The sequence below is a fragment of the Mycolicibacterium sp. XJ870 genome (assembly GCF_053483975.1).
Genome location: NZ_JBEFTI010000009.1, coordinates 114,081 through 229,423 on the forward strand (window position 1 = coordinate 114,081; position 115,343 = coordinate 229,423).

Below are 115,343 nucleotides of genomic sequence, written 5' to 3' on the forward strand. Positions count from 1 at the left end.
CCGCAGCCAGTGGTACTGCAGGTTCTCCCGGTCGGTGATGTCTGCGCTGTCCCGCGCGAAATCGACCGAGATCTGGCCGAGCGTGCGAACGGCCTGGGCCGACATCGCCTTGCCGTCGGTGCGCACGCGCATCATGAAGTACTCGGCTTCCAGCAGATCGGCGTTGTCGTCGCCGGTCCAGGTGCCGTCGTAGCCCTCGGTGCGCTGGGTGTAGAGGCCCATCCAGCGGAACCGGCCACGCAAATCGTTCTTCTCGATGCTGCCGAAGCCGTCGCGCGAGTAGATGTTGATGATGCGGTCACGCACGTTGAGCGCGTCGTCGTCTTGCTTGAACTGTTCGTTGGGGTTGAGCGGCTCGCGATTGCCCAGCGCCCATTGGCCTTCATCGCGGGGACGCTTGGCGGGCCGATCGGCCTTGGCGGGTGCCTCGGGGGTTGTCACTGTAGGTGCTCCTTCGAAGGAGGAGCCGGCGTGAGGACGGCGCTGATCACCGGTGGCTGTCCGGCGGCGCAGATCCGGCGGCCAGCTGGAAAGTACAGGTGGGCGGGTCTACGGGATCAAGGCAGACAGCAACAGCTACAAACACGCTTGAAATCGACATGCCGCCGGGCCACCAGCGGGACGCTGGTGGTGCTGTTGCGGGCGGAAGTCACGCCCACATTCTGCCACGATCAGACCCATAGCCCCTAACCGGGCGATATTTGCGCTCACTGTGAGCAAAAGTCCTGGCTGGACAGTCTGGGAAACTGGTGCCATGCCCACCCGGACCGCGTCCGCACGCCAGCCCGACCTGGCCCGTCGGCCCGGCCGTCCGTTCGGCATCTATATCCATGTCCCGTTCTGCGCGACGCGCTGCGGTTACTGCGACTTCAACACCTACACACCAGCCGAGGCCGGGGGCGCCAATCCCGACGGTTGGCTGGAAGCGCTGCGCATCGAATTGCGGTTGGCCTCTGAACGAGTGGGCGTTATGGGCCCAGTGCCTGTTCAGACCGTGTTCGTCGGCGGCGGCACCCCATCACTGCTCGGTGGTGCCGGGCTGGGCGCGGTGCTCGACGCGGTTCGCGACAACTTCGACCTGGCCATCGATGCCGAGGTGACCACCGAGGCCAATCCGGAGTCCACCTCGCCGGCGTTGTTCGCGGCCCTGCGCGAGGCCGGGTACACCCGGATCTCGCTCGGGATGCAGTCCGTGGCGCCACACGTGCTGGCGGTGTTGAACCGCACACATTCACCGGGCCGGGCACTCGCGGCCGCGGCCGAAGCCAGGGCCGCCGGTTTCGCGCACGTCAACATCGACCTGATCTACGGCACACCGGGGGAGTCCGACGACGATCTGCGGCGGTCGGTCGACGCCGCGGTGGACGCCGGGGTCGACCACATCTCCGGCTATTCACTGATCGTCGAGGAGGGCACCGCGCTGGCCCGTCGGGTCCGCCGCGGTGAGATTTCCGCCCCCGACGACGACGTCCTCGCCCAGCGCTACGAACTGCTCGACACCCACCTTTCGGCGGCGGGCTTCCAGTGGTACGAGGTTTCCAACTGGAGTCGTCCGGGGGGCGAGTGCCGGCACAACCTCGGCTATTGGAACGGCGGCGAGTGGTGGGGCGCCGGACCCGGCGCACACGGGTTCCTCGGCACGACGCGATGGTGGAACCTCAAGCACCCCAACTCTTATGCGCAATCGCTGGCCGACAACGCCCTACCGGTCGCCGATTTCGAGGAGCTCGACGCCCAGGCATTGCACACCGAGGACGTGATGCTGCGGCTGCGGCTGCGGAGCGGATTGGCCTGCGGCGATCTGACGGCGGCGGAGCGTGCGCGAGTGCCGGGCCTGGTGGCCGACGGGTTGATCGACGTGTTGGACGAACGCCTCGTCCTCACCGATCACGGCAGGCTGCTCGCCGACGGCGCGGTGCGGATGCTGCTCGGATAGTGCCGGCGGGACTCGTGACGTTGCTCACGCCACATCGCGCACCCGCGACGGAACACCCAACGCGTTGGACCATTGTGCGAGCATGGTGCCCATGTTTCTCGGTCGATTAGGCAAGGCTATCCACGCTTCGTTCGCCGACCTCCCCGCCCGCTGAAGTTGAGCCCGACAGTGAACGACAAGCTTTTGCCGGAGCCCATCGCCGTCATCGGAATCGGCTGTCGCGTGGCCGGCAATGTCGCCACGCCGTCGGACTTCTGGACCTTCCTGATGGAAGGCCGCAGCGACGTGCGGGAGGTGCCCGAGGAGCGGTGGGAGCCGTACCTGCGCCGTGACCCGCGCAATGCGTCGGTGCTGCGGGAGACCACCAAGTGGGGCACGTTCCTCGATGACCTCGCCGGTTTCGACGCCGAGCATTTCGGCGTGTCGCCGCGCGAGGCCGAGCTGATGGACCCGCAGCAGCGCCTGGCGCTGGAAGTCAGCTGGGAGGCGCTCGAGCACGCCGGGGTATCGCCCAAGACGCTCGCCGGCAGTGACACCGCGGTGCTGATGGGCGTCAACTCCGATGACTACGGCAAGTTGATCATGGAGGACCTGCCGGGGATCGAGGCGTGGACCGGGATCGGCACCTCACTGTGCGGCATCGCCAACCGGGTCTCACACCTGCTCGACCTCCGCGGCCCCAGCGTCGCCCTGGATGCGGCGTGCGCCGCCTCGCTGGTCGCGGTGCATCAAGCGTGTCAGATGCTGCGCGCCAGCGAGACGTCCCTGGCGCTGGCCGGTGGTGTCAGTGCGCTGATCGGTCCCGGGCTGACCCGGGTGCTCGACGAGGCCGGGGCCACCGCTCCCGATGGCCGGTGCAAGACGTTCGACGCGGCCGCCGACGGTTACGGACGCGGCGAGGGCGCGGGCGTCGTCGTGCTCAAACGGTTGGCCGACGCCGAACGCGACGGTGACCGCGTCCTGGCGGTGGTGCGCGGCGGTTCGATCGCCCAAGACGGTCGGACGGTTGGCATCATGTCGCCCAACGGGCAGGCGCAGGCGGACATGTTCCGGCTGGCCTCGCGCGCTTCGGGTATCGCGCCGGCGAGCATCGGCTATATCGAAGCCCACGGAACCGGAACTCCCACAGGCGATCCCACCGAAGTCGACGCGCTGGCCGAGGTCTACGGCGCCGGGCGCCCAGCGGCCGATCCGTGCCGTATCGGTTCGGTGAAGCCCAACATCGGTCACCTCGAAGGCGGCGCGGGTGTGATGGGACTGATCAAAACGGTCCTGGCGCTGCATTACGAGGCGATTCCGCCGACTGCCGGGCTGCGCCAACTCACCCCGGCGGTGGACTGGCCGAACAGTGGGCTTCGGGTGCCCACCGAGCCTGAGCCGTGGGCGCGGACCGACATTCCGCGCCGAGCGGCGGTGTGCAGCTACGGCTACGGCGGCACCATCGCGCACGTGCTCCTCGAAGAGGCACCGCAGGCCGACCGGCGGCCGGCGCACATCTCCGCCGAGCCGGTCGTCGTCCCGCTTTCAGCCCGCTCCGTTGAGCGCCTGGCGCGCCATGCCGAAGCGTTGGCCGACCACCTCAGGCGAGGCGAACAGCCCGTGGCGCCGGTTGCGGCCACTCTGTGGTCCCGGCGCACACACGAGCCGGTCCGGGCCGCGGTCGTGGCAGCACACCAGCACGAGCTGATCGCCGGCCTCGATGCGCTGGCCCGCGGGGAAGCCGGCGCCAATCTGGTGACCGGCACGGCCGAAGCGGCCTCCGACGCCGTGTGGGTGTTCTCCGGACACGGTTCGCACTGGGTGGGCATGGGCCGCGAACTCATCGACGCCGAGCCGACTTTCGCCCACGTGATCGACGAGGTCGACGAGGTGTTCGGCACTGAACTCGGATTTTCCGCTCGAGAAGCCCTGAGCACCGGCGAACTCGGCGGCACCGACCGGGTGCAGGCACTGACCTTCGCCATGCAAGTCGGGCTCGCCGCGGTGCTACGTGAGCGAGGCGTGCAGCCGGCAGCGGTCATCGGGCACTCGGTCGGCGAGGTCGCGGCCTGCGTCGTCTCCGGGGTGTTCGACCTGCGGCAGGGGGCCGCGGTGGCCTGCTACCGGGCCCGCGGCTTCCGCAGCGTGATGGGCGCCGGCGCGATGGCGCTTGTCCGCCTGCCGTTCTCCGGTGCCGAGCAGAAACTGGCCGGCCGTACCGATGTCGTCGCCGCCATCAGCGCCTCGGCGGATTCCTCGGTCATCTCCGGGCGGTCCGACGCCGTGGAAGCCGTCTGCAGAGCGTGGTCCGACCAGGGCATCGAGGTGCGCCGAGTCAACACCGACGTCGCCTTCCACAGCCCGGCGATGGACGCGCTGACCGGCGAACTTGCTCGCCTCGTGGGCACCCTCGAACCACCCCGGGACGCCGATATCCCGCTGTACACAACGGCTTTGGCCGACCCGCGGTCGAGCGCCCCGCGCGGCCCCGACTACTGGGCCACCAACCTTCGCGGGCAGGTGCGCTTCGCCGAAGCCGTGGCCGCGGCGGCCCACGACGGACACCGGGTGTTCCTCGAGGTGTCCGCGCATCCCGTGGTGTCGCATTCGATCGTGGAGACGCTGCTGCACCTCGGCCTCGACGAGCACGCGGTCATCCCGGTGCTGCGCCGCGATTCGCCCGAGGTTCGTGCGGTCGGTACCGCGGTGGGCTCGTTGTACTGCCACGGCGCCACCGTTGCGCACGGCGTCACCGCGGCGCACGCCTGGGCGGGTGACCTGCCCGCCACACAGTGGCAGCATCGCCGGTTCTGGCGGGTCCCAACCCCTCCGCCCGGCGGGCGCGGTGTGCACGACCCGCTGAGCCACACTCTGCTGGGCGGCCGCACGGACGTCGCCGGAATCGTCGCCACCAGAATGTGGCAGACCAGGCTGGACCTGGACACCCGGCCCTATCCCGGCGACCACCCGGTTCAGGGTACCGAAATCGTGCCTGCCGCAGTGCTTTTGAACACCTTCCTGACAGCATCCCGCGTTGGTCTCGCCGATGTGTGGCTGCGCACACCCGTCGCCCCGGCGCGGCCGCGCGACCTGCAGGTGGTGCTGCAGGATCGGCAGCTGACGCTGTCCTCGCGCCTGGTCGCCGACGATGAGCAGGACGGCGGGTGGCTGACCCACAGCAGCGCCGTGGCCGTCGCGGATGACATCGACCATCTCGTCGAGACGAAGGTCGACCTCGACTCGGCTCGGCAGCGGTGCACCGAGGTGTTGGGGCCGCGCCACGTCATCGAAACCCTGGCGACGTTGGGTGTTGCGGCGATGGGATTCGGGTGGGACATCAAGGATCTCCGGCGTGGCGAGGGCGAACTGTTCGCCGTGGTGGCTTCCGAAGCCGACGGCTCGGTGCCCACGTCGTGGGCGTCGCTGCTGGATGCGGCGACATCCGCCGCGTCGACGACGTTCGACGGTCCGCCGCAGCTTCGGATGCCCGCCCGTATCGAGCGCGTCCACGTGCACGGCGCACCGCCCGCGGTCGCGACGCTGCTGGTGCACCGGCGCCCCGGAACCACCACCACCGACGTGGCGATCGCCGACGAGTCCGGTTCGGTCCTGGTGTCGATTTCGGGGATGGCGTTCGAGGAGCTCGAGAATCCCGGCCGGGAGTGGACGGTCAACGATGCCCGCCGGATCGTGCACCGGGTGGCCTGGCATCCGGTGGTGCCGCGCGAGCATGGACGCCCCAGCGGCGTCGTGCTGGTCGGCGGCGACGCCGACGGTCTGAACTGCGCCGTGCGCGATCTGACGGCGGCGGGTGTGCCGTATATAGCCATCGAGGACCCCGCGGAACTTGTCACCGACGTCGATTCTCTCCCTGCTGAATTCGGTGGCAAAGCAGTGATTCTCGTGCTTCCGCGGCGCGACGACTCGCCCGCGGCCGCAGTCGACCTGGTGATGCGGACGCTCATGCTGCAACAGCAGTTGGGCCTGTCGGCCCGGCTGTGGGTGCTCACCGTCGGCGTGCACGAGGGCGCCAACTTGACCCACGCGCCGCTGTGGGGTCTGGCCCGGGTGGCCGCCGCCGAACATCCGCAACTGTGGGGCGGCGTAATCGATGTCGCCGACGGCCGCGTGCCGCTCGCCGGGCTCGGGTCCCTGCACGGCCACGGCGTTGTGGTGGTCCGCGACGGCACTGTTTCCGTGGCACGGCTGACCACTCCCGAACCGGGAACTGCCGCACCGATGGAGTGCACGCCCAGCGGCACCTATCTGATCACCGGCGGGACCGGCGCGCTGGGCCTGCGGATGGCCCAGCGCCTCGCCGACCTCGGGGCACGCCGTCTGGTGCTGCTCTCGCGCTCGGGCCTTCCGAACCGGTCGTCCTGGGCCGACGAGGGCCAATCGGCGTCGGTCCATGCGGTTTCGGCGCTTGAGGAGCGTGGCGTCTCGGTCACCGTTGCCGCCGTCGACATCGGCGCACCGGGTTCTGCCGACGCGTTGCGCGCGGTGCTGAGCGACCTGCCCCCGGTCCGCGGCGTCATTCACGCCGCCGGTGTGGAAGCCGGTGCGCTGCTTGCTAATACAACGGCCGACGAGTTCGCGGCGGCCATGCATCCCAAAGTGGTCGGCACGCTCGTGCTGCACGAGGTGTTCCCGCCCGAGCAGTTGGACTGGATGGTGCTGTTCTCGTCGTGCGGGTACCTGGCGGGCTTCCCCGGTCAGGGTGCCTACGCCTGTGCCAACTCGTTCCTCGACGTGATGGCCCGGCATCGCCGCAATCTCGGCGACCGCACCACCGCGGTGGCGTGGACGGCCTGGCGCGGGCTCGGTATGGGTTCGGCATCGGAGTTCGTCGCGGCACAACTCGACGCGCTCGGCATGGGCACGGTCGGCGCCGACGACGCGATGCGCGCCCTCGACCTGGCGATGCGTGATGATTCCCCGAATCTGGTTGTGCTGCCGGTACTTCCGACAGCCGCCGGGGTGCCGATCCTGGCTGATGTGGCGCCCGACGACCAGGAGGAGGATGAGAGCTCGTTGCCCTCGCCGTTGACCGCCGGGGACGTCGAGCCCGACCGGGTCGCCGAGCAGGTGCTGGCCGCTGTGGCAGGCCAGCTGGGGCTGTCGGAAACCGACGTCGACGTGGATCTGCCGCTGGTGGAACTGGGCGTGGACTCGATCATGACGGTGCGGCTGCGCCGCCAGCTCGAGAAGCAGACCGGGTTGTCGTTGCCGCCGACGCTGCTGTGGGAGCACCCGACGGCGGCGGCCGTCACCGCCAGGATCATCGAGATGCTGGCCCCGCCGGTGGAAGCCGAGGTCTCCTGACGGAGGCTTCAGCCGGTTATGGCTGCGACAAGCTTCTTCTTGTCGATCTTTCCCACGGCCGTGGTGGGCAGCGACGGCATCGGGACGAGCACGTCCGGCCTGGCATGTGCGGAGGCTCCGCGCTCGTCGAGAAACTCGTTGAGTTGGACGAGGTTCACCGGGGCCCCTCTGAAAACGACTGCCGCGCAAATCTTCTCACCGAGATACTCGTCAGGAAGGGCCACGGCGGCAGCTGCGTAGATGGCGGGGTGCGTGAGTAGGTGGTCTTCGAGATCGGTGGCGGACACCGTCTCGCCGCCGCGGTGGATGACATCCTTGATCCTCCCGGTCACCTCGACGTAGCCGGCCCGCGGTCCCTCGGCGAAGATTCGCACGCGATCGCCCGTGCGGTAGAAGCCATCTGGGCTGAACGAGCGGGCGTTCGCCTCCTCGGCACGGTAATAGCCGTTGAGGGTGTACGGGCCGCGCACCAGCAGTTCACCTTCTTTGCCGGGGGCGACATCGTTGCCCTCCTCGTCGACCACCCGCATCTCGTCGTGCGGTGACATCGGCCTGCCCTGGGTGTGCTCCACCACCTCGACCGGGTCACCGGGCCGGGTAAAGTTCAGCATCCCCTCGGCCATGCCGAAGATCTGTTGAAGTCCCGGGGTCAGGCCCTGGTGGATGAACCGGGCTTCCTCGGGTGACATCCGGGAGCCGCCCACCTGTACCAACCGCAGCGATGTGGGCAGCACCGGCTCCCACTCGCAGGCCTGGGTCCATAGCTTCGCCAAGGCGTTGACGAGTGCGGTCACCGTGACACCGTGGGTGTTGATCAGGCCGAACACCGACTCGGGGCTGGGGTCGTCGGTGTAGATGGTCGTCGCTCCGACCGTCATCGATCCGAGCAGGCCCGGGCAGGCGAACGGGAAGTTGTGCCCGGCAGGCAGCACGGCGAGATAGACGTCGTCGTGGACCAGCCCGCAGGCCTCGGCGCAGGCCACCGTGTTGTAGACGTAATCGTCATGGGTGCGGGGGATGAGCTTGGGCAGCCCTGTCGTCCCGCCGGATACCAGCAGCACTGCGGGGGCGCTGGTGTCGACGGTGACGCTGGGCGGTCCGGGTTCGGTGAAATCTGCCAATTCAGACCATGATTCGAACGGGCCGGATTCGCCGTGGACCAGGACATGGCGCAAGTTCGGGTGAGCGTCGACCAGTTGTGTGGCCAGCTCGCGGTAGTCGAAGCCGGCGATTACGTCGGGGATCACCAGTCCGACGGCGCCACTGACCTCGGCGAAGTGGCCCAGCTCGGCCGAACGGTGGCCGGGCAGGCACAACACCGGGACGACTCCGGCTCGCAGCAGGCCGAATGCGGCGACGGCGAACTCGCGAGAGTTGGGCAGTTGCAGGAGCATCCGGTCGCCCGGCGTGATCCCGCGGTGCGCCAGCGCGGCCCCGATGCGGTCGGCGAGCGCGTCCAGTTCGGCGAAGGTGTGGCTGCCGGTGCCGTCGATCACCGCGGGCTTGTCGGGCCAGCGCTCGGCAGCCTCGCGGAGGATGGTGTCCAGGGCCCGGCCCTGCCAGTAACCGGCTTGGCGATAAACGGCCGCGCGGTCGTCGGGAAACGGCACGAATCCGTGTAGGAGGTCCTGTTGTCCGCGCTCAAAACCGATGGTCATCGGTGATCTCAACCCCCATAGGTGCGTGTGTTGGGCACCTTGAATATAGGGTAGCCTCCACGAGTTAGGGCAGCCTGTACTAATTTTTCGGAGGGTAATGGTGAGTGGTGCTGCGACGAATTCTCAGACGGTCCGCGGCGAGGTCGCCGAACTGCTGGGGATAAGCCCGGATGCCCTCGACCCCGACGCCGACCTGATCGCTTCGGGCCTGGACTCGATCCGGATGATGTCGCTGTCAGGGCGCTGGCGCAAGCAGGGCATCAACGTCGGATTCGCTGCACTGGCAGCCAATCCCACCGTCAATGCGTGGATCGACATGGTCGCCGAACACGCAACCGACATCGCTGAGGGCGGCGCCGACACCGAGTCCGAGGAGTCCGATCCGGACGAACCGTTCCCGCTGGCCCCGATCCAGCATGCGATGTGGATCGGCAGACAGAGCGAACAGCAACTGGGCGGTGTCGCGGCCCACCTCTACGTCGAATTCGATGGCACCGCAGTCCATCCCGATCGGCTGCGGATTGCCGCGGACAAACTCGCCGCGCGCCATCCGATGCTGCGGGTCGAGATCCTGCCGGACGGCACCCAGCGGATCAGCGACCGGAAACTGCCCGTCAATGTCTACGACCTGCGCGACCTCGAGCCCGCTGCCGCCGAGGATCGGCTGGAGGTCATTCGCGACGAAAAGTCCCATCAGCTGCTCGAAGTCGACATGCTCGAGCTGAGCCTGACGCTGCTTCCGGACGGGCGTACGCGCCTGCACGTCGACATGGACATGCAGGCTGCCGACGCGGTGAGCTACCGCAACTTCATGGCCGACCTCGCCGCCTTCTATCGGGGTGCGGAGCTGCCCGAACTCGGCTACACCTACCGGGAGTACCGGACCAAGCTGACTGCAGCCACCCCGCCGCCGCCGGCCCAGGACGTCGCCTGGTGGGCCGAACGGGTGCTGCAGCTGCCCGATCCGCCTGCGTTGCCGCTGGTTCCGCCCTCCGAGCAAGAGAATCCGTTGCGCAGCATCCGGTTGTGGCACATCTTCGACGTGCCTACGCGCGACGCGCTTTTCGCCGCCGCGCAGCGCCGCGGCATCACCCCGGCGATGGCGGTGGCGTCGACCTACGCCAACGCGCTGGCCCGGTGGTCGACCAACTCGCGGTTCCTGCTGAATCTCCCGATGTTCGGGCGCGAGCCGTACCACCCCGATGTCGAGAAACTGGTGGGCGACTTCACGTCCTCGCTGTTGCTCGACATCGACCTGGCCGGCGCCGATACGCCGGTGGCACGGGCGCGGGCGGTGCAGGAGACCCTGCATGCCACGGCCGAGCACTCGTCGGTCTCCGGGTTGAACGTGCTGCGCGACATGGGCAGGCACCGGGGAACCCAGATGCTGGCCACGATCGTCTACACGAGCGCACTCGGACTCGGCGACCTGTTCGCCGGGGATGTCACCGACCAGTTCGGCGAGCCGGTGTGGACCATCTCCCAGGGCCCGCAGGTGCTCATCGACGCCCAGGCCACCCCGCTCGCCAAGGGTCTGATGATCAACTGGGACGTGCGCGCCGAGGCGTTCCCGCCAGGGGTGCCCGAAGCGATGTTCGCCCACCAGCTCGCCGAACTGGAACGGCTGGCCACCGACGACGCAGCGTGGGAAGAGCCCGATCCGCCCGCCGTCGCCGAGGCGTCCCGGGCGGCCCGTGAAGCGGCCAATGCCACCGCCGCGGCGCCCAGCGGGGACAACCTGGTCGACGGATTCTTCCGCAACGCCGAGCGCACACCGGACGCGACCGCTGTGATCGGCTCGGCCGAGACGCTCACCTACGCGCAGCTCAAAGAGAAGGTGCTGACGGTGGCAGCGGCGCTGCAGTCGCGCGGCGTCCACCGCGGCGACATCGTCGCGGTGATGGGACCCAAGAACGCCGAGCAGATCCCCGCGCTGCTCGGCATCCTGACCGCAGGTGCGGCGTATCTGCCGATCGGTGTCGATCAGCCCGATGAGCGGGCCGCCACGATCCTCGATACCGGGGGTGTGGAGTTCGCGCTCGTCACAGGCACTGCTCACCCCGATGTCCTCGATCGCTGCGGAGTGCCGGCGCTCACCGTCGCCGACGCCGAGATCGTAGGCGACCCAGCGCATTTCGAAGCTCCGGCGCTCGACGTGCAGGATCTGGCGTACGTGCTGTTCACGTCGGGGTCCACCGGTGAACCCAAGGGCGTGGAACTCACCCACGATGCCGTGATGAACACGCTGGAGTTCCTGTACCGGCATTTCGAGATCGGCCCCGACGACCGGGCGCTGGCGCTCTCGCACCTCGAATCCGACATGTCGGTGCCCGACGTCTTCGGGACGCTGCGGGTGGGGGGCGCGGTCGTGGTGGTCGACGAGGAGCACCGCCGTGACCCCGACACCTGGGCACGGCTGATCGATGAGCTCCGGGTGACCGTGGTCAACTTCCTGCCGGGCTGGCTGGAGATGCTGCGCGAGGTGGGCGGTTCGCTGGCCTCGCTGCGGGTGGTGCTCGCCGGCGGCGACTGGGTGCGCCCCGATCTGGTCCGGGCCTTGCGCAAGCGGGTCCCGGGGCTGCGGTTCGCCGGTCTCGGCGGAGCCACCGAAACGGCTGTGCACGGGACGATCTACGAGGTTGGCCAGGACCTCGAAGCGACGTGCCCGGCCAACTGGCCGTCGGTGCCCTACGGGGTGCCGTTCCCGAACAACGCCTGCCGGGTGGTCAACGCCGGCGGCGAGGATTGTCCGGACTGGGTCACCGGCGAGCTCTGGTTCTCCGGTCGCGGCATCGCGCGCGGCTATCGTGGCCGCGCCGACCTGACCGCCGAGAAGTTCGTCGAGTACGAGGGCAAGACGTGGTACCGCACCGGTGACCTCGCGCGCTATTGGCCCGACGGCACCCTGGAGTTCGTCGGACGCGCCGACCACCGGGTGAAACTCAGCGGGTACCGCATCGAGCTCGGCGAGGTCGAGGCCGCGTTGCGGCGGGTCCCCGGGGTCGGTGGCGCAGTGGCCGCGGTCGTACCGGTCGAAGGCGGGCGCGACGTGCTGGGTGCGCTCATCCGCACCGATGATCCTGCGCTGGATCCCGACACCGTCACCGCGAAGTTGGGTGACCTGGTGCCGGCCCACATGATTCCGCAGCTGCTGGTCCTCGCCGATCAGCTTCCGTTCACCGTCGGCGGCAAGATCGACCGCAGAGCGGTGGCCACGCGTCTCGCCGCCGCAGAGCTGCCCACCCACCGTGGCTTCCGCGAGCCGTCCACGGCCGTCGAAGCGGCGCTGGCGGCGATCGTCAGCGAGGTCCTCGGACGGGCCGGCGTGGGCGTCGACGACGACTTCTTCGCGCTCGGCGGGGACTCCGTACTGGCCACTGCGGTGATCGCGAGAATCCGGGACTGGTTGGACACCCACACCGCGGCGGTCGCCGATATCTTCGCGGCCAGGACGGTGGCGGAGCTGGCGAACGTGCTCACCGCTCGCGAGTCCGACCGGGATCGTCTGGAACAGGTGTCCGAGCTCTACCTCGAGGTGGCCGGAATGGACAGTTCGGAGGTCGTTTCGGAGCTCGAGCGCACCGCAGCCGAATCGTTGTCGTCACCACGATGAGCTGCGGTTCGAGCCGCTGCCGAGTGGTCGATGTCACCGGGTTGGCAATCGAGGTAGGTATACCGGACCGACCCCGATAGAGTACCTTCAGCGAAGTTAGGACAGCCTGTGCTAATCATTCGGGAGGCCGTTATGGACGATATTGCTCTTGATACCACGCGGAGCATCCGGGAAACGGTCGCCGAAATCCTGGGGGTCAGCAGCGACGCCGTGGATCCCGAGGCGGACCTCGTCGAGCAAGGCCTGGATTCCTTACGCATCATGTCACTCGCGGGTCGCTGGCGCCGACAGGGCGTCGCCGTCGACTTCGCGGCGCTGACCGCCGCACCAACGGTGTCTGCCTGGGCACGGCTGGTGTCGTCGGGCAGGCGTGCGCCCGGCGCACCAGTAATCGCGCCCCGCGCCCTGCATCACGGATTCTTCGCCCGCGCTGCTGCGGCGCCGGCCGCCGTCGCGCTGATCGGGCCCGATGGTGAGCAGAGCTATGCCGAGCTGCGCACCCAGGCCCTCGCTGTCGCCGGTGCACTCGGCGTGGCCGGAGTCCGCCCGGGTGACCGCGTCGCGGTGCTCGGCCCGGCGGGCCCCGACACTGTGACGGCACTGCTCGGGATTCTGGCCGCCGGCGCCGTCTACGTGCCGATCGCGGCCACCGAGCCCACCGAGCAGTCCGCGCAACTGCTCACCCGGGCCGGCGTCCGGATGGCGCTGTTCGCCGGGGACGAGCACCCGAGTTGGCTGCCCGCGCTCACCGTCGCGGAGGCGCTTCGGGTCGGCGCTTGGGCACACGATGTCGACGCTGCGCAGCCGGATCCCGACCATGAGGCCTATCTGGTGCTCGGGACCGCGGTGACCCACGCCGAGGCGGTGGACGCGGTCGACGAGCTCAATCGTCATCTCGGCATCAGCACCGAGGACCGGATCGCCGCGGCGCCCGGGCGGGAAACCGAGCTGTCCGTTCTCGCGGCGGTCGCCGCCTTGACCGCAGGCGCGGCGCTCGTCGTCGCCGACTATCCGCGCGCCAAGTCGGTGTCGGCCGCACTCGACACCGCCGCGGCATCGTGACCCGCCCGGATACGCAGGTCACCTTCAAGCCCTGGATCAAGCGGTATCCGGGGATCGACCGAGCCGCTCGGCCAACGCTGGTGTTCCCACATGCCGGTGGCGCTGCGGTCGCCTACCGGTCGCTCGGAACCGCTTTGGCTGCAGCGGGTTCCGACGCCTACGTGATGCAGTACCCGCAACGCGGCGATCGGCTGAGTCATCCCGCACCGGTGACCGTCGGGGAACTCGCACGAGATCTGTTCGACGCGGGCGATTGGTCGCAGCTGGGTCCGCTGCGCCTGTTCGGACACTGCATGGGTGCGGTGGTGGCCTTCGAGTTCGCCCGGGTCGCCGAGCGTAACGGCGTTGCGGTCGACGCGCTGTGGGTGTCGGCGAGCGAGGCTCCCTCGGCTGTTGCCTCATCGCCTGCGCTGCCGACCGCCGAGTCCGAGATCATCGCCGAGATGGTGGATCTGGGCGGCACCGATCGACAGCTGCTTGCCGACGAGGACTTCGTGGAATTGCTGCTCATGGCCGTGCGGGCCGACTACGCGGCATTCAACCGGTATGCGTGCGAGAACGATGTGACCATCGCCGCCGACATCTACACCCTCGGCGGTGAACGCGATCACCGCATCAGCGAGGACATGTTGCGCCGCTGGGAATTCCACACGACAGGCGCGTTCACCTGCTCGATGTTCGACGGCGGCCACTTTTACATCAACGAACACACCCGGGATGTGGCGGAGCTGGTCAATGAGCTCTGACGGACCTTTCTCCCAGCCCGACGGCACTGATCCAGTGGTGATCGTGGGCATGGCGCTGGAAGCTCCAGGCGGCATCGACACCGCCGATGACTACTGGGCGTTGCTGTCCGAAGAGCGCGAAGCCCTGGCGCGGTTCCCGACCGATCGCGGCTGGAACATCGCTGACCTGCTGGAGGGTTCGCGCCGCGACGGCTTCAAACGCATTCACGATCTCGGCGGATTCCTCTCCAGTGCAGCAGAATTCGACCCGGCCTTCTTCGGGATCTCGCCGCGCGAAGCCGACGCGATGGACCCGCAGCAGCGGATCGGGTTGCGGCTGACGTGGCGTGCGTTGGAGAACAGTGGCATCAACCCCGACGACCTCGCCGGGCACGACGTCGGTTGCTACGTCGGCGCGTCCGGGCTCGAGTACGGACCAGAACTGTCGGAGTTCTCCCACCACAGCGGGCATCTCATCACCGGCACGTCACTGGGGGTCATCTCCGGGCGGATCGCCTACACGCTGGACCTCGCGGGCCCGGCCCTGACCATCGACACCTCATGTTCCTCCTCGCTGACCGCGTTCCACACCGCCGTCGGCGCGGTACGAGCCGGTGACTGCGACATGGCGTTGACCGGTGGGGTCTGCGTGATGGGCACGCCCGGCTACTTCGTCGAGTTCTCCAAGCAACATGCGTTGTCCGATGACGGGCACTGCCGGCCCTACAGCGCGCACGCCAGCGGCACCGTCTGGGCCGAAGGCGCCGCAATGTTCGTGCTGCAGCGCCGCTCTGGTGCCCAGCGCGACGGGCGACGCATCCTGGCCGAGGTGCGTGCCACCGCCGTCAACCAGGACGGCCGGACCACCGGGCTCACCGCCCCGAGCGGCGCCGCGCAACAGCGCCTGTTCGGCAAGGCCATCACGCAAGCCGGGGTGCGTCCGGAGGACGTCGGCATGATCGAGGGGCACGGCACCGGGACCCGCCTGGGCGACCGCACCGAACTACGGTCGCTGGCACAGACTTACGGGGCGACAGCCCCGGGCGCCGGTGCGGTGCTGGGCTCGGTGAAGTCCAACGTCGGGCACGCGCAGGCGGCCGCGGGCGGGCTCGGGCTGGCCAAGGTGCTGATTGCCGCGCAGCGCGCGGCGATCCCGGCGACCCTGCACGTCGACGAGGCGAGCCGGGAGATCGACTGGGACGCCCAGGGTTTGCGCCTGGCCACCAAACTGACACAGTGGCCATCGGTGGGCGGTGAGCGGATCGGCGCGGTATCCGCGTTCGGAATGAGCGGCACCAATGCGCACGCGATCGTCGCGATCCCCGACGAGGGGGAGGCTGCCTGATGCGCCTACCCGACGGCCGCGTACCCGTCCTGCTCAGCGCTCACGCCGAAGACCTGATCGGCCAGGATGCTGCCGCCATCGCGCGGTACCTGGACCGGCAGCCGACAGCCGATCCGGACGCCGTCTCGCACACCGTGCTCGCCACCAGGCGGTTACGCCGTCACCGTGCGGTGGTGCGGGCCGCCGACCGAGCCGACCTCACCGGCGCACTGCGCGCCCTCGCCGACGGCCAGGAACATCCACTGGTCACGCGGGCGTCGGGAAGCCCGGCGCAGCACGGAGCGGCGCCGCGGATCGCCTTCGTGTTTCCCGGTCAGGGCAGCCAATGGCCGTCCATGGGGGTCGAGGCGTACGGCAAGCTACCGGAGTACCGCGCCGAGGTGGACAAGTGTGCGGCGCAATTCGATGCCGCCGGCGCGGCGTCGCCATTGGATTATCTTCTGGCCCAACCGGATTCCGGCGTCACGACGAACGACTTCACCCAGGTCCAGATCCAGGGCGCGCAGTTCGTGCACGGTGTTGCGCTCGCCCGGGTCTGGCGGTCCTGCGGTGTGCTGCCCGACATCACCGTCGGACACAGCCTCGGGGAGATCGGCGCGGCATACGTGGCAGGCAGCCTCACGCTGTCCGAGGCCGTCGCGGTGGTCATCGCGCGCGCCACCGTGCTGGACCGCCTCACCGGTCCGTACCGGGTTGCGGTGCTGGGCATCACCGCCGAAGAGGCCGAGGCGGTGATCGCCGAGACCCCGGGCTGGCTGGAGCTGTCGGTGGTGAACTCCCGGTCATCCGTGGCGGTTTCGGGGGAGACCGAGGCCGTCGCCGCGGTGGTACGGACCGTCGCCGGGCGAGGGGCCTTCGCCAAGGAGATCGAGATGTGGTTCCCGGCGCACACCACCGCGCTGGACTCGGCGCGACCCGAACTCGAAACACTGCTTCCGGCAGCACAGTTCGCCGAAAGCCCGGTGGAGTTCGTCGGCTCGGCCACCGCTGACGTGGTCGAGGCCGGCACCGACTTCGCCGACTACTGGTACACCAACCTGCGCAGCACCGTCCGGTTCGACCGAGCGATCCGCACGGCCGCCCGCCGCGGGGCACGCATCTTCGTCGAACTGTCCGCCCATCCGGCGCTGCTGTTCGCCATGGCCGACCTTCTCGACGCCGAGCTCACCGCTGTGATGGTGGGTTCCGGACGACGCGACGAACCGCTCACCGACCGGCTATCCGCCAACATCGCCACGGTCGCACTGGCCGACCCAGGGTACCGGTGGGGCGACCTTCTTGGTGAGCAACGAAACCCATTGCGCGACTTCCCGTTCGCGCCAATGCGGGCCGCACACCACTGGGCACGTCCCGAGCCGCTGCCACCCGTTCCGCGGCTGACGGTCGCGGTAGAACACTGGCAACCGATGCCGGAGGCGCCGGTCGCCCGTGGTGCGCGCCGGGCGACGGTGCTCGACCTCGACAACGGTGGACCGGTGGCCCCGGCGCTGCGCGCCGCGATCGAGCGTCAGGACGGTGTCGCGGTAACCGAACCCACCGATGCCGACCTGCTGATCGTGGTCGCGCCGGTGCTGACCCTTCCCGACGCGGTCGACTCCGCCGAGGAGTTGAGCCGCCGAATCAGCGACGGCCTGCTCACCTACGTCAACGCGACCACCTCGAACACCCGCGACGTCTGGCTGGTCACCGTCGGAGGCGAGCAGGTTTCCGGTGCCGACGACGGTCCGAGGCCCGCGGCGGCGGCGCTGGCCGCGATGCACCGCAGCATCGGCTTCGAGCATCCCGACCAGACCTTCCGACACCTGGATGTGCCCACTGATGTGGACGCTGCTGTGGCGGCAATGGCCGTCACCGCCTTCCTCGGCGAGGACGAAGATGTTGCGGTGCGCCGCAACGCTTCCGGACCAACCCTGTACCGACGCTCGATGATCGACGATTCATCGTCGGCGCCGGCCTGGTCGGCCGATTTGGGAATTTTCGACGACGTGGTCATCACCGGCGGCACCGGTGCGGTAGGCCTGCACTACGCCAGGTACCTCGCCGAACACGGCGCCAAGCGCATCGTGCTGCTGAGCCGTCGCGGTCTGGAGACCGACCGGCTGGCCGAACTCGGCGGCAGACACGGCGCCGAAATCCTCGCGCCCTGCTGCGATCTGACCGATCCGGTACAGGTGGCGGCCACGGCCGCCGAATTCGCCGCAAGCGGTGCCTCTTTGGTCATCCACGCCGCGGCCGCCGCCACGATCGTGCCCGGCTCAGAGCTGACCGGTGCGGCGGCACGTGCCACGTTCGAGGCCAAGGTGGCCGGGATCGCCAACCTCGTCGCGGCGTGGCCGCTGCGCTCGGACGCCCGAATTCTGTTGTGCTCGTCGGTGTCCGGATTGTGGGGTGGCTACGGCCACCCCGCCTACGCGGCCGCCAACCGGCTGCTCGACGGGCTGGCCGGGCAACTGCGAGCCGACGGGCGGCACTGCACCGCTGTGCGCTGGGGCCTGTGGCCGGGCGCGGGCATCATCGACACGGACGAGATCATCCGGGTCGAGCGGTCCGGGCTGCGGGCCATGGCACCTGACCGGGCGGTGGAAGCGAGCCTGCGTGACTATCCGGCGGATCCATTGGTCTTCACCGCGGACACCGAGCGATTGCAGATGTTCCTCGGGGCCGGCGAAGACCTCGACCCGCTCACCGAACTCGCGAGCAGACGCGCAGGTACCCCAAATGCCGCCGTCGTTTCGGGTACCGACGCGTCTGCTCGCCCGGACGAGGCGGTACGCGTCGCGTTAGGGTCTGTGCTGAAACTGACCGACACATCGGGGCTGGATCTCGATGCGTCACTTCTGGATCTCGGCGTCGACTCGCTGCTGGCACTCGACCTGCGCAAGAAACTCAAGAAGGCCACCGGACAATCCGTGCCCCTGGCCACCATTCTCGGCGGCGTCACCGCCACCGAGTTGATCGAGCACCTGAAAAGACCTGAAAAGGAAGCATTTTCGCGTGACTGACATTGCACATGCCGATCTGGGCGCCACCCGCACCGCCGATGCTCGTCTGGAGCTGATGCGGCGCAAGCTCGCCGAGCGCGGTCTGGCGTCTCACACCGGGGCGGCCGACGGCGCAGCCGCGGCCATCGATCCCACCGTGCTGTCGGATGGGCAGCGCCGCATGTGGTTCGTGCAGGGTTTCGATCCCAGCGGCGTGTTGCTCAACATCAGCCTCTCTTACCGGCTGACCGGCGAGATCGACGCGGATCGACTGCACGGTGCGCTCAATGCGGTCGCGCGGCGCCACCCAATCCTGCGGACCACCTACCAGGCCGACGAGAACGGTGAGCCCCGTGCGACCGTGCACGAGGACCTGGCTCCGGCATGGACCACCCACGATCTGTCCGACAAATCCGAGCGGGCACGCAAGCTGCGGCTCGAGGTGCTGGCGCAGCGGGAATTCGGCACGGCGTTCGATCTGGGCGCCGACTCGCCGTTGCGCATCACGCTGATCAAGACCGGCCCGGCCGAGCACATCATGCTGCTGGTCGCCCACCACATCGCCTGGGACGACGGCTCATGGCGGGTGTTCTTCACCGACCTCACCCACGCCTATTCCGGTGCCGAACTGCCGGAGACACCGCGTGTCGCGGCCCCGCCGGCTGACACCACTGAGCAAGACCTGGCGTACTGGCGTGAGGTGATGGCCGACCCGCCTGAGCCGCTGGAACTTCCCGGCCCGATGGGGTCGGTGGTGCCGTCCAGCTTCCGGTCACAGCGCAGCACCCTGCGGCTGTCCGCGGACACCGTCGACAAGGTTTCGGCCCTTGCCCGCGACACCGGTGCCACGCCGTACATGGTGCTGTTGGCGGCGTTCGGCGCGCTGATCAACCGCTACACCCACACCGACGACTTCCTCGTTGCGACACCGGTGCTCAACCGGGAGAGCGACGAGACCATCGGCTACTACGGCAACACCGTGGCGATGCGCATGCGGCCCCGCGCCGCAGGCGGATTCCGCGAATTGATCGCCGCGACCAGGGACACCGCGCTCGGCGCGTTCGCCCACCAACGGGTCAACCTCGACCGGGTGGTGCGCGAACTCAACCCGGACCGGCGACACGGCGCCGAGCGGATGACGCGGCTGAGCTTCGGATTCCGCGAACCCGACGGCGGCGGCTTCAGTCCCGGCGGCGTGACCTGTGCACGCGCCGAGCTGCGTGGCCAGCACACCCAGCTGCCGCTGGGCTTCATGGTCGAATGGGATACCGCCGGCGCAACCCTGGAGGCCGAACACCTCACCGAGGTGATGAACGCTGACCTGGCCGCCCAGATGCTGCGGCACTTCGCCGTGCTTCTCGAACATGCGCTGGCCGACCCCGACCTCCCGCTGTCGCGCCTGGACCTGTTCACCCCGGAGGATGCCGAGTGGATGCGCTCGGTCGTCACCGGAGAGGAGTTCCACACTCCCGGCAGCACTTTGACGGAGCTCGTGTCCGAGCAGGCGGCTCGAACCCCTGATGCCACGGCCGTGGTCTACGAGGGGCGCCACTACAGCTACCGCGAGATCAACGAGTCGGCGAACCGGCTGGCGCACTGGTTGATCGAGCAGGGCATCGGCACTGAGGACCGCGTTGCCGTGCTGCTGGAGAAGTCACCCGAACTGGTGATCACCGCGATCGGCATCGTCAAGGCCGGCGCCGTATATCTACCCGTCGACCCGACCTACCCAGAGGACCGGCTCACCTACATTCTGTCCGACTCCGACCCGAAAATCGTGCTGCGCGAGCCCGTCACGGGATTGGAGCAGTACCCGGCGACCGACCCGACCGACGCCGAGCGGGTCCGCCCGCTGCGGCCCGACAACACCGCGTATTTGATCTACACGTCGGGATCCACCGGCCTGCCCAAGGGCGTGCCCGTTCCGCACCGCCCGATCGCGGAGTACTTCGTCTGGTTCGGCGGCGACTACGACGTGACGAACGACGACCGCCTTCTGCAGGTGGCATCGCAGAGCTTCGACGTGTCGATCGGCGAGATCTTCGGCATGCTCGCCGCCGGGGCCCGCCTGGTGATCCCAAAGCCGGGCGGCCTGAGCGACATCGGCTACCTCACCGACCTGCTGCGCGACGAGGGCATCACCTCGATGCACTTCGTCCCGTCACTGCTGGGCTTGTTCCTGTCCCTGCCCGGGGTGAACGAGTGGCGCACGCTGCAGCGCGTTCCCATCGGTGGCGAGGCGCTGCCGGGTGAGATCGCCGACAAGTTCCACGCCACGTTCGACTCCCTGCTGCACAACTTCTACGGCCCCACCGAAACGGTGCTCAACTGCACCCGGTACAAGATCGAGGGCAAGCAGGGTGCCCGCATCGTGCCCATCGGCAAGCCGAAGATCAACACCACGATCCACCTGCTCGATAACGCGCTGCAGCCCGTTCCGGTCGGCGTGATCGGCGAGATCTACATCGGCGGAACACATGTCGCGCACGGCTACCACCGGCGCCCCGGCCTCACCGCCGAACGCTTCGTCGCCGACCCGTTCAATCCAGGCGGCCGGATGTACCGGTCCGGTGACCTGGCGCGGCGAAATGCCGACGGCGACATCGAATTCGTCGGCCGCGCCGACGAGCAGGTGAAGATCCGCGGCTTCCGCATCGAACTCGGCGAGGTCTCTGCGGCCATCTCGGTCGACCCTTCGGTAGGCCAGGCCGTCGTGGTGGTCAGCGACCTGCCCACGCTCGGCAAGAGCCTGGTCGCCTACATCACGCCCGCCGCCGATGCCGAACGCGTCGAGATCGACCGGATCCGAGCGAGGGTGAGCGCCGCGCTGCCCGAGTACATGATTCCGGCGGCTTACGTGGCTCTGGACGAGATCCCGATCACCGCGCACGGCAAGATCGACCGGAGGGCGCTGCCCGAGCCGGAGATCAAGTCCGCCACCGAGTTCCGCGAACCGGCGACCGACGCGGAGCGGGACATCGCGGCGCTGTTCGCCGAACTTCTCGACCGCGACCAGGTGGGAGCCGACGACTCATTCTTCGACCTCGGTGGCCACTCGCTGCTGGCCACCAAGCTGGTGGCGGCGATACGGGCCCGCTGCGGTGTCGAGGTCGGGGTGCAGGACATCTTCGAGCACGCCACGGTGTCGGCCCTCGCAACCCACGTGGACGCACTGTCGGCATCGGGCGCCACCACTGGCAGACCCGCGATCGTCGCGGTGCCGCACGACGGACCGCTGCAGATGTCGGCGGCGCAGCTACGGCAGTGGTTCCAGTTCCGCATCGACGGTCCGAACCCGGTGAACAACGTGCCGTTCGCCGCGCGGCTGACCGGGCCGTGCGACGTCGAGGCACTGATCGCCGCGGTCGGTGACGTGGTCGACCGCCACGAGATCCTGCGCACCACCTACCGCGAAATCGACGGTGCGCCATACCAGGTCGTGCACCCGAGCCGACCGCTGACAGTCCGACGGGCCCGCGGTGACGACGAGGCGTGGGTGCAGCGCGAGCTCGACGCCGAACGCAAGTACTGCTTCGATTTGGAGACCGACTGGCCCATCCGGGCGGCGGTGCTCTCCACGCCCGAGGCGCATGTGCTCTCCCTGGTCGTGCATCACATCGCCGCCGATCATTGGTCGGGCTCTGTGCTGTTCACCGACCTGCTCACGGCCTACCATGCGCGCCGGGCCGGGCAACCCGTCGAGCTGGCGCCCTTGCCCGTGCAATACGCGGATTTCGCGGCGTGGCAGGCCGAACTGCTTGCCGAGGGCCAAGCACCTGGGACCGGCACTGCCGAACAGCGCGAGTACTGGACCACGCAGCTGTCCGGAGTGCCCGAGAACAACGGTTTGCAGCCCGATTTCCCGCGACCGCCGATACCCACCGGCGAGGGCGAGGCATTCGACTTCAGCATCGACGCGGTGACCCGCGCCAAGATCGTCGAACTCACCCGCGAGGTCGGCGTCACCGAGTTCATGCTGCTGCAGGCCGCCGTCGCGATCGCGCTGCACAAGGCCGGTCAGGGCACCGACATACCGCTCGGCACGCCGGTGGCCGGGCGCACCGCCCCCGAACTCGACGCGCTCATCGGCTTTTTCATCAACATCGTGGTGCTGCGTAACGACCTGTCCGGAAACCCGACACTGCGGGAGGTGCTGCGCCGGTCCCGTGAAATGGCGCTGGCGGCCTACAAGCATCAGGATCTGCCGTTCGACCGTGTCGTCGACGCGGTGAGCCCGGTGCGGTCGCTGTCACGTAACCCACTGTTCGGCGTGGTCGTGCATGTGCGTGAGAACCTGCCCACCGACCAGCTGATCGATTCCACCGTCGACGGTGAAACCCGTTTCAGCGCATTGGAACCCACGTTCGATGTGGCGCACGCCGACCTTTCGCTGAACTTCTTCGCCGAAGCCGGCGCCGGATATAAAGCCACGGTCATCTACCGCACCGAGCTCTACGAGGCGGCGTCCGCGCAGCGACTCGTGGGTTGGCTTCACCGTGTGATCGAGGCGTTCGCCACCGACGCGGAACAGACGTTGCGTGACATCGCGGTCATCGAACCGGCAGAACGCGCACTCCTTGTGGAGGACTGGAGCCGCAAGGCGGCCCCTCCCGAGGGACTGCCGCAGACCGACGGCGCGACGAACGTATACGTGCTCGACGAATCCGCCGAACCGGTGGCCATCGGCGTGATCGGCGACGTGTACTACGCCGGTGGAGGCGTCGACGAAGCGGCCGGCAAGGCAACCGGCGCCGACGCAGACCGATTCGTACCCAATCCTTTCGGCGACGGGCAGCTGTACCGCACCGGGGACCGGGCGCGGTGGACCGCCGACGGTCGGCTCGAGCCGATCACCACGGGTGAGCCGCGCCTGCAGGCCGCGCTCGAGGCGGTCGACGGTGTTGCCGCGGCCGTCACAAGGAACTGGGCCGGACGTGGCGCCACCCTCCTTGCCGGTTATGTCGTTCCCGACCGGCCGGTCGAAGACCACGCGACGTTCATCGAGTCGGTGCGGGCTGCGCTGGCCGAGGAGTTCGCCCACGCGGCGATCGTCGTGGTCGACGACATCGCGCCGGAAACCCTGACCCGGCCGCGGGTGTCCGTCACGGCACCGACCGAGCCGCCTGCCACCCCGACCGAGCAGGCGCTGGCCGGCCTGCTCGTCGATCTCCTCGGCGTCACCGAGGTGGGCCGCTACGACGACTTCTTCGTCCTCGGCGGAGACAGCATCCTGGCCGTGCAACTTGCGGCGCGGGCGCGTGATGCCGGTGTCGCGATGACGGCACGGATGGTGTTCGAGCATCCCGAGTTGGCCGAACTTGCGGCGGCGATCGACGCCGCGGAGAACGCAGACACCTCCGCTGACACCCAATACGCCCCGATGGCCGCCTCTGGCCTGTCGGCCGACGAGTTGGCTTCCTTGGCGGGGTGGGGACAAACCCAAGACGGGACGCCATGACCTCAACCGGAACCACACCGCCCGGTGTCGAGGACGTCCTGGCGCTGAGCCCGCTGCAACAGGGGCTGTACTCGCTGGCAGGGTTGACCGAAGGCGATGAGGGGGCCGACCCGTACGTCATCGCGATGGCCGCCGACGTCGACGGGACGCTTGACGTCGCGTTGCTGCGGGCGTCTGCCGAGGCGATGCTGGTGCGCCATCCCAACCTGCGCGCCAGCTACTTTCAGGGCAACCTGAGCCGTCCGGTGGCAGTCGTCCCGACAGGGATCGAGCTGCCGTGGCGGCACGTGACGGCGACGGCTGACGAGGCCGTGGCGCTCGAAACCGACGAGCGCAGCAGGCGATTCGACCTCGGGCGGGGACCGTTGATCAGGTTCCTCCTGATCGAAAAGCCCGAGCAGCGTTGGCGTCTGGTCGTGGTGGCACACCACATCGCGATCGACGGCTGGTCGTTGCCGGTGTTCGTCGGCGAGTTCATCGCGTTGTACGCGGCCAAGGGCGACATCTCAGCGCTGCCGACTTCGCCCCGCCCGTACCGCGACTACATCGGCTGGCTGGCCGGCCGCGACCAGGAGGTCAGCCGCGCCCGGTGGCGTGCACACCTGGCCGGGCTGGACGCCCCGACACTGTTGTCACCGACGCTGGCCGGTCGTGAATCTCAGCCCGGCCTCCCTGCGCGCACCGAGGTCACCCTCGACGAGGAGCGTTCCGCCGAGATCTTGGCGGCTGCCCGCGCACGAGGCGTCACGGTCAATACGTTGTTTCAAATGGCCTGGGCGGCAATTCTTTCGGCCTTCACCGATCGCACCGATGTGGTCTACGGCGTGACCGTGTCCGGCCGGCCCGACGAGTTGTCGGGCGTGGAGTCGATGGTCGGGCTGTTCATCAACACCGTGCCGTTGCGGGTACGCGTCGACCCGTCGGAGCGCGTCGGCCGCCAGTGTCTGGCACTGCAGCGCGAAGCCGCCGAATTGCGCGACCACAGTTACCTCAGCCACACCGAACTGCGCTCGCTCGGCGGGATCGGCGAGCTCTACGACACCCTGCTTGTGTACGAGAACTTCCCGCCCGGCGGGCTGGTCGGCAGCGACGAATTTCCCCTCGACAGTGCGGTACTGCGCCCGTCGGCACTGGAGAGCCTGTCGCACTTCCCGATCACCATCGCCGCCCACCCGACGCACGGTCGGCTCACAGTGCTCGTCGAAACCCTCGACGGGGCACTGGGAATGCTCGACCCGCAGGTCCTGGGGCAGCGGGTGTTGACCGTGGTGCAGCGCCTGCTGCAGTCGTGGGACCGGCCGTTGCGCGAGGTCGCGGTCACGCTCGACGACGAGCTGCGGTTTGCCACACCCGTCCAGGTGAGCGAGCCGCACGATGGTTTCCACACAGCCTTTTCGGAGGCGGCCGGTCAGCGCCTGGCGTCGATCGCGTTGAGCTGGGACGGCGGTGAACTCAGCTATCGCGAGCTCGACGAGGCCGCCGACCGGTTGGCCGCTGAGCTGAACCGCCGCGGCGTGGGTGCCGAGACGCCGGTGCCGATCCGGCTGGGCCGCGGTCCCGACTACGTCGTGGCGATGCTCGCAGTGCTCAAGGCCGGCGCGATGATTGTGCCGCTGGACCTTGCCATGCCCGACGAGCGGGTGACCGAGATCGTCCGCCAAACCGGGGCGAACCTCATCATCGACGACGCCCTGCTGGCCGCTGTCGATTCGGAACCGCCTGCCGACTACCGTCCCGTACAGGTCCACCCCGGACAGGGCGCCTACATCGTCTTCACGTCGGGTACCACGGGTAAACCCAAGGGCGTCATCGGAACTCACGAGGCATTGCTGGCTTACGCCGCTGACCACGCCCGGCACGTGCTGCGCCCAGCCGCCAAACGGCTCGGTCGTCCCTTGCGCGTCGCACACGTGTGGTCGTTCACGTTCGACGCGGCGTGGCAGCCGTTGGTCGCGCTGCTCGACGGGCACAGCGTCCATATCGTCGGCGACGATGTGCAGCGCGACGCCGAGGCGGTTGTGGAGACCATCGGCCGCTTCGCGATCGACATGATCGACACCACGCCGTCGATGTTCGCCCAACTGCGGGTCGCCGGTCTGCTCTCGACAGTGCCGTTGGCTGTGCTGGCGCTCGGCGGCGAAGCCATCGATACCGCCGCTTGGCAGGCGATTCAGGCCGAGTGCGAGCGCACCTGGATGTCCGCACACAACTGCTACGGCCCGACCGAGACCACCGTCGAAGCCGTCGTCGCGGCGATCGCCGAGCATCCCCGACCCTGCATCGGTCACCCCACGGATTCGACCGCGGCCTACGTCCTGGACGGCTGGCTGCGTCCGGTCCCCGACGGCGTCGCCGGCGAGTTGTACCTGGCGGGTGGACAACTCACGCGCGGATATGTCGGCAGGCCGGGGGAGACGGCGGGGCGGTTCGTCGCCGATCCGTTCGTCGCGGGGGCCCGCATGTACCGGACCGGCGACGTGGTGCGTCGAGATCCCGACGGAGCCATCCACTTTCTCGGCCGCAGCGACGACCAGGTCAAAATCCGGGGGTTCCGGGTGGAACCGGGTGAGGTGGTCGCGGCGCTGCACCGGCATCCCGGCGTGCGGCACGCCCATGTGGCCGTGCGTCGTCATCGCAGCGGACCGCGCCTGACGGCCTACGTGGTGACCGAGACGCCGGTGGCGGACCTGCGTCGCGTGCTGACCACCACCCTGCCCAGATACCTCGTGCCACACCACATTCTGGTGGTGGACGAGATTCCGCTGACCACCAACGGCAAGGTCGACGATGCCGCGTTGGCCGCACTCGACGCCGCAAGGCAGTCCGATCAGTTCGAGGGGCCGGCGACCGAAACCGAGAAGGTAGTGGCCGAGGTGCTGGCCGAGGTACTCGACGCCGGCGAGGTGGACGTCACCGCCGACTTCCTGGATCTCGGCCTGGACAGCATTGTCGCGCTCTCGGTCGTGCAGGCCGTGCGACGCCGCGGCCTCGTGCTGCGGGCGCGTCTCATGCTGGACTGCTCTACGGTTCGCGAACTCGCCGCGGCGATCGACTCCGACTGCGAATTCCATCACGACGACGAGCTTGATGCCGAAGCGGGGCCGATTCCGTTGTTGCCCAACGGATGCTGGTTGTATCAGTACGGGGATCCGCGTCGGCTCGCGCAGACCGAGGCGTTCCGGTTGCCTGACGGCGTCACCCGCGAGCAACTCGACACCTTACTGCGCAACGTCATAGCCGGGCACGAAGTGCTGCGCACCCGGCTGGACCGGGTCACCAGAACTTTGGTCGCGCACCCGCCGCGCGACGTTCTCTCGGAAGTGAACGGGTCCGGCAATCTGGCCGCCGCGGTGACCGATGCGGCCCGGCTGTCCGTGGAACGCATGGATCCACAGCAAGGTTCGATGCTCGACGCGGTGTGGCTGCACCACCCCGACGCCGGTGCGGGCGTGCTCATCCTGACAGCACATGTGCTGGCCATGGACCCGGCGTCATGGCGGATCATGGTGGGTGAGCTCGAAACCACCTGGCATGTACTGGCTTCCGGGCGGAAACCGGCGCCGGTGCGGGAACACACCTCGCTGCGGCAGTGGTCGCGGCTGCTCTCCGAGCGGGCGCTGAAACTCGACACCTGCGACTTCTGGCACCGCCAGTTCGACGGTGACGATCCCGATATCGGCACCAGGCGCATTCACCCGGAAACCGACCGCATGGGCGATGTGACGATCGACATGGCGTTCGCCGAACCCGACGTGACAGCCCGCCTGCTTGAAGGTCCCGTACCGGTGACCGACGTGCTGGCCGCGGCAACGGCGCGTGCCATGACCAATTGGCGCAAACATCGTGGCCAGCCGACACCTGCTCCGTTGCTCGCGCTCGAAACACACGGCCGTTCAGACGCAGTGGTCTCGGCCGGTCTGGGCGACGATTCTTCCGTGGCGGCCCGCGACGTCGATACCGGCGATACCACCGGACTGCTGAGCATGATCTATCCGCTGCGGCTGACGACTGACGATGCCAGCGGGGTGGCCGCCCAGGTCGCGGCCATCCCCGGCGACGCGATCGACTACGGGCTGTTGCGCTACCTGCGCGAGGACACCGCCGAACGTCTTGCGGCAGAGCGAGATCCGCAGGTGCTGCTGAACTATCTGGGCCGCATCGAACTCGATTCGGCCGACCATGCCCTGTTGCAGGACCGAGCCCTGATGGCGAATGTCACGCCGGTGCCCGAGCCCAACGTCGCGGTACGCCACGAGCTGACGATCATGGCCGCGGTGATCGACCGCGACGGCTCGGCGGTGCTGGGCACGCAGTGGCGAACCCTGCCCGACATCTTGTCCGCCGATGATGTCGCCGTGCTGCAGGCGATGTGGCTGGACGCGTTGCGAGAGGTGATCGAGTGAGTACCCCGACCCTGGCTGTCATCGGCGCCGGACCCAAGGCCATCGCCGTCGCGGCCAAGGCGGCCGAGCTGCGTGCGATGGGCGTGCCGACCCCCGACGTCGTCGCAGTCGAACGCGCCGGGGTCGCCGCCAACTGGCAGGCCGGCGGCGGCTGGACGGACGGCAACCACCGGCTGGGCACGGGCCCGGAGAAGGACGTCGGATTTCCGTACCGGTCGTCGCTGGTGCCGCGCCGTAATGCGGAACTCGACGAGCGGATGACCCGGCACAGCTGGCAGGCCTACCTGGTGGCGACCGGCCAGTTCGCCGAGTGGATCGACCGGGGCAGGCCCGCACCCACCCACAAGCGGTGGAGCCAGTACCTGCGCTGGGTTGCCGACGACGTCGATATGACCGTGTTTTCCGGTGAGGTGGAACGGATCTCGATCAGCGATCGTGCCGAGGACGGCGAAACCCGCCGGTGGGCGCTGCACACCACCGACGACACCGTGTACGCCGACGGCCTGATGATCACGGGCCCCGGGCAGGCCGAGCGGTCCGTGCTGCCGGGCAATCCGCGGGTGATGTCGATCGCGCAGTTCTGGCACCACGCCGGCAGGCACGAACTCATCGCCGCCGAACGGGTCGCGGTGATCGGCGGCGGTGAGACTGCCGCGTCGATGCTCAATGAGCTGTTTCGGCACCGGGTTTCGACCATCACGGTGATTTCGCCGTCGGTCACGCTGTTCACTCGCGGCGAGAGCTTCTTCGAGAACACGCTGTTCTCCGACCCGACCGGGTGGACCGGACTGACGCTGGCCGAACGCCGGGATGCATTGGCCCGCACCGACCGCGGGGTGTTCTCCGCGAGAGTCCAGGATGCGCTGCTGGCCGATGACCGGATCCGCCATCTGCGTGGCCGGGTGGCGCATGCGGTGGCCCGCGATGGGCGAATCCGGTTGACGCTGTCCACCAATCAGGGCGGGGAAGCGGTGGAGACGGTGCACGGCTTCGATCTGGTGATCGACGGATCCGGGGCCGACGCGCTGTGGTTCGTGTCGCTTTTCGATCAGGACGCTCTCGATTTGTTGGAGCTGGGCCTGGGCGGCCCGCTCACCGGCGACTTACTGCAGGAACACATCGGCGACGATCTCGCTCTGACCGACGTGTTCCCGAAGTTGTTCCTGCCCGGCCTGTCCGGGCTCACCCAGGGGCCCGGCTTCCCCAATCTCAGCTGCCTTGGGCTGCTGTCCGACCGGGTGCTGGGCTCGGACCTGAACCGCGACTCGATGAGGAGACTCGATGAGTACCAATCCGTTCGATGACGAGGACGGCACGTTCTTCGTGCTGGTGAGCGACGAGGATCAGCACAGCCTGTGGCCGGCGTTCGTCGATGTGCCTGCCGGTTGGCGCGTGGTGTTCGGGGCGAGCACGCGCGCCGATTGCCTGGCGTACGTCGAGGAGAACTGGACCGATCTGCGGCCGAAGAGTCTGCGCGAAGCGATGGCCCAGTAGCGGAGCGAGCGAATTACGCCTCGCTTGGCTGCAGCGAATCCATGTCGAACAACCGCGCGTGCAGGATGGTGCGGTTCCGTAGCGCCGCGCGCACGGCTCGGTGCAGCCCGTCCTCGAGGTAGATGTCGCCGCGCCACCTGACCGCGTGGGGGAAGAGGTCGCCGTAGAAGGTCGAATCCTCGGACAGCAGCCGGTCCAGCGCGAGCACGGTGGTCGTGGTGACCAACTCGTCGAGGCGCAGTTGCCGGGGCGGTATGCGGGACCAGTCCCGATAGCTCAGCCCATGCTCCGGGTACGGTTTGCCCTCGAGGACGCCTTTGAAGATCATGGCCGGCGCGCCTGCGAGGTGTCCGGGCCCGGTTTCGCCATCGGCATGGGTGCTAAGGCTAGTACTCGCACGCCGATTTGCCATCGGTTGATTTGACCCGCGGTGCGCTACGGCGCAGACGCGGTGCGTAAAGGTCCTGCTGGTCCCCGTAAAATGGAATCAGCAAAATGGGCGCAGCGCAGTTCCGAAGGGCAGGTGAACCAGTGGGTAGTGCCGACGATCGTCGTTTCGAGGTGCTTCGCGCGATCGTTGCCGACTTCGTGTCCACGAAGGAGCCGATCGGCTCCAAAACCCTGGTCGAACGGCACAACCTCGGTGTTTCCAGCGCTACCGTGCGTAACGACATGGCTGTGCTGGAGGCCGAGGGCTACATCACTCAACCGCACACCAGCTCCGGGCGGGTGCCCACCGAAAAGGGCTACCGCGAGTTCGTCGACCGGATCGACAACGTCAAGCCGCTGTCGACGTCGGAGCGCCGCGCAATCCTCAACTTCCTGGAGACCGGCGTCGATCTGGACGACGTACTGCGCCGCGCGGTGCGGCTGCTCGCCCAGCTGACGCGGCAGGTGGCGATCGTGCAGTACCCGACGCTGTCCACCTCGACCGTGCGTCATCTCGAAGTGGTGGCGTTGACCCCGGCGCGGCTGCTGCTGGTGGTCATCACCGATTCCGGGCGGGTGGATCAACGGATCGTCGAACTCGGCGACGCCATCGACGACCACGAACTGTCGAAGCTGCGCGAGATGCTCGGCCAGGCGTTGGAGGGCAAGCCGCTCGCGGCCGCATCGATTGCGGTGTCGGACCTGGCGTCCCACCTCAACGGCGGCGGCAGCCTGGCCAAAGGCTTGGCCGACGCCGTCGGGCGGTCCGCGACCGTTCTGGTCGAGACGCTCGTCGAGCACGCCGAGGAACGGCTGCTCCTGGGCGGCACCGCCAACCTGACCCGCAACACCGCCGACTTCGGCGGTTCGCTGCGGTCGGTGCTGGAGGCCCTGGAGGAGCAGGTTGTGGTTCTGCGACTACTGGCAGCCCAGCAGGAGGCAGGCAAGGTGACCGTGCGCATCGGTCACGAAACCGAAGCCGAACAGATGGCCGGGACGTCGGTGGTCAGCACCACCTACGGCAGCTCCGGCAAGGTGTTCGGCGGGATGGGTGTGGTTGGTCCCACCCGAATGGACTATCCGGGAACTATCGCCAATGTCGCGGCGGTTGCTCTGTACATCGGCGAAGTCCTCGGTAGTCGTTAAGGCAAGCCGGTCACCCCGGCACGGAAAGGTCAGGCAAGGTCAGCGTGGCACGCGATTATTACGGCCTGCTCGGAGTGAGCAAAGGCGCGAGCGATTCTGAGGTCAAACGCGCCTATCGGCGTTTGGCACGTGAGCTGCATCCCGACGTCAATCCCGACGAGGAAGCTCAGGCGAGGTTCACCGAGATCCAGGTCGCCTATGAGGTGCTGTCGGATCCGGAGAAGCGACGCATCGTCGACATGGGCGGCGACCCGATGGAATCGGTGGGCGGATCGCCCAACGGGTTCGGCGGGTTCGGTGGTCTCGGCGACGTGTTCGAAGCGTTCTTCGGGGGTGGGACGACCTCTCGCGGGCCGATCGGGCGTGTGCGGCCCGGCGCGGACTCACTGCTGCGGATGCGCCTGGACCTGGAGGAATGCGCCACCGGCGTGACCAAGCAGGTGGCCGTCGATACCGCTGTCCTGTGCGACCTGTGCCAGGGCAAGGGCACCAACGGCAAGTCCACGCCCGTCACGTGTGACACCTGCGGCGGCCGCGGCGAGATCCAGACCGTGCAGCGGTCGCTGCTCGGTCAGGTGATGACCTCGCGGCCATGCCCGGTGTGCGGCGGCGTGGGCGAGGTCATTCCCGATCCGTGCAACCGGTGCGGTGGGGACGGCCGGGTACGCGCCCGCCGCGAGATCACCGTCAAGATCCCGGCCGGCGTCGGGGACGGCATGCGGGTACGGCTGGCCGCCCAGGGCGAGGTCGGACCGGGCGGCGGTCCCGCCGGCGACTTGTACGTCGAGGTTCACGAGAAGCAGCACGACACGTTCGTCCGCGACGGCGACGATCTGCACTGCACCATTTCGGTGCCGATGGTCGACGCCGCGCTGGGCACCACAGTCACCGTCGACGCCATCCTGGACGGCCCCACCGAGATCACGATCGCCGCAGGCACTCAACCCGGTGCGGTGACCACGTTGCGTGGGCACGGGATGCCGCATCTGCGCTCCGGCGTGCGTGGTGACCTGCACGCCCACATCGACGTCGTGGTGCCGCCCCGGCTGGACCACACCGACATCGAACTGCTGCGCAAGCTCAAGGAGAACCGCAGCCGCGACGTCGCCGAGGTGCGCTCGACGCAGGCGTCGGCCGGCTCCGGTGGCCTGTTCAGCAGGCTGCGCGAGACGTTCACCGGCCGCTGACGCCGTGAGCGCAGCGCTTTTCTACGTCGACGCGCTGCCCGGGGCAACCGAGCTCGCGGTCGTCGACGGCGACGAGGGCTTTCACGCGGCCAATGTCCGGCGCATCCGGGTGGGCGAGGAGATCGATCTCAGCGACGGGGCTGGCGCGCTGGCGCACTGCGTCGTCGAGGAGGTCACCAAGGGCCGGCTGTCCGCCCGGGTGCTGGACCGTCGCACCGTCGCGCCGGCCAGCCCGCTCGTCACGGTCGTTCAGGCGCTACCCAAGTCAGATCGCTCCGAGCTGGCCGTCGAACTCGCCACCGAGGCCGGTGCCGATGAGTTCATCGCGTGGCAGGCGGCGCGGTGCGTGGCGCGCTGGGACGGCCCGAAGGTGGAGAAGGGCCTGCGGCGCTGGGGTGCGGTCGCCCGATCAGCCGCGCGCCAGTCTCGCCGCGCATACATCCCCGTCGTCGACGGTGTGGTGTCGACGGCAGGCCTGGTGGGCCGTGTCGCCTCTGACGTCGACGCCGGTGCGGTGGTGCTCGCGCTGTACGAGTCTGCAACCGCGCCGATCACCGAACTCCCACTGGCCCAGGCGGATTCGCTCATGCTGATCGTCGGCCCGGAAGGCGGGATCTCCGACGACGAAATCGCCGCACTGACTGCGGCCGGCGCCCGCCCCGTGCGGCTCGGGCCTTCGGTTCTGCGCACCTCGACGGCCGCCGCGGTCGCCTTAGGGGCGATCGGTGCGCTGACGTCGCGCTGGGAGTTGTAGCCGCGTCCTATCCCGTCGTCGAGATTGACGTGAGGGTCGTTGTCACCGCGATTTCACAGCCCTGGTGTCGAAATCGGCGCCAGACAAGAGGCGGTACCCATCGGGTTCCGGCGTCTTCAGGCGGCGGGACACATGCTTGATCGGGTAAAAAGCGCACTACCTGCAACGATGCTAGAATGCCTGCATGCGCACGACGGTTGAGATCACCGAGGAGCAGCATCGCGCCTTGAGTGTCCTGGCGCAGCATCGAGGTGTGCGCGGGTTCTCACCTCTTGTTCAAGAGGCGCTCGATGCGTACCTCGCGAGTATTGCCCCCGATGAGATCGATGCACTGCTCAGCTTGGAGGGTGCGTTCACGGATACCGATGCCGACCAGGCGACGCTGGCGGTTCACGAGTTGCGGGGCACGTGGCGGGCCTCGTAGTTGTCGATACCGACCTGGTAATCGACTTCCTGCGAGGCAAAGGAATTGGCGTTTCGCTCGTTCGCGACTTGATCAGTTCTCGTCGGATCCGGTTTACGGCCGTCACCGCCTTTGAACTTCGTACGGGCACCGACTTTCACCGTCGCCACGCAGACATTGTGAAGCTGCTGAAGTCGCGTACTCTCCCGCTTGACATTGCTGCTGGACTACAAGCGGGGGAGGCCGCGTCGTTTCTGCGCGACGCGGGCACGCCAATCGGTTTCGCCGACTGCCTGCAGGCTGGAATCTGCATTCGTAACCAACTGCCGTTCGCCACGCGAAATCGGCGGCACTTCGAGCGGATCCCCCAGCTCGATCTCGTTGATCTCGCGAGCGTGTGACGATCGATGCGAGGATCGCTGGTCGGCGAAGTCCTCGCATCGCTAGGTGTTGCGGGGCAGGACGTTCGTGACGGCGACGGGGCAGCGGAATGGTCTGGGGCGGTTAGCGAGTTGTCCATTCGCCTCCGTTTACGGCGATGGTCTGTCCAGTGATCTGGCGTGCGCCGGGCGAGGCGAGAAAGCGTACGGTAGCGGCGATATCGGCGGGCGTCCCATGCGAGTTGCTCGACGGGATCTCCACCGACGAGCAGGCCAACCTCGAACACACACTACGACTGCTCATGCAACATCTTTCACTGCTGCTGGGAGAACGAGGTCAGCCCGGACACGTCGGACACCCCGGTGTCGGAGAGAAGGGCTGATGGCCCGGTGGCCGGCGTGCCGGGTTCATCACTCCTGCGATGGATGCCCAGAACGTTGCTGCGCAAAGCGCGCGATCACGGAGTCCGGCATCGGAATTGCCCCGCGGTCGAGATCCATCGGCATAGGTGGCAGGTCGCCGTGCAAGTCGCGGTGTAGGCGTTGCATCTCCTCGTCCAGCCGAGCCGCCGTGGTCGCGGCTTCTCTGAGGTCATGGGAAATGTCCGTGGGTACAGCACCGTCGAACTTGTAGAAGATCTTGTGTTCCAAACTTGCCCAGAAATCCATTGCGACAGTGCGTAATTGCACCTCGACGGGAACTGTAACGGTACCGGTGGAGAGGAATACGGGCACCTCGACGATCACGTGAAGGCTGCGGTATCCGTTCGGTTTCGGCTCGCGCACATAGTCTTTGACATTCAGCACAGAGATGTCGTCCTGACGGGTCAGTGCATCCGACACCTGATAGACGTCAGCGATGAACGAACAGGTCACCCGTACGCCGGCAATGTCAGTGATGCCGGCGCGGATTGCCTCGAACCGCGGCTCGCAGTTCTTGCGCTGCACTTTGTCGAGGACACTCTCCGGCGTCTTCAAGCGGCAGGACACGTGCTCGATCGGGTTGTACTGCTGCAGGTATTGGAACTCCTGCTGCAGGATTCCGACCTTCGTGGCGACCTCTTCCATACCGAACTTGTAGGAGAACATGAATCGCGAGAATTCGTCGCGCAGAGTTCGCAACTCTTCCAACAGGGACAGGGAACTCTGGCCGAACGTGTCATCCATGCCTTCCACCATGCCTAACAGGTTCATCGTGCAAGACGTGACGTCAGGACGCACCGGCGTTCACTTCGACATGCGTGATCCTGTCGGCGTCGAATTCTGCGGCGGGTTCGTGGCCAGCACGCTGCGCGGCCAGGAGACCCTCGACGACTACAGCCCGGGCAGATCTTGACCGGAGTTGTGGGCCGGCTTACGTGAGTCTGGCTGAAGAAATTGGCGCGTACGGCCCGGCCGGGTGCGCATTACGCTGGCCTGGCCCGCCTGTGATCTTGGGGTGGACAGCACCGACACATGCCCGTTGTATCCCGAGGAGGATCCAACCGTGAGTTTGCCGCCCCAAGGTCCGCCGCCGCCATACGGGCAACCCCACTGGCCTCCGCCGCAGGCGCAACACTGGCCGGGCCCGCCGAGCGGTCCGCCGCCAACCGGTCAGCCCCCGTACTGGGGCCCACCTCAAGGACAGCAATGGCAAGGGCCCCCGGCCGGGCCGCCGGGTCGGCCACCGTCGAAGAATACGGGCCTCATCGTCGGAATTGTCGCAGTAATCGCGCTCATCGGTGTCTTTGCATTTGTCGGCAGAGCGCTGTCGTCGAATTCTGAAAAGAACGCCGAAAGTGTTGTGGTCAGCGATGAGGAACGTGCGGCGAACGCGAAGGCAGCCGAATGGCCGGACGACTTCGATATCGTCTGCAAGAACGGTTCGGTGAGCAACGCGGGGGACTACGCAGAGCCGTACACGGCCGTCGCGTTCTACCCAGGGATGCAGCCTGACGCGTGGTATGGCGTTGCAGGCGTAAACGATTCCGCGTATGACTTCTCGAAGATCAATGTGGTCGCGTGTCTGTCGCGCAAGGCAGGCACCGAGGTGGAATCCGGGCAGTGTGAAAGCAAATCGTGGGATAAGCCGATCAGCATCGATTATTACTCGGTCCAGTACGATATCGAGCTCCGTGAGGCCAAGACCGGCAAGAAAATAAAGGACCTGGGTACAGTGAACGGCCCTGCCGTCGATTGTCCGTCCGTTACTTTCTTCGACTGGGTTCCTCCGAAGCTATTCGGTGAGCCGGATGGCGCGGCTGTGGAGGCCAAGCTGGCGGAAGCCGCCGAATAGCGGCCCCGTGCACGCGGGCGTCAGTTAATCGTGGGCAGGTGGACGCCTCGGTTCATCAGAGCTGCTGACCCTTAACCATTGGGACGTGTCACTGACCAGCGGTAAACTGGCTTTCAAATACTTCAAGAGCACAGAAAGCAGGCAAGAAACCCCACGTGACGCCCCGCGAGACAACAGCTGACTCGTCGCCGGATGCATCGGTCCGCAGCAGCATCACTGTTCCGCCCGACATCATCGTGGGCCTGCTTGGCTCGGCCGATGAGAATCTGCGGGCACTCGAAAATCTACTGACTGCCGATATCCACGTGCGCGGCAACGAGGTCACCTTTACCGGCGAGCCGGCCGACGTGGCGCTCGCCGAGCGCGTCGTCGCCGAGCTGATCGCGGTGGCATCGAGCGGGCAGCATGTGACTCCCGACGCCGCGCGGCACAGCGTCGCGATCCTCACCGGCACCGGTGACGAGTCGCCCGCCGAGGTGCTGACCCTGGACATCCTGTCGCGGCGCGGCAAGACCATCCGGCCCAAGACGCTCAACCAGAAGCACTACGTCGACGCCATCGATGCGCACACGGTCGTGTTCGGCATCGGACCGGCAGGCACCGGCAAGACGTACCTGGCGATGGCCAAAGCGGTCAACGCACTGCAGACCAAGCAGGTCAACCGCATCATCCTCACCCGCCCCGCGGTGGAAGCCGGTGAGCGCCTTGGCTTCCTGCCCGGCACCCTGATCGAGAAGATCGACCCCTATCTGCGCCCGCTCTACGACGCGCTGCACGACATGATGGATCCCGAAGCGATCCCGAACCTGTTGAGTGCCGGGGTGATCGAGGTTGCGCCTCTCGCATTTATGCGTGGTAGGACGTTGAATGACGCCTTCATCATTCTCGACGAGGCGCAGAACACCACCGCCGAGCAGATGAAGATGTTCCTGACCCGTCTCGGGTTCGGCTCGAAAGTCGTTGTCACCGGCGATATCACGCAGGTGGACTTGCCCGGCGGTGCCACCTCGGGGCTGCGCGCGGCCATGCAGATTCTCGACGGCATCGAGGACATCCACTTCGCTGAGCTCACCAGCGCCGATGTGGTCCGCCACCGGCTGGTGTCGGAGATCGTCGACGCCTACGCACGACACGAGGAACCGGCGTTGATCAACCGGGCCCAGCGTCGCTCGTCGGGTGGGCGGCCCCGGCGATGAGCATCGAGGTATCCAACGAGTCGGGTATCGACGTCTCCGAATCCGAATTGATCAGCGTCGCGCGGTTCGTCATCGCCAAGATGGACGTGCATCCGGCGGCGGAATTGTCGATGGTGCTGCTGGACAGTGCGGCGATGGCCGACCTGCACATGCGGTGGATGGACCTGCCCGGGCCCACCGACGTCATGAGTTTTCCGATGGACGAGCTGGAGCCCGGTGGCAGGCCCGATTCACCCGAGCCTGGGCCGACGATGCTCGGCGACATCGTGCTGTGCCCGGAGTTCGCCGAGCAGCAGGCCGCCAAGGCCGGACATTCGCTGGGCCAGGAGCTGGCGTTGCTGACTGTGCACGGCGTGCTGCATCTGCTGGGCTACGACCATGCCGAACCGGACGAGGAGAAAGAGATGTTCGCCCTGCAGCGTCAGCTGCTGGAGGAATGGGTAGCTGACCAGGTGCAGGCCTATCACTATGACCGGCAGAGCGACAAAGACCGGCAACTCCTGGACAAGTCCCGACATTTCGATCAACCGTGACCGGAGTTCTACCGCTGTTCGGCGCGATCGCGCTGGTCTGCTTCGGTGGGCTGTTCGCGGCCATCGACGCAGCATTGTCCACGGTGTCGATCGCGCGCATCGAGGAACTGGTCCGCGAGGAACGCCCCGGTGCCGCCCGGCTGGGCAGAGTCGTCGCCGAACGCCCGCGCTACACCAATCTTGTTGTACTGCTGCGTATCACCTGCGAAGTGAGCGCGACGGTGCTGCTGGTCGCCTATCTCGACGGACACCTCGGCGTGAGCTGGGGCCTGTTCGCCGCGGCCGCGATCATGGTGGTGACCAGCTTCGTGGCCATCGGCGTGGGTCCCCGTACCGTGGGCCGGCAGAACGCCTACACCATCGCGTTGTTGTCCGCGCTTCCGCTGCAGGCGATCTCGGTGTTGCTCACCCCGATCAGCCGGCTGCTGGTGCTGATCGGTAACGCACTCACTCCCGGCCGGGGCTTCCGTAACGGGCCGTTCGCCTCCGAGATCGAGTTGCGTGAGGTCGTCGATCTGGCCCAGCAGCGCGGCGTGGTTGCCGACGAGGAACGCCGGATGATCCAGTCGGTGTTCGAACTCGGCGACACCCCGGCGCGCGAGGTGATGGTGCCGCGCACCGAGATGGTGTGGATCGAAAGTGACAAGTCCGCCGGGCAGGCCACGTCACTGGCCGTGCGCAGCGGGCACTCGCGCGTCCCGGTGGTCGGGGAGAACGTCGACGACATCGTCGGTGTGGTGTACCTGAAAGACCTTGTGCAGCAGACTTACTACTCGACCAACGGCGGCCGCGACACCACGGTGGCACAGGTGATGCGGTCGGCGGTGTTCGTGCCGGACTCCAAGCCGCTCGACGAGTTGCTCAGAGAGATGCAGCGCGACCGCAATCATATGGCGTTGTTGGTCGACGAGTACGGCGCCATCGCCGGCCTGGTCACGATCGAAGACGTACTCGAGGAGATCGTCGGAGAGATCGCCGACGAGTACGACACCGACGAAGTCGCGCCCGTGGAAGAACTCGGTGACCGGCAGTACCGGGTGTCCGCGCGGCTACCGCTCGAGGACCTCGGCGAACTGTACGGGCTGGACTTGGACGAGGATCTCGACGTGGACACCGTCGGCGGTCTGGTCGCATTCGAACTGGGTCGCGTGCCGCTGCCCGGCGCCGAAGTGTCCTGGGACGGACTGAGACTGCGCGCCGAAGGCGGACCGGACCACCGGGGGCGGGTGCGGATCAACACCGTGCTGGTCTGCCCCACTGAACCCGACAGACAGGACACTGATGACTGAACTCGATGCCGAGGACAACAAGTTGGTGGTGTTGGCCCGTGGTGCGATGGGCCGGGCCGAGGCCTCCTCGGGCGCGGCGGTCCGCGATCAGGACGGCCGTACCTATGCCGGTGCGCCGGTGGCCCTTTCCGCGCTGCAGCTGACGGCGCTGCAGGCAGCGGTGGCGGCTGCGGTGTCCAGCGGTGCGACGGGGCTGGAAGCGGCGGTGCTCGTGGGCGGGTCGGCCGATGACGCCGGAGTGGCTGCGGTGCACGAACTATCGGCTGATGCCGCGGTGATCGTCACCGACAGGATGGGGACGGTGCTATGACGACCGCGAGTGTGCAACCAGGCCGAGAAATCGTGCGAGAACTCGCGCTGAGTGCACGCTCGGTGGGTTTCCGATGACCGAATTCCGTTCCGGCTTCGTCTGTTTCGTCGGCAGGCCCAACACCGGCAAGTCGACGCTGACCAACGCCCTGGTCGGCACCAAGGTGGCGATCACGTCCAACCGTCCGCAGACCACCCGGCACACTATCCGCGGCATCGTGCATCGGGAGGACTTCCAGATCATCCTGGTTGACACTCCGGGGCTGCACCGGCCGCGGACCTTGCTCGGGCAGCGGCTCAACGACCTGGTCAAGGGCACCTATTCAGAGGTCGACGTGATCGGGCTGTGCATTCCCGCCGACGAGGCGATCGGGCCGGGGGACCGGTGGATCTACGATCAGATCCGCGCAGTGGCGCCGAGGACGACGCTCGTCGCGATCGTCACCAAGATCGACAAGGTGCCCAAGGATCGGGTCGCCGCGCAGCTGATGGCCGTCAGCGAACTGGTCGGCGCGGATGGCGAGATCGTTCCCGTCTCGGCCACCTCGGGCGAGCAACTCGATGTGCTCACCGAGGTTCTCGTCGGCAAGCTGCCGCCGGGCCCGGCGTACTACCCCGACGGCGAGCTCACCGACGAGCCGGAGGAAGTGCTGATGGCAGAGCTCATCCGCGAGGCCGCGCTCGAAGGCGTGCGCGACGAGCTACCGCACTCGCTGGCCGTGGTGATCGACGAGGTCGAGCCACGGGAAGGGCGCGACGATCTGATCGACGTGCACGCCATTCTCTACGTCGAGCGCGACAGCCAGAAGGGCATCGTGATCGGTAAGGGCGGGGCCCGGCTGCGCGAGGTCGGCACGGCTGCGCGCACCCAGATCGAAAAACTGCTCGGCACAAAGGTTTATCTCGAACTGCGGGTGAAGATCGCCAAGAACTGGCAGCGCGACCCCAAACAGTTGGGGCGGCTCGGTTTTTAACCAGGTTGCCGCAGCGCGTTGACCGCGGCGACAGCCTGCGACACGTCGTGGTCCTCGGGTGCCGCCCGTTCGGCGGTCTCGACGCTGTGACCGTTGCGCGTGTTCCACCAGACCTCTGGTTGTTTGGCGGCCCAGCCGGTGATCGCCTCGAGTTCTGCGGCCAGCGAGATCAGCAGCGGCTCACTGTTGGCCGGGCCCATCAGCTGGACACCGATCGGCAATCCGTCGGAGGTGAACCCGGCCGGAACGCTGATCGACGGCCAGCCCAGTAGATTCCACGGCCAGGTCACCGGGCAGGACTGGATCGCCCTGCGTTCGGTGGCATACCAGCCGCGCCGGTCGAACTCGTGGATGAGTGGCGGTGGTTGGGCCGTGGTCGGGGCGATGATGACGTCGACGAGGTTGAAGATCCAGCCGATGCGCCGTTGCGCCTCCACCTCGTGAGCGCGGGCCTTGCGCAGCACGTCCTCCGACAACAGTCGGCCGATTCGCATGTTGGCGGCGGTGCGCTGGTCGTAGTCGAGCTCTCCGAGCCGCTCGGACCAGTCCAGCAGGCCCGCGGTGGACCGGGACAGGAAGTCCCACGACATCCGCAGGCTGTACTTGGGATCTTTGGCCACCACCGTGTGACCCAGCTGGCCGAGTTGGTCGGCAACGTTCTGCAGCGCGGCCCGGATCTCCGGATGCAGCGCGACCCGGAATCCGGTGAACGGGAACTTCGTCGACATCGCCACCCGCAGCGGACCGGGCGCCCGCCCGACGTGCTCTGCGGCCTGTATCGGCGGGGGCTTGTGCAGGTCGCCGTCGGCGTTGCCTGCCGCGGCATCGAGCACCAGGGCGGCGTCGGTGACGGTGCGGGCCAGCACGCCGTTGACGGTGATCCCGTTGAATGCCTCGGGCAGCGGCCAGGTGGAGATCCGGCCGCGCTGCGGTTTGATGCCGACGAGATGGGTCCAGGCTGCCGGGATCCGGACGCTGCCCGCGCCGTCAGAACCGATGGCCGCAGTTACCAGGCCCGCGGCGACAGCCGCAGCGCTGCCACCCGACGAGCCACCCGGGCCGTGTTTGCGCGACCACGGATTGCGGGTGTGGCCGAAGCCCGGCCCATTGGTGAACGGCCATTGCCCGAGTTCGCAGGTGTTGGTTTTGCCGACGATGATCGCGCCCGCGGCCCGCAGGCGTCGCACCACCTCGGCGTCGGCGGTGGCCACGCGAACAGCGCCACCCGGGCCGTCGGTGCCGAACAGGGTGGGCACGCCGGCGATGTCGACGTCGTCCTTGACCGCGATGGGAATTCCCAGCAGAGGGAGTTGTTTGCCGGCCGCGCGATCTCGATCAGCTTTGGCGGCGTCGGCCAGCGCTTGCTCGGTGAGCACGACGCGGAACGCGTTGAGGGTGGATTGGCTTGCGACGATCGCGTGCAGCGACCGGCGTACCAATTCCTCAGACGTGATGGCGCCGCTGGCAAGTTGGTACAGCTGATTGGTCAGGGTGGGGAACGCGGAGGTCGTGCAAGTAGTCGATTTTCCCATCACTTTCGAGGATATCGGCGGTGCATAACGGAACTTGTCCGGCCATGGTGCGACACTGTCACGATGCGGCTGTACCGGGACCGGGCGGTGGTGCTGCGCCAGCACAAGCTCGGCGAGGCCGACCGGATTGTCACCCTGCTCACCCGCGACCACGGGTTGGTGCGCGCGGTGGCCAAGGGGGTGCGGCGTACCCGCAGCAAGTTCGGCGCCCGGTTGGAGCCGTTTGCCCACATCGATGTCCAACTGCACCCGGGCCGCAATCTCGACATCGTCACGCAGGTGCAGGCCATCGACGCGTTCGCATCCGACATCGTCAGCGACTACGGCCGCTACACCAGTGCGTGCGCGATGCTGGAGACCGCCGAGCGGTTGGCCGGTGAGGAGCGGGCGCCGATGCCTGCGTTGCACCGGCTCACCGTGGCAGCCCTGCGGGCGGTTGCCGACGGTTCCCGTGCGCGTGAGCTGGTGCTCGATGCGTACATGTTGCGGGCGATGGGGATCGCCGGATGGGCCCCGGCGATCACCGAATGCGCGCGGTGCGCCGCACCCGGTCCACACCGGGCGTTCCATGTCGGCGCAGGCGGCAGCGTGTGCGTGCACTGCAGGCCCAGTGGCTCCAGCACCCCGCCGCAGGGTGTGCTCGAGTTGATGGCGGCGCTGCACGACGGCGATTGGGAGTACGCCGACACGTCATCGTCCACGCACCGCAGTCAGGCCAGTGGACTCATCGCCGCACATCTGCAGTGGCATCTGGAGCGTCAACTGCGGACATTGCCTCTGGTCGAGCGGGCTTACCGAATCGATCGGACGGTCGCCGATCAGCGGGCCGCGTTGGTCGGGCAGGATATGGCGCATGGCTTTGAAGCGGGACAGGAAGCGGGATACCACCTACCCACAGCTGCCCCCGGCGCCTGAGGACTACCCGACCTTTCCGGACAAGTCCACCTGGCCCGTCGTCTTCCCCGCCCTGCCGCCGGAGACCAACGGCCGCTTCGCCCGCCCGCCGCAACACACCTCCAAGGAAGCCGCGCCCCAGATCCCGGCCGACCAGGTGCCCAATCATGTCGCAGTGGTGATGGACGGCAACGGCCGCTGGGCGACGCAGCGCGGGCTGGGCCGCACCGATGGTCACAAGATGGGCGAGGCTGTGCTCATCGACATCACCTGTGGTGCCATCGAGATCGGTATCAAGCATCTGACTGTGTACGCGTTCTCCACCGAGAACTGGAAACGCAGCACCGAGGAAGTCCGGTTCCTCATGGGATTCAACCGCGAGGTGGTGCGACGCCGCCGGGAGAACCTCAACGACATGGGCGTGCGGATGCGCTGGGTGGGTTCGCGGCCCCGGATGTGGCGCAGCGTCATCAAGGAGTTCGACATCGCCGAGGAGATGACGGTCGACAATGACGTCATCACCATCAACTACTGCGTGAACTACGGCGGGCGCACCGAGATCGTCGAGGCGACCAGGGCTCTTGCCGAGGAAGCGGTGGCCGGCAAGGTCAATCCGAGTCGCATCACCGAGGCGTCGTTCGCCAAACACCTGCACCGCTCCGACATCCCCGATGTGGATCTGTTCATCCGGACTTCGGGCGAGCAGCGGGCCAGCAACTTCCTGTTGTGGCAGGCCGCGTACGCCGAGTTCGTTTTCCAGGAAAAGCTGTGGCCGGACTACGACCGGCGCGATCTGTGGGCGGCCTGCGAGGAGTACGTGAACCGCAATCGAAGGTTCGGTCGGGCCTGATGCCCAATCTGTTGCAGCGGTTGTCCTCGGTGCTGGGCGAGGTGATGTCCGTCGTCGAGGAGGAGGACGACGCGTTGACCGTCACCGGCGACGGATCGGTCGCGTCGGTGCGGGTGGTTGCCATCGCCGAGGATCTGGAGATGGTGTCGCTGACGCAGCCGCTGGCGTGGGACCTACCGCTGAACAACAAGCTTCGCGAGCAGGTGGCCGGCCACGCCGGCCGCACCATGCTGGGCACGGTGGTGCTGGTGGAGAAAGTGGCCCAGACGCCCAAGGGGACGGCGAAGAAGGTCGCCGACGTGATGCTGCGATACAACTTTCCGGGGGGCGGGCTCACCGATGATGCGTTGCGTACCTTGATCCTGATGGTGCTGGCCACCGGTGCCGACGTGCGCCGGGACCTCATGTCGTGAGCTACCGGGTTATTCGCATCGTCGCGGCGGTGGTCCTCGATGAGCGCAACCACGTGCTGGTGGTCCGCAAGCGCGGGACGTCGTCGTTCATGCAGCCCGGCGGGAAGATCGAGCCCGGGGAGGAACCGGTCGAGGCTCTGGTACGGGAAGTGTGTGAGGAGCTCGGCGTGGGTTGTGACGGGCCGGCCCGGGCGCTCGGGCGACACAGTGCCATGGCCGCCAACGAACCCGGGCATGTTGTCGATGCCTGGTTGTTTTCGGTGGCGCTGGACGGGGATCCGGCGCCGCAGGCCGAGATCGAGGAGATGGCCTGGGTCGACCCGCACGCGCCTGGCGACATCGCGCTTGCGCCGCTCACCGAGAACATAGTGCTTGCCCTGGCGCGCGATCCGGTCTAGGCCTCCGGCGGAACTGGGTGTCGTTCGGCCCGCCTATTAGCGACACTGTCGCTGAAAATGCCTCGTACGCAACATCAGTCGCTTGGACCTCGCGCCGCAGACAACAAGTGACACTCTGACCCCGCCTGCCTCTTCCGCACCGCAAAATGTGCTGCCCGCATTACAGCGACATTGTCGCGCGCAGCGCGGGCGCATGACCAGTGGGGCCCATGTGGCAGAGCGATATCTTTGTGCCGCATGTGATGGTGGCGTGTGTGCCTACTGCTGCGAGTGAGACTGGTGAGGCGATTTCCGCGACATTGTCGCTAATAGCCGGGCGGACCGACACCGTGGTCGAGCAGCGCACCCGCTTACCCCGTCGGACCGACGCACTCGCCACACACCCCGAAGATTTCGATCGTGTGGCTGACGTCGGAGAAACCGTGCTCGCGGGCGACGTCGGCGGCCCAGGTCTCGACGTCACGGCCGGACACCTCGACGGTGGAGCCGCAGGCCCGGCACACCAGGTGATGGTGATGGTCGTCTGAACACCGCCGGTATACCGACTCGCCGGTGTCGGTGCGCAGGGTGTCGACGACGCCGGCGGTCGCCATCGCCTGCAGCGTGCGGTACACCGTGGTCAGGCCGATGCCCTGGCCGCGGCGGCGCAGCTCGTCATGCAGTTCCTGGGCGGAACGGAATCCTTCGGTCTCGTTGAGCAGGTCGGCGATGGCCGCTCGCTGCCGGGTGGACCGGACCGCGCCGGTCACCGTCTGTCCTCGCCGGCGTGCGCGACGGCGTCGACGACGATGTGCGCGAGGTGGTGGTCGACGAGCCGGTAGAGCACTTCGCGTCCGGCCCGCTCACTGGACACCACGCCGGCCTGCTTGAGAATCCGCAGATGCTGGCTGACCAGAGGCTGCGGCACGCCGAGCGCGTCGACCAATTCATGCACGCATCGCTGGGACTGCTGCAGCTGCAGCACGATCGCGATCCGCAGCGGGGCGGCCAGCGCGCGCAGCAGTTCCCCAGCTGTGTCGAGGACGTCGCGCGGCGGCAGTTCCGGCGCGGGGGCGCCGTGATGCTGGCGCCCGTCGTCGTGCTGCCCCTCCGCTAAACTGGAAATCGTTTTCATTATGCGGCCAGAATACATGCGCGGAATTGCATGTCAACAGATCCGGCCGCCGCGGCGGATTATCAATGCGCGCTCGCCGGTCGCTACTCTGTTGCACCGTGGCATCCATCATCGACACCGTTGCGAACCTGGCCAAACGCCGTGGTCTGGTCTATCAGTCCGGCGAGATCTACGGCGGCACGAAGTCGGCATGGGATTACGGGCCACTGGGCGTCGAGCTCAAAGAGAACATCAAGCGGCAGTGGTGGCGCTCGGTGGTCACCGGCCGCGATGACGTCGTCGGCCTGGACAGCGCGATCATCTTGCCGCGCCAGGTCTGGGTGGCCTCAGGCCACGTCGAGGTGTTCAACGATCCGCTGGTCGAATGCCTGAACTGCCACAAGCGGCATCGTCAGGACCATATGCAGGAGGGGTACGCGGCCAAGAAGGGCATCGCGGACCCCGACTCGGTGCCGATGACGGAGATCGTCTGCCCGGACTGCGGCACCAAGGGCCAATGGACCGAACCGCGCGACTTCAACATGATGCTCAAGACCTACCTCGGCCCGATAGAGACCGAGGAGGGCCTGCACTACCTGCGGCCCGAGACCGCGCAGGGCATCTTCGTCAACTTCGCCAACGTCGTCACCACCGCCCGCCGCAAGCCGCCGTTCGGCATCGGCCAGATCGGTAAGAGCTTCCGCAACGAGATCACGCCAGGCAACTTCATCTTCCGTACCCGCGAGTTCGAGCAGATGGAGATGGAGTTCTTCGTCGAACCGTCGACGGCGCCCGAGTGGCACCAGTACTGGATCGACACCCGGCTGCAGTGGTACGTCGACCTCGGCATCGATCGCGACAACCTGCGCCTCTACGACCATCCCAAGGAGAAGCTGTCGCACTACTCCGACGGCACTGTCGACATCGAGTACAAGTTCGGCTTCCAGGGCAACCCGTGGGGTGAGCTTGAGGGCATCGCCAACCGCACAAACTTCGACTTGTCCACGCACTCAAAGCATTCCGGTGTCGACCTGTCGTTCTACGACCAGGGGACCGATACCCGCTACGTGCCCTACGTCATCGAGCCGGCAGCCGGCCTGACCCGTTCGCTGATGGCGTTCTTGGTCGACGCCTACACCGAGGACGAGGCCCCCAACGCCAAGGGCGGCGTCGACAAGCGCACGGTCCTCAAGCTCGACCCACGCCTGGCCCCGGTCAAGGCGGCCGTGCTGCCGCTGTCGCGGCACGCGGATCTGTCGCCGAAAGCCCGCGACCTGGCCGCCGAGCTGCGCCAGAGCTGGAACGTCGAGTTCGACGACGCCGGTGCGATCGGGCGGCGCTACCGCCGTCAGGACGAGATCGGCACCCCGTACTGCATCACGGTGGACTTCGATTCACTGGAAGACCAGGCGGTCACCATCCGCGAGCGCGATGCCATGACCCAGGAGCGCGTCGCGATCGACAAGGTGTCCGATTACCTGGCGGTGCGGCTCAAGGGCTGCTAGAACCGGCCGCCGCCACCGCTGTAGCTGCGGCCCGACGAGCGCGATGACCCTCCGTAGGACGTGGGTCGACCCATACTGCGCCCGCCCCCGAAGCCGCCGCCGAATCCACCCCCGTAGCCGCCGCCGAAACCTCCACTGAAGCCGCCGCGCAACACGTTGCCGATGAGGATGCCGCCGAGCACCGCGCCCATGTCGGATCCACCTCCGCCGCCGTACTGCGAGGTGTAGGAACGCTGCGCGGAACGCACGTCGTCGTTGGCCAGGCTCTGTGCCTGCGCGGCCAGCGTAGAGGCCCCGTTTGCGTGGGCGACGGCCTCGTTCGGGGCGCTGGCCCGTTTGGCCTCGGCGGCCTGCAGTTGCCGCGTGGCCTCGGCGAGCCGGGTGCGGGCTTCCGGGCCGATGCTGCCGCGCCGGGTTTCGATGAAATCCGACACCGCTTTGATGCGTGATTGCGCGGTGAAGAGCGCCTGCTCCAGGCTCCGGGCCAGGCGTTCGGCGGCCTCGCGTTGTTCGTGCACGCTGGCCAGCAGTTGGTCCAGGTCAGCGTCTGCGGCGGTCAGGCGCATGAAGGTGCCCAGTGGGTCGGCGTTGCCGTTGGACCTGGCCGCGTCGGCGGCCTTGGCCGCGGCGTCGCGCGCTGCGGCGAGTTGGTCCGACTGCGGGGTATTGGCTTGTGCCAGAAGCGTATTCGCCTGGTCGATACCGGCTTGGATGTCGGTGATGGCGGCGGGCAGTCCGGCCAGCGCCCGGTTGATGTCGGTGGCCGCGCTGTCGATCGCGTCCAGCAGCGTGCGGGCCTGGTCGAGTGCGGACTCCGCGGCCCGCACCGAGTCGACCAGGCCGGTCTGATCGCCGGCGGGCCGGGATACCAGTTGGCGGGCGGTGGTGATGTTGTGGTCGGCGAACGCCAGCCGCTCTTTGGCTGTTTCCACATTGTCAACCACCGAATTCAGGGCGGTGGCGTCGAACTGCTGGTGCAGCGTGGCCAAGGTCTGCTCGGACGGATTCATCCGCGCGGTGAGGTCCACCATCTGCTGGGTCATGGCGTCCAGCCGGGTGGGGGCGTTGATCACCAGATCGCGCAGCTGCTCGAACGCCTGGCTCTGAGTGTCCAGTTCACGGTCGGCCGTGGCCGCCGACACCACCACGCGAGTCAACAGGTCACGACGCTGCAGCGGCGCCTCTGGTATCGCGTCGTCGAGGGTTTGTCGCACCTTGAAGGCTTGTGCCAGTGCGGTTTTCGCATTTGCCACGGCGCGGGTGAACGGCTCGGTCTGCTTCTGGCCGAATTCCTCGACGGCCAGTTCCAGCTCGGCCTCACTCGTGCGCACGGCGTTGTCGACGTCGACCACGATGGAGCGGGACAGTTCGTCGAGCGCCTCGATCGGCACACCGGCCAACGCGTTCGCATCGGTGGGGTCCACCCGTTTGGCGGCCTCGAACTCGGCCTTGCGGCGCTTGGCCCGGCGGCGCCGCGACCACCACCACAGCAATCCGAGCAGCACCAGTATCGCCCCGACGGCGATCACCATCGCGGGCCACGACACGCTGGTTCCGGATGCCGATTCGGGTTCGGCGGCCAGGCCGTTGGCTGCTGCGATCGCCGCGCCCGCCCAGTCATCGCGGCGCAGGGCGGGGGTGATGCTGTTGCGCCGGAGGTCGTCGTTGTGGGCCGAACTGTAGTTGGGCACCGTGTCGGGTACCTGGAAGGCGAAGGCCCGGTCCACCGTGGCGACCGCCAGCAGCGCGTCGTCGTCGCCGAAATCGCTCAACGTGATGGTGCTCTGTGCCCAGCCGACGGGGTTCTGCCGGGCGAAATCCTCGACGAAAACCACCCACAGCTTGATCCGGCGCTGGTCGTAGAGGTTGTCAAGGGCGCGTTGCACATTGGTGCGCTGTGACGCCGACAGCACGCCGGCGTCATCGGTGAGTTGAGTGGCCAACCGCAGGGGCGGTTCGGCCAGGGCGCCGGGAGCAGCGAGAAGCCCGGCCATCAGGATCGCGAGCAGCATGGGCAGCAGACGGGCGATACGCATGCCCGCCAATCTAATGTGCTGCGCCGGTCGGGCGGCGTGTCCTGGCAGACTGTGCCTCGGTGAACGAGGATCGGGACGACATCTACGACGACTTCGACCGGCAACGGCTGGTGGTCGAAGCGCCCAAGGGTGCCGCGCTGCCCGGAACCGGCACCGAGCACCGCACCGACTTCGCCCGCGACCGGGCCAGGGTGCTGCACAGTGCCGCGCTGCGACGACTCGCCGACAAGACGCAGGTCGTCGGACCCCGGCAGAGCGAAACGCCGCGCACCCGGCTGACCCACTCTTTGGAGGTGGCCCAGATCGGTCGCGGTATGGCGATCGGGCTCGGCTGCGATCCCGATCTGGTCGACCTGGCCGGGCTGGCCCACGACATCGGCCATCCGCCGTACGGCCACAACGGCGAACGCGCGCTCAACGAGATCGCGTTTGCCTTCGGCGGGTTCGAGGGCAACGCGCAGAATTTCCGGATCCTCACCCGGTTGGAGCCGAAAGTCCTTGATGCCGACGGTCGTTCGGCGGGTCTGAACTTGACCAGGGCTGCGCTGGACGCGGTGGCGAAGTACCCGTGGCAACGCTGCGACGACCGTAAGAAGTTCGGGTTCTACGACGATGACCTCGACGCCGCGCACTGGGTGCGCGACGGCGCGCCCGCCGAGCGGCCGTGCCTGGAAGCCCAGGTGATGGACTGGGCCGACGATGTCGCCTACTCCGTGCACGACGTCGAGGACGGTGTCATTTCCGGGCGCATCGATCTGCGGGTGCTGGCCGACCCTGACGCCGCCGACTCGCTGGCCCGCCTGGGCGCCGAGTCGTTCCCGACGGTGACGCACGACGAACTGTTGGCCGCGGCTGAAAGGCTGTCGCTGATGCCGGTGGTGGCGGCCGCGGGGAAGTATGACGGCACGCTTGCGGCGTCGGTCGCGCTGAAACGGCTGACCAGCGAGCTCGTCGGGCGGTTCGCCAACGCGGCGATCACCGAGACCCGGGCCGTCGCGGGCGGAGCGGCGTTACGGCGATTTGATACCGACCTGGCCGTGCCGGCCCTGGTGCGCGCCGAGGTGGCGGTGCTCAAGATGCTGGCCCTGCAGTTCATCATGTCCGACCATCAGCACCTGGGCATTCAGGCCGACCAGCGGACCCGCATTCACGAGGTCGCTCTCGCGCTGTGGGCGCAGGCGCCTGCGAGCCTGGACCCACAGTTCGCACCGGAATTCGTCGCGGCGGCCGACGACGGTGCGCGGCTGCGCGTGGTGGTGGACCAGATCGCGTCCTACACCGAAGGACGGTTGGAAAGAGTGCACGAGGCGCGCTCACCGCGGCCTCTAGACTAGGCCGGTGGCCGGCCGCATTCCTGATCGCGATATCGCGGCCATCCGTGACAAAGTCCGCATCGAGGATGTCGTCGGGGACTACGTCCAACTGAGGCGGGCCGGGGCCGACTCGATGAAGGGCTTGTGCCCGTTCCACGACGAGAAGTCACCGTCGTTTCACGTCCGGCCCAACCACGGGCATTTCCACTGCTTCGGCTGCGGCGAGGGCGGCGACGTGTACGCCTTCATCCAGAAGATCGAACACGTGACGTTCGTCGAGGCCGTCGAACTGCTCGCCGACAAGGTGGGCTACACCGTCACCTACACCGGCTCCTCGACCACGAATGTGCAGCGCGACCGCGGTAGCCGCAGCCGCTTGCTCGCCGTCAACGCCGCGGCGCAGGAGTTCTACGCCGAGGCGCTGCAGTCGGATGAAGCCGCCGAGGCCCGCACGTACTTGACCGAACGCAACTTCGACGCCGCTGCGGCCGCCAAATTCGGCTGCGGGTTCGCCCCGTCGGGGTGGGACAAGCTGACAAAGCACTTGATGCGCAAGGGCTTCGAGTTCAAGGAGCTGGAAGCGGCCGGCTTGAGCCGCGAGGGCAAGCGCGGCCCGATGGACCGGTTCCATCGCCGACTGCTGTGGCCGATCCGGGTGAGCTCGGGGGAGACCATCGGGTTCGGTGCCCGTCGGTTGTTCGACGACGATCAGAACCAGGCAAAGTACGTCAACACGCCTGAGACCGTGCTGTACAAGAAGTCGCAGGTGCTCTTCGGGCTGGACCTCGCCAAGCGCGATATCGCCAAGGGGCATCAGGCTGTCGTCGTCGAGGGCTACACCGACGTGATGGCCATGCACCTGGCCGGGGTGACCACCGCGGTGGCCTCGTGCGGCACCGCGTTCGGCGACCAGCATCTGTCGATGCTGCGCCGGCTCATGATGGACGACAACTTCTTTCGCGGCGAACTGATCTATGTGTTCGACGGCGATGCCGCCGGCCGTGCCGCCGCGGTCAAGGCGTTCGAGGGGGAACAGAACCTGGCCGGCCAGTCGTTCGTGGCGGTGGCTGCCGACGGCATGGACCCTTGCGATCTGCGGCTGCGATCCGGGGACGGCGCGCTGCGGGATCTGGTGGCCCGACGAACTCCGTTGTTCGAGTTCGTCATTCGCAGCGCGCTTGCCGAACACGACCTGGACAGCGCCGAGGGCCGGGTGGCCGCCCTGCGGCGGTGCGTGCCGATGGCGGCCGGGATCAAAGACCCGTCGCTGCGCGACGAATATGCCCGGCAGTTGGCAGGCTGGGTGGGCTGGGCCGACGTGGCGCAGGTGATCGGGCGGGTCCGGGAGGAAGCCGGCCGCGGCGGCAGGCGCGACGCGCGTCGCAACTCTGCCGACCTTCAGCAGCGGCCGAAAGCGTCTCCGGCGCAACCACCGATCGGCCGACCCAATCCCGCCGACCCCACCCTGTGGCCGCAGCGCGAAGCCCTCAAGGCCGGCCTGCAGTATCCGGCGCTGGCCGGCCCGGTGTTCGATTCGTTGACCGTGGAGAGCTTCACCCATCCGGGGTACGCCGCGGTGCGCACGGCGATGGAGGCCGCGGGTGGGACCGCCTCGGGTGCGTCGGGCGCGCAGTGGATCGAGGCGGTCCGCGACCAGTCGGCGTCTCCGGCGGCCGCCAGCCTGGTCAACGAACTCGGCGTGGAGGCCATCAACGTCGAGGACGACGAGAGACTGCCGCGCTACATCGCAAGCGTGCTGGCCCGTCTTCAGGAAGTCTGGGTGGGGCGGCAGATCGCCGAGGTCAAATCCAAGCTGCAGCGCATGTCGCCGGTCGAGCAGGGCGACGAATATCACGCCCTGTTCGGTGACCTGGTGGCGATGGAGTCATATCGCCGCAGCCTGCTGGAACAGGCCAGCGGCGACGACCTGACTGCGTGAGAACACAGATCGCGATAGGGTGGCGCCGTGACACTGATCAGCACTCGGACCCGGCGGATCGTCGCCATCGGCGCTTTCGCGGTGGCCGCGGCTGCCGCCCCGGCATTCATGTCAACCCTGACTCCGCAGGCAGAGGTGACAGCCGGCCCGGCCTGCCTGGCCTGGTTCGGTAACAAGGAAGACGGCAAGTGCCTGTCGTACTCCAACGGTGCACCCGCAGTCGGCGGCATCCCGCCGGTCTCCATCGGAGCACCCGGCAGCGGTAGCCCCGGATTCAGCACCGGGCCGCTTCTTCCCGGCACCACCATCAATCAGAGCATCGGGTAGTACTACCCGCCGCGCTTCACCTTTGCCGAATCGTCGGTGCGATCCTCCGGGGAGAGCACCGACGTTTCTGCATCTATAGGCGTCAACGTCCATTGCGGATCGGGGGACACCCGGCTGGCGATCTTGCGCCGCCCGGCGTCGATAACCGCCTTCGTCGCAGGGTTGGCGGTCATCGCGCGATAGGTGCTGGCGATCTGCTCATAGCGGCGACGGCCCGCCTTCGCGCCCAACACATAGCCGACGGCGATGACGGCGGCATAGCGGATCACAGCGTCCCTCCCAAACGACAATTGCTTGGGTCCATCCTGCCTCACCGACGCCTCGGCTCGCCCGTCCGGGATCTCATTGGCGGCGTCGGTGGTCCGTACGCTAGAGTCAACGCTCGGCCGCGGAGCAGATCTGCGGAAGGTAGTCCCCTGTAGCTCAATTGGCAGAGCATTCGGCTGTTAACCGAAGGGTTCCTGGTTCGAGTCCAGGCGGGGGAGCAACGAACGAGATCGCCGGACGGTCTGAATCAGATCCGCCCCGGCGCCCCGCTCCTCACAGACTTGCTACTGCGGTTTGGCCTGCTTTTGGCGTGCAGCCTGGGCCAGCGCCTCCACCAGCGGATTCGTCGCCGACTGGAGTGCCTTCCGCTCTTCCTCGGTCAGTTGGTAGAACGTCCACACGCCCCACGCCGCCGGCCGGACGTACACGGTGACCTGTTGCTTGTTGTTCGGCAGCACCGCGGGCACGGCGACGGCACGATCCAGGGTCGCCGAGCTCATCATCTCCTCGGCAAGCGACTTGGTGTCTACCGATTCCTGCAGTTGGTACAGCACGGCCTTGTTGGCGGGGCCTTCCATGGCGAGGAACCAGGCCATCGGCGTCTCCTTCGGTCAGCGCAGTGCGCGTTGTGGTCAGGCCAAGCATGGCCAGTCGAACCTGCACAGTCTGGCGTACGGGCGTACGGTCAGCCCGCCCGGCCGGTCCACAACACCCTCGCTGCGTCGCAGCGTCATTGCGGCGACATCTCGCGCCGGCACCGTAAGCTCGGTGCCATGCGCTGGTCCGGGCTGATCGCGGTGTTGCTGTCCCTGGGTTTGGTGACTGTGGGTTGTGGATGGAGTCCGCCCTCTGCGCCGCCGCCGAAGCCCGACACCTGCACTCCGGCCGACGGACCCGGCGCCGACACTGTCGCGAAGGCGATTGCCGACCTCCCTGCCCCGAAGGCCGGGTCGGAGTGGACGCAGGTCAACGACGGGCACACCACCAACTGCCGGCTGTACTGGGTGCAGGTCGGCCAGACCGACCCCGAGCCCAACAGCGTCGGGCAGCTGCTGTTCTTCGATCGGCAGACCCCGTTGGGGCCAGCCACCCCGGAACCGCGGCCCTACATCAACGTGGTGACCAACGCTGATGACACCGTGGTGGTGAACTACCAGTGGCAGCAGGGCCAGGATCCGCCGTGCTGCCCGACCGGAATCGCCACTGTGCGTTTCGGGATCGGTGAGGACGGCAAGCTCAAAGCGATCGATCCGATGCCCACGCCTTAACCGTTGAGCAGCTCCGCGGGGTCGAGCATCGCCGCATAACGCAGCTGTTCGGGGATGCCGAATCCGTCGATGAGGGCCTCGATGTGCGGCCGAAGCGTGCGGCAGCGTTCGTTGATCCCGCGGGTGACGGCCTTCGCGCGTTCTGTCGACAGAAACCGGTGCTCGATGAACCAGGCTTTGTCGTCTTCGATCACCGACAGCACGTAGAGATCGCACACGTCCTGAAGCAAGCCGAGTGCGGTCTCGTCCTCGCAGGCGTCGATACCGGCGACGAACGCTTCCAGTACAACGCGATCGATGTGCGCGGTCGCGGCGTGCAGCACGTGGTCTTGCACCGCGTTGAACGCGTCGAAGGCCGACATCTCCTTGGCCTTGCCCTGCAGCCGGCGGGCGACCGAGGCGAGCATGTACTCCTCGCGATCCTCGAACATCTTGACCTGGGTGCCGCGGTTGAACAGGCTGCCTTCCTCTTCGTTGTCCTGGCGGCTGTCGAGGATGGTCTGGATGATCGTCTCGGCCGCGGTGCGTTTGAGCACCCGTTCGCTGGCGAAGTTCGCCGCGAAGCGCACCCACTCGACCGGGCTCATGCCCTTGATGTCGTCGGCGTAGGCCGTCAGCAGCTCTTTGGCCACCAGCTGGGTAAGCACATGGTTGTCGCCTTCGAAGGTGGTGAACACATCGGTGTCGGCGCGCAGCGCGATCAGCCGGTTCTCCGCGAGATAGCCTGCCCCGCCGCAGGCTTCGCGAGCCTCCTGGATGGCCCGGCTGGCGTGCCACGTGTTGGCGGCCTTGAGGCCGGCGGCCCGGGCCTCCAACTCGCGTTGCTCCTCGGGGTCGGGATTGTCCGAGATCTGAAGCTCGTGGCACTTGGCCACCAGCTCGTTCTGCGCGAACTGCAGAGCATAGGACTTGGCGATCAACGGCAGGAGCCGCCTTTGGTGCACCAGGTAGTCCATGATCAGCACTTCGCCCTCGTCGTCGGGAGCGCTGAACTGCTTGCGCTCCAACGCATACCGGGTCGCGATGTCCAGGGCTACTCGCGCTGCGGCGGCCGCACTGCCGCCGACGGTGACCCGGCCGCGGATCAGCGTGCCCAGCATCGTGAAGAACCGGCGCCCCGGGTTTTCGATGGGCGAGCTGTAGGTTCCGTCCGCGGCGACGTCGGCGTAGCGGTTGAGCAGGTTCTCGCGTGGCACCCGGACGTTGTCGAACACGATGCGGCCATTGTCCACGCCGGGCAACCCGCCCTTGTAGTGGCAGTCCGAGGTCGTCACACCGGGCATGTCGTTGCCCATCTCGTCGCGGATGGGCACGACGAGGCAGTGCACGCCGTGATTCTGGCCATCGGGGGTGATGAGCTGGGCGAAAACGGCTGCCACGCGGGCTGTTTCGGCCGCGCCGCCGATGTAGTCCTTCCGTGCGGACGGCGTGGGGGAGTGGACCACGAACTCCTGGGTCGCCGGATCGTAGGTGGCGGTGGTCTCCAGGGACTGCACGTCGCTGCCGTGGCCGGTCTCGGTCATCGCGAAACAGCCGAGCAGATCGAGGTCGATGAGCGGGCGCACATAGGCCTTGTGGTGGCGCTCCGTGCCGAGATTCTCGATGGCGCCGCCGAAGAGCCCCCATTGCACCCCGGCCTTGACCATCAGGGACAGATCGGACATGGCGAGCATCTCGATCTGGGTGATGGCGGCTCCGACGTCGCCGTTGCCGCCGTGTTCCTTGCGGAACCCGTCCTCGGCCGCCCCGGCCGCCGCCATGATCTTGAGTTGCTCGGTCACCTTCGCCCGGGCGATGACGGTGTTCGGGGTGTAGTGCGGCCGGAATACCTCGTTCGACAGGTTGTCCCGCATGGCGTTCTTGACGTCACGCCAGCGGCCGTCCAGCGTGTTGCGCAGATGTTCGGCAGTGGAGGTCATAACCGACGGTAACGCGGTTGGGGCTGCTGCGCGCCGGTTGGTGTGAAGGTAAGCCTTCCTGGACAAGCATGATCGCGCCCCGCAAGATTGACGATATGCCGGAGTCGGTCGGTAAGTCGCTGTCTCCCACCGGCTTGCCGCATGTGCGTTATCACAGGCATGCCGATGTGACCGGCGGCTGGCTGCGTGCGGCCACCTTCGGTGCCATGGATGGTTTGGTCAGTAACACTGCGCTGATCGCCGGTGTCGGAGCCAGCGCCTCGGCGCAGACTGTCGTACTGAGCGGTGTCGCCGGCCTGTTGGCGGGCGCATTCTCCATGGCTCTCGGCGAATACACCTCGGTGACGACCGCCAACGAGCAGATCGATTCGGAGGTCAGCGTCGAGCGGCGGTCGTTCCAGACGTACCCGAACGCCGAGCGGGCCGAACTTGTGGCCATGCTCCAGAAAATGGGGATGAAAGAAGAGACTGCGGTGAAGGCGACGGAGGAAATCCACCGCGACGAGAATCGTGCCCTGAACTTTCACCTCGTGCAGGAGTTGGGGGTGGATCCCCGGGAGAAGCCGTCGGCGTGGGTGGCCGGCGGTTCGTCCTTCGCGTTGTTCGCGATCGGTGCGATCATCCCGTTGATCCCCTACCTGCTCGGCTTCGAATCGCTGTGGGCCGGGCTGGCTTGCGGTGGCTTCGGCCTGCTCATCGTGGGAGGCGCGGCGGCACGGTTCACGCGTAAGCCGGTGGCCGTCGCTGCGCTGCGGCAACTGGTGTTCGGGGCCATCGCGATTGCGGCTACCTACACCGTCGGCAACCTGGTCGGCGCGCTCATCACTTGATGTTGTACCGATTCCTGGCGGTCTGCGTCCTGATGCTGGCCGGTTGTACGCAGGCCCCCGCCACCGCGAACTTCGAGTTTCGGGGCCAGTATCAGCTCGACCGGGGCTCAACGCTGGATGGCACCGTCATCGGCGGATTGTCCGGGATCAGCTACGACCCGGCTGCCGGGCTTTACTACATCGTCAGTGACGATCGTTCCGCCAAGAATCCCGCCCGTTTCTACACTGTGCGAATCCCGCTGTCGGCCAACGGTATCGACGGCGTCGAGTTCGTGGCCACCCACCCATGGCTGGACCGGGCCGGAAAGCCGTTCAAGCCACTGGACACCCAGGCCCGCCCGCCGGTGGTGCCGCCGGACGCTGAAGGCATCGCCTTCGACGCCCGCCGCGCACGGCTGTACTGGAGCAGCGAGGGGGAGAGGCGCGGTGAGCTTCGGCTGGACCCATGGGTGCGGACCGCCGGTCTGGACGGCAGCTACCTGGGTGAATTCGCACTACCGGACGCGCTGGCCATGTCGGCGCCGGATCACGGTGCACGGCAGAACCATGCGCTGGAAGGGCTTTCGCTCAGTCCCGACGGCCGCTACCTGTGGGCCGCGATGGAGGGCCCCGTCTACCAGGACGGTGCCCTGCCCGACGAGCAGCGCGGAGCGCGCACCCGCATCATCCGCTTCGACGTCGACACCGGTGCGGCCGATGCCGAGTACACCTATCCGCTGGACCCGGTCAGCGCCGGCCCGGGCGGCGACAACGGGCTGTCCGACCTGGTGGCACTGGACGACGGGTCCTTCCTGGTCGTCGAGCGGGGCTATGGCACCCACGTCGCGGTGCGGATCTACCGCGCAGGCATCACCGACGGCTCCGCAGAGATGACCAAGACCCTGCTGGCGGATCTGACTGCCACGCCCGGTCTCGCGCCATTGGACAACATCGAGGGAATCACGTTGGGCCCCAAGCTCGCTGACGGGCGGCAGGCGGTGATCATGGTCAGCGACGACAATTTCTCGCCGACCCAGGTGACGCAGTTCCTGTTGTACGCGATGTGAGCCGTAATTGCGTTCTGATGAGGTTTGGCGGCGTGGTCGACGACAGTAGTGGTCTGCCCGGCTATTAGCGACAATGTCGCGGAAATCGCCTCACCGGTCTCACCGGCAGCATCAGTCGCAGTTTATGAAATCACATGTTGCGCAACAGGCTCGGCCTGTCACATGGGCCTCAGCTGTTACGTGCCCGCGCTGCGCGCGACATTGTCGCGCCCAGCGCGGGCAGCCGAAAACGCGTTGTCCAAGTGGCATTCGGGGTCAGAGTGCCATTTGTTGTGTACGGTGTGGGAATGGTGTGAATGGTGTTGCACGCGAGGCGGTTTCCGCGACATTGTCGCTAATAGGCGGGCCGAACGACTCCCGGTTGCATTAGCCGGTTGCCCGCCCGCAGCTTGGGCGATACGGGCACACCGAGTATGAAGTCAGCTGTCGGACCCGATCGTGACGGCAGTCGCCTCGTCGGTGAGTTCGTCCTCCTCGACGTCGATGCCCGTCAGGTGCGGACGCGTCGCGAACAGCACGCCGGCACCGGCCAGCACGGCCGCGGCGCCGACCCAGTACGGCAGGTGCACGCTGACCTGCTCACCGAGCACACCGGCCAGCCACGGCGCGATCGCCGCCCCGCCGAACCGCAGGAAGCTGTAAGCCGCCGAGGCCACACCACGCTCGACCGGGGCCGCCTTCATGACGGTCTCGGTGATCAAGGTGTTGTTGACACCGATGAACAAGCCCGCGACGATGACGCAGGTCGCCAGGATCGCCTTGGATTCGGTGCCCAGCGCCATCACCACCAGGGTCGCGGTCATCGCGAGAAGGTTGACGATCAGCGTTGGGACCGTGCCGAAGCGGTGCTGCAGTCGTGGTGCGACGACAACGGAAGTGAACGCCAGCGCCAGACCCCAGCCGAAGAAGATCAGGCCGATCTGGTGTGCGCTCATGTCTAGCGGGAACGGGGTGAACGCCAGCAGCGTGAAGAAGCCAAAGTTGTACAGCAGCGCGGTGATCGAGACCCCGAGCAGCCCGCGGTGCCGCAACGCCCGGAACGGGTCGGCGAGTGTGGTCGCCCGCTCGGCGCGTGGCGTGGCCGGCAGCAGGACCGCGGTGATCACCAGCGCGAAGGCCATCAGTGCCGACACCCCGAAGAACGGGCCCCGCCACGAGATCGAGCCGAGCACCCCGCCAACCAGTGGACCGACGGCGATGCCCAGGCCCAACGCCGCCTCGTAGAGAATGATCGCCTGCGCCACAGAGCCTTTCGCCGAGTTGACGATGGTGGCCAGGGCGGTCGCGATGAACAGTGCGTTGCCCAGGCCCCACAGTGCGCGCCAACCGACGATCTCCATCACCGTGTCGCTCATCCCGGCCAGGCCCGCGCCGGCGATGATCACGACCAAGCCGAGCAGCAGGGTCCGTTTCGGTCCGATCCGACTCGACACCACGCCGGTGATCAGCATCGCCACACCCATGACGGCCATGTAGCTGGTGAACAACAGCGACACCTGCGACGGCGAAGCGTCGAGGTTGTCGGCGATCGGCTTGAGGATCGGGTCGACGAGCCCGATGCCCATGAAGGCGACGACGGACGCGAAGGCAACGGCCCACACGGCCTTGGGTTGGCGCCACATAAACGCGGGGATTCCTATCAGTTGTCGTTCGGCAGGGGATGTTCGGCGACATCGGCCAAGAGCCGTCGGATGACGTCGACGGCGGCCGCCAGTGTCCGGCGGTCCTCTGGGCCAAGTCGCTCAAGCCGTGGACTGATCGCGGCGGTGCGATCGGCCCTGGCCTGGTTGAGAGTGTTCTTGCCCTTGTCGGTGATGCGGATGAGCACAGCGCGGGCATCGCCGGGGTCGGTGGTCCGGGTCACCAGGCCGGCGTCCTCCAGGCGGCGCACCTGCGTGGTCATCGTCGGTTGCGAGCAGTGATCGAGCACGGCGAGATCAGAGATGCGTGCTTCACCCTGGTCCTCGATGGTGGACAGCAGCCTGGCCTGCGCCCACGGCAGCGGCAGTCGAGCGCGCTGAGTGGCCAGCCGGTTGAGGCGAGCGACTACCGACAGCAGGTCTGCGCCGAGTTCGGATTCATTGGTCACCGGGACATTCTCGGTGCTGGGCGGCGACATGGTGCCCATATTACATAGAGTTGCTATGCAGTCCAGCGCGTCAGTGTCGCCCGTCACAGCATGGCCGCGCATCCGCCGTCGTCCCGCCTGGCAGAATCGAGAAATGAGCGCAACTCCACCGGTGAGCACGCCGCGGCGCGGACTGACTCCCGGTGAACTCGCGCATGCTGCAGTAATGGCGGCGTTGTGCGCAGCCACCGCGATCATCGCGGTCGTGGTGCCGTTCGCAGCCGGACTCTCGCTTCTGGGCACAGTGCCCATGGGCCTGTTGGCCTACCGCTACCGGCTGCGCGTCCTGCTCGCAGCGACCATCGCCGGCGCCACCATCGCCTTCCTGATCGCCGGCATGGGCGGGATGATGACGGTCATCGACTGCGCCTACATCGGCGGGCTGACCGGTGTCGTCAAACGCCGGGGCCGCGGCACCCCCACTGTGCTGGCCTCCGCGGTCGTCGCAGGCGCGGTGTTCGGGGCCGCGATAGTCCTCGCGCTGACGGTGTTGTCGCGGCTGCGCAACCTTATCTTCGATTCGATGACGGCCAACATCGACGGCCTCGCCGCGGTGCTGCGCCGAATCCCGGTACTCGACGCGTTCGCCGACCCCCTCAAAAACGACTTCGCCACGGTGCTGAGCTACTGGCCGCTGCTGTTCTTCGCCTCGGGAATCCTCAGCATCACCTTCGTCAGCCTGGTCGGCTGGTGGGCATTGTCACGAGTGCTGACGCGGCTGCTCGGTATCCCCGACGTGCACAAGCTCGACGCCGATGCCGATGCCGGGCCGATCGCCCCGGTGCCTGCGCAGCTGTCCGACGTCCGGTTCCGGTACCCGGGCGTCGAGCACGACGCGCTGGGTCCGGTGTCGATGGAGCTCAAACCGGGCGAGCACGTCGCGGTGACGGGACCCAACGGCTCCGGCAAGACCACGCTGATGTTGGTCCTGGCGGGCCGCGAACCGACGTCGGGAACTGTCGAACGGGCCGGCGAGGTCGGGCTGGGCCGCATCGGTGGCACCGCGGTGATCATGCAACACCCCGAAAGCCAGGTACTCGGGACCCGGGTGGCCGACGACGTGGTGTGGGGGCTGCCGCCGGGTACGGCGACTGACGTGGACCGGCTGTTGTCCGAGGTGGGCTTGGACGGCCTGGCCGAGCGGGATACCGGTGGGCTGTCCGGTGGCGAGCTGCAGCGGCTGGCGGTCGCGGGCGCGCTCGCGCGTGAGCCGTCGCTGCTCATCGCCGACGAGGTCACCAGCATGGTCGACCAGCGGGGCCGTGACACGTTGATGAACGTGTTGTCCGGGCTGACCGACCATCACCGGATGTCACTGGTGCACATCACGCACTACAACGACGAGGCCGATACCGCCGACCGCACGGTGAACCTCAGCGGTAACGGCGGCACTGCCGACAACACCGAGATGGTGCAGACCTCCGCGGTGCCGGCCGGCTCCGCAGTCGTCCACCACGTCGGTGAGCCCGTGCTGGAACTGACCGGCGTCGGGCACGAGTACGCCAGCCGAACCCCTTGGGCCAAAACGGCTTTGCGTGACATCACCTTCACCGTGAACGAGGGTGACGGCGTCCTCATCCACGGTCTCAACGGGTCCGGCAAGTCCACCCTCGCGTGGATCATGGCCGGTCTGACCGTTCCCACCTATGGCGCCTGCCTGCTCGACGGTGCGCCGGTCTCCGAACAGGTCGGCGGCGTGGCGTTGTCATTCCAGGCCGCGCGACTGCAGCTGATGCGCAGCAGCGTCGAACGCGAGATCGCCTCGGCCGCCGGGTTCTCCGTGCACGACCACGACCGCGTCGCTGCCGCGCTGGGGACGGTCGGCCTGGATCCGGCGCTGGGCAAGCGCCGCATCGACCAACTCTCGGGCGGCCAGATGCGACGGGTGGTGCTGGCCGGCCTGCTCGCGCGCTCGCCGCGCGCGCTCATCCTGGACGAGCCGTTGGCCGGCCTGGACGCCGCCAGCCAGCGTGGCTTGCTGCGTCTGCTGGAGGATCTGCGGCGCAACAATGGGCTGACGGTTGTGGTCATCTCGCACGACTTCTCCGGCTTGGAGGGGTTGTGCCCACGCACGCTGCACCTGGAGAACGGGACGCTGGCGCTCGCACCGACCGCCGCGGGGGGAACGCGATGACGACACCGACGCGTGGCCAACGCAAACCGATCGTTCTGCTGCGCCCTGTCCCCGGCAACTCCGTCATCCATCAGCTGTGGGCCGGCACCAAACTTGTTTCGGTCGCGCTTATCGGACTGCTGCTGACGTTCTACCCGGGATGGGTACCGATCGCGTTCGTCGCGGTCCTCGTCCTCGTGGTGGCGCGGCTGGCGCGGATACCGAGTGGCGCGGTGCCCTCGATTCCGGTTTGGCTGTGGATCCTGCTCGCACTTGGCGCGCTGACCGCGACCTTCGCGGGCGGAGCCCCGGTGATCGACGTCGGGTCGATACAGATCGGCCTGGGCGGGCTGTTCAATTTCCTGCGGGTGACCGCCTTGGCGATCGTGCTGCTCGGGCTCGGCGCGTTGGTGTCGTGGACCACCAACGTCGCCGACGTCGCCCCTGCGGTGGCCACGTTGGGCCGACCGCTTCGGGTGCTGCGCATCCCGGTACACGACTGGGCGGTGGCGATTGCGCTTGCGCTGCGGGCCTTCCCGATGTTGATCGACGAGTTCCGGACGCTGTTTGCGGCGCGACGGCTACGGCCCAAGGAACGGGCTGAGGGCTTCCGTGCGCGGGGCCGGCAGACCGTGTCCGATGTCATCGACCTGCTCGCCGCCGCTGTCACGGTGGCGCTGCGCCGGGCCGACGAGATGGGTGATGCCATCACCGCGCGCGGCGGCACCGGGCAATTCTCGGCGGCGCAATCGCGGCCCAAGGCCCGCGATTGGGTGGCGTTCGCGGTGCTGGTGGTGGTGTGCGGCACCGCGCTGGCGTTGGAGCTGACCGTGCTCGGCACAAGCGCGTCGCGTGGCTGATCGCTAGTCGCGGACCTCAGCGGTTCGCAGCGTTGTTCGCGGCCCGCTGCGCATCATTCAGTGTGCTCGCGACGTCGGTACGACCCAGGAACATTTCATCGAAATATGTTTTGAGCGCCTGGTATCCGGCGGGAAATCCAGCCCCGCCGGGTGCGGGTATGCGCGGGCCGTCCAGCACCCGGAAGAACGGGCTGACGTCAATCCTGCGGGCCTTCCAATAGTCCCTGTACACCGGCTGGGCACTCAGCACCGCCGGGATGGCCGAGCCGCGGGCGCCGAGGTATTCGTTGCCCCGCCTACTGCCCATCCATGCCAGCACCTCGCGCACGGCATCTGGATGCTCGGTCGCTGAATTCGCTGCTGCCGCAATACCATTGGTGACGCTGACCCGACCCTTCGGCCCGGCCGGCAGCATCGCCACACCCCACCGGAACCGCGCCTGATCGGCAATCGCGGCCAGGTTGTAGGTGCCGGACTGGAACAACGCCATCCGCCCCTGCAGGAAGGCATTGCGGGAGAAGTCCCCGTTGTCGTTGGTGTCCGAAGCAGGGGGTGCGACGCGGTCTTCGTTGATCAGGCGCACCAGATACTCGAACGCCTCTACCGATTGCGGGTTGTTGAACGCGAACCGATCGCCGATGGTGAAAATGCCGCCGGCAGAACCGATGTAATTGAGGTAAATGCCTTGCAAGTCGTTGGCGGCGTTGTAGCCCCATTGCCGGACCCGGCCGTTGACGTCGGTGACGGTGAGCCGTTTGAGTAGCGGCCGCAGGGTGTCGTCGGGGCCGCCCGACCAGCGCAGGGTCTGCAATTCCGCGGGATCCACGCCGGCCGCGTCGAGCAGGTCGGCGTTGAAGTAGACCGCGATGCCGGCGTCGGTCAGTTGCGGCACTGCCCAAAGCGCGTCGTTGCGGGTGAATTGGTTGACGACGGCAGGCTCCCAGGCCTGCGCAGCGTCGGGCCCCAACGTCTGCCCGATGTCCAACAGCCGGCCGTTGTCGGCGTATCCGGCGAAGTAGGCGTTGGAGAGCCAGAAGATGTCGTCTGCGCTGCCGCCGGCCATGTCGGTGCGCAGGGTGTCGAAGTAGGTGGAGTAGGCGACGGTGTTGACGCGCACTTCGATGTCGGGATGCTCCTTGCTGAACGCGTCGAACGATTCCCGGTAAGCGGCCGCGACCTGCTGATCCCAAAGCCGTACGGTCACCACGGTTTTTCCGGACGGTTCGGTTGAGCGGCCCAACAGCATGGCCGCCACGAGCAAAACGGCCATCGTGAGAGCGAGTCCGCCGGCGAGCAAGGTGGAGCGTCTCGGCTTCATGGCCGGCTCCTGCATCGAGATTGACGTGAGGGTCGTTGCCGCGGCGATTTCACAGCCCTGGTGTAGATCTCGACGGTCATTTGATGCCCGTGACCACGATTGACCGGACGATGTTGCGCGACAGCGCGACGAACAACACGATCAACGGCACGATCGCCACCGTCGTCGCCGCCATCACCAGCGTCCACTGCGCGTTGTACTGCGTCTGCAATCCCGCGGTGGCCACCGTCAGCACTTGCCATTTGTCGCCGCTGGTGATCACCAACGGCCACAGGAAGTTGTTCCACTGGCTCACCACGGTGATCAACGCGAGTGTCACCAGGATCGGCCGGCTGGCGGGAACCACCACGTGGGTGATGACGTCGAGGGTGTTGGCCCCGTCGAGGCGGGCGGCGTTGATCAGATCTCCCGGAATGGAGCGAAAGTACTCCCGCAGCAAGAAGATCGCATACGGCGAGCCGAACATGAACGGCAGCACCAGCGCCCAGAAGGTGTTGCGCAGGCCGGCCTCGGCCATCATCAGATACAGCGGCACAACGGTTACGGTCGCGGGCACCATGAGCGTGGCGATATACACCCAGAACAGCACATCACGTCCTGGAAACCGCAGGCGGGCAAAGGCGTACGCGGCCAACACGGAGAACACCAGCTGCCCGAGCAGGATCACGGCGGTCATCAGCGCGGTGACGACGATGGCGCGGCCGAAACCGGCGTCGGCCAGCCCGAGGTAGTTCTCCAGCGTCGGCGGTGCCGGCAGGGACAGTGGCGATTCGGTGGCGAACTGCTCGGCCGACGTGAACGACGTCAGCAACCCCAACCCGAACGGCACCAGCGTGATCGCCGCGCCGAGCAGCAGGCCGGCGTAGACCAGGGCGTTACGTGAGGTCATAGCTGATCCTGCGGCGGAAGTAGAGATGCTGAACGATCGTGACGCCCACCAACAGCACGAACAACACGATGGCCATCACCGAGGCCCGTCCGACAGCGGCCGCACCGAATGCCTCGGCGTAGATCCGGTGCGCGATCAGATCGGTGCGGCCCTGCGGCCCTCCCGCGGTGAGCGCGTACACCGTGTCGAATACCTGCGCGGCGCTGACGATTCCAGTGACCAACACGAAGAACATCGTCGGCCGCAGCATCGGCAGGGTGATGTGGCGGAACCGCTGCCACGAGGTCGCGCCGTCCGTGCGGGCCGCGTCGTGGATGTCGGCCGGGATGTTCAGGATGCCCGCCAGGAAGAACAGCGTGACGTAGCCGACGTTGGTCCAGATCACCACTGCCGACACCACCGGCAGGGCCAGGCCCGGGTCGGTGAGCCACTCGATGCGGGTGTCCAGCACCGTGCTGAGTGCGCCATCGGTAGGCGCGAGGATCCAGCGCCACAGCACCGCGATGGCCAGCGGCGCGCAAATCCATGGCAGCACATAGACGGTCCGGAAAAACCCGGTGCCCGGTAGGCCGCGGGCCAGGAAGCTCGCGGCGATCAGCCCCAGCACCGTTTGAGTGGGCACCACCAGCAGGACGAAAAGCAAGGTCACCACAAGAGACGTCGCGAACGACGCGTCGGTGAGCACCGAGGTCCAATTGTCCAGTCCCACATATTCAATGGGGCCCAGCAGATCCCAGCGATGCAGGCTCAACCATGCCACCACCAGCATGGGCAGCAACAGGAATGTGACGACACCGAACAGGCTGGGCGCGACAAGCGCGTAACCCAATGCTGTCGTCCGGACACGCGAAGTGGCCATCGAGCCATTAAAGCGGGTCGAGTTTTCCAGCACTCACGGTGGGAGGCCCCTTCAGAGCCGGCTCACGACATCCCGAACCCGACGAGCACGGTCAGTCCCGACGATTCGGCACATTCCAGCGGTCCCGTAGTGATCGCTCTGGCGCCGGCCGTGACGGAGGTTGATGTCGTGGCGGGCGTGACGTCGGCATCGGTGTGGTGGGGGCGTGTGGCGACATCCCATGGGCATGGGACGTTGCATGGGGCACCGCATGCGACGTGACGGCGTTCTGGCGCCGCAGTTCCTCGTCGATTCCGTCGGACAAGCGCCCGAGGTATCCGATGAGGGCGGCGACGTCGCCGTCGTCCCAGCGGGACAAGATGGACTCCAGCCTGGATATGTTCAATGTCCGTTGGCGTTCGAACGTGGTGCGACCGCTCGACGTGAGAGCGAATTGCGGTGGGGCCGCTTGGTCCGTGGCAGGTAGTCGGCCCACCATGCCGTCTCGGATCAGCGTGGACAGGCGTTCGTCGACGGCCTCGGTGGGACTGTCGACCTCGTGCGCCAACTCCGCCAACGTCAGCGGTCTGGAGCCGCCGAGATAGGAGGCGATGACGTAGTCGCCGCGGTCGAGTCGATAGGGCGTCGACGGGATCTGCAGCGTCACCGCCGCCTGACGCCCGAGCGCGGTCAGCACGTTCTCGAGTCGTTGCGCCCTGCGGCGCACGGGCACGGGCGCCAGTACGGTTTCGATCGGCGACGCTGCTGGTGCCGGAACCGATGTCGGGATCGTCATCGCGATGACGGCGGCGACGATCGCAGCGCACCCGGCGATCAGCATGGCGGTTCGGAACGCTGCGAGCGTCGGGAAGGCATGGCCGGCGACCACGACGGTCATCTGTGCGAGAACGGCGCTCGTGACTGCGCTGGAGGTCGAGGTGCCCAGCGATCGCGCCAGTGAGTTGATGCCGTTGGCGGCTGCGGTCTCCGACACGGGCACGGCGGCGTTGATCAGTGTCGGCAGAGCGGCGAAGGCGAAGCCCACGCCGGTGCTGCAGACGACTCCGAAGGCCAGGAGGCCAACTGGAGAGCCCAGCAGCTGTGTGCCGCCCAGATAGCCCACCGCGATGATGGTCGCACCGAGGACGAGGGTGAACCGTGGCCCGCGCGCCGCAATGACTCGAGCGGCTACCGGGGAAGTGGCCATCATCGCCAGGCCGCCGGGAGCCATCCACAGTCCCGCCATCACCATCGACTGCCCCAGTCCGTAACCGGTCGTCGCCGGCATCTGGAGCAGTTGTGGCCCAAGCAGGCTGGTGCCGAACATGCCGAAGCCGATCGCGATGGACGCCAGGTTGGTCAACAGCACCGGCCGTTTGAGCGTGGTGCGCATGTCGACGAGCGGCGCGGGCGCACGATACTGCCACCAACCGAACGCCACGAAGACGACGATCGATCCGATCAGCAGCCCCAACGTCAGTGGGCTCGTCCATCCCCAGCTGGCGCCCTTGGAAATCGGCAAGAGAAGCATCAGGAGGGCAGCGCCCAGCCCGATCGCGCCCAGGACGTCGAATCGGCCCATCGACGCAGACGGCACGATGTCGGGGACGAGCGTGGCGAACAAGATGCACGACATCAGGCCGAGACCCGCCGCGCACCAGAACAATGCATGCCAGCTCAGGTGCTCGGCGATGACCGCAGACATCGGCAGGCCGAGCGCTCCGCCGACACCGAGCGACGCACTCACCATTCCCATCGCACCGCCAACGCGGTCGGCTGGAAGAGCGGACCTCAGCACACTGATGCCGAGCGGAATGACGGGTGCGCCGAAGCCCTGCAGCGCGCGGCCGATGACCAGTGGTATCAGAGAGCTCGTCAGTGCAGCGATCACCGATCCGACAGTGAGGATTACCGCGCATGCGACGAGAATTCGCTTGGGCCCGAACATGTCTCCGAGCCGACCGAACATCGGGGTGGCGACGGCGCCGGTCAGTAGTGTGGCGGTAACGGCCCACGACGCGTTGGCCGGTGTCGTGCCCAGGATGTCGGGCAGCTGGGGGACGAGCGGTACCACCAGCGTCTGCATCAGCGACACGGAGATGCCCGCGGCGGCCAGAACCGCGATCAGCAGGCTGCCGCCCTTGGGCGGTGCCGGGCGTTCGATCATCTGCACGGAAATGCGCTGACCCCCTTCGACGATTGGTGTGAGCCCCCACCGCACGGCCGGACAGTGACAGGTGGGCCGCCGAAAATCTTACAATAAGATAGGCTAACTATTCAAATGCCGAGGTGTTCGCGCAGAGCCGCCGGTTTGCCCGGCGAACAGCCCAGTACGTCACCACAAGCGCCACACCGAGGAGCGGATAGCCCATCGCGATCCGGGCGAACGCCAGCCAGCCGGTGAAACCGCCGTCGTAGAGCCATTGTTGGACAATGAATCTCGCGGCGAACACCGCCACGAACACCAGCGTCGCAACGTCGAATGCGCGCACCGCCACCTTGTCGGCGCGCCACGACGCGTCAGGACCGCCGGTGCGCATCAGGTTCCAGATCACTCCGATGAGCGGACGCCGGGCCAGGACCGACAGCGTGAACGAGGCGGCCATCGCCAGACTGATCCAGATCCCGGGCAGGAAGTAGTTCTCGGCGGAGCCAGTGTAGTAGGCGATCAGCCCGGCGACGACGACACCGAGCAGTCCTGACACTGCCGGCTGAATGGGCTGCTTGCGCACCAGCCTGAGCACGATCAGACCGATGCTGGTGCCGACGGCGACCAGGACCGCCGCGCTCAGTCCCGCGACCGCGTTCGCGATCACGTAGGCAAATGTGGGCACGCTGGCATGCACCAGGCCGGATACGCCGCCCATGCGCTCGAGGAGCGTCGGCGTCGGTTCTTCGGTCACGGCTTGGTCGATGGTGTGGGCGCAGTCACGGGCTGGCATGCGTCCATGGCACACTCGGACGTAACGGCATAGTCAAACCGGCGCCATGGCACAGTAGGGGACCGTGGCTTGGAGTACCCGTGAAATCGCCGAACTCGCGGGCACCAGTTTGCGCGCCGTGCGGCACTATCACGCCGTCGGTCTGCTTCCCGAGCCGCAGCGTCGAGCCAACGGCTACAAGCAGTACGGCGTCGCGCATCTGGTCAGGTTGGTACGCATCAAAAGGCTGACCGAGCTGGGCTTTTCGCTTCCGCAGATCGCGGCGATGGGGGACTCCGACGATCACCCCGAGCAGGCTCTACGGGAGCTGGACGCCGAACTCGGCGCCACCATCGAACGATTGCAGCGGGCCCGCGACGAGCTCGCCGTGCTGTTGGAGCACTCGGCGCCGACCGACCTGCCGCCCGACTTCGTACCGCCGGCGGCCGCGGCCAAGATGACGGACGCCGACCGCTCTCTGGTCGTAGTGCTGAGCCGGGTCCTGGGCCCCCGCGGCATGCGGATCTACGCCGACATGATGAGGGACGAGCCCGACAATCCGGCGTCTGCAGAGTTCGACAACCTGCCCGTCGACGCCGACGAGGTGACGCGGAGCGATCTCGCGGAACGTCTCGCCCCCTATATCCGGGCGGTGAACCAGGCTCATCCAGGGCTTGCCGAGTCCCGATCCGACGCCCCACGCGGGGAACGCTTCGCGGACAAGACGATCAGCGGCGCGATGGCAGACCTGTATAACCCGGCGCAGCTGGATGTGCTGCGCCGGGCAAGGGAGATCCTGCGTGGCTCAGCCGCCGAGTGACGGCAGCGGTAGCGGCGAGAGGCGGTAGCGCGGCGGCTCGGTACCGTGCAGGTGCCGCACGAAGTAGTCCCAGGTGCGCCGCAGGAAGTAATGCTGGCGGCCGATCAGTGCGTGTTCAGCACCGGGAATCATGATCAGGTCGAAGTCTTTGTCGGCCTTGATGAGCGCGTCGACGAGCCGCATCGTCATGTACGGGTGCGCGTTGTCGTCGAGCTCGCCGTGGATGAGCAGCAGCTTGCCCGTCAGGTTCTCGGCCAGGGGTGCGTTCGAGATCGCGAGCCTGCCATCGTCGCTGAGATCGCCGTGGTAGTGCTCGGCCCACATCGCGAGGTTGATGTTGTTGTCGTGGTTTCCGGAGGTCGCGACCGCCACGCCGTAGAAGTCGGGGTACATCAATACGGCCCGGGCTGCGGCGAATGCACCGGCGGACTGCCCCGTGATACCGACGCGGCTGGTGTCGAGCCACGAGTACCGATGCTCCAGTTCGCGGATCGCGGCGACGTGGTCGTCCAGCGCACCGGCGTTGCCGAGGTCCCCGTAGGAGTGGTCATGAAAGGCCTTGCCCCGCGCCGCCGTACCGCGTCCGTCGATCGCGACCACTGCAAAGCCCAGCGCAGCGAAGGCTTCCGGCTCGCCCTGGTGCGGCGGGTCGAACGACGGTCCGGCCCGGTAGACCTGCGGGCCTGGGTAGATGTGCTCGACGATCGGATACCGCTTCTGCGGGTCGAATCCGTGTGGGCGCCAGAGCAGACCGTAGATCGGCGTCTTTCCGTCGGCGGCCGTGACGCAGAAGCGCTCCGGCGGACGCCAGCCGAGCGCTTCGAGCGCCTTGGTGTCCGGTGACTCGAGTTCGACCAACTTCTTCCCGTCGCCGTCGAGCACGACCGACCGTGGCGGTTGGCTCGAGGACGATGCCCGGTCGACGACGTAGCCACCCTCGGGCGGGCTGACCGCGTCGTGATCGAGGTTGTCGCCGGTGAGCCGGGTGAGGCCGGAACCGTCGAGATTGATCCGGCAGATCTGCCGGAGGTAGGGATCGTCCTCATTGAGGCCGCCGGCCAGGAACAACACCTGCCTGCGGTCCTCGTCGACCCACAGCAGCGAGCGGACGAGCCACTGCCCCTGGGTGATACGGGTGACCTGCTGCCCGTCGGCCGAGTAGAGGTAGAGATGTCCCCAGCCGTCGCGCTGCGACCACCACACGATCTCGCCGGACTCCAGGACGTGCACCATCTGCGGGTCGCCGAGCTGCACGGCGGGGTCGACGCGCGTCTCGCCCGTTTCACTGATCAATGTCGTCGTTGCGCCCGTCGCCGGGTCGAGGCGACGCAGCTCGAGGGTGCGGGCGTCCCGGGAATGGTGCAGGAAATGCACCGCTTCACCGGCTTTCCCCGTCCACCACGCGTACACCAATGCCGTGTTGTGCATGATCACGAACGGCTCGTCCTGCTGGCGAATCACCTTGCGCTGGGCCACATCGAGGACGTTCCACGTCATCGTCGCAACCGCCTCCTCGCCGGGTATCGTGTAGCGCGTGCGGTGTTCCTTCGGGCGGCCACCGTCGGCAGGTGAGGACTCGACGAGAACCAGCTCCGGCAGATCGCGTTGATCGATGCGCTGCACCAGGATTCGGGTCGAATCGGGCGACCAGTGGAAGATCGACAGCGGGGGAAGACCGAGGGTTCGCATCAGCGCCCGCGCTCCGGTGGTGTCGGGCAGTCCGCCGTAGTCGAAATATGGTTCGGCGTCGTCGGTCAGTGCGAACTCCTCGCCGCCGCTGCGCGGCCGAACCCAAATGTTGCCGTCGCGCCGAAATGCGACCCACGCCTCGTCCGGCGACGGCACCTCGCCGGGCACCGGCTGCGGATCAGCTCGCTCATTCAGGCCCGAATCGTCCGACCATTCCCACTGCTTGTCGAACGCGGTGAACCGCACGGTGTCGTCGTCGCGGATCTCCACGCCGGCGATCGACAGGTCGCTCCCGGTAACGGCGTGGCCGGATGTTTGGGACAGTTCCGCTGCCAATCTGTCGTGGTCGAACGCGTCGCGTCGGCTGCCGTCATCGGGATTCACCACGATGTAACGGGCCCCGACCCGGTACCAGAAGCGCGTGCCATCGGACAACCACTGCGGATCCAGTGAACTGCCCGGCACTCGCCGCGCGCGGTAGGGAGCCAACATCTGTTCGGCGCGTGCGTAATCAGCAGCGGTCAGCGTCGTGTCATCAGCAGTCACGACTGCAATGCAACACTCGGACGTAGCGGCATGGTCAAGTCGGCGGTACCACGCCGAGGCGCATCGGCCGGTTAACCAACGCCCGAATTCGTCGCAGCCATCCCGGCGGTCACGCTTTGCTCACGTGGCGTACATCACTTGACGGCCCGGGAATCGTGGCCGCCCGCATTCCACTTGTTGCAAGCAGTTGCCACTTCCGCTTCGAGGCGATGGCAAACGGGAACGAGGGACGGGGAAGCACTCATGAGCGCAGTGATCGCCAAGTTGGCAAAGTCCGCAGTTCTGCCCGCTCTCGCGTTGGCCGCGATCGTCCTCGGCTCGCTGGTCGGTCCGATCGCATCGGCGGGTGCCGCTGCCGACGGGTGTGCCGACGTGGAAGTCGTATTCGCCCGCGGGACCAATGAAGCGCCGGGTGTCGGTGCGACCGGGCAGGCATTCGTCGACGCGCTGACGGGGCAACTGCCCGGTAAATCGGTCGACGTCTACGGCGTGAACTACCCGGCGTCGCTGAACTTCGGGCAGGCCGTCGACGGCATCGCCGACGCCAGCAACAGGATTCAGTCGATCGCAGCAAGCTGCCCCGACACGGCGATCGTGCTCGGCGGTTATTCGCAGGGTGCGGCCGTCGCCGGATACACCACGTCCAGCGCCGTGCCCGCCGGGTACGTGCTGCCGGCAGGCCTGTCGGGCCCGATGCCCGCGGATATCGCCTCACACGTCGCGGCCGTCGCGCTGTTCGGGACACCGGACAGCTGGTTTCTGAGCCTGGCCGACCGCAACGCGCCGCCCATCGCCATCGGAGCCCCCTACGCGGCGAAGGCCATTCAGCTGTGTGCACCCGGCGACCCGGTGTGCTTCCCCGGTGGACTCGACCGCTCGGCGCACAGTGCCTACAAGGTCAACGGGATGGCAAATCAAGCGGCCGATTTCGTGATTCGCCAGTTGGGCAGCGCCCCGTCGGCGACAGTGGTGCAGACCGCGGGCGAGGCCCGCGCGAACTGACCCGAAGCGGGTGCTCAGCCAACCGCTACCGTGGGGAACCGTGACAGTTCAGCGACATGTGGACGCCGATTTCCTCGGCCTGCCCCGATCCGAGTTGGCCGACGCGGCGCTGACCGCGGCGGCCGCGGCCGGTGCCAGCTACGCCGACCTGCGGATTCACCGCATCACCACCGAGATCATCCAGCTGCGTGACGGTGAACTGGAGACCTCGGTGGTCAACCGGGAGATCGGGCTGGCGGTGCGGGTGATCGTGGACGGTACGTGGGGGTTCGCCTCCAACGCCGAACTGGATCCGGCGATTGCCGCCGCGACCGCTCGGCGGGCTGTCGAGGTGGCGACGACACTGTCGGCGCTCAACGGCGAGCGCATCGAACTGGCGCCCGAACCTGTCTACACCGACGTGACCTGGGTGTCCGAGTACGGTATCGACCCGTTCACCGTGGCGGCCGCCGACAAGATCGCTCTGCTCGACGAATACTCCGGACGACTGTTGGCCGCCGACGGTGTGGACCACGTGTCGGCGGGCGTGCACGCGGTCAAAGAGCAGACGTTCTACGCCGACACGTTCGGTTCGTCGATCACGCAGCAGCGGGTGCGGGTGCTGCCGACGCTGGAGGCCGTCGCGGTGGATTCGGCCGCAGCCACATTCGAGACCATGCGCACGCTGGCGCCGCCGACCGCACGCGGCTGGGAGGCGGTCGCCGGCGACGAGGTGTGGGATTGGACCGGTGAACTGGCCGAGCTGCCGACCCTGCTGGCCGAGAAGACCAAGGCGCCGTCAGTCGTGGCCGGACCCACCGATCTGGTGATCGACCCGTCCAACCTGTGGCTGACCATTCACGAATCCATCGGCCACGCCACCGAATACGACCGGGCCATCGGCTACGAGGCCGCTTACGCCGGAACGTCGTTCGCCACCCCGGACAAGCTCGGCACCATGCGGTACGGCTCCAAGGTGATGAACGTGACCGCCGACCGCACCGTGGAATTCGGTTTGGCCAGTGTCGGATTCGACGACGAGGGAGTGCGCGCGCAGAGTTGGGACCTGGTGCGCGACGGTCTCTTCGTCGGCTACCAACTGGACCGGGTGTTCGCACCCCGACTGGGCCAGGCTCGCTCCAACGGCTGCGCGTATGCCGATTCACCGCACCACGTGCCGATCCAGCGGATGGCGAACGTGTCGCTGCAGCCGGGACGGGAGGACCTGAGCACCGCGGACCTGATCTCCCGGGTGTCCGACGGCCTCTACATCGTCGGCGACAAGTCCTGGTCAATTGACATGCAGCGGTACAACTTCCAGTTCACCGGTCAACGGTTCTACCGGATCCGCGACGGCCGGCTCGACGGCCAGGTGCGTGACGTCGCTTATCAGGCGACCACCACCGACTTCTGGGGCTCGATGGAAGCCGTTGGCGGACCGTCGACCTGGCGACTGGGCGGAGCGTTCAATTGTGGCAAGGCACAACCCGGACAGGTGGCCCCGGTGAGCCACGGCTGCCCGAGTGCGTTGTTCCGAGGTGTCAATGTGCTCAACACCCGGACGGAGGGCGGCCGATGATCGGCGCACAGCAGGTCGTCGACATCGCCTTGGCCGCGGCGGGGCAGGGGCGTGAGACCGCTGAAACTGTAGTGCTGGTCACCGACCGAGCCGATGCGTCGCTGCGCTGGGCGGGCAACTCGATGACCACGAACGGCGATACGGTGAGCCGTACCACCACGGTGATTTCCATTGTGCGCCATGGTGAGAAGGCTCATGTCGGGTCGGTGCGCTCGAGCGAGGTGGATCCGGCGGTAATCCCGGATCTGGTTGCCGCTGCGCAGCAGGCGGCGCTGGCCGCACCCGAGGCGCGCGACGCGGCCCCGCCGCTGCCGCCCGACGGTGTGCCGTCTGATTGGGATGCGCCGGTTCCCGGGACGGGCGCACAGGTGTTCTCCGGGATCGCAGGTGATCTCGCCAAGGGTTTCCGCGGTTCCGACCAGCTCTATGGGTACGCCCGGCATGTGCTGGAGACGACGTTCGTGGCGACCTCAGCTGGATTGCGGCGGCGGTACACCCAGCCGACCGGGTCGGTGGAGATCAACGCCAAACGCAACGGGGCCAGCGCCTGGGCCGGGGTGAGCACGCCGGACTTCGTTGATGTGCAGGTGGATTCGCTGCTCGACGATCTGTCACTGCGGCTTGGCTGGGCGGATCGGACCGTCGAGTTGCCGGCCGGGCGGTACGAGACGATCATGCCGCCCTCGACCGTCGCAGACATGATGATCTACCTGGCCTGGACCATGGACGGCCGCGGTGCGCAGGAGGGCCGCACCGCGTTGTCGGCGCCAGGCGGAACCAGGGTGGGGGAGAAACTCACGGATCTCGGGCTGACGCTCTACTCCGATCCGGTCGTGGAATCCCTGGCGTGCCAGCCGTTCGTCGCCGTACCCAGCTCCTCGGAACGGATGTCGATCTTCGACAACGGCATGGACATCGGCCGGGTGGACTGGATTCGCGACGGCGTGGTCAACGCGTTGGCGTATCCGCGTGCGGTAGCCGCCGAGTACGGTGCGCCGGTCGCCGCACCCGCCGACAACTTGCTGATGACCGGCGGGACAACCGAACTTGCCGACATGATCGCAGGCACCGAGCACGGTCTGCTGCTGACCACGCTGTGGTACATGCGCGAGGTGGATCCCACCGTGCTGCTGTTGACCGGGCTGACCCGCGACGGGGTGTACCTGATCGAGGACGGCGAGATCACGGGCGCGGTGAACAACTTCCGGTTCAACGAGAGCCCGCTGGATCTCCTGCGGCGGGCCACCGAGGCCGGCATCAGCGAGGTCACCTTGCCGCGCGAATGGGGTGACTGGGCCACGAGGGCAGCGATGCCGACCTTGAGAATTCCCGACTTCCACATGTCGTCGGTGAGTCAGGCGCAATAATCTGGGTCTGACTGACTCGCAGCGCATGTTCACCGCCTACGGCCCGTCCTACTGGGCCGCCATTGCCGTGTTCGCCGTCGTGGCAGTGCTGCTGGTGTGGCTCGGGCGTCGCCAAACTGAACATCAGGCGCGCATCTTCGGTCGCGTGCTCGGTGCGGTGACATTCGCGATATACGTGGCGATGTTCATCTACACGCTCATCCCGCCGTCTGTCGAACGGTCGGTGCCGCTGCGACTGACCGACTTCGCCACCGTCACAGCGGCGTACGCGTTCTGGTCTCAACGACAGTGGGCGTTCGTGCTCACCTATTACTGGGGTCTGACACTGAGCGCGCAGGCGCTGATCTCACCGGTGCTCAAGAGCCCGGACTTCCCGCACTACGAGTTCCTGGCGTTCTGGTCGATTCACCTGCTCGTAGTCTGGGCCGCAATCTATCTGACGTGGGGTCGCGGGCTGCGTCCCGGCTGGGACAGCTACCGCTTCGTGGTGCTGGTGACCGCGGCCTGGGCCGCGGTCACCATGGCGTTCAACGGCATTGCGGGAACAAACTACGGCTTCCTCAACGCGAAACCTTCGACCGCGTCGCTGCTCGACGTGCTCGGCCCGTGGCCGATGTACGTGCTGACCGCCAGTGCCTTGGTGGTGATTGTGTGGGCACTCATGACGTGGCCGTGGGAACGTCTGCGAGCGAACACTGCGCGAGCAGACGCGTAGGTACCCGAAAATAGCGGTTTGAAGGAGTCCCCGAATGTTGGACTCTGCACCTCGGTGTCACACGAGCACCACGTGTCCTTCAACCCTGCCACCCTGGAAGATCTCACTGGACCGGACACGCGTCTCGTCGTCCCTCCCTACGTCATGGACGGTCTGCCGGAAGGATTGGCCGACACGGGCGTCTCGCTTGCTAACGGGCAGCGGTCCGAGCTCTCAGGCGTCGTGATCGAGGCGGGCCCGTCCTACGGCACCCGCGGAGAAGCACACGCTGGTATACGCAGGGGTGCAGCAATGGGTACAGGGGGAGTTGACGACCACGGTAGGTGACATGTCCCGGAATAACGTGTCATGTCACCTAGTTGTTGGATGTGAAACGCAACAAGCGTTTTCGACAACAGGAGGGCGAGATGGCTCAGCTCGAAGGAAAAACAGCACTGATCACCGGCGGCACATCCGGCATCGGTTATGCGACGGCGCGCGCCTTCGCCGACGAGGGCGCCAAGGTGTTCATCACCGGGCGTACCCAACAGCGCGTCGACGCCGCCGCAGCGTCGCTGGGTTCCGGTGTCGTCGGTGTAGCCAGCGATGTCACCAACAGCGAGGACCTGGACCGACTTGTCGGGGTCATCCGCGACGCAGGCGCCGGCCTTGACATCGTCTTCACCAACGCTGGCAGTGGTGAGTTCGCCACGCTGGAGGACGAGACACCCGAACACCTCATCGACACGTTCAACCGCAACGTGGGCGGGACGGTGTTCACCGTGCAGAAGACGCTGCCGCTACTCAATCCCGGTGCCTCGATCGTTCTGTCCGGCTCCACCGCGGCCACCAGGGGTACCCCGGCATTCGGCGCCTACGCCGCGGCAAAGGCTGCTGTCCGGTCCTTCGGCCGTACCTGGGCCACCGAGTTGGGCGAGCGCGGCTTCCGGGTCAACACGGTCATACCCGGTCCCATCCTGACCGAGGGACTCACCGAACTGGTGCCTGACAAAGACCAGCGGCAGGCGTTCTTCGACGGTCTGGCAACGAACCCGATGAAGCGGATAGGTGATCCTGCCGAACTGGCCGCCGTGGCGGTATTCCTCGGCTCCGATGCGAGCAGCTTCATGACAGGTGCGGAGATCTTCGTCGACGGGGGCATGAATCAGGTTTAGCCGGTCTATCTGAGGTCGGGACGCGGCAAGGTGCCCTCGCGCAACAGACTCTCGTGTACAACGGCGAGGATGTCGGCGAGGGCATCCTCGTGCTCGGGATCCAGATCGGCGAAGAACGCCCGGTGTACCCACTCTGCATGCACCGGGGCAGCGCCGGCGAGCCGGTCCCAGCCCTCGTCGGTCAGGACAACGACAGTGCCGCGACCGTCGGTGTCACAGGTTGTGCGCTCGACCAGGCCACGGCGTGCCATCCGCATCAGGTGGTGAGAAACCCGGCTGCGTTCCCACCCGATCACCGTGGCCAGTGCGGTCAGCTGCAGGCGGCGATCCGGTGCGCGCGAGAGCGTACTGAGCACCGTGTAGTCGTAGAGTGAAAGGCCGCACTCGGTGCGCAGGTGACGGTTCACCTCATATTCGAGCCGGTGATAGACCCGCATGAAATTCAGCCAGGCACGCTGCTGCGTCGGCGTTAGCGGGTACTCGCCGGAATCAGTCATCGCGCATCATGGACAAGCATGCAGTCCATCGAAGCAAAACTCAACCTGGACACGCGGTTTCGGTGACTATCCGTGTCGACGACCACCGAACGGGCTCGAAGCGGGCCAGCCCGGCGCGGAACGCTTCGATGCGGCTAAACCTTGATCCACCGATCGACTGTCGATGTGCAGTTGAGTTTGGTTGTGCGGCTTGGATCTGAGGTGAGCTGTGGTGTGGGCGTGTGTGATGGCCGATCTCTGTATCGGCTTGTTCCTGTGGGTCTTTCGGGCCGGGGGATGGGTGAGGCTGCCTGGGTTAGGCGATGAGCGGCCGATGTCGCCGAAACAGGTTGTGGAACAGGGCATTCCACGCGGTTTCCCAGGGCGAGGTCCGCGGCAGATGCCGGGTCAGCCGTCGGGCGGAGGAGGCGATGCGTGCCGGGACGCTGATCAGAGTTCCTGGTCGGTTTAACCACCAGCGCCTTCCTGCCATGCAGAGCCCATCGCTGATGAAGCACACGAACCGCCCAACGATTGACTCCCAGATACCTCGCCGTGGCGCTGTAGCCCCGGCCCTGCTCGAACAACGCTACCGCCGCACCGCGTTGAGCCGCAGTCAACGAACTAGAAGGATGCAAAAAAGTACTCCCACAAGAAGGAACTGAATTTCAGTCCAACTTCCGGGGAGCACTTCAGTTTTCTAGGGTACTTCCACGTCTGCTCGGCCAGGGGAAATCTCGCGTCCGGCCAGCCGGTCGTCCCATACCTGCAGCACCGGTGCGGGGGTCCGGGTCGTCGCAAGGCTGACCACGACATAGGCGATCAGGCTTGAAGCCAGGCCGTAGTAGATCGGCTCGTTGGCCAGCACATCACCGACGATCGCCATCGTCCCCAGCGTCACCACGGTGCCGACAGCCATCGACGCCAGTGCACCGGCGCCGGTCGCCCGCTTCCAGAGGAACCCGCCGAGGATCGCCACCAGCAGCCCGCCGACGAGAATGTCGTAGGCGATGGTGAGCGCGCCCACCACGTCGTTGAGCAGCGCGGCGATGATGATCACGATGACGCCGAGCACCGCGACGTAACGGCGGTCCGAATGCACGTCTCCTTCGGGACTCTCCGCGTCATCGGCTTTCCGACCGATCAGGCGTAACAGCAGCGGTTTCACATCGGTTCGGGCGACAGTCGCAGTGGCAATCAGCGCTCCCGACGCTGTCGACATCATCGCGGCCACCGCGGCGGCCAGCACGATACCGCTGATGCCAACAGGGAGGATGGATTCCGCGATCTGGGCGTAGACGTCGTCCGAGGCTTCGACGTCGGGCAGGAATGTCGCGGCGGCCATGCCGATCAACGCCCCGGCAACGCCGTACAGCACGCAATAGAGCGCGGCCGTGGTGCCACCCCACTTGGCCACCTGCGGCGAGCGTGCGGTGAACACCCGCTGCCAAATGTCCTGTCCGATCAGCATTCCGAAGCTGTAGACCACGAAGAACGTGATGATGGTGTCGGTGCCGATCGCGGTGAAGTCGAACACCGCGTCACCGGCACGCTCGCGGATGCCGTCCAGGCCGCCGGCCCTGTTCCAGGTGAACGGCAGCAGCAGGAAGAACACACCGATGGTCTTGAGGATGAACTGCACCATGTCGGTCAGCGTGATGGACCACATGCCGCCGATCGACGAGTACAGCATGACCACCGCACCGCCGATGATCACCGACAGCGTGCGGCCCGTGCCGAACAGCACGTTGAACACCGTCGCGTACGCAATGGTCGAGGTGACAGACAGCATCAACGTGTAGGCGGCCATCACCACACCGGACGCCGACGTGGCGTCGACGCCGTAGCGCAGGCTCAGCATCTGCGCGACGGTGTAAACCCGTAGGCGCGAAATGGGTCCGGCGAAGAACAGGCTTAGTGCGAGCAGGCCGACGGCGATCGCGACGACCAGCCACATGCCCGAGATTCCCCACTTATAACCCAGGCCGACGCCGCCGACCGTGGAGGCACCGCCGAGCACGACGGCAGCCATCGTGCCGGTGTACAGGGCCGGACCAAGGCGACGGCCCGCGACCAGGAAGTCGGCGGAGTTCTTGGTGCGGGTCTTGCCCCAGAACCCGAACGCGAGCATGGCGAGGAGATAGACGACGACGATCGCGATATCGAGTGGTTTACCCACGGCTTCATTCCTTCGTTAGGTGGGTGGGTGCAAACATACGCAGCAGCGCGGGCAGGACGACCACGGCGGGGCCCTCGGTCCCGAACGTGGCCGCCACGATCTCGCCGACATTCTCGGTAGTGGCGGCGCGTGCCGGAATCCCGAAACTGGCTGCCAATCCGGCGAAGTCGGGCCGGGCCAGTTCGGTGGCGGTTGCGGAACCGAACTCGGCGGTCATGTATTCGCGCAGGATTCCGTATCCACCGTCGTCGACGATCAGCCAGGTGACATTGGCGTCGTGCTGACGCGCGGTGGCCAGTTCGGCGATCGAGTACATGGCACCGCCATCACCGGATACCGCGAAGGTTCGCTCGCCGGTCGCGATCGCGGCTGCCAGGGCGGCCGGGAAGGCGAAGCCCAAACCGCCTGCGCCCTGGCCGGAATGGAAACCGCCGTCCTGCGGATCCCACGCCGACCAGGCCCAGTAACCGGCGATCGTCATGTCCCAGAAGGTGTGGGTGGTCGACGGCACGGCAGCGCGGAGGTCGGCCATAAGCGCCAGCTCGGTTTGCACGTCTTGCGTGGCAAGCCTGTCCTGCACGGCTTTTCGTAACTCCGCGGCCTGCGCGGCGCCCGGACCGTTGTCGCGGGCGGCCACCCGCGCGGTCAACGCGCTCATGGCCGCGGCGGCGTCGGCATGGATGGCCAGTGCGGGGTGGTTTGCCTCCAGCACGCGCGCTTCTGCGTCGATGTGGATGAGCTGCCCGCGCGGGGCGAACGTGAAGTAGTTGCTGGTGACCTCGCCCATCGCGGTGCCGACGGCCAGCAACACGTCGGCATCTTCGAGCAGGTCGGTGGTGTAGCGGTCTTCGATCCAGGATGCGGCCGACAGCGGGTGGTCGAACGGGATGGCACCCTTACCGCCGATCGTGGAAACCACAGGTGCGCCCAACTTTTCGGCCAGCACCACCAACGCCTCAGGTCCGCCGGGGGATCGGCGCACCCCACCGCCGGCCAGAATGACCGGTCGCGCAGCGCTGTTCAGCAGCGTCGCGGCCTCCTGGAGGATCTCGTCCCGCGGGGAACGGTACGTCGGCGGGCACGCCAACATGGTCACCGGCGGCACCGAGGTCGGCTCCAACAGCACATCCTGTGGGACCTCCACCCACGTCGGGCCTGCCGGTGCAGACAGCGCCAGCGCGTAGGCGTCGGCGATCAGGCTCGGAATCTCGGCGGCCCGCCGCACGGTGGCAACGCTTTTGGTGACGTTGACCGCACTGGCCTTCTGGTCGTCAAGTTGATGCAGCATGCCCCGGCGCAGTCCCATGCCGGATCGCGGCACCTGGCTGGCGATCACCAGCAGCGGAACCCCGGTGGCATAGGCCTCCTGCAGCGCGCCGAGCGCCGTCAAAGCGCCCGGCCCGGTAGACAGGAACAGCACTCCGACCTCGCCGCTGACACGGCTGTAGCCGTCGGCGCCGAATGCGGAGTTGTTCTCCACGCGTGAGCTGATGAACGTCAGATCGCTGCGCCGGATGGCGTCGAACAAGCCGAGCGCGTTCTGGCCCGGGATGCCGAAGACATGCGAGACACCCAGTGCGGTGAGGGTTTCGACGACGAGGTCGCCTCCGTTACGCATCAGAACCCAATGCCAGCAGGGACACCAGGTCGTACGCGACGTGCGACGCCGCCACCCCGGTCATCTGAGCGTGGTCGTAGGCCGGAGCAACCTCGACGACATCGGCGCCGATCAGGTTCAATCCGCGGAACCCGCGCAGGATCTCCAGCAGCTCACGGCTCGTCATGCCGCCGGCCTCGGGGGTGCCCGTGCCAGGCGCGTGTGCCGGGTCGAGCACATCGATGTCGATCGAGACGTAGACGGGGCGGTTACCGACGCGCTGCCGGAGTTTGTCGACGACCTCGCGCACGCCTTGGTAATACACATCGGACGAGGTGACGATGCCGAACCCGAAGCGGCGATCATCCTCGAGGTCCTTCTTGCCGTACAGCGGGCCGCGGGTGCCGACGTGCGACAGCGCCTCGGTGTCGACGATGCCCTCTTCGACGGCGCGGCGGAACGGGGTGCCGTGGGTGTATTCGGCGCCGAAGTAGGTGTCCCAGGTGTCGAGGTGGGCGTCGAAGTGCACCAGCGCAACCGGGCCGTGCTTGGCGGCCGCCGCGCGCAGCAGTGGCAGCGCGATGGTGTGGTCACCACCTATGGTCACCAGTTTCGTTCCGTCGGAGGTGAGTTCACCCGCAGCGCCTTCGATGGTTTCGATCGCCTCGTGAATGTTGAACGGGTTCACCGCGATATCGCCCGCATCGGCCACCTGGATGAGATCGAACGGCGACACGTCGAGGCCGGGGTTGTACGGCCGCAACAGCCGCGAGGACTCCCGGACGTGGCTTGGGCCGAATCGCGCCCCGGGCCGGTAGGAGACACCGGAGTCAAAGGGAATCCCGGCGACCACGACGTCAGCTTTGGTCACCTCGTCGAGTCGGGGTAGCCGCGCGAAGGTGGCGGGTCCGGCGAAGCGTGGGACCTTCGACGCGTCGACGGGTCCGATGGGGGCCGAAGATGTTGCGGTCATGCTGGGCACTTCCTGTGTGGTCTGCCGGGGCGAGATGTGATCTGCGTTACGGTAAACCCGCAGGTAAGCCGAGCGCAATCACTTCGATCGTTACATCCGTATTTCCAGTGTCGATATGCCCGTCAGGCGTATCATTCAGATCAGAAATAGCGTCAGGGGACTCGTTATGTGATTGTTATGCCGGTAGGGCGCTGAGGAAAAATCTTCGACGAATTTCAGATTGGTACCGGATGGATGAGGTGGACGAGGCGATCATCAGCCTGCTCGAGGGCGACGGGCGGCTGACGCACCGCGACATCGCGCACCGGGTGGGGCTGTCGCGATCGGCGGCCGCCACCCGGATACAGCGCCTGATCGCGACCGGGCAGGTGGTGGTGCGCGGCGTCGTGCACCCTGCCGTCCTCGGCCGCGGGGCACTGGCGCACGTCAGCGTGATGGTCGACGGGCCGGCGGCCGGGATCGCGGCCAGCCTGGCGGAACGCGACGACGTCGCGTTCCTGTCGCTGACCAGTGGTGCATACGGGTTGGTGGCCGAGGTGCGCGTCGGGTCGGTTCGCGACATCGACGGCGTGGTATCAGAACTGCGGTCGATGCCAGGTGTCGTCGGGATCGATACGCTCACCTACGTCGAGGTGCTCCGCGACGTGGTCGGCCCGGTCGGGGACGTCAGCGTCGAGGTCGACGACATCGACCTGGCGCTGCTGCGTGCCCTGCAGAACGACGGGCGGGCGTCCTACGTGGATCTGGCCGAGACGGTGGGGCTTTCACCCGCGGGTGCGCGGCGCCGTGTCGTGCGGCTCATCGAATCGCAGGTGGTGCGCATCGGTGCGGTGGTCCGGCATTCCGGCCAGGACCGGCAGAGCGCGCTCGGGCTCGGGATCAGACTCACCGGGGCAGCTGATGAGGTGGTGTCGGCGCTGATGGGCATGCGGTCGGTGATCTTTGTGGCCCGCACGCTGGGCCGGTTCGACTTGCTGGTGACGGTGCGGGCATTCTCGGCCGCCCAACTGATCGAGATTCTCGATGCCGTGCGTGTGCTGTCCGGCGTCGGTGTCGTCGACAGTTGGGTGCACCTCGACGTGGTCAAGGAGAGCTATGCGTCGGGGTTGGATGTGAGCCGGGAGCCGCTCTAGCTACTTCCAATGCTTCCCGCCGTGACGGATATCCCAAGGCCCATGTCCAGGATTCCACGGCTTCCCGTCAATCCAACCTGGTCCTGACACGCAGGCGCTCCAGATCCAGCCGTTCCAGCACAGGCCCGGGTCATTGTTGGCCTGGGCGCTTCCGGCCCCGGTGAGTGCGATTCCCGCCGACACCGCGAGCGTGGCCAAGGTGACGAAGACTTTCTTCATGGCACACACCTCCTCTAGGTGTCTACCCAGTTTAGGCCGGCCGGTCACTGCGGCAAGTCCGAGAGCGCCGCTCAACTAAACCGCCCCGCGGGTGCGCACGGTGATGGATACTGCCGGTGTGTTGAGTGAGTTGACCCGTCTGGTGGCGTTGTCGCCGCCGAAACTGGCCGACATCAACGCCGACATTCGGGAGGCGTGCGCCTCGACGGTCGGATTGCCGCCGCTGCCTGCCGAGTCCTCCGGCGGTGCCGTCGACCCCATGGTCACCGAGTTCGCCGAGCAGTTCAGTGTCGACGTGACGGCGATCAGCGATGCGCACCGCGCCGCTTTCTCAGACTTGTTGGGCGCCGACGTATTTGGCGTGGCGACACTGATCTACATCGCCGACTTCGTGCCGCGGGTGCATGCCGGGCTGTCCGCGATCGGGGTGGACGTGCCGATCGAGCCCGTGAGCTGGGACCACGACACGAACCCCGGCGATTACGTGCTGGACGTCTTCGTGCCCGCGGTGGGTCGGATGCGGGCGCTGGATCCGGTGACCTCCGAGATCGCCCGACTGCGCGGGGCCAGGCAGCACAATTGCCGGCTGTGCAAGTCGCTGCGGGAAGCTGCCGCATTGGAGGCCGGCGCGACCGAGTCCGTCTATGACGAGATCGACGACTATGAGAATTCGGAGCTGTCCGGCCGGCACAAGGCTGCGTTGCGGTACGTCGACGCGCTGATCTGGACGCCGTCACAGGTGTCGGGTGACGAGCTGCTGCAACACTTTTCGCGCGATGAAGCGATCGAGCTGACGCTCGACGTCATGCGCAACGCGTGCAACAAGGTGGCCGTCGCACTAGGTGTCGACGCGGCGCGGGTAGACGACGGGACCGAGACGTATCGGCTGGGAGCCGACGGGCAACCGGTCTACAGCTGAATTCAACCGAGGTCCAAGCCCGGATAGATCTCGTCCAGGACGGTCGGCAGCAGTGCGTTGGCCGTCGTCCTACCGTCCGGTGACAGCGTCAAATTCGTCCAGATCACAAGCGCCACATCGTTATAGCGATCAAATCCGATGAACGAGTTGAAGCCCGGCAGTTCACCGCCGTGGTAGTACATCGCGGCGTTCGGGCCGAACCGTTGATAGCTGATGCCATAGCCGTATTGCTGCCCGTCCGGCTGGTCCGGATCCTCGGGGCGGAGGCTGTCCAGCCAGAGTTGTTGGTACTCGGCATCGAAGACCTTGCCGGTACCCAGGGCTCGTATCCACGCGGCCAGGTCGTCGGCAGTGGAGATGGCGCCGCCGGCCGCTGTGGCATATGACGAGTTCTGGTGGGTGTAGTCGATTGGTTTGAGCGTCCCGGCCTTGGCCGCCGCGGTCAACTCGGCTGGGTAAGCCTCATCGACCAAGGCGTACAACGTCTTTCCGTACATGTAGCCGTGGGAATACGGACCGGGCAGCGCTGTGACGTCGGCGGCGGGCAGCACGGTGTCCGGCATGTCGAGCGGCCGGAACAGGCGCGCATCGAACTGCTCCGCCAATACCCGGCCGTCAACCTTCTCCGCGACCAGACCCAGAATTGCGTAGTTGGTGTTGCAGTACTCGTAGGTGGTGTCGGGCGCGGCACTCGGCGGATGGGCGAACGCGATGGACAGCACTTCCCGCGGTGTCCACGCCTTCGCCGGGTCGGCATCGAGTTGTGCTGCCAGTTCCGGAGCGAAGGTGTAGCAATACAGCCCGCTGCGCATTGTCAGGAGGTCCGCGAGAGTGATTGTGTCGCCGTTGGGCACGTTGGGGATGTAGGTCGACACCGGATCGTCGAGCTTGAGCTTTCCGTCCTGGGCGAGAAGCACAATCACCGCGGCCGTCATGGTCTTGGTGTTCGACGCGATCCGGAAGTGCGTGTCGGGCTGCGGGGGTGATTGCGTGCCCAGCTCGGTGGTGCCAACCTTCGCGGTGAACGTGCCCTGCGGTGTCTGCAGCAACACCAATGCGCCTGGTACCTGCAGTTTCTTAGCGGCGTCCGCGACGACGGTCTGAAAGTTGGCAGGGTCGATGGGCTTGAGGGCGGATGTCTGCGGTGCAGTGCACGCGGTGACGGCGAGGGATGCCGCCACCGCCATTCTCCAAGCCGTCACCGCTTAGGTGTTACGCCGTTTCCGACGCCAGGGCTGCACATTCGCCGAATTCACGACCCTGATGCCGAATTCAGGCGAGGAGCCGGAGAACCTCGTCAATCTCCTGCTCCGTCGTTGCCCATGAACAGACGAACCGCACAGTGGGTAGCAGAGGGTCGGGCCGGTGGATGGCATAAGCCGTCGACATCTGCTCGTAAGCGCGAGGGTCGAGGTCGACGAACACCTCGTTGGCCTCGGCCGGAGAGGCGAGTCGGTGGCCAAGGCTCTCAAAGCCTGCACTGAGACGGGCGGCCATCGCGTTGGCGTGGCCGGCGTTCCGCAGCCACAAGCCGTCGTGCAGCAATGCCTCGAACTGAGCTGCGATGAAGCGTTGCTTGCTCGTCAGGTGACCGATTTGCTTCTGTACGAAGTGAATTCCGTCGAACAGTACGGGACGGCGCACGAGGATCGCGTCCCCCAACAGGATTCCGTTCTTGGTGCCGCCAACGGTGACGATGTCGGCATCACCGATGGCGTCTCGTGGCGAGATATCCAGAGCTGCAACCGCGTTGGCGATTCGTGATCCGTCGACGTGTGCCAGGAGGTCCAGATCGTGGGCGTGGTCGACGAAGTCTTTGATCGCCTGCGGGGTCCAGAGACGTCCGTTCTCGGTGGATTGCGTGATCGTGACGATCCGAGGCTGCGAATGATGGACCGGCCCGCGCCGGACAACGGCCCTATCGAGTTCCGTTGGGGCGATGAGGCCGTCATCACTGGGCAACTTGGTCAGTTGAGCGCCGGAGAGCCGGACCGGACCGCCCGCCTCGTCGACCAGCGAGTGCGCGATGTCGCTGCAGAGGATCTCCTGCCACGGCCGAACCGCCGAGGCGAGCGCGATGATGTTGGCGCCGGTTCCGGTGAGCGCGAACAACACGTCGGCGTCTGGGGAGTCGAACGCCGTTTTGATGACCTCGGCGGCCCGCTGCGTGACGACGTCGTCGCCGTAGGACGGGGCGGCGCCGGCGTTGGCCGCGGCGATCGCGTCGATGATGTTCGGGTGTGCGGGCGCGGCGTTGTCGGAGGCGAACGCGTAGGACGGTGACGGCACGCCCGCCATGATTCCACTTAGGCCGAGGTGGCCTTCTTCTTGAGGACCAGCATCGGCAACACCAGGGTCGCGAGCGCGGTGACGAGCCAGACGACGACCGTCGCCGCGATCCACGAGCCGATCCCGCGGATGCTGAGACCGCTGGTGAGCACCGAGGCCAGGATCAATGCCGCCAGCGTCGAGATCAGGCCGATGCCGCCCAGGAATGCCGAGGCGTAGCGGTTGGCCATCTTGAGGAAGAACGGCGAGAGGATGCCCTGCGCGACGGCGAAGATCACGACCGCGGTGATGAAGCCGACGATCGACACCCGAACACCCGGCACCAGCCATGACGCGACCAGCAAGCCGATGGCCGATGAGCCGAGGAAGATCGCAATGCGCAGCAGAAAGCGGATCACGCGGTGAGCGTATCGGCCGTATGTGCTGATCGCGCCGATTTGACTCGCCGAGTGTGCCGATTCATCCGGCGGCAGCGGCGCGTCGCGGATAGAACCGCACGGTCGCCCGAAGCCGCTGGTGGTGGCGGGCGCACAATGTGGGAACATAGGTGCCGCGCAGCCGCGCCCGGGGCGGTAGCTCAGTCGGTTAGAGCCGTGGACTCATAATCCATTGGTCGCGGGTTCGAGCCCCGCCCGCCCCACTTCAGAGGGTGTAGCTCGCGATGCCTGCCGCCATGCGTCGCGTACCGCTTCGAGTGCTTGGCCCGCGGAGACGGTGAGGCGGGTTTGGCCGGCCAGTTGCGCCTGCCACTCCGCGTCTGATGGCGCACAGTTGAACAGGTAGGGTGCCGGGTTCCTGTTGGTGGGTCCATATCGCCGGAACAGCGAGGCCGCGTCGGCATCGATCGCGTCGATGTTGCTCAGCGCCCAAAGGTCCCATAGGTCGCGGGCAGCGTGTCGATCCGACCACGTTGCGGTCTTGGAGGCCGCGAAGGCCGGCAGGGTGGGAACGAGGAGCTCGGCAGGTGCGGCGTCGGTGTAGCGCTGGATCAAACTGAAAAGTTCGGTGGGCCAGACGATACGGTCCCGCGCAGACAGCAGCTGCAGCCGGACCGGACGGCCGTCTGCGGGGCGCAGCAGCACCGGAAGCGTGTCCGGGGTATCGCGGAGTAGAGGCTCGACGGTGAGCCTGCCGTGAGTGCGCGCTACCGCACGGGGCAGCGCGGTGTCGAGACCGCGCGCGACGTCCTTGCGGCTGCCGATGGCAACGAGGTCGATGTCTTCGCTGAGCCGGCCATCGGGAAGATACGTCCGAGAAGTGCAGTGCCTCCGATGAAGTGAATCCGATCGCCGAACTGCGCGCTCAGGAAGGCGAGCAGGTGCGAAATCAGGTGATCGCGTTCTACCTGTTCGGCCGCGACACCGAACTGTGTTGCCACCACGTCACGTTCGTCTGGATTCATGACCGTCCGCGGGCCCAGTTCTCGGCGCGGCGCAGGGATGCCATCCGGCGCTGTCGGGTCGCGAGTTGCGCTAGTCGCTCTGTATCGCACCGCGCGTAGAGCGCGGCGACCGCGGCGGGTATGTCGGCTTCGGCGTAGCCCAGGCTGGGGCGATTGGCCAAGTCGAGCACTGTCTGTTCGGGTGAAGTGACCAGGGTGGGTCCGAGTTCGGTGCTGACTCGCTCGGCGTCCAATCTAGGTGTGTCGCGTTTGACGAAGCGCACGACGGCTTGTCGATCCGACAGCACGATGGGTCGATGTTGTTGTGGCGCTGCAACAACTGCGGTCGCCAGGGCGCGGGGAATGGCTCCGTGCAGTCGGGCGGCGCTGACACTCATCAGCACGACGTCGTCGCTGCCGTAGATGGCTGAGCCGATACCGGCCGCCGCGGTTTCCAGCTCAAGCTTCCACGAGCGGCCGATCAGGTGCTGCGGAATCACCACGTAATAGCCGTTCGCAAGGCGGTGCAGAAGGCCGCGTTCGTATAGCCGGGCGATCTCAGCGGCAGGGTGGGCATACACATTTCTCGCCTGCCCGGGGCGGAACGTTCCGAGTGGATGCTCGGCAAGCCCGGGCGGCACCGCCGTGCTGTGCTTCTGCGCCATGATGACTCCTTGAGTATGCAAATCATAGGCTATTAGCCTATGATTTGCATACCCGCTACGGGCGCTGACCTGCCGTGTCCATCTGCCCGTCCCGGATCGAGCAGATCGACGACTTCAGTATGGGTGCCCGGGTTCGAGCCCCGCCCGCCCCACTTCAGAAGGCATTCAGCGCGAGCTAAGTGAAGTCAATCCGCCCTGTTGACTTCACTTGGCGCCAACGCTCACCGCTACCTCAACCCGCTCACCGAGGCGGGAATCCTCGTCGAGACAACCAATGGACCCCGCAACCGAGTGTGGAGTTCTCCTGAAGTGCTCGCCGTGCTCGACGCTTTCGCCGAACGCGCCGGGCGGCGAGGCTGACCGCTGTTCGTCAGCGGGAACCTGCAGGTGGAGTTGCCGTAACGATCCCGCAAAGTCTTCGCACTTTGTTCGGAATGTTCTGCCGAGTATTCCAATTCGCTGTTTCCCTTGATTTGCCACACTGCGACGTGTTTTCAATGCAGAGACGGGGGAGAACCGCATGCGTCGTCTGACAACCGTTATTGCTATTTCCGCCATTTGTATCGCCGGCCAAGGCTGCGGCAGCACAAGCCAAGAGCCTGCCGCGCAGACACCGACCAAATCGATGATCACGTCGTTCGCCCCGGCGCCGTTGTTGACCCGCGCCCTGCCCAAATTATTGCTTCCTCCTGAGCAGATTGGCGCAGTGATGGCGGCAGCGGGAATGACTGTCACCAATTCCCAGGACCAATTGCCGGACGACAGCGCGACCATGCAACCGCGGGAGTGCTTAGCCGTCGACGGCGCGGCGCAGGCGCTGATCTATGCCGACAGTGGTTTCACCGACGCGCGTGATGTGACACTCAAGAACGGCGACGACTTCACCCATTACGCCCATCAGGCTGTGGTCTTGTTCCCCAAGGCCGAGATGGCCAAAGCGTTCTACGACGCGTCAGCGCAACAATGGCCGCAGTGCAAGCACTACACCCACCTGCAGTCCGGCACGCAGTGGGACCCCGGACCGATCTCGAACAAGGCAGGCATGCTGAGCACGATCGCAACTCAAAGGGCCGCCAAGAAGGGCGGATGGGCGTGTGGGCGGGCGTTGACCGCCAGGAACAACGTCGTCGTCGATGTCAACACATGCAGTGCCAACCCGGGGGACTCGGCCGTCGCGATCGCGGCTCAGATCGGCGCGAAGGTGGACGAGCCGTCGTCGCAACGGTAGGCAGCTGCGCTCTGGCTCACTTCCAGAACCGCGACCAAGCCTGTCCGGCTGCTGGGGTGTACCGTCAGAGGTGCTGGCACTCCCAGCACCTCCGGACTGGCTCAGTTTTCTGACCGCTGATTGGCCCGAGCATCCGCTCACGCCGGACACGCCGTTCTAACGCTCAGTCGGGATAATTTTGAATGCTCCATCGTTGGTTCATCCGTCGCTCGCTCCCTTTGGGAGACAGCAGATTTCGCACATACCGAGCTTCGGAATCCTGAGCACCCATCCTCCGACGCCGTGCGGGTTGGCGACCTTCAGCGCCGCTCTGTCCGACGGATTGGCCGCCAAGGGCGCCGCGGTCAGCGTAGTGCGCATCGCCGACGATGAAGTGTCTGCCCGGCCCAACGTCGTCGGCGAACTCGTCAACGGATCACCGTCATCGCTGGCGCAAACCTCGGAGCTGCTGAACCAGAGCGACATCGCCGTCATCCAGCACGAGTACGGCATCTACGGCGGACCCGACGGCGACGAAGTCATCCAGATCATGGAAAACCTGCGTGTGCCGTCGATCGCCGTCGCTCACACGGTGCTCAAAGACCCGACTCCACAACAATATTCGGTGCTCAAACAGATCATGACACTCGCCGATCAAGTCGTCGTCATGTCGGAAACCGCCCGGCGCGTGCTGCATGAAGCCTTTCCCGCGAAGCGCCACAAGGTCATCACGATCCCGCACGGGGCGGGGCTCCCCAAGACCGCCGCCTTGAAGCGTTCAGCCCGTCCGATCATCTTGACGTGGGGACTGCTCGGCCCGGGCAAGGGCATCGAGCGCGTCATCGACGCGATGGCCGTGCTCAAGAAGCTCCCCGGGCAGCCGCGCTACCTCATCGCCGGCCGCACCCACCCGAAGGTCCTGGCCGCTGAAGGCGAGGCCTACCGCGAAGCCTGCCTCGCACGGGCACAGCGTCTCGGCGTCGCCGACTCGGTGTTCTTCGACCCGATGTACCGCAGCCCTGCTGCACTGACCACGCTCATCTTGCAGGCCAGCGTCGTCGTGCTGCCCTACGACTCGCGCGACCAGGTCACCTCCGGCGTGTTGGTCGACTCGGTCGCGACCGGTCGGCCCGTCGTCGCGACCGCCTTCCCGCACGCGGTCGAGCTGCTCGGCAGCGGCGCGGGCCTCGTGGTCCCACACGACGACGCTGACGCACTGGCCGGCGCTCTGCGACGGGTCTTGACCGACCCGCGCGTCGCCGGCGCCATGGCCTCGGAGGCTCGCGAATTGGCGCCGACGATGGCGTGGCCCGTCGTCGCCGACGCTTACCTCACCACGGCGAAACGACTCGTCGCGGCGCGCATGGCCTTGGCATGACCGCCATCGCGCCCAACCCGGTCTTCAGTCATCTCCTTCGACTGACCGACCACCGCGCCACCTACGAGCACGCGCTGCTCGCCGAACCCCGCCGCGAGCACGGCTACTGCACCGATGACATGGCCAGGGTGCTCGTCGTCGCGACCCGGGAGCCCGAAACGTCGGGTGAGCTCAACGGCCTCGCCCGCAAGGCGCTCACGTTCCTCAACGACGCACAGTGCTACAGCGGCGCCTGCCGCAACCGGATGAGCACCGCCGGAAACTGGACCGATCAACCGACCACCGACGACCACTGGGGTCGCTGCATCTGGGCGCTCGGCACGGCCGCCGCCCACAGTGACGTCAGCCTGGTCCGTCGGCTGGCGACCGTTCAGTTCGAGCGGGCCGCCAAGGCCAGATCGCCGTGGCCGCGGGCAATGGCATTCGCCGCGATCGGTGCCGCTGAACTCGTCACCGTCCAGCCCGAGCACACTCCGGCGCTGCGACTCCTCGCCGACTACGCCGCCACCGTCTCCAGCCGCAAGGTCGACTCCGACTGGGCGTGGCCGGAGGCCCGACTCACCTATGCCAATGCGGTCCTCGCCGAGGCGATGATCGCGGCAGGCGTTGCGGTGGACAATCCTGCGCTGTCCCAGCGCGGCCTGGAACTCTTGGAGTGGCTGCTCGACTGTGAGACGGCCGACGGTCATCTCTCACCCACCCCCGTCGGCGGTCGCGGACCAGCGGACAGCAGGCCCGCGTTCGACCAGCAGCCGATCGAAGTGGCTACCCTCGCCGATGCGTGTGCGCGCGCCGCCACCGTCGACCCGCGGCCGCTCTGGCCCGATGCCGTCCGATCCGCCGCCGCCTGGTTCCACGGGGCCAACGACTCCAGCCAGGTCATGTGGGATCCGCAGACAGGTGGTGGTTTCGACGGGCTGCTCGCCGACGGGGTGAACCTCAACCAGGGCGCGGAGTCGACGCTCGCCGTCATATCCACCTTGCAGCAGGCGCGGCGCTTCTGCACTGTGCCGCAATGACTTCGGTGCGGGGCCGGCTCGCCACGCGCAACCCGCAACGGCTCGCGGCCGACTCCGGACGGGTGATCACCCGTCTCTTCGTCCCCGGCCAAGAGGGTTTCGAACTCCAGGAGTCCCGTGCGGGCCTCGTGCTCAAGCGCATCCTCGCCCTGACCGATGACGACGTCCAGGCCACCCTCGACGATGTCCTCACCCGCTTCGCCGGCAGGCACCGTCATCTCGCGGACACGTTCCGTCGCCACGCCCACGAACTCGCCGACCGGCTGGAACCCGACCGCCACCTCTCCGATGCGCGAATGCTGTTGCTGGGAGCCACCTTTACCAGCGAGTACGCCATCGAGGGTGCCGCGCTGTGCAACCCGAGCATCGTGGCCCACCCGGACCAATCCAACACCGCGCCGGGCAGCCTGCGCTTCGTGATGAGCGTGCGGGGGATCGGGGAGGGGCACCAGTCGTCGATCGGGTTCCGCACCGGTGTCGTCGACGCCGCGGGTCGCGCCACGATCGATGAACCGACCCCGTACGCCGCGACGGGACGAATCTCGGGCGCACTACTCGACGCATCGGTGTTCGGCGTCGAACTCGGCCGCATCGCCAACGTCCGCGAGGCCGCGGCCTACGTCTTCGACGCGCTCGATGAGCGCTTCAGTAGATCCGATCTCGATGAGCGCCTCGACAACCTGAGCGCCCACCGCAGTACCCGCGGACAGGCCCAACGCACGGTCGAGAAGATCCGCACCATCGCTGCACGGTTCTATAGTGTCCAATTCGCCAGCGACACAGCTCTTTCCGAGCGAGTCCTCTGGCCGTCGATGGAAGCCGAGCAGGCCGGCATGGAGGATGCGCGGTTCGTCCGCTTCGTCGACGACGACGGCTCGGTCACCTACTACGCCACCTACACGGCCTACAGCGGATCCCACATCAGCCAGCAACTGCTCGCGACCACGGATTTCCAGTCCTTCACCTCCGGTCCGCTCGTCGGGCCGGCCGCGGCCAACAAGGGCCTGGCACTGTTTCCCCGCCGGATACGCGGCCGCTACGCCGCCATGTCGAGATCGGACCGCGAGACGAACACCGTCGCTTTCGCCGACAATCTGGCGGTCTGGACGAGCGCGTCCCCGTGCCAGCAGCCGGCCGAGGCGTGGGAGGCGCTGCAACTCGGAAACTGCGGTCCGCCAATCGAAACCGACGCAGGCTGGCTGGTGCTCACCCACGGGGTGGGGCCCATGCGCACGTACTGCATCGGTGCGATCCTGCTCGACCTCGACGATCCGACCCGGGTAATCGGCCGGCTCCGTCGACCACTGTTGAGCCCCAGTCCCGACGAGCAGAACGGCTACGTGCCCAACGTCGTCTACTCCTGCGGCGCACTCGTTCACGCCGAGACCCTGGTGATTCCCTACGGGATCGGCGACAGCGCCATCGGCCTTGCCACCGTGCCGCTTCCAGAACTGCTGGCAGTGATGGCCCAATAACCCAGTCCGCCCGAAATGAGGTCACGATGAGACGTTCCGACAGAACGAATAATCCGCTCGGCGAGTACGTCCTGCACATGGGTGTGGGGTTCGTCGCCAAGGAACGTCCGCATGTGCTGGAGGCGTTGGCGACACTCGGAACGCATCTGGGTCGGTGGGACCCGCGTGACGTCGGCCTCGAGGTCTCGTTGCAGGACCGCGGCCGCCGCGAGCAGCGCGTCACGCTGCGGACGACCTTGCCCGGGCGCACGCCGCTGGTTGCGGTCGCCGACAACCTCGACATCACGCGCGCCCTTCACGATGCCAAGCAGGAGCTGATCCGGCAGCTCGAACATCAGAAGTCGACGCGCGAACCCATGCACAACCGCAGGCTGACAGACAGGACGATCCGACACCCGGGTTAGTCAAGACCCGAAGTGTCAGCACCAGCCGTCAGAACGGCGCGCCCGGGGGCGGTGGCGGTGGCGGCGGTGGTGGAGGAGGCGCCGGCGGGGGCGGCGGTGGCGGCGGCGGCGGAGCTGCGCCCGGGATGGTGATCGGCGGCAGCCCGGGAATCAGGACAACGTTGGGTGGTGGCGGCGGACCTCCCGGCGGCGGCGGTGCCGGTGGAGGCGGTCGGTAGACGGGCGGCGGCGGGACATACCCGGTGCTGGTGAGGATCGTGATGATCGAGCCGGGAATGGTTTTGCCATTCGGTCTCGTCCCCACCACCGAACCCTTCGTGGCCGAATTGTTCACCGACGACGGGTGCTCGGCGACCCGGAAACCGGCCTCTTCCAGGCGTTTACGCGCTGCATCGAGCTTCATGCCGGTCACGCTCGGCACAACGCCGCCCGGTCCGCCGTCGACGTAGCGCGGATCGGTGGGAGGCAGGGCCACCGGACCGAAATGCTCGGCGATGGGGTCCATCGCCAGATACCAGGTGCGGGCCGGCGCAGTACCCCCGTACAGGTCACCCTCGCCGCACTTGCGCAGCGGGTAAGTGCACAGACCCGACGGTGAGGACGAATCGTCGAAGATGTAGTTCGCAGCGGCGTATTGGTTGGTGAACCCGAGGAACGCCGAGGACCGGTGGGATTCGGTGGTGCCGGTCTTGCCGGACATCGGCAGATCCCAGCCTACCGAACTGGCTGCGGCGGTAGCGGTTCCCCCCGTGTGGTCCTTGCCCAGAGCGTTGGCCAGGGTGTTGGCAAGGCCTTCGGGTACTACCTGTTCGCAGGGAACTGTTTCCACACCCACTTCGCGGCCGTGGCGATCGAGAACCTTGTCGATCGGGCTCGGGGGGCACCACACGCCGCCCGAAGCCAACGTCGCTCCTACATTGGACAGTTCGAGCGGGTTGAGCTCGAGCGGGCCGAGCGTGAACGATCCGATGTTCTGCCGCTTGACGTACTCGGCGATGCTCTCGTCGGAGTCCGGCACGTACGCGCGGGCGCTGCCCGGTTCGGCGTACGACCTCAGCCCCAGCCGGACCGCCATATCAACCGCGCGCGGTACCCCGATCTGGGAGATGAGTTTGGCGAATGCGGTGTTGGGGGACTGGGCAAGGGCGTCGGTGACATTCATCGGGCTGCTGTATGACCTGGCGTTTCTCACGCACCAGGTTTCCCTCGGGCATCCGGGGCTCTCGCTGCTGCCCAGGCGTTTGCCCTGAAATGAGGCCGGGACTTCGAGTCGAGTGCTGATGCCCATCCCCATCTCGAGTGCGGCGGCCGTGGTGAAGACCTTGAATATCGACCCGGCGCCGTCACCGACCAGGGAAAAGGGCTGCGGTTGCACGGTCTGGTTGGCGTCGAGGTCGAGCCCGAAGGTGCGGTTGTCGGCCATCGCGACCACCTGGTGCGCGTCTTTAGCGGGCTTGATCACGCTCATCACACTCGCGACGCCGTCGGTGGTGGGGTCTGCGACCGTATCGATTGCCGATTTGACGCTCTCCTGCACTTTGGGGTCGAGGGTCGTGCGGATCAGGTAGCCGTTTCGTGCGACGTCTTCCATGCTCAGACCCGAGCGCTCCAGGTACTGCAGCGCGTATTCGCAGAAGAATGCGCGGTCTCCTGCGCCGATGCAGCCTTGCGGCAGCGGGTCGGCTTGCGGGAGCACCCCCAACGGCGCGGACTTGGCGGCGCGGAGTTCGTCTGCCCTGTCGGGCAGATTCTCGATCATGGTGTCGAGCACGGTGTTGCGTCGCGCCAGTGCGCCGTCCGGGTTGGTGTACGGGTTGAGCGCACTGGTGGACCGGAGCAAGCCCGCCAAGAGTGCCGACTGCTGCCAATTGAGCGCCACGGCGTCGATGCCGAAATAGGTGCGCGCCGCGTCCTGCACGCCGAACGCGCCGTTGCCGAACGAGACCAGGTTCAGGTAACGGGCCAAGATCTCCCCCTTGGGGAGTGCCTTGTTCAAGGCCAGGGCGATCCGGATCTCCCGCAGCTTGCGTGCCGGCGTCACCTCTATTGCGGCTCGACGTTCGGCGTTGGTTTTCGCCTTGACCAGCAGGTTGAAGTTCTTGACGTACTGCTGCTCGATGGTCGATCCGCCGCGGATCTGCTCCACGCCTCGCAGATAGCCGATGAGTCCGTTCAGTGTGCCCTGGACATCCACGCCGTTGTGTTCGGCGAAGCGCTTGTCCTCGATCGACACGATCGCCAGCTTCATGGTGTCGGCGATCCGGTCGCTGGGGACCTCCCATCGGCGCTGCTCGTACAGCCAGGCGATCGGCGTGCCCGCGGCGTCGACCATGGTGGAAACGGTCGGCGCCTCACCTTGCAAGACTTGCGCGGAGTCCTGCGCCACCGTGTCGGACAGCCGGCTCGTCATCATCCCTGCACCGCCGACGACCGGGAACAGCAATGCCGCCGCGAGCAATCCGGCCAGCACACAATGCATAGCCAGCCTGGCAACCGTGGTCCCCGACCGCGGGGGCGGTTCGGACATGCCATCAAGCGTAGGACCTTCGGGGGTCAGTGGTGCGTATTTGTATGTAATTCGTTATGCGCGTCGGTATCTCGGCGGATGTCGCGGAACTTCCGCTGCCTGACCGTCATCTCCGGGCGTGCCGAGGAAAGCCGAAACACTGGGCCCGGCAACCGTTTCCACGGTTCCCCTCGCAACCATTCCGGGGGAGCGTCGTTAACCGCACTCGCACAAAGGGCGATGCCGCTATTGACGTTTCCGACGGGGTGGTGTAAGCCCCAACCAGGGGACCTGCGGACCATGACAACCCAGGGGAGGGCCGATGGCCGACAGTAATCGGACCGAGCCATTGCCCGAGGCCACGGTTTACGAACTGGGGACCAGCCGTCCGCCACTCGGCGTCGACGATCTGCCTGAGCCGGAAGAAGTGTTCAAGGTCTCCCGGCTCGGACCGTGGCAGGTGGTTCAGTTCGTCATCGGACCCAGCCTGATCGCGCTCGGCATCTCGGTCGGCAGCGGCGAGTGGCTGCTCGGACCGCAGGCGGTCGGCGCCTACGGATTCGTCGGGATCGGCTGGGTGATCACGGTGTCGGCCATCTTGCAGACCTTCTACAACGTGGAGGTCTCCCGGTACGTGGTGGCGACCGGCGAGGTGCCTATCGTCGGGTGGGGACGGGTCCCGCCGGGTTGGAGGTTCTGGATCCCGGTGTCGCTCATCGTCTTCTACTTCGCGTTCATCTTCGGCGGCTGGGCCGCCAGCGCCGGGCAAGGCCTGTTCGCATTGATCGTCGGGCGGGTGCACCGTCCTGATGAACTCGAGTACACCCGGCTGCTGGCCATCGTCCTGCTGTTCGTGGTCTTCCTGATCTGTGTATTCGCCCGCAAGATCTCGCGCGCACTGGAGCTGAGTAACTGGGTGATCGTCGGTTCGCTGCTGACGGTGCTGCTCGTGGTCGACATCGCCATCGTTCCGCCGTCGGTGTGGTGGGAGGGCATTCGGGGGCTGGTCACTCCGGCGGCACCTCCGTCCGGCATCACCGCAACCACACTGGGCGCCCTCGCCGGGTTCACCGCCCTCGCGTCGGGGCTCAACTGGTACGCGATGGCCCACTACCGCGACAAGGGATACGGCATGGGCCACCGGGTCGGGTACATCGCAGGCATGCGCGGGGAACGGCGCGAATTGCTTCCGGTGGGAGTGACTTTCCGGGACACGCCCGAAAACGCTTCCCGGTGGAAGCGTTGGTACCGGCTGCTGCTCATCGACCAGTGGGGCGTGTTCTTCTGCGGCGCGATGCTGGGGATGCTGCTGCCCACCATCCTGATGGCGCACATCGTCGCCACCTCCGGGGAAGCGCCGACGACGACGAACGTGCCGACGTTCACCGCCGAGAAACTGGGAGAACAGTACGGGCAGGGCATGTTCTACCTGATGCTGGTGGTCGGCGTGCTGGTCCTGTTCTCGACACAGTTGGGCATTTTCGAGGCTTTGGTGCGCAACTTCACCGACGCCGCGCACGCCGCGAGTCCACGATTGCGCAGTCTGCTGGAGGGTGATCCGCGAAAGTTCTACTACCCCTTCATGTTGCTCGTTCTCGCGGTCATAGCCGGCGCAATCCACCTCACCACCCCGGTTCGGCTGGTGCAGATCTCGGCGAACATGTCGAATTTGGGTGCCTTGGTGTTCCCGTTCATGCTGATGTACCTGAACTCGAAGTTGCCCAGGCCGGCCCGCCCACGGTGGTGGCACTATGTGCTGCTGGTGCTGAACTTCCTGTTCTTCGGGTTCTTCTTCGTGAACTTCGTCTACGAGTTGATCAGTGGCTCCCCGCTGGTGAAGTTCTAGCATGGCTTGGGATTTCAGCACCGAACCGGAGTTTCAGGACAAGCTCGACTGGGTCAAGCAGTTCTGCGAAAACAAGGTCGAACCGCTCGATCACATCTTCCCCTACGCGGTCCGCTCACCGGACCCCACGGTGAAGGCCTATGTGCGCGAACTGCAACAAGAGGTCAAAGACCAAGGCCTGTGGGCGATCTTCCTCGACCGTGAGCTCGGCGGTCCCGGCTTCGGACAGCTCAAACTCGGCCTGCTCAACGAGATCATCGGTCGGTACGCCGGCGCGCCGCACATGTTCGGAGCCTCGGCGCCTGACACCGGCAACATGGAGATGCTCGCCGCCTACGGCACCGAGGAACAGAAGGAACGCTGGCTCAAGCCTCTGCTCAACCAGGACATGTTCTCGGCGTACTCGATGACCGAACCGCAGGGCGGCAGCGATCCAAGCCTGTTCACCACGCGTGCCGTCCGCGACGGCGACGAATGGGTCATCAACGGCGAGAAGTGGTTCACCTCGGCGGGCCGCGTCGCCGACATCCTGTTCGTCATGTGCACCAACGGCATGTTCGTGGTGCCGCGAAGGACGCCGGGTGTGGAGATCATGCCCGAGCCCCGCAACCACAACCACATCGTCTACCGCGATGTGCGGGTGCCGCAAGATCATCTGCTCGGACCGGAGGACGGCGCAAAAGTTCTGGCGCAGCGGCGCCTCGGCGGTGGCCGCATCCACCATGCCATGCGGACCATCGCACAGTGCAACCTGGCGTTCGACATGATGTGCGAGCGCGCGCTGAGCCGCCAATCGCACGGCAAGGTGATCGCCGAACACCAGATGGTGCAGGAGAAGATCGCCGAGTCCTACGCGATGATCAAGATGCTGCGCCTGTTCGTGCTGGAGACCGCGTGGAAGATCGACAACACCTCGACGCAGGAGGCGCGCACCGAGATCGCCGCCGTCAAGTTCACCATGGCGAAAGTGTTGCGCGAGGTGTCGTTCAACGCTTTGCACATTCTGGGATCGCTGGGGACCACCGACCTCACGCCGATTCAGGCGATGTATGCCGGTGCCCCGACGATGGGCATCGCCGACGGCGTCGACGAGGTGCACATGGCGACCGTGGCGCGCCGCGTGCTGCGCGACTACCAGCCGCACGAGGGCAATTTCCCGACGGAGTTCATCCCCTACAAACGCGAAGAAGCGCGCAAGAAGATGCAACCGGTGCTCGACGCCCGGCCGGACCTGGCCGCGTCCGCCGAGGCCTACCAGAAGTACTTCGAGCGTCGCCGGTGACGAGTATCGAAGTCGGCGAACAGGACACCGTGACCGCGCATGTCGGAGACACCCTGGTCATCCGGCTCGCGGAAGCCCCGTCGACCGGGTTCCGCTGGACTATCGAGGTAACCGGCACAGCAGTATCGGTCACCAGTGACACCCACGCCGGTGATCCGGCGCCGCGCCCGGGTGCCGAAGGGCAGCGGGTGTTCGTCCTCGCCGCGACCGGCCCCGGCGACGCCGACGTTTCACTGCGGCTGAGCCGAGTATGGGATCCTGCCTCGGAGAGCGACTTTCGCCGGATTCACGTCACAGTTGCGGAGTAAGCCGCGGTCAGCCCGGCAGCACCTTCCCGGGGTTCATCAGCCCGCGGGGATCGAACTGCTGCTTGATCTCACGCATCAGGGCCAGCTCGCAGCTGTCCTTGTAGTCGGCGATGATGCCGGTCTTCGACTGTCCCAGTCCGTGTTCGGCGCTGATGCTGCCGTCGAGAGCAGACGTGTGGTCGTAGATGACCCGCGCAAGGTCCGTCGCCCGGGCACGGAAGTCGTCGTCGTCCGACCCCGGTGGCTTGCTGAGGTTGTAATGCAGGTTGCCGTCGCCGACGTGGCCGTACGCCACGATGCGGATGCCCGGGCACGCGGCATCGAGAGCTCGGTCGGTGCGCTGTACGAAGGCCGGGATGCTGCTGATGGGAACGGTGATGTCGTGTTTGAGGCTGGGGCCCTCATGGTTCTGGGCTTCCGAGATCCCTTCCCGCAGCGCCCAAAGTGCTGCGGCCTGGGCGGTTGACGAGGCGACCACCGCGTCGGCGACGAGGCCACGCTCGACGCCGGTACCAAGGGCCGATTCGATGACCTCGTCGAGGCCGGCGACCGGTAGTGAATCGCTGAGCTCCACCAGCGCGTACCAGGTATGCCGCTGCGCGAAGGGGTTCCGTGCGGACGGCGAGTGGCGCAGCACGAAGTCGACGCTCTGACGGGACATGATCTCGAAGCCGGTCAACCGGTCGCCGGCGACGTCGCGGACGACGCCGATGAGGTCGACCGCGGCCTGGATTTCAGGCAGGGCGACCCATGCCGTGACGCGGCTGCGCGGGGCGGGAAAGAGTTTCAGCACGGCCGCGGTGATGATTCCCAGCGTGCCCTCCGCACCGATGAACAAGTGCTTGAGGTCATAGCCCGTGTTGTCCTTGCGTAATCCGCGCAGCCCGTTCCAGATTCGGCCGTCGGGCAGCACCACCTCGAGCCCGAGGGCGAGGTCGCGCATGGTCCCGTAGCGAAGCACGCCCGTTCCGCCTGCATTGGTCGCGAGATTTCCGCCGATCGTGCAGCTGCCCTGTGCGCCAAGGGAAAGCGGGAACAACTTGCCGGCGCCGGCCGCGGCTTCCTGCACATCCTGCAGGATGGTTCCAGCCTCCACGGTGATGGTTTGGTTGGCGACGTCGAGGCCGCGGATGCGGCGCATGCGGTTCAGCGACACCACCAGCTGGCGTCCGGAGGCGTCGGGGACGGCGCCGCCGCACATCCCGGTGTTGCCGCCCTGCGGAACGACGGCCACACCCCTCTCGTGACACAGCCGCATGACCTTGGCGACTTCGTCGGTGCTTCCCGGTCGCACGACGGCCGCGGCGGTGCCCGTGTACGCATGGCGCCAATCGGTGAGATACCCGGTCATCTCGGCCGGGTCGGTCACAACTCCCGACGCCCCGACCACCTCTGTCAGGTGCCCAATAAGGTCAACCGACGCATCGGCGCTCCGACCAGTCACAACCGGTCATGCTAAGAGCGTTCACGATGCCCGTCCAAGTCAATCTCCGCATGCCTCAATACCGCAGCAGCATCGATGGTGGACGTGGCACCACGTCAGACCTGACGATGCGGGTAGGCATCCTCACGGTGCTGAAACTTCAGGATGGCGGGGTTCAGGGCGGTGCCGTCACGAATCTCGATGGCCCGCGAGATCGTGGTGCTCGCGTCCCAGGCCGCCGGGCCGTCGAGCACGGTCTCGATGTGCGGCAACAGCGCCTCGCTGATCTCCCAGGTCGCAGAGTTCCACAGGTACGACGGGCTGTGGTCCACGGCGTAGTAGTAGACGCCGTTGGCCACCTCGCAGATCGGGTCGGTGAACGAGCTCGGGCGCGCCCAGCTGAAACCCATGCCGGCATCGCAGGAGACGTCGACGAGCAGGCTGCCCGGGTCGAACGTGGCCAGATCCTCTTCGGTGACGAAGATCAGCGGAGCGTTGGGATCTTGAAGCACGCAGTTGACGACGATGTCGTTCGCGGCCAGGAAACGAGCCACCGGCACCACGCCGTGCTCCGGTGTGTCGGCCCACGTCCGCTCAGGAGTTTCCTCGTCGCGGCCCATTTGCACGATCTGCGTCGAGGGGATCGGTGACCCGACGGCGGCCACCTCACGGTTGGTCAGGACGCGGACATCATCCACGCCGTGGGCGTTGAGTGCGGTGACCGCGCCGCGGGCAGTCGCACCGAATCCGATGACGGCAGCGCGGAGCCGACGACCGTAGCTGCCGGTGATCCCGGCCAATTGCATCGCGTGCAGCACGGAGCAGTAACCCGCGAGCTCGTTGTTCTTGTGGAACACGTGGAGACCGAATCCGCCGTCGGCCTGCCAGTGGTTCATGGCCTCGAAGGCGATCAGGGTGAGTCGCCGGTCAATGGCGATCTGCGTCAGGGCGGCATCCTGCACGCAGTGCGGCCACCCCCACACGACTTGTCCGACCCTCAGCTCTGCCAGATCCTCTGCCTGCACCTTGGGCACCAGGATGACGTCGCACGCGGCGATGATCTCGTCGCGGGTCTTGATCCCGCCGACCAGGCCGGCCAGTGCGTCATCGGTCGCGCCGAACTCGTCGCCATAGCCGTGCTCAAGGAAAATCCGGTGCCGCAACGGTGGATCGATCCTGGGAAAGTGTGCAGGGTGAATCGGAAGCCTGCGCTCGTCAGGTTTCCGCGAGCGGGCCAGAACGCCTAGCGAAAGCTGTTTTGTGTCAGTGCTTCTTGTCATGCAGCGACGCCTCGATGGAGTGAGCCCGGGCCACCTTGGCGTGCTTGGCGGCCCGCTTCTCCTTCAGAGATTTGCCGGATTTCTTTGTCATGGATTTTCGAGGAGACTTGTCAGACATCGCCGGCCCCTTGATTGTGAGGGCCTGAGTGGTCCCGATGTCATTGACACTACGCGTCGGGGAGGACCATCGGCGCCATCAGGGCGCTGAGCGCTCCAACGCCTGTGCCACCACGCCACGGGCAGGCCGGGTTCTGACCAGTTGAGGCCACCAGAACCAGCGGCCCATGAGTGCGGCGATGGCCGGCGTCATGAACGATCGGATCACCAGGGTGTCGAACAGCAGGCCAAGCCCGATCGTCGACCCGATCTGGGCGACCACGGTCATCTCACTGACCACCATCGACATCATGGTGAACGCGAACACCAGGCCGGCCGCGGTCACCACAGACCCGCTACCGCCCATGGCCCGGATGATGCCGGTGTTGATCCCGGCGGGAAGTTCTTCTTTGAGCCGCGCCACCAACAGCAGGTTGTAGTCCGCACCGACTGCCAGTAGCACGATCACCGCCATCGCCATCACCATGAAGTGCAGTTCGATGCCCAAGATGTGCTGCCACACCAGGATTGACAACCCGAATGACGCGCCGAGGGAGATCAGCACGGTGCCGACGATCACGGCCGCGGCCACCACACTGCGCGTGATGATCAACATGATGATGAAGATCAGGCACAGTGCCGAGATGCCGGCGATGATCAGGTCGTAGTTGTTGCCTTCCTGCATGTCCTTGAATGCCGCAGCGGTGCCGCCGAGATAGATCTTGGAGCCCTGCCAGGGCGTGCCCTTCATGGCTTCCTTGGCGGCCAGCTTGATCCCGTCGATGAGCTTGATGCCATCGGGTGTCAGCGGGTCACCTTCATGGGAGATGATGAACCGCACCGCTTTTCCATCGGGCGAGATGAAGCTGTCCATGCCGCGTTTGAAGTCGGCGTTGTTGAAGATCTCCGGTGGCAGATAGAACGTGTCGTCGTTCTTGGAGTCGTTGAACGCTTCGCCCATGGCGCTTTGGCCGTCCTGCATCTCGGCCATCTGATCCTGCAGACCCTTCTGGGTCTGATGCATGGTCAGCATCATGGTCTTCATCGTCTTCATGGTCTCGATCTGCGACGGCATCAGTGCCTGCAGTTGCGGCATCAGGGCATCGAGTCGGTCCATGTCGGGCAGCATGTTCTGGATGCTCTCGGTCATCGTGTCGATGCCGTCGAGCCCGTCGAACACCGACCGCATCGAGGCGCACATCGGGATGTTGTAGCAGTGCGGTTCCCAGTACAGGTAGTTGCGCACCGGCCGCAAAAAGTCGTCGAAATTGGAGATGTGATCCCGCAGTTCGGCGACGTCGGCCGTCATGTCGTGCATCTTGCCGACCATGCTGTGCGTCGTCGCGGCCATCTCCGCCATGAGCGCGATCATCTGGTCCATCGTGTTGATGGTCTTCTGCATCTCGTCGGCCTGCAGCAGCATGTCGTTGGCGCGGTCGGTCATGTACTTGCGGTTCATCGTCTGCATGACCCCGCTCATGCTCATCTGGGCGGGGATGGTGCTGAACTCGAGTGGTTCACCCTGCGGACGGGTGATGGCCTGGACGCTTCCGATTCCGGGCACCTCGAAGATCGCCTTCGCGATCCGGTCGATCACCAGGAAGTCCGCCGAGTTGCGCACATCGTGATCGGTCTCGATCAGCAGTAGCTCGGGATTCATCTTCGCGGGCGAGAAATGCCGTTCGGCCGCGGCGAAGCCCTCCTGGGCCGGCAGATCGTCGGGCAGATAGTTGCGGTCGTTGTAGTTGGTCCGGTAGCCCGGCAGGGCCAGCAGCCCGATCAGCGATAGCAGGATGGTGCTCAGCAGGACCGGACCGGGCCAGCGGACCACGAATGCACCGAGCCGTCGCCAGCCCCGAATCCGCATGGCGCGTTTGGGTTCCAGCAGGTTGCGGAACCGGCTGGCTACGGTGATCACCGCGGGCCCTAGCGTCAGCGCCGCGAGCACCGCCACAACCATTCCGACCGCCATCGGAATGCCCAGTGTCTGGAAGTACGGCAGCCGGGTGAAGTGCAGGCACAAGGTCGCCCCGGCGATCGTCATGCCCGAGCCCAGCACCACATGGGCAGTGCCGTGGAACATCGTGTAGTACGCCTGCTCCCGGTCCTCGCCAATCCCGCGGGCTTCCTGATATCGCCCGATCAGGAAGATCGCGTAGTCGGTCGACGCGGCGATCGCGAGGGTGACCAGGAGCTGGGTGGCGAATGTCGAGAGCCCGATCAAGTCGTGGTAGCCGAGGAAGGCCACCACCCCGCGGGCCGACATCAGACAGATCACCACCATGAACAGCGTGAGCAGCACGGTGGTGATCGAGCGGTACACCAGCAGCAGCATCGTGATGATGACCAGGAAGGTGACGGCTTCGATGATCTGGACGCTTCGGTCGCCGGCGAGTTGCTGATCGTTGGCCAGCGCCGAGCCGCCCGTCACATAGACCTTGACCCCGGGCGGCGGCTCCATGCTCTTGACCAGGTCCTGGACCACCTGCACCGATTCGTTGGCCAGAGCTTCGCCCATGTTGCCAGCGAGATAGACCTGTACGTAAGCAGCTTTGCCGTCGTTGCTCTGCGCGCCCGCCTCGGTCAGCGGATCACCCCAGAAATCCTGGACGTGTTCCACATGCTTGGAGTCAGCTTCGAGCTTGTCGACCATCTCGTTGTAGAACAAATGCGCATCGTCGCCGAGCTTCTCCTCGCCCTCCAGCACGATCATCGCCGAGCTGTCGGAGTGGAACTCGTCGAACACCTGGCCGACACGCTTCATCGCGATCACCGACGGCGCGTCGGCGGGGCTCATCGACACCGATCGCATGGCACCGACGACTTCGAGCTGCGGCACCGTGAAGCTCAGCACGCCGACCAGCGCGATCCAGCCGACGATGATCGGGATGGCGAGTCGACGGATCCAGCGAGCGATCCCCGTGTGCTTGCTGGTCTGCGCAGCGGGGACGTCGGGGGAATCGGCCATTCAGGAACCCTTGGTGGTCGGTCGGAGGTACACGGCGCGGCACTCAAGCGGTCCGCATCTGGGATTCCCGACATAGTAGACGGCGGGTCCGGCCGCGCAGGGCCCTCCCTCGGCGCGCAACCTCAGAACTGCACGCCCCGGGTCAGCGCGCCGTCGACGACCAGATTGGTTCCGGTGATGAAGCTGGCCGCCGAACTGCTCAGGAACACGACGGCGTTGGCCACCTCCTGCGGTGTGGCCATCCGGCCGGTGGGATTGAGCGCGAGCGCGGCCGCGAACTGTTCGGGATTGTTCTCCTCGATCGACGTCCAGACCCCACCCGGAAAGTACGTGTTGCCGGGGCTCACGCTGTTGGCCCGCACGCCCTTGCCTGCGTAGTTGTAGGCCAGCCCCTGCGTGTAGTGGATGATCGCGGCCTTGAACGTCCCGTACGGTCCGGCGGCGAAGTCGATCTCGCGTCCCGAGACGCTGGAGATCGTGACGATCGAGCCGGCACCGCCTGCCAGCAGGTGGGGGAGTGCCGCGTCCACCAGGCCCACCGTGCCCATCAGATCGACCTCGAAGCTGGTCCGCCAGTTGTCCGCGTTCTCGGGGATGGCCAGCGCGCTGACGTTGGCAACGACACCGTCCAACCCGCCGAACGTATCCGCGGTCTGCGACACCCATGCGGCCACGGCGGCGGAGTCACCCACGTCCACCGCGGCGCCGACCGCAGTGGCGCCATCCGCGGTGAGTTCGGCCTGCGCTTCGGCTACCGCGTCCGGGGTCCGCGCGCAGTACGCGACGGATGCTCCCTCGGCCAGCAATCCTTCGACGACGGCGCGGCCGATGCCGCGGGTGCCGCCGGTGACCGCAAAGCGCTTGCCGGCCAGTCCCAGATCCATGAATGTCCTTCGTGTCAGTAGGAGATGGAGCCCAGTGCCCGTGCAGCACTGCGCAATTCGCTGTGGATCCCGCTGTATGCGACCGCCGCGGGCAGCAGCCGCTTGTCGATCTTGGTGACGGCGCTGTAGTTGGCGTCGACGACGTTGGCGATCGGATTCTGCGCGATCTGGGTCAGCAGCTGGTAGGCGTCGAGGCGATCGAGCCCGTACAGCTCACCCAGCCAATGGATCATCTCGACCTGGCCGGCCCGCCACGCCTCTTCCAGCGGGCGACCCGACCCGATGGCCATCAGATGGGTGTCGGTCTCCAGCCGGGGCCAGGCCGGCCCGCCGCCCTTGATGAGTTCGACGATCGCGGTGACGTTCATCGCGCCTTCCACGGCGGTGCCACACGATTCGCCCTCACCCTGCCGGTAGTGCCCGTCGCCGAGGGAGAACAGCGCGCCAGCGACGTTGACCCGCAGATAACAGGTGGCGCCTGCGGTCATCTCGGGGGTGTCCATGTTGCCGCCGAACGCATCGGGCACCAGTGAGCTGCGGACCTCGCGGCGTGCGGGCGCCACCCCGACCGTGCCCAGCATCGGGTTGGCGGGTAGCGCGACCTCGAAGTTGCTGCCCTGCGCCGAGAAGCCCACAGTGTTTGCGGCCGAATCGTATTCGTAGATCCAGGTTCGCTCGGGCAGCGCGTCCTGCAGCGTCGGGCTCACGGGAATGCTGGTGAGCCCGCCGAAGAACGGAATCAGGGTCGATGCGCCCCAACTGCGTGCCGGGGTTAGGTCGACGAGATGGACCGCCAGGGTGTCACCGGGTTCGGCGCCCTCGATCCAGAAGGGTCCGGTTTGCGGATTGAGGTCTTCGGTGTCCAGCGCCACGGTGGCCACCGAGTCCCGGCTGGTGATCCGGCCGCCGAAGGCGTCCTCGGTCCATAACGTCAGCACGGTTCCGGGCTTGATCCGCATGACGGGCTCGGCGCCGCCGAACGTGTAGTTCAGCTGCTCGACCGTCGGGGTGAAGATGATGTGGTCCACGACAGCCATCCTGTACCACTACACCGGAACCGGCTCGTCTTCTTCGATCGGCCCCAGCCGCCACGCGCCGTCGCCGAGCAATTCCAGGCGTAGGTCGTGGTGCTTGTTGACCGTGGTGCGGTGGGTGACGCTGACGAACACCGTCTCGGGAAGTTCGCGACGCACCAGGCCGTAGATCATGAACTCCAGGGGTTCGTCGAGCGCCGAGGTCGCCTCGTCGAGAAACACCGCCTTCGGTTTGGTGAGCAGCACCCTGGCGAACGCGATGCGTTGCTGTTCGCCGGGGGAGAGCACGTTCGCCCAGTCGTTGGTCTCCGACAATCGGTCGACATAGCGCGGCAGGGCGACAGCCAACAGCGCGTCATGCAGTGCCTCGTCAGGGATTTCGCCGGGCTCGTGCGGATAGGACACCACCGCGCGCAGGTCGCCCAGCGGAACGTAGGGCAATTGGGACAGGAACATCGTCTCGTGCTCGCCGAGCGGGCAACCCATGGTGCCGGACGTGTACGGCCACAACTGGGCCAGACTGCGCAGCAACGTGGACTTGCCGGTGCCCGATTCACCGGTGATGATCATCGCGTCCCCGGGGTTCAGCCGTAGGTTCAACGCGTCGATCAAGTGATCGCCTGCGGGGTTGCGCACCTCGATGTCGTCGAGAACGACTGCGGGGCTGGCTTCGATGTCCAGCTTCGGCAACTCCCGGCTCTGCTCGTTGGCCACCACCAGGCCGTGCAGCCGGATGATGGCGGCCCGGTAGCCCGCGAACACGTCATAGGAGTTGCGGAAGAACGACAACGCATCCTGGATCGCGCCGAACGCGGCGACCGACTGGTTGACCGCACCGAGCTGGATCTCGCCGGCGAACAGCCGCGGCGCCTGCAGCATCCAGGGCAGCGGAATGATGATGTGGCTCATCGACAGGTTCCACCCGGTGAACACCATGGTCTTGTTGACGAAGCGCTTGTAGTTGGACACCACCGGCTCGAACCGCCCTCGCAACTCGCGGCGTTCCGGCTCTTCGCCGCGGTACAGCGCCACTGCTTCGGCGGCGTCGCGCAGCCGAACCAGCGCATACCGGAATGCGGCGTTGAACTTCTCGTTGTTGAACGACAGCCGGATCAGCGGGCGGCCGAGCCAGAATGCGATGACCGTGGCGAAGGCGACGTAGACGAACACCGACCAGAACAACGCGCGGGGGATCTCGACGCCGAACAGGTTCAGTTCCCCCGAGAGGTTCCACAGAATCGAGGTGAACGAGATGACCGACACGATCGCCGAGATCGCCCCGAACGGCAGTGTGCCGTTGCTGGTTTGGTGCGGGGTGTTCGGTTGCGGGCCGGAGAGGGCGGTGAAGGCGTCGACGTCAGCCTGAATGCGCTGGTCCGGGTTGTCGATGGTCTTGTCGATGAACCGGCCTCGGTAGTAGGCGCGCCCGTCCAGCCAGTCGCCGGTGAGCCGGTAGGTCAGCCATGTTCGCCAAGCCAGCATGAAACGTTGCGTGATGAACAGATCGACCATGACGCGGGTGACGAGAATGGCCGCCAGCAAGGCGAACAGCGCCAGGGAGATCCAAAAGCCCGTCACCCCAGAGTCTTTCACGGCCTCATCGCCGGTGGCCAGGCCTTGCACGGCGACCTGTGCCGCGGTGTAGAGATCGCGGCTCTGATAGCTGAACAGCACGCTCAACCGCACTCCGATGATGACCGACAGCAGCATGGCCGACAGCGACAGCCACGGGCGCACGCTGTGCCGCCCGGTGAAGTAGGCACCGGTGACGGTCCAGAACTGCCGGCCCCAAACGGTGAACTTGGCGAGGAGCACCAGCACGGTCATCGTGATCACCGCGGCGATCAGCCATGCCTCGGCGAGCCACCGCAGGGAGTTGAGAAGTTCGTCGCCCCAGTCGATCGAGGGTGAGAACGGCTTGAGATCGTTCACATGAACTTCTCCTGGTTTGCCGACCGATTTGCCCGCCTCGTTTGCGTGAAGCTACCGCAGGCAACGGAATTGTTTCTCAACTGCCGCGCCAAGATCGCCACATATCGGTAATGTCGCATACGTCTTCACTGCGCCGACCCACGAGGAAATCTGTTGGTTCTGTACGTCTTTCGATGTGAGTCCGGTTGTGGCACCACCAAACAGCTGTATTCGATGAATTCGCGTCCGGACGCAATCGAATGCCCGGACTGTATGGGCGTGGCCCGCAGAATGATCTCCGCCCCGCATCTCGGCCGCGCGGACGGACGCGCGATGGCGCTTCACGACGCGACTCGCGCCACGGCCGACAAGCCAGCAGTGGTCAGCGCGCCATCAAGGCAACGGCAACAAAAAGTCACCACCAACCCACTCCATCAAAAGCTGCCGCGAGACTGAAGGAGCACCAAATGCCAGAGGTTGTGTTTCCGCTCGATTCGACCAAGAAATTCACGGACCAGGAAAAGCTCGGTCACAACCGGTGGCATCCCGATATCCCGGCAGCGGTGACGGTCAAGAAGGGCGATGCGTTCCGGGTGCACTGCCGTGAATGGTTCGACGGTGCGATCGTCAACGACGACTCCGCCGACGACATTCTCAACGCGCCGCTGACCACTGTGCACGTCTTGTCGGGCCCGATCGCCGTCGAAGGCGCCAAACCCGGCGACCTGCTGATCGTCGACATCCTCGATGTCGGCCCCATCCCGCAGGAGGATTCCGGTCCGCTCGCCGGACAGGGCTGGGGCTACACCGGGATCTTCCCGACCCAGAACGGCGGCGGATTCCTCACCGAGCAGTTCCCCGACGCCTACAAGGCGATCTGGGACTTCGCCGGTCAGAAGGCCACCTCACGGCACATCCCGCGAGTGGAGTTCACCGGCATCGTCCACCCGGGCCTGATGGGAACTGCGCCGTCGACGAAGCTGCTGTCGACCTGGAACACCCGCGAGGCCGCGTTGATCGCCACGGATCCCGACCGGGTGCCACCGCTTGCGCTGCCGCCCGAGCCGCGCGACGCGATCCTCGGCGGGCTGACCGGCGACGCATTCACCAAGGCCGCCGCCGAAGCGGCCCGCACCGCACCGCCGCGGGAGAACGGCGGCAACCAGGACATCAAGAACCTCACGAAGGGCAGCCGGGTCTTCTATCCGGTGTTCGTCGACGGCGCCAATCTGTCGGTCGGGGACCTGCACTTCTCGCAGGGCGACGGTGAGATCACGTTCTGTGGTGCGATCGAAATGGGTGGCTTCATCGACCTTCGCGTCGACGTGATCCCGGGTGGCATGGAGACCTACGGGGTGAGCGAGAACGCCATTTTCATGCCCGGCAACACCGATCCGCAGTACTCCGAATGGCTGGCGTTCTCGGGCACCTCGGTGACCCTCGACGGGGAGCAGCGCTACCTGGATTCGCACCTGGCCTACCAGCGGGCCTGCCTGCACGCCATCGATTACCTCACCAAGTTCGGGTACACCCCGGAGCAGGCGTACCTCCTGCTCGGCGCCGCACCTATCGAGGGCCGGCTATCGGGTGTGGTCGACATTCCCAATGCTTGTGCAACCGTGTATATCCCGACAGCAATCTTCGACTTCCCGGTCGCGCCGTCGGCGGCCGGGCCGGTGCAGATCGATCCGGGCATGGGCGCCCCGCATTCGTCCTTCGATTGACGACTCGGCGAGGGGCGGGTCGAGGAGGTCGAACCGAAATCCAACTATCCTCGTCACGGAGACCGCCGCGTGCCCGCCCTCAGGGCTTGGGAATCGTGTCGCGAAACGATGTTCGCCTGGCTACCGCGGTGGTCTGACTGAGTCAGGCGGGCTGAAAGGATCGTGGAATGCCCTCGCCCAACGGCGGCTCGCGTCTCGGCACCCGGTTCGGGCCCTACGAGCTGAGGTCGCTGATCGGGGTGGGCGGCATGGGTGAGGTGTACCGCGCCTACGACACCGTGAAAGAACGGATGGTCGCGGTCAAGCTGCTGCGCACCGAGATCGCCGCCGACGCCAGCTTCCAGGAGCGGTTCCGGCGCGAATCCCGGGTGGCGGCGCGCCTGCAGGAACCACACGTGATCCCGGTGCACGACTTCGGTGAGATCGACGGCGTGCTCTACATCGATATGCGCCTGGTCGACGGCGCCAGCGTGAAAGAGCTGCTGCGGTCGAACGGCCCGCTGGACCCGGCGCGGGCCGCGTCGATCGTCACGCAGGTGGCGGCCGCACTCGACGCCGCGCACGCGGACGGCCTGGTGCATCGCGATATCAAGCCGGAGAACGTGCTGCTCACTCCGGACGACTTCGCCTACCTCGTCGATTTCGGCATCGCACATGTCGGCGGCGAGGCCAGCGTCACGATGACCGGGGTGCTGATCGGATCGAGCGCCTACATGGCTCCCGAGCGGTTCTCCGGCGGCCCCGTCGGACCACCGGCCGACATCTACGCGCTGACGTGCCTGCTCTACGAATCCCTCATCGGCCGGCCGCCGTTCGAGACGGGGGATCTGCGACAGCTGATGAGCGCTCACATGTTCTCCCCGCCGCCGCGGCCCAGCATCATGCGACGGGGCATACCTCGCGCCTTCGACGACGTCATCGCGAAAGGGATGGCCAAGGACGCCACGGCGCGGTACTCCACCGCCACCGAACTGGCCAAGGCCGCCACGCAGGCTGCGCACGCCGGATCCAAGGCTTCCACGACCGAAGAGGCGCCAACCCGGCCCGCACCCGTCATCCCCGCACTGCCTGCGGCGACCCCGCGCCCCACACCGCCGCCCAGCACCCGCCAGTTCTCGTCGGTCTATCCGAATCCGGAACACACCGGCTACACGCCCTACCCGCCGCCGCCACCGCCCGCTCCCGCGCCGCAGAAACCGCCGCGGAAGTCGCGATTCACCCGTACTCAGTTGACACTGGCGGTGGCGACGGTGGTGCTGTTCGGAATCGCCGCCGTGCTGGCATCGATGTTGGCAAGCGGTGGTGACGACAGCGCCTCGACGCGTCAGACGCCGTTGTCGGTGCCACCTGACGCGAGTACGACGAGCGAACCGTCGGACACCGGTACGACGACCGAGACGACCACGCCGACGACCACGCTCACGGATCGGCCAAGCGGTACCGATGCGCAGGGATTCGTCGGCCACACAGCGCGGTGCGACTCCAGCAGCACCCCGGCAGTGATGATCCGGACCGCGACGTCGCTCGCGGTGATCTGCCAGACCGGCCCGGACAGCTTCTACTACCGCGGCGAACGCTTGCGTGACGGCGCCAACCTCGAGATCGCCGACGCGCAGCCCTCAGGCGACGGATTCGTGGCCGTCAACCCGGCCGACGGCGCACGCTATGAGGTCAGTCCGGACAATCTGACGATCATGAGCAACGGTCAAGTCGATTCCTCGGAGCCGGCACTGGGATAACGCTCGGACGGCCAACTCGAGTAGCCGACTACTCGTGCACGTCGGTTCTGCTGTGGCCACGCTCGATACAGGAGCAAGCCGTTCCAGCAAAGGATCCCACAATGACCGTCACCAATGAAACAAAGACCGACACGACCGAATATGCGAGCCGTCGCACCATTCGGGCCCACCGCGCGGGCAGCTACGTTCTGATCGTGGCTGAGGGCGATCTGCCCACCCGCGGTTACGACGCGGATATCGAGCAGAATCCGATCCGGATCTTCCCGCCGCATTACGACGTGCTGCAGCGCGAACGCCCGGGCATCTGGCCACAGGTCGTCGTGCCCTACACCCGTGCCGAGTTCGTGCCCTATCCCGAGGACCAGCCGGTGATCACGGTTCACCACGCCGACGGTCAGGACGAGGTCAAGATCGAGGGGCCGCGTGCGGGCGTCAACCAGTTCGCGGCTTTGGCGGCCAGACAATTTTCAGTCCGTCATGGACGACGAGGCGATCGGAACATCGCCGAATCTCAGCTTCGACGAGGCGTTCCGCGCGGCCGTGGCGAATCTGCCGCACCGCGAACCGACGCACCCCGATGAGTTGACCACCGTCGAGGTGATCGAGACCGGCGGGCTGTTCGGCGG

General features: G+C 66.6%; 95 protein-coding genes and 2 tRNA genes (1 of these 97 only partly in view). 58 read left to right on the forward strand and 39 right to left on the reverse strand.

Annotated elements, in window-relative coordinates; genetic code table 11:
- A protein-coding gene (locus ABQF30_RS25420; protein WP_448469049.1) for a nitrite/sulfite reductase crosses the window boundary here: on the reverse strand, positions 1 to 441 show its start. It extends 1,248 nt beyond the left edge of the window; only the first 441 of its 1,689 coding nucleotides appear in the window; the start codon lies at positions 439 to 441; its stop codon lies beyond the left edge, outside the window.
- A gap of 116 nt (positions 442 to 557) precedes the next feature.
- Positions 558 to 659 carry an Ms4527A family Cys-rich leader peptide gene (locus ABQF30_RS25425; protein WP_448469051.1) on the reverse strand — a complete coding sequence of 34 codons (102 nt, stop codon included), beginning with the start codon at positions 657 to 659 and terminating at the stop codon, positions 558 to 560.
- Positions 660 to 754: 95 nt separating this feature from the next.
- Between ABQF30_RS25425 and hemW the strand changes: the two genes are divergently transcribed.
- Positions 755 to 1,936, forward strand: coding sequence for a radical SAM family heme chaperone HemW (hemW, locus tag ABQF30_RS25430; protein WP_448469053.1), 1,182 nt, complete (start codon positions 755 to 757; stop codon positions 1,934 to 1,936).
- Between the two features lie 168 nt (positions 1,937 to 2,104).
- Complete coding sequence (locus tag ABQF30_RS25435) at positions 2,105 to 7,240, forward strand: type I polyketide synthase (RefSeq protein WP_448469055.1); 5,136 nt, start codon at positions 2,105 to 2,107, stop codon at positions 7,238 to 7,240.
- Between the two features lie 8 nt (positions 7,241 to 7,248).
- Here the strand turns inward: ABQF30_RS25435 and ABQF30_RS25440 are convergent, their stop codons facing one another.
- Positions 7,249 to 8,898 carry a (2,3-dihydroxybenzoyl)adenylate synthase gene (locus tag ABQF30_RS25440; protein ID WP_448469057.1) on the reverse strand — a complete coding sequence of 550 codons (1,650 nt, stop codon included), beginning with the start codon at positions 8,896 to 8,898 and terminating at the stop codon, positions 7,249 to 7,251.
- 97 nt (positions 8,899 to 8,995) lie between these two features.
- Between ABQF30_RS25440 and ABQF30_RS25445 the strand changes: the two genes are divergently transcribed.
- From ABQF30_RS25445 to ABQF30_RS25485, 9 genes are all read left to right on the forward strand, one after another.
- The gene (locus ABQF30_RS25445; RefSeq protein WP_448469059.1) at positions 8,996 to 12,511 is read left to right on the forward strand and encodes a non-ribosomal peptide synthetase; all 3,516 of its coding nucleotides are present in this window, start codon (positions 8,996 to 8,998) and stop codon (positions 12,509 to 12,511) included.
- Positions 12,512 to 12,643: 132 nt separating this feature from the next.
- The gene (locus tag ABQF30_RS25450; RefSeq protein ID WP_448469061.1) at positions 12,644 to 13,573 is read left to right on the forward strand and encodes an AMP-binding protein; all 930 of its coding nucleotides are present in this window, start codon (positions 12,644 to 12,646) and stop codon (positions 13,571 to 13,573) included.
- The gene (locus ABQF30_RS25455; RefSeq protein WP_448469063.1) at positions 13,570 to 14,319 is read left to right on the forward strand and encodes a thioesterase II family protein; all 750 of its coding nucleotides are present in this window, start codon (positions 13,570 to 13,572) and stop codon (positions 14,317 to 14,319) included. Before ABQF30_RS25450 ends, ABQF30_RS25455 begins: the two co-directional genes overlap by 4 nt.
- Entirely contained in the window at positions 14,309 to 15,643 is a 1,335-nt protein-coding gene (locus ABQF30_RS25460) for a beta-ketoacyl [acyl carrier protein] synthase domain-containing protein (protein WP_448469065.1), read from the forward strand. The genes ABQF30_RS25455 and ABQF30_RS25460 overlap by 11 nt, the downstream gene beginning before the upstream one ends.
- Positions 15,643 to 18,645 (forward strand): mycobactin polyketide synthase MbtD, encoded by a 3,003-nt coding sequence (gene mbtD, locus ABQF30_RS25465; RefSeq protein WP_448469067.1) that lies wholly within the window; start codon positions 15,643 to 15,645, stop codon positions 18,643 to 18,645. The genes ABQF30_RS25460 and mbtD overlap by 1 nt, the downstream gene beginning before the upstream one ends.
- 55 nt (positions 18,646 to 18,700) lie before the next feature.
- The gene (locus ABQF30_RS25470; protein ID WP_448469236.1) at positions 18,701 to 24,082 is read left to right on the forward strand and encodes a non-ribosomal peptide synthetase; all 5,382 of its coding nucleotides are present in this window, start codon (positions 18,701 to 18,703) and stop codon (positions 24,080 to 24,082) included.
- Positions 24,079 to 28,485 (forward strand): non-ribosomal peptide synthetase, encoded by a 4,407-nt coding sequence (locus ABQF30_RS25475; RefSeq protein WP_448469069.1) that lies wholly within the window; start codon positions 24,079 to 24,081, stop codon positions 28,483 to 28,485. Before ABQF30_RS25470 ends, ABQF30_RS25475 begins: the two co-directional genes overlap by 4 nt.
- Positions 28,482 to 29,789: an NADPH-dependent L-lysine N(6)-monooxygenase MbtG gene (gene mbtG / locus ABQF30_RS25480; RefSeq protein ID WP_448469071.1), complete on the forward strand. Its 1,308-nt coding sequence runs from the start codon at positions 28,482 to 28,484 to the stop codon at positions 29,787 to 29,789. Before ABQF30_RS25475 ends, mbtG begins: the two co-directional genes overlap by 4 nt.
- Complete coding sequence (locus ABQF30_RS25485) at positions 29,767 to 29,979, forward strand: MbtH family protein (protein ID WP_448469073.1); 213 nt, start codon at positions 29,767 to 29,769, stop codon at positions 29,977 to 29,979. Before mbtG ends, ABQF30_RS25485 begins: the two co-directional genes overlap by 23 nt.
- A gap of 13 nt (positions 29,980 to 29,992) precedes the next feature.
- Here ABQF30_RS25485 and ABQF30_RS25490 read toward each other — a convergent pair whose 3' ends face one another.
- Positions 29,993 to 30,307 carry a type II toxin-antitoxin system VapB family antitoxin gene (locus ABQF30_RS25490; RefSeq protein ID WP_448469075.1) on the reverse strand — a complete coding sequence of 105 codons (315 nt, stop codon included), beginning with the start codon at positions 30,305 to 30,307 and terminating at the stop codon, positions 29,993 to 29,995.
- A 203-nt stretch (positions 30,308 to 30,510) separates the two neighbouring features.
- On the opposite strand from ABQF30_RS25490, the gene hrcA reads away from it, so the two are divergent.
- The 5 genes from hrcA (at position 30,511) to ABQF30_RS25515 (ending at position 34,299) form a co-directional block, all read left to right on the forward strand.
- On the forward strand, positions 30,511 to 31,554 hold the full coding sequence (gene hrcA, locus ABQF30_RS25495) for a heat-inducible transcriptional repressor HrcA (protein ID WP_448469077.1): 1,044 nt from the start codon (positions 30,511 to 30,513) through the stop codon (positions 31,552 to 31,554).
- A gap of 44 nt (positions 31,555 to 31,598) precedes the next feature.
- Positions 31,599 to 32,741, forward strand: coding sequence for a molecular chaperone DnaJ (gene dnaJ, locus ABQF30_RS25500; protein ID WP_448469079.1), 1,143 nt, complete (start codon positions 31,599 to 31,601; stop codon positions 32,739 to 32,741).
- A gap of 4 nt (positions 32,742 to 32,745) precedes the next feature.
- Entirely contained in the window at positions 32,746 to 33,495 is a 750-nt protein-coding gene (locus tag ABQF30_RS25505) for a 16S rRNA (uracil(1498)-N(3))-methyltransferase (protein WP_448469081.1), read from the forward strand.
- A 184-nt stretch (positions 33,496 to 33,679) separates the two neighbouring features.
- Positions 33,680 to 33,919 carry a hypothetical protein gene (locus ABQF30_RS25510; RefSeq protein ID WP_448469083.1) on the forward strand — a complete coding sequence of 80 codons (240 nt, stop codon included), beginning with the start codon at positions 33,680 to 33,682 and terminating at the stop codon, positions 33,917 to 33,919.
- Positions 33,904 to 34,299, forward strand: a complete 396-nt coding sequence (locus ABQF30_RS25515) for a type II toxin-antitoxin system VapC family toxin (RefSeq protein WP_448469085.1) — start codon at positions 33,904 to 33,906, stop codon at positions 34,297 to 34,299. Before ABQF30_RS25510 ends, ABQF30_RS25515 begins: the two co-directional genes overlap by 16 nt.
- Positions 34,300 to 34,402: 103 nt before the next feature.
- Here ABQF30_RS25515 and ABQF30_RS25520 read toward each other — a convergent pair whose 3' ends face one another.
- Together ABQF30_RS25520 and ABQF30_RS25525 are read right to left on the reverse strand one after the other, a co-directional pair.
- The gene (locus ABQF30_RS25520; protein ID WP_448469086.1) at positions 34,403 to 34,582 is read right to left on the reverse strand and encodes an SDR family oxidoreductase; all 180 of its coding nucleotides are present in this window, start codon (positions 34,580 to 34,582) and stop codon (positions 34,403 to 34,405) included.
- A gap of 107 nt (positions 34,583 to 34,689) precedes the next feature.
- On the reverse strand, positions 34,690 to 35,472 hold the full coding sequence (locus ABQF30_RS25525) for a GTP pyrophosphokinase (RefSeq protein ID WP_448469088.1): 783 nt from the start codon (positions 35,470 to 35,472) through the stop codon (positions 34,690 to 34,692).
- Between the two features lie 10 nt (positions 35,473 to 35,482).
- On the opposite strand from ABQF30_RS25525, the gene ABQF30_RS25530 reads away from it, so the two are divergent.
- The 7 genes from ABQF30_RS25530 to era all read left to right on the forward strand — a co-directional run bounded on the left by ABQF30_RS25530 (position 35,483) and on the right by era (position 40,854).
- The gene (locus ABQF30_RS25530; RefSeq protein WP_448469090.1) at positions 35,483 to 35,614 is read left to right on the forward strand and encodes a hypothetical protein; all 132 of its coding nucleotides are present in this window, start codon (positions 35,483 to 35,485) and stop codon (positions 35,612 to 35,614) included.
- Positions 35,615 to 36,061: 447 nt separating this feature from the next.
- Complete coding sequence (locus tag ABQF30_RS25535) at positions 36,062 to 36,553, forward strand: hypothetical protein (RefSeq protein ID WP_448469092.1); 492 nt, start codon at positions 36,062 to 36,064, stop codon at positions 36,551 to 36,553.
- A gap of 155 nt (positions 36,554 to 36,708) precedes the next feature.
- Positions 36,709 to 37,749 (forward strand): PhoH family protein, encoded by a 1,041-nt coding sequence (locus ABQF30_RS25540; protein ID WP_448469094.1) that lies wholly within the window; start codon positions 36,709 to 36,711, stop codon positions 37,747 to 37,749.
- A complete protein-coding gene (gene ybeY, locus ABQF30_RS25545; RefSeq protein ID WP_448469096.1) occupies positions 37,746 to 38,282 on the forward strand; it encodes an rRNA maturation RNase YbeY in 537 nt (178 codons plus the stop codon). Before ABQF30_RS25540 ends, ybeY begins: the two co-directional genes overlap by 4 nt.
- Entirely contained in the window at positions 38,279 to 39,571 is a 1,293-nt protein-coding gene (locus ABQF30_RS25550) for a hemolysin family protein (RefSeq protein WP_448469098.1), read from the forward strand. Before ybeY ends, ABQF30_RS25550 begins: the two co-directional genes overlap by 4 nt.
- On the forward strand, positions 39,564 to 39,881 hold the full coding sequence (locus tag ABQF30_RS25555) for a cytidine deaminase-like protein (RefSeq protein WP_448469100.1): 318 nt from the start codon (positions 39,564 to 39,566) through the stop codon (positions 39,879 to 39,881). The genes ABQF30_RS25550 and ABQF30_RS25555 overlap by 8 nt, the downstream gene beginning before the upstream one ends.
- 73 nt (positions 39,882 to 39,954) lie before the next feature.
- Entirely contained in the window at positions 39,955 to 40,854 is a 900-nt protein-coding gene (gene era, locus ABQF30_RS25560; RefSeq protein WP_448469102.1) for a GTPase Era, read from the forward strand.
- On the opposite strand, the gene ABQF30_RS25565 is transcribed toward era, so the two are convergent.
- A complete protein-coding gene (locus tag ABQF30_RS25565; RefSeq protein WP_448469104.1) occupies positions 40,851 to 42,386 on the reverse strand; it encodes an amidase in 1,536 nt (511 codons plus the stop codon). The genes era and ABQF30_RS25565 overlap by 4 nt on opposite strands.
- Before the next feature lie 63 nt (positions 42,387 to 42,449).
- On the opposite strand from ABQF30_RS25565, the gene recO reads away from it, so the two are divergent.
- The 4 genes from recO to ABQF30_RS25585 are packed head-to-tail and all read left to right on the forward strand — an operon-like array spanning position 42,450 to position 44,941.
- The gene (gene recO, locus ABQF30_RS25570) at positions 42,450 to 43,301 is read left to right on the forward strand and encodes a DNA repair protein RecO (protein ID WP_448469106.1); all 852 of its coding nucleotides are present in this window, start codon (positions 42,450 to 42,452) and stop codon (positions 43,299 to 43,301) included.
- Positions 43,240 to 44,130, forward strand: coding sequence for a decaprenyl diphosphate synthase (locus ABQF30_RS25575; protein WP_448469108.1), 891 nt, complete (start codon positions 43,240 to 43,242; stop codon positions 44,128 to 44,130). Before recO ends, ABQF30_RS25575 begins: the two co-directional genes overlap by 62 nt.
- On the forward strand, positions 44,130 to 44,543 hold the full coding sequence (locus ABQF30_RS25580; protein WP_448469110.1) for a hypothetical protein: 414 nt from the start codon (positions 44,130 to 44,132) through the stop codon (positions 44,541 to 44,543). Before ABQF30_RS25575 ends, ABQF30_RS25580 begins: the two co-directional genes overlap by 1 nt.
- Entirely contained in the window at positions 44,540 to 44,941 is a 402-nt protein-coding gene (locus ABQF30_RS25585) for an NUDIX hydrolase (RefSeq protein ID WP_448469112.1), read from the forward strand. The genes ABQF30_RS25580 and ABQF30_RS25585 overlap by 4 nt, the downstream gene beginning before the upstream one ends.
- A 350-nt stretch (positions 44,942 to 45,291) precedes the next feature.
- Here ABQF30_RS25585 and ABQF30_RS25590 read toward each other — a convergent pair whose 3' ends face one another.
- Both ABQF30_RS25590 and ABQF30_RS25595 read right to left on the reverse strand, forming a co-directional pair.
- Positions 45,292 to 45,690 (reverse strand): Fur family transcriptional regulator, encoded by a 399-nt coding sequence (locus tag ABQF30_RS25590; protein WP_448469114.1) that lies wholly within the window; start codon positions 45,688 to 45,690, stop codon positions 45,292 to 45,294.
- The gene (locus tag ABQF30_RS25595) at positions 45,687 to 46,055 is read right to left on the reverse strand and encodes an ArsR/SmtB family transcription factor (RefSeq protein ID WP_448469116.1); all 369 of its coding nucleotides are present in this window, start codon (positions 46,053 to 46,055) and stop codon (positions 45,687 to 45,689) included. The genes ABQF30_RS25590 and ABQF30_RS25595 overlap by 4 nt, the downstream gene beginning before the upstream one ends.
- A gap of 98 nt (positions 46,056 to 46,153) precedes the next feature.
- Between ABQF30_RS25595 and ABQF30_RS25600 the strand changes: the two genes are divergently transcribed.
- Positions 46,154 to 47,539, forward strand: a complete 1,386-nt coding sequence (locus tag ABQF30_RS25600) for a glycine--tRNA ligase (RefSeq protein WP_448469119.1) — start codon at positions 46,154 to 46,156, stop codon at positions 47,537 to 47,539.
- Here the strand turns inward: ABQF30_RS25600 and ABQF30_RS25605 are convergent.
- On the reverse strand, positions 47,536 to 49,575 hold the full coding sequence (locus ABQF30_RS25605) for a TPM domain-containing protein (protein ID WP_448469121.1): 2,040 nt from the start codon (positions 49,573 to 49,575) through the stop codon (positions 47,536 to 47,538). The two genes, ABQF30_RS25600 and ABQF30_RS25605, sit on opposite strands and share 4 nt — an antisense overlap.
- A gap of 59 nt (positions 49,576 to 49,634) precedes the next feature.
- Between ABQF30_RS25605 and ABQF30_RS25610 the strand changes: the two genes are divergently transcribed.
- Genes ABQF30_RS25610 through ABQF30_RS25620 form a run of 3 tightly spaced genes read left to right on the forward strand, consistent with a single transcriptional unit; the run spans position 49,635 to position 53,154 of the window.
- The gene (locus ABQF30_RS25610) at positions 49,635 to 50,909 is read left to right on the forward strand and encodes a deoxyguanosinetriphosphate triphosphohydrolase (protein WP_448469123.1); all 1,275 of its coding nucleotides are present in this window, start codon (positions 49,635 to 49,637) and stop codon (positions 50,907 to 50,909) included.
- A gap of 4 nt (positions 50,910 to 50,913) precedes the next feature.
- Entirely contained in the window at positions 50,914 to 52,827 is a 1,914-nt protein-coding gene (gene dnaG, locus ABQF30_RS25615; RefSeq protein WP_448469125.1) for a DNA primase, read from the forward strand.
- A 27-nt stretch (positions 52,828 to 52,854) separates the two neighbouring features.
- Positions 52,855 to 53,154, forward strand: a complete 300-nt coding sequence (locus ABQF30_RS25620) for a DUF7155 family protein (RefSeq protein WP_448469127.1) — start codon at positions 52,855 to 52,857, stop codon at positions 53,152 to 53,154.
- Between the two features lie 2 nt (positions 53,155 to 53,156).
- Here ABQF30_RS25620 and ABQF30_RS25625 read toward each other — a convergent pair whose 3' ends face one another.
- Complete coding sequence (locus ABQF30_RS25625) at positions 53,157 to 53,423, reverse strand: hypothetical protein (protein WP_448469129.1); 267 nt, start codon at positions 53,421 to 53,423, stop codon at positions 53,157 to 53,159.
- A gap of 143 nt (positions 53,424 to 53,566) precedes the next feature.
- Here ABQF30_RS25625 and ABQF30_RS25630 point away from each other — a divergent pair.
- Positions 53,567 to 53,639, forward strand: a tRNA-Asn gene (locus tag ABQF30_RS25630).
- A gap of 66 nt (positions 53,640 to 53,705) precedes the next feature.
- Here ABQF30_RS25630 and ABQF30_RS25635 read toward each other — a convergent pair.
- Positions 53,706 to 54,017 carry a hypothetical protein gene (locus ABQF30_RS25635; protein WP_448469131.1) on the reverse strand — a complete coding sequence of 104 codons (312 nt, stop codon included), beginning with the start codon at positions 54,015 to 54,017 and terminating at the stop codon, positions 53,706 to 53,708.
- Between the two features lie 177 nt (positions 54,018 to 54,194).
- On the opposite strand from ABQF30_RS25635, the gene ABQF30_RS25640 reads away from it, so the two are divergent.
- Positions 54,195 to 54,689, forward strand: a complete 495-nt coding sequence (locus tag ABQF30_RS25640; protein ID WP_448469133.1) for an LppP/LprE family lipoprotein — start codon at positions 54,195 to 54,197, stop codon at positions 54,687 to 54,689.
- On the opposite strand, the gene ABQF30_RS25645 is transcribed toward ABQF30_RS25640, so the two are convergent.
- Positions 54,686 to 56,608: an acyl-CoA dehydrogenase family protein gene (locus tag ABQF30_RS25645; RefSeq protein ID WP_448469135.1), complete on the reverse strand. Its 1,923-nt coding sequence runs from the start codon at positions 56,606 to 56,608 to the stop codon at positions 54,686 to 54,688. The genes ABQF30_RS25640 and ABQF30_RS25645 overlap by 4 nt on opposite strands.
- Positions 56,609 to 56,703: 95 nt before the next feature.
- Here ABQF30_RS25645 and ABQF30_RS25650 point away from each other — a divergent pair, with 95 nt between their 5' ends.
- A complete protein-coding gene (locus ABQF30_RS25650) occupies positions 56,704 to 57,438 on the forward strand; it encodes a VIT1/CCC1 transporter family protein (protein WP_448469137.1) in 735 nt (244 codons plus the stop codon).
- Positions 57,438 to 58,484: an esterase-like activity of phytase family protein gene (locus tag ABQF30_RS25655; protein WP_448469139.1), complete on the forward strand. Its 1,047-nt coding sequence runs from the start codon at positions 57,438 to 57,440 to the stop codon at positions 58,482 to 58,484. The genes ABQF30_RS25650 and ABQF30_RS25655 overlap by 1 nt, the downstream gene beginning before the upstream one ends.
- 419 nt (positions 58,485 to 58,903) lie before the next feature.
- Here ABQF30_RS25655 and ABQF30_RS25660 read toward each other — a convergent pair whose 3' ends face one another.
- Both ABQF30_RS25660 and ABQF30_RS25665 read right to left on the reverse strand, forming a co-directional pair.
- Positions 58,904 to 60,106 (reverse strand): MFS transporter, encoded by a 1,203-nt coding sequence (locus ABQF30_RS25660; RefSeq protein ID WP_448469141.1) that lies wholly within the window; start codon positions 60,104 to 60,106, stop codon positions 58,904 to 58,906.
- A 17-nt stretch (positions 60,107 to 60,123) separates the two neighbouring features.
- Complete coding sequence (locus ABQF30_RS25665; RefSeq protein ID WP_448469143.1) at positions 60,124 to 60,612, reverse strand: MarR family winged helix-turn-helix transcriptional regulator; 489 nt, start codon at positions 60,610 to 60,612, stop codon at positions 60,124 to 60,126.
- 94 nt (positions 60,613 to 60,706) lie between these two features.
- Between ABQF30_RS25665 and ABQF30_RS25670 the strand changes: the two genes are divergently transcribed.
- Together ABQF30_RS25670 and ABQF30_RS25675 are read left to right on the forward strand one after the other, a co-directional pair.
- Positions 60,707 to 62,746: an ABC transporter ATP-binding protein gene (locus ABQF30_RS25670; RefSeq protein WP_448469145.1), complete on the forward strand. Its 2,040-nt coding sequence runs from the start codon at positions 60,707 to 60,709 to the stop codon at positions 62,744 to 62,746.
- On the forward strand, positions 62,743 to 63,585 hold the full coding sequence (locus ABQF30_RS25675; RefSeq protein WP_448469147.1) for a CbiQ family ECF transporter T component: 843 nt from the start codon (positions 62,743 to 62,745) through the stop codon (positions 63,583 to 63,585). Before ABQF30_RS25670 ends, ABQF30_RS25675 begins: the two co-directional genes overlap by 4 nt.
- A gap of 16 nt (positions 63,586 to 63,601) precedes the next feature.
- On the opposite strand, the gene ABQF30_RS25680 is transcribed toward ABQF30_RS25675, so the two are convergent.
- The 5 genes from ABQF30_RS25680 to ABQF30_RS25700 all read right to left on the reverse strand — a co-directional run bounded on the left by ABQF30_RS25680 (position 63,602) and on the right by ABQF30_RS25700 (position 69,572).
- Positions 63,602 to 64,903: an ABC transporter substrate-binding protein gene (locus ABQF30_RS25680; RefSeq protein ID WP_448469150.1), complete on the reverse strand. Its 1,302-nt coding sequence runs from the start codon at positions 64,901 to 64,903 to the stop codon at positions 63,602 to 63,604.
- Between the two features lie 76 nt (positions 64,904 to 64,979).
- Positions 64,980 to 65,792 (reverse strand): carbohydrate ABC transporter permease, encoded by an 813-nt coding sequence (locus ABQF30_RS25685; protein WP_448469152.1) that lies wholly within the window; start codon positions 65,790 to 65,792, stop codon positions 64,980 to 64,982.
- Complete coding sequence (locus ABQF30_RS25690; protein WP_448469154.1) at positions 65,779 to 66,651, reverse strand: carbohydrate ABC transporter permease; 873 nt, start codon at positions 66,649 to 66,651, stop codon at positions 65,779 to 65,781. Before ABQF30_RS25690 ends, ABQF30_RS25685 begins: the two co-directional genes overlap by 14 nt.
- Positions 66,652 to 66,742: 91 nt before the next feature.
- Positions 66,743 to 68,851, reverse strand: coding sequence for an MFS transporter (locus ABQF30_RS25695; protein ID WP_448469156.1), 2,109 nt, complete (start codon positions 68,849 to 68,851; stop codon positions 66,743 to 66,745).
- Between the two features lie 52 nt (positions 68,852 to 68,903).
- Positions 68,904 to 69,572 (reverse strand): DUF3159 domain-containing protein, encoded by a 669-nt coding sequence (locus ABQF30_RS25700; protein ID WP_448469158.1) that lies wholly within the window; start codon positions 69,570 to 69,572, stop codon positions 68,904 to 68,906.
- Positions 69,573 to 69,636: 64 nt separating this feature from the next.
- On the opposite strand from ABQF30_RS25700, the gene ABQF30_RS25705 reads away from it, so the two are divergent.
- Complete coding sequence (locus tag ABQF30_RS25705) at positions 69,637 to 70,371, forward strand: helix-turn-helix domain-containing protein (RefSeq protein WP_448469160.1); 735 nt, start codon at positions 69,637 to 69,639, stop codon at positions 70,369 to 70,371.
- Here ABQF30_RS25705 and ABQF30_RS25710 read toward each other — a convergent pair.
- Positions 70,357 to 72,552 carry a S9 family peptidase gene (locus ABQF30_RS25710; protein ID WP_448469238.1) on the reverse strand — a complete coding sequence of 732 codons (2,196 nt, stop codon included), beginning with the start codon at positions 72,550 to 72,552 and terminating at the stop codon, positions 70,357 to 70,359. The two genes, ABQF30_RS25705 and ABQF30_RS25710, sit on opposite strands and share 15 nt — an antisense overlap.
- A gap of 297 nt (positions 72,553 to 72,849) precedes the next feature.
- Between ABQF30_RS25710 and ABQF30_RS25715 the strand changes: the two genes are divergently transcribed.
- The 5 genes from ABQF30_RS25715 (at position 72,850) to ABQF30_RS25735 (ending at position 78,402) form a co-directional block, all read left to right on the forward strand.
- Complete coding sequence (locus tag ABQF30_RS25715; RefSeq protein WP_448469162.1) at positions 72,850 to 73,608, forward strand: cutinase family protein; 759 nt, start codon at positions 72,850 to 72,852, stop codon at positions 73,606 to 73,608.
- A gap of 40 nt (positions 73,609 to 73,648) precedes the next feature.
- Positions 73,649 to 75,166, forward strand: coding sequence for a TldD/PmbA family protein (locus ABQF30_RS25720; RefSeq protein WP_448469164.1), 1,518 nt, complete (start codon positions 73,649 to 73,651; stop codon positions 75,164 to 75,166).
- Positions 75,163 to 76,533, forward strand: a complete 1,371-nt coding sequence (locus tag ABQF30_RS25725; RefSeq protein ID WP_448469166.1) for a metallopeptidase TldD-related protein — start codon at positions 75,163 to 75,165, stop codon at positions 76,531 to 76,533. The genes ABQF30_RS25720 and ABQF30_RS25725 overlap by 4 nt, the downstream gene beginning before the upstream one ends.
- A gap of 25 nt (positions 76,534 to 76,558) precedes the next feature.
- The gene (locus tag ABQF30_RS25730; RefSeq protein WP_448469168.1) at positions 76,559 to 77,248 is read left to right on the forward strand and encodes a YwaF family protein; all 690 of its coding nucleotides are present in this window, start codon (positions 76,559 to 76,561) and stop codon (positions 77,246 to 77,248) included.
- Positions 77,249 to 77,655: 407 nt separating this feature from the next.
- Positions 77,656 to 78,402 carry an SDR family oxidoreductase gene (locus ABQF30_RS25735; RefSeq protein ID WP_448469170.1) on the forward strand — a complete coding sequence of 249 codons (747 nt, stop codon included), beginning with the start codon at positions 77,656 to 77,658 and terminating at the stop codon, positions 78,400 to 78,402.
- Positions 78,403 to 78,407: 5 nt separating this feature from the next.
- Here the strand turns inward: ABQF30_RS25735 and ABQF30_RS25740 are convergent, their stop codons facing one another.
- The 4 genes from ABQF30_RS25740 to speB all read right to left on the reverse strand — a co-directional run bounded on the left by ABQF30_RS25740 (position 78,408) and on the right by speB (position 83,627).
- Positions 78,408 to 78,899: a MarR family winged helix-turn-helix transcriptional regulator gene (locus tag ABQF30_RS25740; protein WP_448469172.1), complete on the reverse strand. Its 492-nt coding sequence runs from the start codon at positions 78,897 to 78,899 to the stop codon at positions 78,408 to 78,410.
- A 679-nt stretch (positions 78,900 to 79,578) separates the two neighbouring features.
- The gene (locus ABQF30_RS25745; protein ID WP_448469174.1) at positions 79,579 to 81,057 is read right to left on the reverse strand and encodes a sodium:solute symporter family protein; all 1,479 of its coding nucleotides are present in this window, start codon (positions 81,055 to 81,057) and stop codon (positions 79,579 to 79,581) included.
- Between the two features lie 4 nt (positions 81,058 to 81,061).
- Positions 81,062 to 82,675 carry a thiamine pyrophosphate-binding protein gene (locus ABQF30_RS25750; RefSeq protein ID WP_448469176.1) on the reverse strand — a complete coding sequence of 538 codons (1,614 nt, stop codon included), beginning with the start codon at positions 82,673 to 82,675 and terminating at the stop codon, positions 81,062 to 81,064.
- Positions 82,668 to 83,627 carry an agmatinase gene (gene speB / locus ABQF30_RS25755; protein WP_448469178.1) on the reverse strand — a complete coding sequence of 320 codons (960 nt, stop codon included), beginning with the start codon at positions 83,625 to 83,627 and terminating at the stop codon, positions 82,668 to 82,670. Before speB ends, ABQF30_RS25750 begins: the two co-directional genes overlap by 8 nt.
- A gap of 230 nt (positions 83,628 to 83,857) precedes the next feature.
- Between speB and ABQF30_RS25760 the strand changes: the two genes are divergently transcribed.
- Positions 83,858 to 84,760, forward strand: coding sequence for an Lrp/AsnC family transcriptional regulator (locus ABQF30_RS25760; protein ID WP_448469180.1), 903 nt, complete (start codon positions 83,858 to 83,860; stop codon positions 84,758 to 84,760).
- On the opposite strand, the gene ABQF30_RS25765 is transcribed toward ABQF30_RS25760, so the two are convergent.
- Entirely contained in the window at positions 84,761 to 84,979 is a 219-nt protein-coding gene (locus ABQF30_RS25765; RefSeq protein ID WP_448469182.1) for a hypothetical protein, read from the reverse strand.
- Positions 84,980 to 85,082: 103 nt separating this feature from the next.
- Between ABQF30_RS25765 and ABQF30_RS25770 the strand changes: the two genes are divergently transcribed.
- Positions 85,083 to 85,898 carry a carboxymuconolactone decarboxylase family protein gene (locus ABQF30_RS25770; RefSeq protein ID WP_448469240.1) on the forward strand — a complete coding sequence of 272 codons (816 nt, stop codon included), beginning with the start codon at positions 85,083 to 85,085 and terminating at the stop codon, positions 85,896 to 85,898.
- 2 nt (positions 85,899 to 85,900) lie between these two features.
- Here the strand turns inward: ABQF30_RS25770 and ABQF30_RS25775 are convergent, their stop codons facing one another.
- From ABQF30_RS25775 to ABQF30_RS25785, 3 genes are all read right to left on the reverse strand, one after another.
- Positions 85,901 to 87,085 (reverse strand): serine hydrolase domain-containing protein, encoded by a 1,185-nt coding sequence (locus tag ABQF30_RS25775; RefSeq protein WP_448469242.1) that lies wholly within the window; start codon positions 87,083 to 87,085, stop codon positions 85,901 to 85,903.
- A gap of 85 nt (positions 87,086 to 87,170) precedes the next feature.
- Positions 87,171 to 88,196, reverse strand: coding sequence for a threonine aldolase family protein (locus ABQF30_RS25780; RefSeq protein ID WP_448469184.1), 1,026 nt, complete (start codon positions 88,194 to 88,196; stop codon positions 87,171 to 87,173).
- Positions 88,197 to 88,204: 8 nt separating this feature from the next.
- Positions 88,205 to 88,585, reverse strand: a complete 381-nt coding sequence (locus ABQF30_RS25785) for a phage holin family protein (protein WP_448469186.1) — start codon at positions 88,583 to 88,585, stop codon at positions 88,205 to 88,207.
- A gap of 168 nt (positions 88,586 to 88,753) precedes the next feature.
- Between ABQF30_RS25785 and ABQF30_RS25790 the strand changes: the two genes are divergently transcribed.
- Positions 88,754 to 88,827 (forward strand) — tRNA-Ile (locus ABQF30_RS25790).
- Here ABQF30_RS25790 and ABQF30_RS25795 read toward each other — a convergent pair.
- Genes ABQF30_RS25795 through ABQF30_RS25805 form a run of 3 tightly spaced genes read right to left on the reverse strand, consistent with a single transcriptional unit; the run spans position 88,787 to position 90,233 of the window.
- Positions 88,787 to 89,404, reverse strand: a complete 618-nt coding sequence (locus ABQF30_RS25795) for a nucleotidyl transferase AbiEii/AbiGii toxin family protein (RefSeq protein ID WP_448469244.1) — start codon at positions 89,402 to 89,404, stop codon at positions 88,787 to 88,789. The genes ABQF30_RS25790 and ABQF30_RS25795 overlap by 41 nt on opposite strands.
- Positions 89,332 to 89,589, reverse strand: coding sequence for a hypothetical protein (locus tag ABQF30_RS25800; protein ID WP_448469187.1), 258 nt, complete (start codon positions 89,587 to 89,589; stop codon positions 89,332 to 89,334). The genes ABQF30_RS25795 and ABQF30_RS25800 overlap by 73 nt, the downstream gene beginning before the upstream one ends.
- Positions 89,586 to 90,233, reverse strand: a complete 648-nt coding sequence (locus ABQF30_RS25805) for a type IV toxin-antitoxin system AbiEi family antitoxin domain-containing protein (RefSeq protein WP_448469188.1) — start codon at positions 90,231 to 90,233, stop codon at positions 89,586 to 89,588. The genes ABQF30_RS25800 and ABQF30_RS25805 overlap by 4 nt, the downstream gene beginning before the upstream one ends.
- Positions 90,234 to 90,431: 198 nt before the next feature.
- On the opposite strand from ABQF30_RS25805, the gene ABQF30_RS25810 reads away from it, so the two are divergent.
- The 6 genes from ABQF30_RS25810 (at position 90,432) to ABQF30_RS25835 (ending at position 95,716) form a co-directional block, all read left to right on the forward strand.
- On the forward strand, positions 90,432 to 90,593 hold the full coding sequence (locus tag ABQF30_RS25810) for a hypothetical protein (RefSeq protein ID WP_448469189.1): 162 nt from the start codon (positions 90,432 to 90,434) through the stop codon (positions 90,591 to 90,593).
- Between the two features lie 265 nt (positions 90,594 to 90,858).
- The gene (locus ABQF30_RS25815) at positions 90,859 to 91,461 is read left to right on the forward strand and encodes a sensor domain-containing protein (protein ID WP_448469246.1); all 603 of its coding nucleotides are present in this window, start codon (positions 90,859 to 90,861) and stop codon (positions 91,459 to 91,461) included.
- Between the two features lie 193 nt (positions 91,462 to 91,654).
- Positions 91,655 to 92,818 (forward strand): glycosyltransferase, encoded by a 1,164-nt coding sequence (locus ABQF30_RS25820; protein ID WP_448469190.1) that lies wholly within the window; start codon positions 91,655 to 91,657, stop codon positions 92,816 to 92,818.
- Positions 92,815 to 93,837 (forward strand): glycosyltransferase, encoded by a 1,023-nt coding sequence (locus tag ABQF30_RS25825; RefSeq protein WP_448469191.1) that lies wholly within the window; start codon positions 92,815 to 92,817, stop codon positions 93,835 to 93,837. The genes ABQF30_RS25820 and ABQF30_RS25825 overlap by 4 nt, the downstream gene beginning before the upstream one ends.
- The gene (locus ABQF30_RS25830) at positions 93,834 to 95,312 is read left to right on the forward strand and encodes a glycoside hydrolase family 130 protein (protein WP_448469192.1); all 1,479 of its coding nucleotides are present in this window, start codon (positions 93,834 to 93,836) and stop codon (positions 95,310 to 95,312) included. The genes ABQF30_RS25825 and ABQF30_RS25830 overlap by 4 nt, the downstream gene beginning before the upstream one ends.
- Positions 95,313 to 95,338: 26 nt before the next feature.
- On the forward strand, positions 95,339 to 95,716 hold the full coding sequence (locus tag ABQF30_RS25835; protein ID WP_448469193.1) for a hypothetical protein: 378 nt from the start codon (positions 95,339 to 95,341) through the stop codon (positions 95,714 to 95,716).
- A 28-nt stretch (positions 95,717 to 95,744) separates the two neighbouring features.
- Here ABQF30_RS25835 and ponA2 read toward each other — a convergent pair whose 3' ends face one another.
- Positions 95,745 to 98,243, reverse strand: coding sequence for a transglycosylase/D,D-transpeptidase PonA2 (ponA2, locus tag ABQF30_RS25840; RefSeq protein ID WP_448469194.1), 2,499 nt, complete (start codon positions 98,241 to 98,243; stop codon positions 95,745 to 95,747).
- A gap of 301 nt (positions 98,244 to 98,544) precedes the next feature.
- Here ponA2 and ABQF30_RS25845 point away from each other — a divergent pair, with 301 nt between their 5' ends.
- The 3 genes from ABQF30_RS25845 to ABQF30_RS25855 are packed head-to-tail and all read left to right on the forward strand — an operon-like array spanning position 98,545 to position 101,658.
- Positions 98,545 to 100,068 carry an Nramp family divalent metal transporter gene (locus ABQF30_RS25845; RefSeq protein WP_448469195.1) on the forward strand — a complete coding sequence of 508 codons (1,524 nt, stop codon included), beginning with the start codon at positions 98,545 to 98,547 and terminating at the stop codon, positions 100,066 to 100,068.
- A gap of 1 nt (position 100,069) precedes the next feature.
- Positions 100,070 to 101,350 (forward strand): acyl-CoA dehydrogenase family protein, encoded by a 1,281-nt coding sequence (locus tag ABQF30_RS25850; RefSeq protein ID WP_448469196.1) that lies wholly within the window; start codon positions 100,070 to 100,072, stop codon positions 101,348 to 101,350.
- The gene (locus ABQF30_RS25855; protein WP_448469197.1) at positions 101,347 to 101,658 is read left to right on the forward strand and encodes a protease inhibitor I42 family protein; all 312 of its coding nucleotides are present in this window, start codon (positions 101,347 to 101,349) and stop codon (positions 101,656 to 101,658) included. Before ABQF30_RS25850 ends, ABQF30_RS25855 begins: the two co-directional genes overlap by 4 nt.
- 7 nt (positions 101,659 to 101,665) lie before the next feature.
- Here the strand turns inward: ABQF30_RS25855 and ABQF30_RS25860 are convergent, their stop codons facing one another.
- The 6 genes from ABQF30_RS25860 to ABQF30_RS25885 form a co-directional block, all read right to left on the reverse strand.
- Positions 101,666 to 103,102 carry an FAD-binding oxidoreductase gene (locus ABQF30_RS25860; RefSeq protein ID WP_448469198.1) on the reverse strand — a complete coding sequence of 479 codons (1,437 nt, stop codon included), beginning with the start codon at positions 103,100 to 103,102 and terminating at the stop codon, positions 101,666 to 101,668.
- A gap of 95 nt (positions 103,103 to 103,197) precedes the next feature.
- A complete protein-coding gene (locus tag ABQF30_RS25865) occupies positions 103,198 to 104,361 on the reverse strand; it encodes a N(5)-(carboxyethyl)ornithine synthase (RefSeq protein ID WP_448469199.1) in 1,164 nt (387 codons plus the stop codon).
- A 196-nt stretch (positions 104,362 to 104,557) separates the two neighbouring features.
- Positions 104,558 to 107,425 (reverse strand): MMPL/RND family transporter, encoded by a 2,868-nt coding sequence (locus tag ABQF30_RS25870; protein WP_448469200.1) that lies wholly within the window; start codon positions 107,423 to 107,425, stop codon positions 104,558 to 104,560.
- 122 nt (positions 107,426 to 107,547) lie between these two features.
- Complete coding sequence (locus tag ABQF30_RS25875; protein ID WP_448469201.1) at positions 107,548 to 108,309, reverse strand: SDR family NAD(P)-dependent oxidoreductase; 762 nt, start codon at positions 108,307 to 108,309, stop codon at positions 107,548 to 107,550.
- A gap of 14 nt (positions 108,310 to 108,323) precedes the next feature.
- Positions 108,324 to 109,337 carry an acetamidase/formamidase family protein gene (locus ABQF30_RS25880; RefSeq protein WP_448469248.1) on the reverse strand — a complete coding sequence of 338 codons (1,014 nt, stop codon included), beginning with the start codon at positions 109,335 to 109,337 and terminating at the stop codon, positions 108,324 to 108,326.
- An 18-nt stretch (positions 109,338 to 109,355) separates the two neighbouring features.
- Positions 109,356 to 111,275 (reverse strand): ABC transporter ATP-binding protein/permease, encoded by a 1,920-nt coding sequence (locus ABQF30_RS25885; RefSeq protein WP_448469202.1) that lies wholly within the window; start codon positions 111,273 to 111,275, stop codon positions 109,356 to 109,358.
- Positions 111,276 to 111,721: 446 nt separating this feature from the next.
- Here ABQF30_RS25885 and fmdA point away from each other — a divergent pair, with 446 nt between their 5' ends.
- The 3 genes from fmdA (at position 111,722) to ABQF30_RS25900 (ending at position 115,298) form a co-directional block, all read left to right on the forward strand.
- Positions 111,722 to 112,978, forward strand: a complete 1,257-nt coding sequence (gene fmdA, locus ABQF30_RS25890) for a formamidase (RefSeq protein ID WP_448469203.1) — start codon at positions 111,722 to 111,724, stop codon at positions 112,976 to 112,978.
- 167 nt (positions 112,979 to 113,145) lie between these two features.
- Positions 113,146 to 114,717 (forward strand): serine/threonine-protein kinase, encoded by a 1,572-nt coding sequence (locus ABQF30_RS25895; protein WP_448469204.1) that lies wholly within the window; start codon positions 113,146 to 113,148, stop codon positions 114,715 to 114,717.
- 101 nt (positions 114,718 to 114,818) lie between these two features.
- Entirely contained in the window at positions 114,819 to 115,298 is a 480-nt protein-coding gene (locus ABQF30_RS25900) for a hypothetical protein (protein WP_448469205.1), read from the forward strand.
- The last annotated feature ends 45 nt before the right edge of the window (positions 115,299 to 115,343 follow it).

Bases quoted from the DNA above. Each gene is read 5' to 3' on its own strand.
- hemW (WP_448469053.1), top strand. From the start codon at position 755: ATGCCCACCCGGACCGCGTCCGCACGCCAGCCCGACCTGGCCCGTCGG.
- ABQF30_RS25440 (WP_448469057.1), bottom strand. From the start codon at position 8,898: ATGACCATCGGTTTTGAGCGCGGACAACAGGACCTCCTACACGGATTC.
- ABQF30_RS25445 (WP_448469059.1), top strand. From the start codon at position 8,996: ATGGTGAGTGGTGCTGCGACGAATTCTCAGACGGTCCGCGGCGAGGTC.
- ABQF30_RS25450 (WP_448469061.1), top strand. From the start codon at position 12,644: ATGGACGATATTGCTCTTGATACCACGCGGAGCATCCGGGAAACGGTC.
- ABQF30_RS25460 (WP_448469065.1), top strand. From the start codon at position 14,309: ATGAGCTCTGACGGACCTTTCTCCCAGCCCGACGGCACTGATCCAGTG.
- mbtD (WP_448469067.1), top strand. From the start codon at position 15,643: ATGCGCCTACCCGACGGCCGCGTACCCGTCCTGCTCAGCGCTCACGCC.
- ABQF30_RS25470 (WP_448469236.1), top strand. From the start codon at position 18,701: ATGCGGCGCAAGCTCGCCGAGCGCGGTCTGGCGTCTCACACCGGGGCG.
- ABQF30_RS25475 (WP_448469069.1), top strand. From the start codon at position 24,079: ATGACCTCAACCGGAACCACACCGCCCGGTGTCGAGGACGTCCTGGCG.
- ABQF30_RS25485 (WP_448469073.1), top strand. From the start codon at position 29,767: ATGAGTACCAATCCGTTCGATGACGAGGACGGCACGTTCTTCGTGCTG.
- ABQF30_RS25490 (WP_448469075.1), bottom strand. From the start codon at position 30,307: ATGATCTTCAAAGGCGTCCTCGAGGGCAAACCGTACCCGGAGCATGGG.
- ABQF30_RS25510 (WP_448469083.1), top strand. From the start codon at position 33,680: ATGCGCACGACGGTTGAGATCACCGAGGAGCAGCATCGCGCCTTGAGT.
- ABQF30_RS25520 (WP_448469086.1), bottom strand. From the start codon at position 34,582: ATGAGCAGTCGTAGTGTGTGTTCGAGGTTGGCCTGCTCGTCGGTGGAG.
- ABQF30_RS25525 (WP_448469088.1), bottom strand. From the start codon at position 35,472: ATGAACCTGTTAGGCATGGTGGAAGGCATGGATGACACGTTCGGCCAG.
- ybeY (WP_448469096.1), top strand. From the start codon at position 37,746: ATGAGCATCGAGGTATCCAACGAGTCGGGTATCGACGTCTCCGAATCC.
- ABQF30_RS25555 (WP_448469100.1), top strand. From the start codon at position 39,564: ATGACTGAACTCGATGCCGAGGACAACAAGTTGGTGGTGTTGGCCCGT.
- era (WP_448469102.1), top strand. From the start codon at position 39,955: ATGACCGAATTCCGTTCCGGCTTCGTCTGTTTCGTCGGCAGGCCCAAC.
- ABQF30_RS25565 (WP_448469104.1), bottom strand. From the start codon at position 42,386: ATGGGAAAATCGACTACTTGCACGACCTCCGCGTTCCCCACCCTGACC.
- recO (WP_448469106.1), top strand. From the start codon at position 42,450: ATGCGGCTGTACCGGGACCGGGCGGTGGTGCTGCGCCAGCACAAGCTC.
- ABQF30_RS25575 (WP_448469108.1), top strand. From the start codon at position 43,240: ATGGCTTTGAAGCGGGACAGGAAGCGGGATACCACCTACCCACAGCTG.
- ABQF30_RS25580 (WP_448469110.1), top strand. From the start codon at position 44,130: ATGCCCAATCTGTTGCAGCGGTTGTCCTCGGTGCTGGGCGAGGTGATG.
- ABQF30_RS25595 (WP_448469116.1), bottom strand. From the start codon at position 46,055: ATGAAAACGATTTCCAGTTTAGCGGAGGGGCAGCACGACGACGGGCGC.
- ABQF30_RS25605 (WP_448469121.1), bottom strand. From the start codon at position 49,575: ATGCGTATCGCCCGTCTGCTGCCCATGCTGCTCGCGATCCTGATGGCC.
- ABQF30_RS25635 (WP_448469131.1), bottom strand. From the start codon at position 54,017: ATGGCCTGGTTCCTCGCCATGGAAGGCCCCGCCAACAAGGCCGTGCTG.
- ABQF30_RS25640 (WP_448469133.1), top strand. From the start codon at position 54,195: ATGCGCTGGTCCGGGCTGATCGCGGTGTTGCTGTCCCTGGGTTTGGTG.
- ABQF30_RS25645 (WP_448469135.1), bottom strand. From the start codon at position 56,608: ATGACCTCCACTGCCGAACATCTGCGCAACACGCTGGACGGCCGCTGG.
- ABQF30_RS25650 (WP_448469137.1), top strand. From the start codon at position 56,704: ATGCCGGAGTCGGTCGGTAAGTCGCTGTCTCCCACCGGCTTGCCGCAT.
- ABQF30_RS25655 (WP_448469139.1), top strand. From the start codon at position 57,438: ATGTTGTACCGATTCCTGGCGGTCTGCGTCCTGATGCTGGCCGGTTGT.
- ABQF30_RS25660 (WP_448469141.1), bottom strand. From the start codon at position 60,106: ATGTGGCGCCAACCCAAGGCCGTGTGGGCCGTTGCCTTCGCGTCCGTC.
- ABQF30_RS25665 (WP_448469143.1), bottom strand. From the start codon at position 60,612: ATGGGCACCATGTCGCCGCCCAGCACCGAGAATGTCCCGGTGACCAAT.
- ABQF30_RS25670 (WP_448469145.1), top strand. From the start codon at position 60,707: ATGAGCGCAACTCCACCGGTGAGCACGCCGCGGCGCGGACTGACTCCC.
- ABQF30_RS25675 (WP_448469147.1), top strand. From the start codon at position 62,743: ATGACGACACCGACGCGTGGCCAACGCAAACCGATCGTTCTGCTGCGC.
- ABQF30_RS25680 (WP_448469150.1), bottom strand. From the start codon at position 64,903: ATGAAGCCGAGACGCTCCACCTTGCTCGCCGGCGGACTCGCTCTCACG.
- ABQF30_RS25685 (WP_448469152.1), bottom strand. From the start codon at position 65,792: ATGACCTCACGTAACGCCCTGGTCTACGCCGGCCTGCTGCTCGGCGCG.
- ABQF30_RS25690 (WP_448469154.1), bottom strand. From the start codon at position 66,651: ATGGCCACTTCGCGTGTCCGGACGACAGCATTGGGTTACGCGCTTGTC.
- ABQF30_RS25700 (WP_448469158.1), bottom strand. From the start codon at position 69,572: ATGCCAGCCCGTGACTGCGCCCACACCATCGACCAAGCCGTGACCGAA.
- ABQF30_RS25710 (WP_448469238.1), bottom strand. From the start codon at position 72,552: ATGTTGGCTCCCTACCGCGCGCGGCGAGTGCCGGGCAGTTCACTGGAT.
- ABQF30_RS25715 (WP_448469162.1), top strand. From the start codon at position 72,850: ATGAGCGCAGTGATCGCCAAGTTGGCAAAGTCCGCAGTTCTGCCCGCT.
- ABQF30_RS25725 (WP_448469166.1), top strand. From the start codon at position 75,163: ATGATCGGCGCACAGCAGGTCGTCGACATCGCCTTGGCCGCGGCGGGG.
- ABQF30_RS25730 (WP_448469168.1), top strand. From the start codon at position 76,559: ATGTTCACCGCCTACGGCCCGTCCTACTGGGCCGCCATTGCCGTGTTC.
- ABQF30_RS25735 (WP_448469170.1), top strand. From the start codon at position 77,656: ATGGCTCAGCTCGAAGGAAAAACAGCACTGATCACCGGCGGCACATCC.
- ABQF30_RS25740 (WP_448469172.1), bottom strand. From the start codon at position 78,899: ATGACTGATTCCGGCGAGTACCCGCTAACGCCGACGCAGCAGCGTGCC.
- ABQF30_RS25750 (WP_448469176.1), bottom strand. From the start codon at position 82,675: ATGCGTAACGGAGGCGACCTCGTCGTCGAAACCCTCACCGCACTGGGT.
- speB (WP_448469178.1), bottom strand. From the start codon at position 83,627: ATGACCGCAACATCTTCGGCCCCCATCGGACCCGTCGACGCGTCGAAG.
- ABQF30_RS25760 (WP_448469180.1), top strand. From the start codon at position 83,858: ATGGATGAGGTGGACGAGGCGATCATCAGCCTGCTCGAGGGCGACGGG.
- ABQF30_RS25765 (WP_448469182.1), bottom strand. From the start codon at position 84,979: ATGAAGAAAGTCTTCGTCACCTTGGCCACGCTCGCGGTGTCGGCGGGA.
- ABQF30_RS25770 (WP_448469240.1), top strand. From the start codon at position 85,083: ATGGATACTGCCGGTGTGTTGAGTGAGTTGACCCGTCTGGTGGCGTTG.
- ABQF30_RS25775 (WP_448469242.1), bottom strand. From the start codon at position 87,085: ATGGCGGTGGCGGCATCCCTCGCCGTCACCGCGTGCACTGCACCGCAG.
- ABQF30_RS25780 (WP_448469184.1), bottom strand. From the start codon at position 88,196: ATGGCGGGCGTGCCGTCACCGTCCTACGCGTTCGCCTCCGACAACGCC.
- ABQF30_RS25800 (WP_448469187.1), bottom strand. From the start codon at position 89,589: ATGAATCCAGACGAACGTGACGTGGTGGCAACACAGTTCGGTGTCGCG.
- ABQF30_RS25805 (WP_448469188.1), bottom strand. From the start codon at position 90,233: ATGGCGCAGAAGCACAGCACGGCGGTGCCGCCCGGGCTTGCCGAGCAT.
- ABQF30_RS25815 (WP_448469246.1), top strand. From the start codon at position 90,859: ATGATCACGTCGTTCGCCCCGGCGCCGTTGTTGACCCGCGCCCTGCCC.
- ABQF30_RS25825 (WP_448469191.1), top strand. From the start codon at position 92,815: ATGACCGCCATCGCGCCCAACCCGGTCTTCAGTCATCTCCTTCGACTG.
- ABQF30_RS25830 (WP_448469192.1), top strand. From the start codon at position 93,834: ATGACTTCGGTGCGGGGCCGGCTCGCCACGCGCAACCCGCAACGGCTC.
- ABQF30_RS25835 (WP_448469193.1), top strand. From the start codon at position 95,339: ATGAGACGTTCCGACAGAACGAATAATCCGCTCGGCGAGTACGTCCTG.
- ponA2 (WP_448469194.1), bottom strand. From the start codon at position 98,243: ATGTCCGAACCGCCCCCGCGGTCGGGGACCACGGTTGCCAGGCTGGCT.
- ABQF30_RS25845 (WP_448469195.1), top strand. From the start codon at position 98,545: ATGGCCGACAGTAATCGGACCGAGCCATTGCCCGAGGCCACGGTTTAC.
- ABQF30_RS25850 (WP_448469196.1), top strand. From the start codon at position 100,070: ATGGCTTGGGATTTCAGCACCGAACCGGAGTTTCAGGACAAGCTCGAC.
- ABQF30_RS25865 (WP_448469199.1), bottom strand. From the start codon at position 104,361: ATGACAAGAAGCACTGACACAAAACAGCTTTCGCTAGGCGTTCTGGCC.
- ABQF30_RS25870 (WP_448469200.1), bottom strand. From the start codon at position 107,425: ATGGCCGATTCCCCCGACGTCCCCGCTGCGCAGACCAGCAAGCACACG.
- ABQF30_RS25875 (WP_448469201.1), bottom strand. From the start codon at position 108,309: ATGGATCTGGGACTGGCCGGCAAGCGCTTTGCGGTCACCGGCGGCACC.
- fmdA (WP_448469203.1), top strand. From the start codon at position 111,722: ATGCCAGAGGTTGTGTTTCCGCTCGATTCGACCAAGAAATTCACGGAC.
- ABQF30_RS25895 (WP_448469204.1), top strand. From the start codon at position 113,146: ATGCCCTCGCCCAACGGCGGCTCGCGTCTCGGCACCCGGTTCGGGCCC.
- ABQF30_RS25900 (WP_448469205.1), top strand. From the start codon at position 114,819: ATGACCGTCACCAATGAAACAAAGACCGACACGACCGAATATGCGAGC.